This is a genomic window from Methylocella sp. (assembly GCF_044226135.1).
Lineage (GTDB): Bacteria > Pseudomonadota > Alphaproteobacteria > Rhizobiales > Beijerinckiaceae > Methylocapsa.
In genome coordinates, this window is sequence record NZ_JBGAHM010000003.1 from 55,636 (window position 1) to 166,878 (window position 111,243).

Here is a 111,243-nt window from a genome sequence, read left to right on the forward strand (position 1 = left end):
GGCGGACGACGATCTCATCCTCGCGCGCGACGGCGCGACGGTGATGATCGATCCGGTCTCGCTGGAGTTCTTGCAGGGATGCCGCATCGATTTCATCAACAATCTGATGGGCCGCATGTTCAAGATCGAGAATCCCGCCGCCACGGCCTCCTGCGGCTGCGGCTCGAGCTTCGCGGTCTGAGGTCTTGCGTTCCGGCGTCTGAAGGCGTCCGCCCGCGCGCGTCCGTCCCCGGATTCGCGGTCCGGCGAAGCCTTGCTCGCACATTGTCGCGATCCCGCTCGCGCGCCTTGAACTTCGCCCCTATGCTCAGTTGACGGCCGCGCCGCGCGCCCGGTCGTTTCCTGCCGTCTCGGGAGTTCAGGGCCGTCAATGAATTACGCTTTTCTTGTCGTCGCGCTCGCGGCCGCCGCGCTTGGTTCGGCCACGGGCTTCGTCCCCGCGCCAGATTTCCTCATGTCGGAGGCGGCGGCCCAGACGGGCGGGGCGAGCGTCGATAACGTCAAGCTCGTCCTCGGCTCGACGACGCTCCGCTTCAAGCGCGTCGAAACGCATGGCGGATCGACGACGGGCGCGGAGCTTGAGACGCTGTTTGACGCCTCAGGATCGGCGCCCGAGAAGTTCGCGCGCCTTTCCGCCGAGACGGTCGTGATTCCCGAGCTCGACGTCGAGACCCAGGCCGGCGGCGCGACGCAGCGCTTCACCTATCGCGACGTCGTTCTGACCGGCGTCGGCGGGGGCAAGGCGCGCGAGGTTTCGGCCGAAGGCGCGAGCTTTATCCTCTCCAACCCGGTCCAGGGCGAAGCGCGCGGCGCCTATGGACGCATGAGCGCCAAGGACGTCGACCTTGTTCTTCTGGCGCGAATCGCTGCAAGCGACAAGACGGAGGAGCCGAAGGCGCCGCTCTACCGCGACCTGTCCGTCGAAGGCGTTCACTTTGAAGCGGCGACGATCGGCTTCGACGCCGAAAAGATCGCCGTCGGCGCGGCGTGGGGCGCGCCGCCCGGCCCGGCCGCGCCGGCGCCGCCGCAGGACGCGACGCCCGAGGCGCGCGAAAAGGCCGCGCAGGCGGACGCCATGCGCTGGCTCGGCGCCCACAGAATCGAAAATGTCGAAATCGACAATCCAGCCCTGACTCTGCGCTCCGGCGACACGCCCCTGGTCACGACCGCCGCCAGCGTGTCGATGTCGTCCTTCGACAATCTGCGCGTCGCAGCGCTGTCGGCGCGCTCGGTCGTGTTCGCGCGCGAGACGGGCGACGTCTCGGTCGCCTCGGCGCGCCTTGAGGGCGTCGATCTCGCGGCGTTGCTCCAGAAAGGCGCCTTTGCGTCGGACGCGGCGCTCGCCAGCCCTGTCTTCGCGAGGTTCGTTCTGTCGGGCGTCGGGTGCAAGAGCGCCGACGGCGAGCGGCAGGTTCTTTCCATCCGCGGCGTCGACGTGCGCAACGCGGAGCTTTCCGGCGAGGCCGGCGCGAAGCTCGACGTCACGCTCGACGGGCTTGACGCGCCGCTCGGCGCTTCGGCTTTGCCGGCGCTGGCCTCGCTCGGCTATGACAGGCTCGATCTGTCGGGACGCTTCAGCGCAAGCTGGCGCAGCGGTCCGCGCGAACTGGCGATCAGCGATTTTTCGCTCGAGGGCGCGCACATCGGCCAGCTCAAGCTTTCGGCCCTGCTTGGCGGCGTCTCCGCCGCGCTCGCCTCTCCCGATCAGGAAAAGGCGTCGTCGGCCGCCCGCAACGTGGTGCTCAAGACGCTCGACGTCACCTTCGTCAACGAGGGCGTCGTCGACAAGGCGCTCGCCGCGCAGGCCGAGCGCCAGAAGACCAGCGTCGACGAGGCGCGCCAGTCGGCGATGACGCAGGCGAGCCTCATTCTTCCCGCGCTCATGGGCAATGCGCCGCCGCTGCGGCTGATCGGCTCGGAAGCGGCGCGCTTCATCGCCGATCCCAACAATTTCAATCTCGTCGCGCGCTCGCCCCAGGGCGTGGGGCTGCGCGATTTCGAGCTTGTGGCGACCCCGGCCGCGCTGCTCAAAAGGGTCGAGATCACGGCCTACGCCAATCGATAGCGGAAAGCGTCATGAAGCGTTGCGCGCCCTGAACGCTTTCTCTATAAGACGCCGCAGTCGGAGTGTAGCGCAGCCCGGTTAGCGCACTAGTCTGGGGGACTAGGGGTCGGAGGTTCGAATCCTCTCACTCCGACCAATCAAATCAAAGATTTATACGGCGGCTCAAAAGGCTAGAAATAGTTGGGGCGCTCCCGGGGCTCCTCAAGGCGGCAAATTGACATATGCCGTCGTCGGCGGCGTTTCGTTAGCCATTGCTCCAGCGTCGCGGACGACGTCGCCCGTTTGCCTTCCTGAAGGACCTTGCCGACGACAGCCACAAATGGCCGATTCGCGAGACGGCCGACGGCCGACGGTCGCCATCTTCTCTGCAATCAGCCGGTGGCCGACACGCCACAGGACGCGGCCGGGCGACGCACTTACTGCGCCCTTCATGTCAGCTCGACGATACCGGCGACCGAGCGTGCTTCGTTTGCCGAGCGTTGACCTATTTGGGAGAAAGCCCCGCCGGGGCCGCGCGGTGAGATTTTTTCGGAGGTCGCTCAAAAATCGCGAGCTAATTTCAAATTGAACTTTTCCGGCTCTACCGAAGCAGCGTAACCGAGGCCTTCTCGCCGTCCTCATCCTTGTTAATCATCAGATCGCCACAGACCAATACGTCGTCGGGCGCGAGCCACAGCGCCGTATCCGCTGTGTCGGCGGTTCGACCTGATAGACGCGCCCTGAGGCCATGACCAAAACGCCGCCATCATCTGAAACCGACTGTATTGTGTCGTCATCGCAATGGGGCGCTGGCGGCTTACCGGAGGGCACGGCGGCGGTCGTCCCTTGTTGATCGACTTCGTCGTGTCGGGCTGGCGTGAATTGTCGAGGGTCGGTCACGATGATCTCGGGCTTCGACCTATAAAGCCGGATCTCCCCTTCGACGCATATCCGCTTACCGAGAAGGAGCCGCTCGGGCTGGCCAAATTTCGGTCGATCGGCTCCGAAGATCACGGCCATAAAGATCTCGTTCGGATAACGGCTGTCGAAGTTCAGGTAGGTCGGCTGCGATCGTGCTGTCGCCGCATAGTGAGAGGATAGCACGACGCCGCACACGCAGCCTCGCTCGCTGATATGGTTGGCCGCATCGTGGGGATCGAAGCACGCTGCAGCCAAGGCAGGCGCTGCGAAAAGAATGAGACTCGACGACGCAAAGGTTGCCTTCATGGCCGCCTCCTCGCTTCGGCTGTCATTTGCTACCGTAGCGTGCGGCCGCAGGCGTGCAAGTTAATATCGTCGCAGCCTCGCAAGCGCCTCCCTCCTTCGTCGCTCGAAATCAGCCTGCAGCTCTTCGAATGACGGCTCGTGCGATTCTTCCTCCCGCATCGCCTTGGTCTTCTCGGCCGCCTCAACCCATGCGCGTTCGATCTTCTCTTCCTTCAGGCGGATCAGCTTCACCTCGCGTCGCAAGAGCTTCGCCTCGAGCCGCCGCCGACGTGCGTCGGGCGACTCGTTCGCGGGCGGTCGGCCGCCGCAATGTTTGAGGCCGGCGGCGTGCAGGCGGGCAAAATGGGCGTCGCGCCCCGCGGCCATCTTCTTGGCGCGCTCGGCGATCTTCTCTGGCGACGTATAGCGGGGGCCGGTGCAGAGGCCGCCGTGGAAGCGGCAGCGGGCCTTGCCAGGAACTGGCCAGTTCCTGCAGCGGCCGGCCTTATGTCTCAGCCGGGCCCGACAGCGACGCGGGGAAGCCATTGCCTGCCTTCCTCTTCTCGAAACGTCATGTTTGGCGAGGAGAATACACATAAAATCAATGGATTGCGCCCAGCTTTGGATCGCCGCTCTGGGCATACTTCTCTGAAAGTTCACACGATCGCCGAACGCGGTCGTACGCACGCCCGAACCTCGCGGCCAGTCCATCCATCGAGAACGCGGTCGAGCTCGACCAGCACCTCCTTGCCCGGTCGAACAGTGATGATCCGCGTCGGCGTCCAGATTTCGAGCGGGGGTTGGCCACGGCGAACGCCCGCCGCGAGCGCGCGCGGCTCTTTGAACTCTTCATGGATGATCGGTTTCAATGTTCTCGCTCCGTTCTTTCGTTTGAATTTTGCACCGCCCGTCTGCGCGGCCTGCTCGACCGCGTTTTTCGCGTGCGTTTCGCGCGCGCATCTGGGGTTCCGGGTTTCTACGTGGAACACTGGAACAGTCGTTTGATTTCAGATAGTTAGACGTATTTTTCAGGTGGAACAAGGCCCTTCCTGTTCCACCCCAAAAATGAATTTAACCTTTTGATATTATTACATTGTTCCAGTGTTCCACCTCGACGCCCCCTTCTCCTAATGCGCGCACGCGTCTCAGAGGTAACGCTCGAACGGTCGAGCAAAGTCGGCTCTGTCGTAGCCGCGCACTGACTCATCGGCGATGCGAATTTTTTTGCTGGTGTGGGCACCGAACCCTTTCAGCTTTCGGGCGACGTCGACCGGTGAGACCCCGCGACCTCTGTTCCAGCCGGGCCATGGGCGGTCGACCAGCGAGTTCAAATAGAGCGCGACATCGATGCTGCGGGCGCGATCGGTTTCCTTCTGTTTAGACAGCAGCGGCGTGGCCTCGAGGCCACGCCGGCGCATATCGATCCGGGAAAAGAGCGCTGGATCCTCCTCCAGCTGTTCGAACATGTCGCGGACGTCCGACAGCATCATCACCGCTAGCGATTCGTCGGGCTCCGTGGCCTTCTTGCCGGACAGCACAAGAGCCGCGGTGCGCGCCCGCTCGCCCCATGGTGAGCCGGCGACATCGGCAACGGCGATCAGCGGCCGCCAGCAGTCCTGAGCGCGGTCGCTCAGCTCTTCGGGCAGGTCGGGATCCGGGTCTTTCAATTCCTCTCCGTGGTCGGCGGCGAAGCGCGCGGCTTTCTCGCCGAGCCCCCGGAGACGATCGGCCTTCGCGCGGCGAAAGCGATCGACCTTGTCGGCCTTCGCCTTGCGCTCCATTGTGATGACGATCGAGCGGCTTTCGATTGTGCGATGGAGGTCGCCAATACCGATCAGCACCAGCGGGCTATAGGTCGAGAAAGTCCGAGGTTCGAACTCTTCTCCGGCGGTGCGCACGACGCGGCCGCTGCGCTCGAAACCCGAGTTCACGACGCGTCGGAGGTCTTCATTCTCTTTGCCAATCGTGTCCGTCTCGTCGACCAGCAGCGTCGGGCGCTTCGCCTCAATGATGCGGAAGAGGGCTGCGGCGCTCACATCGTCCGCAGTGAGCGGGCGCTTCGTCATCGACTCAATCACCGCTTTGAGGGTCGACTTCCCGCACTCTTTGGTCGGCGCTTTGATGCGCAGCCGCGGGAAGATGTCGAACGCCTCGAACACATATGACGCCAGCACCCACAGCGCGACGGCCTGCGCCTGCTCTGGCGTGAGCGCTACATATCGCCTGATCTCCGCAACCATTTCGTCGAGCAATTTGCCGACGTCGACGGCTTCGTCCCAAGGCTCCGGCTCATGGAGCACCAGCTCCCCGCCCTGCAGCGTCTTGTTCTTCGCCGGCCGAGCTGCGTTGACGTCCCGATCCAGCGTCGACAGCCGGACGCCAAGTTGCTCTGCCATAGCCGACCGCAGATGGTCGTAATCATGGGGCGGCAACTGGGCGAGGGTGGCGACGGTCGTTTCGTAGCTGCTCGGAGCAGGCTGGGTAGTCCCGTTTCCTCCCAACCCCTCGCAAGCGGCAGGCGGCGCGGCAACGGTCGTAGCGACGATCTCCGGGCTTGGTGTCCATTCCCAGCCTGCATCGAGCGCCTGCTTGTAGAGCGACAACACCGTCACTGGCCGGCCGCAGTTCTCCCGATCGAAACTGGCCCATGTCTTGTCCTGATCCTGCGGGTCGAACTTCTCAGGCGCAAGCTCCGACAGGGCGTCCCACACGCCGCGGCACCCGTCTTCCGGCCAGCCACCGGCTCTGCGGAGGTGATGCAAGGCCATGCCCAGGCGCAGCCAGTCGTCGCGGTCGCTCATCTGAAGCAAGCCGGCCTCGAGAAGAAACATGAGCGCCGACCTGAGCCGCTCGACCTCTGCCGGGGCGTAGGGCGGCAGAGATGCGACCGGCGCGCCCCATTTGCCTGCGTCGCGCTTGGGCATGGTTGCGCCGGCGGGTCCCGGCGGCGGCTCGGCGCGGCCTTCCGTCGCTTTCGCCGCCCCCTTCGCTTCAGCGGCCTTCGCAGCGATGAACTCGAGGAGGCCGGGCGGCAGCTGCGCGGGCTCGCGGTCGTCGAGCAGCTCATAGCGCCCGCCCGACTTGTGCAGGCTCGGCGGCAGCACGCAAAAGCCGCCGTCGCCCTTCACGTCGACCTTGATCAGCGGGTTCGCGACGGTCCTGATGTGCTCGCCCGCGCCGGGGTGGCGGAAATGGTGGTGGACGCCGCGACCGGATCCCGATCGAACGCGGCGCGTCGGCGGCAATGGACCGCACAGCCGCTCGAACTCACGCAACAGCGCTTCGCCTTCGGGGCCGTCCGTCTCGACAACGACACTGCCACTGATTTCGCCGGTGATGAATCCGACGCCGCCGGCGAACATCGGCTTCCATCGGCGAAGCTCGTCGTCGGTGGCGCGCCGGCCTTGCAGTTCTTTCCATTTCACGGCAGGGCGCTTCTCGGTCGCGCTCTTCTGAGGCACGACGTTGTAGCCTTTGGCGCGCCAGTCGAGCGCAGCCGCATGGTTTGCTTCGATCTCGCCGTCGGCAGGGCGCGCGTCGCTCGACACGCCGGGCGGCGTGGTGTAGTCATATCTCATCGAAGTAGTTCCTGATTTGGGCGGTCGCGCATGCTGGCGTTGGCCGCCCTTTTGTTTCGGTCAGCGCTTCCGTTCGGCCCTTGTCGCCTTGCGATAGCAGCGCAGGTCTTTGGCGACCTGCTCGAAGCCGTCGAGAAGAGCCTGAAGCTCCCAGTTTCCGACTACTGTAAAGCTCAGCTTTTCGCGCTCGCGCCCGTCTACAAGCAGCGGCTGGCCGCCGCCGCCGCCGACACCAGTGTCGATGGTGATCTCGACCGCGTCGGCGTTGTCTTCGCGACGAAGGTCTTGAAGGGGTCGCAGCTCAATCCTCATCAAGGGATTGGCGCGGGACGTGAAAAGCGACCCTACGCGCCGCCCGCGCTGCGCGACCTCTCCTGTCCTGCGAGGTGCGCGTACGACCCTGTGAGGTGAGGGTCCGAAGGCGAACGCGCGCTCGAATTCGTCGCTTGTCCTGCGGGTCATCAGCGACCCTCCGCCGGTTCGAGCTGAACAGAGGTCGAGGCGTGGCGTCCGCGCTCAACCCAAGCATCCAGATCCGATTTCCTGTAGACGATGCGCTTCGGGCCAACTCGGCAGAAGGCCGGGCCGCCGCCATGCGTGCGGTACCGTTCGAGCGCGCCGACGCTCAGTCCAACATAGGCCGCCGCCCAGGGCGTCGTCATGTAGGGCGAAGTCGCCTCGACCGTCTGCTTAAGTGAAGGAGAAATAACCGCGGCCATAGTGCCTCCACGATGCGCCGCGGAGGCGGGTCGGCGACCACGGAGACCTCAGCAGCGACGTTGTGGGGCAAGTGTTGGCTCGTTTGGGCGCTCTGGCGTTACCGACAAACAGCAGTGCTCATTTGGGGGGATTTTCGTCGTCAGATGGCGGGGCCGCAATGTGCAATTCGGCGATTTGCGCCGAGAGGGTCGGCAACAGGCCGAGCGCTCGATCCAATGTCGCTCGCGCGGTGTGAATGAGTTTGCCTTTTTCGTCGCGCGTATCGAACAGCCAGTGTGCAATGACGGCGAATGGCAGCTTGGGCGCGTCCCTCGACCTCCATTCGAGCAGCTCCGCCAACTCGACGATGCGGTGTGTCCGCCAGCGGGCGAACTCAACTGCGCCGATGCGGGCATTCGACCTAGGCAACTGCTTCTTATTCCCGGGCTTCTTCACGGGGTCATCGATCGCTTGCTGCGCGCGCGCGGCGGCGAGTCCTAGGGCAAGCTCCTCCATGATGACGGCGTCAGGTGCGCGCAGGTTGATAAGGCACAGGGCCGCAGGCCGCTCTATCTCGTGCAGGGCGACGACGCCGCACGCATCGAGAAACTGAACCGCAGGCGGCCCAAGAATGCCGCCGGGGATCATGCCGGCCGCAATCTCTTCGCCCAGAATGTCCCCCCATTCTTGTGCGAAAGATGGCTCGCCGGCCTCCCTCCGGCGAGCCTCCTCGACCAGATGCGCGCACCGTTCGAGTTCTTGGAACCACCCGCGAGCGTCGCGCGACTGCAGATAGCTGTAGTCCTTCTTGGTAAACCACTCCGGAGGCGCTGGCCTTGTCTTGGTCATCCCTTCGCCCTCCGCAGCGGCACGACGTCCGCGCCGGCGTTTTCGTCCATCGCCGCGGCGATGGTCGCCCCGATAGCGTCGACCGCCCGGCGCATCGGATCAGCGTCGAGGTGCGCATAGCGCGCCGTCGTCGAGGGCTGCTTGTGCCCGAGCAGTTTGCCGATGATCGGCAGCCCCAAGCCGCCGCCCGCGCCGACGCTGGCGAACGAGTGCCGCAAGTCGTGGACCCGCAGCCCCTCGAGCCTCGCCGCCTTCGTCACCGCGGCCCATGGCTTCTTCAGGTCGGCGCGGGGTTGGCCCTCCTTGTCGCCGGGGAACAGAAACGGGTTACCGTCGAGCTGCGGCAGCTTGTCGAGCAGGCGCTGCGCCGCCGCTGACAGATAGACCGGCTTCGCCCCGGTCTTGCTATCGGGCAGGCGCAGGACACCGCGTTCGAAATCCACCCAGTCCCAGCGGGCGTGCAGCACCTCACGCAGCCGCGCGCCGGTGAGCAGCAGCAGTCGGATCGCCGCGACGGCGAAAGGGTCGAGCCCCCGCAGCCGGTTCTCCGCCTTGGGGGCGTGCTTGGCCGTCGCCTTCGCCTCGTCGACCTCCCATGGCAGCCCAACTGTCTCGGCCCGCCGCAGGGCGTCGGCGAGGCGGCCGAACTCCTCTGAGGTCAGGAACCGCTCGCGCGCCTTCTCGGGGAACTTCTCGACGCCGCGCGCGGGGTTGAAGCCCTCGGCGACGTAGCCGTGCTTGCCGGCCCAGCCATAGAGCGCCGACAGGATCGATAGCGTCCGGTTCGCCTGCGTTGGCCGATCACTCATCGAGGAGTGCAGCCGGGCGACGTCCTGACGCGTCACCTTCCCCGCTCTCGTTTTGCCGAGCACGGGAACGACGATGCGCTCGAGGGCGTCGCGGACCCATGCCGCCGTCGAACCCTTGCGTTTGGCGTCGACATGGTCGCGCAAATACGCCTCGGCGACCTGCGCGAGCGTCAGGGCTCGGCGCTCTTCCGCCTTCGCTGACGCCGGGTCTTCGCCTTGGGTCACGCGCGCGAAGAGCTTGCGCGCCTCGGTCCGGGCCTCCTCCGGCGCGATCCTGCCGACCGCGCCAATGGTGACGCGCCGCGTCGGCGCGCCGCGGCCTTTCCCGGCCTTGTACTCGACCGCATAGGACATGCCGCCGGTCTTGCGAACGCGGAGAATGAACCCGGGCAGCTCAACGTCACGGATGACGACGTCGGCGGGGCCGGGTCGCAACCCGTCGACCAGTCGCTTGGTGATCTTCGCTTGCATTCTGGGGCGCTCCCGGCGCTCCCGGGGCGCTCCGGAAGCGAAAACATGTGAGGGCGTTCGACGACATAGTGAGTCATCACCTCAGTGTTTTCAAGATATAAGGAGGCATAGTATGGCAGGCTAGGGGGTATACCGTGAGTCTGGGGGACTAGGGGTCGTGGGTTCGAATCCCGCCACTCCGACCATCATGCGTCAGGCCGGCGTCGCAGAGGCGAAGCCATGGGCCGGCCTCTCGCGCCCTCCCCCTCGACGATCGCCCTGCCCTTAAAGCCCTCGGCGGCCTCGTCGCGCTTCTGGGATTACGGCCGCGGCGCGGCCGCCTTCAGAGCGCGTCGAGCGGCAGTCTCAGATATCTGACGCCATTGTCCTCCGGCTCGGGCAGGCGCCCGGCGCGGATGTTGACCTGGATCGACGGCAGCAGCAGCTCCGGCATTTCAAGCCCTGCGTCGCGCCTGGCGCGGAGGGCGACGAAGTCGTCGAGGCAGATTCCGTCTCGTATGTGAATGTTCAGCCTGCGCTGCTCGCCGACCGTGCAGAAAGGCCGCGGCGCGCGCCCGTTCGTGGGATAGTCGTGGCACATGTAGAGGCGCACGTCGTCGCCCATGCCGAGCAAAGCGCGGATCGAATGGAACAGCGCCCGCGCGTCGCCGCCGGGGAAGTCGCAGCGCGCCGTGCCGACGTCCGGCTGAAACAGCGTGTCGCCGACAAACACCGCCGACCCGTCGATCTCGAAGGCGAGATCCGCCGGCGTATGTCCCGGCCGCGACAAAGCGCGGGCGCTGAGCGCGCCGATCTCGAAGGTTTCGCCATCGGCGAACACATGGTCGAATTCCGGCCGTTCGCCGTCCGCGCGCAGGTTGTAGATTTTCTCGAACGTCCTGCGCACGCCGACGATGCCTTCGCCCGCCGCGATTTTTCCGCCCGCGCGCCCCTGCAGATAGGCGGCGGCGGAGAGATGGTCGGCATGGGCGTGCGTTTCGAGATGCCAGACCGCCTCAAGCGCATTGGCCTCCATGAAGGCCTGAATGGCGTCGGCGCCGCGCGTGTCGGTCCGGCCCGATTTGCGGTCGAAGCCGAGCACGGAATCGACGATCGCGCAGGGCGTCCCGCGGCCGGCGTGGACGACATGGCTGAACGTCGAGGTCGACGTATCGAAGAAGCTTTCCACGAGAGGCTGCAAAGTCCTGTCCTTCGGTATTTCAGCCGGACGCCAGCAGCGCCGCGACAGTCTTGCCGACAAGCGCGATCGCCGCGGCTGCGCCGACGGCGGCGAAGATGAGCTGCAGGACGGCGCCCGGCAAACGCGCGGCGATCGAACGGCCGCCGATCATGCCGACGGCGACCGCCGCGACGAACGTCCAGGCGGACGGCGCCACCGCCCCGCCGGAACCAAGGTAACCGGCGACCGCGCTGGCCGAAACCATGACGATCACCATAAGAGAGGTCGCGACCGCGCTGTGAACGCCAAGCTCGCTGACCTGTCGCAGGCTCGGGGTGACGACAAATCCGCCGCCGACGCCGAGCATGCCGCTCGCGAGGCCTGAAAGGCCGCCGATCGCCGAAAACGTGAAGACGCAGCGTGGCGTCCAGACGAAGCGCCCGGTTTGCGGATCAAGCCCGCAGCGCGGGCGCGCCTCGGCCCGATGCGTCTGCGGCGCCGCCAGCGCCTGGCGCGCCATGCGCGCGACCGTATAGAGCAGCGCCGCGCTGAACAGCCCCGTCAACAACGTCGTCGAGACACGCTCGGCGAGCCGCAGTCCGAGCGGGGCGCAGATCATGCCGGCGGCGCCCATCAGGCCGCCCGCGCGGAAGCGCACGAGCCCCCTGCGCAGCCCGTCGACGAGGCCGAGCGACGCGCCCGCGCCGACCGCGATCATGGCGACCGGCGCGGCCTCGCGAAAACTGTAGCCGAGCCCGAGAACGAGCGCGGGAACGGCGATGACGCCGCCGCCCCCGGTCATGCTGAGCGCAAGGCCCACGCCCGTTCCGTATAAGCATGCAAGGATCGACATGGCCGTCTCCTGGCCCGGGTGAACGAAGCGCGGGTCAGGCGACGATCCTGATCGGCGCGTCCCTTGGCCCATCCTCGTCGAGGGATCGGCTTTCGAGCCCCGGCCGCACGACCGCGGGCTCCGTCTCCGGCCCCTCGCCCGCGCCGCCCGCCGCCTGCACGAGCTTCGAGCGACGCACGAGAAAATCGACGAGATGGTTGCGGATCCGGTAGAACTGCGGATCGTGATGCATCGTCTCGCGGGCGCGCTCGCGCGGCAGCGTGTTGACGACGATCTCGGCGAGCCGCGCGCGGGGCCCGTTGCTGAGCAGCATGATCTTGTCGGCGAGAAGAATCGCCTCGTCGACGTCATGGGTGATCATGAGAACGGTCTGATGCGTCTGCGCGCAGATCTTCAGAAGCTCGTCCTGCACGACGCCGCGGGTCAGGGCGTCGAGGGCGCCGAAGGGCTCGTCCATGAGCAGCATCTGCGGCTCGATCGAGAAGGCGCGCGCGATGCCGACCCGCTGCTTCATTCCGCCCGACAGCTCATGCGGCTTGCGGCGCGCCGCCCCCGCGAGGCCGACCATTTCCAGGAATCGCGCGACGTGCTCTGACACCCTGCGGCGCGGCCAGGACGGATATTTCGAGCGGACGGCGAAAGCGACGTTCTGCTCGACCGTCAGCCACGGCAGAAGCGAATGGTTCTGGAACACCACGCCCCTGTCGAGGCCGGGCCCCGTGATCTCGCGTCCGTTGATCGTCGCGACGCCCTCGCTCGGCGCGTCGAGCCCGGCGATAATGTTGAGGATCGTGCTCTTGCCGCAGCCGGAATGGCCGATGACGCACACGAATTCGCCGCGCTCGATGCGAAAGCCGACATGCTCGAACACCGGCGGCTGGTCCTGGCGATAGCGCTTCGAAAGCCCGTCGACGGTCAGGAAGGGCGCATGACGCGTGTGAGGATCATTCAGCATAGGTCACCTTCCTTTGAATTGCGGCGAAGAGCATGTCGAGCATCATGCCGATCACGCCGATCATGAGGACGGCGAAGATGACATTGCCCAGCGAAAGATTGTTCCACTGGTTCCAGACGAAATAGCCAATGCCGGTGCCGCCGATCAGCATCTCGGCGGCGACGATCACGAGCCAGGCGATTCCCATCGAGATGCGCATGCCGGTGACGATGGTCGGCGCGGCGGCGGGCAGCATGACGAGAAGCGCCTTGCGCATCGGGCCGACTTCGAGCGTGCGCGCGACGTTCAGCCAGTCCTTGCGCACGCTGGCGACGCCGAAGGCGGTGTTGATCAGCATCGGCCACAGCGAGCAGATGAAGATCACGAAGATCGCCGATGTGGTCGAATCCTTGATCGTGTAGAGCGCGATCGGCATCCATGCGAGCGGAGAGATCGGCTTCAACACCTGGATGAACGGATCGAACGCCCGGTGCAGCAGGGGCGACGCGCCGATCAGGAAACCGAGCGGAATCGCGACCAGCGCGGCGATGAGATATCCAAGCCCGACGCGGCCGAGCGAGGTCGCGAGCTGGACGCCGATGCCCTTGTCGTTCGGCCCGTGGTCGTAGAACGGGTCGCCGAGCTGACGCCAGGCGATCCCTGCGAATTGCGCCGGAGTCGGCAGGCCGTTGGGCGTCGCGCGCCCCGCCGCCGTGTCGCCCATGAGTTCGGCGTATTCGCGGTCGACCGCGGTGGCCGCGCTTTTCTGCGGCATGGTCGCCGCCTGCCAGACCAGCAGCAGCCCGGCCAGAATCCCAAACGACAGCATGGCGCTCTTTAATCGTGGTGACCCGTTCATGGCGCCCTCCTAGCTGCGCTTGATGGCGAAACCGCCGAGATAGTCTTTGGGCTTTTCGGCGTCATAGCGCCGTCCCATCACGGTAAAGCTCTTGTCGCCGGAGAGCGGCTCCGCGGCCGCCTCCTTCAGGCCGAGTTCGGCCATATGCCTGCGGGCGTCCGTCATCAGAAACACCTCCTTCGCGATGGCGTTGAAATCGACGTCGCCGGCGACATAGCCCCAGCGCTTCATCTGGGTCAGCATCCATGTCGCCATGGAGTACCAGGGCATGGGATCGAAGCCGGCGCGGTCCGGCTGGTTCTGGACGGCGCCAAGGCCGTCCGCATACCGTCCGGTGAGCGCCTGCCGCACCACGATCTCCGGCTGGTTGAGATAGTTCGGCGTCGAGATCGCCTTGGCGATTTCGGGCAGGTTGGCCGGATCGCGCGCCGCCGTCGAGGCGTTGATGATGGCGCGGTAGAGCGCCGCGAAGGTGTTGGGATTCTGTTCGATGAAGGCGGTCGACGCGCCGAAGGAGCAACAGGGGTGGCCGTCCCATATGTCCTTCGACAGGATATGGATGAAGGCGATGCCGTCATAGACCGCGCGCTGGTTGAACGGCTCTGGCCCGAAGAAGCCGTCAATGTTGCCGGCGCGCAGATTGGCGATCATTTCGGCCGGCGGCGTGACGCGCAGCTGAACGTCCTTGTCGGGATCAAGGCCGTATTCGGCGAGGTAATAACGCAGCAGAAAATTGTGCATCGAAAATTCGAAGGGGATGGCGAATTTGAACCCCTTCCAGTTGCGCGGGTCGCGATTGTCCTTGTGCTTGAGCGCCAGGGTGATCGCCTGTCCATTGACGTTCTGGATCGTCGCGACGCGCATTGGCTGCGGCGCCGAGCCGAGGCCCATCGAAATGGCGAGCGGCATCGGCGCAAGGAAGTGCGAGGCGTCGAGCTCGCCGTTCAGGGTCTGGTCGCGCACGAGCGCCCAGCCGGCGGTCTTGCGCAAGGTCGGGGCCAGTCCCTGCTGCGCATAAAAGCCCATCGGGTCGGCCATGATCAGCGGCGTCGCGCAGTTGATCGGGATGAAGCCGATGGTGAGAGTCTTCTTTTCGATCGGCCCCTTTTCCGCGGCCATCGCCTGCATCTGACGCAGGGGCAGCACGCTCGCGACGGCGGCCATCGCGGTCGAAGCGCCGACCGCGCGCATAAAGCTCCGGCGCGTCGCGTCGTGCGGGAACAGCGCGCGCACGGCGGCCGCTTCGATAAAATCGCGCGAGACCGTTTCGGGATCGCTCGCGCGCCGAACCCGCTCGCGCGCGGCTGCGGCGTCATGCTCCTGCGCGTTGGCGTGTCCGCCGCAGGCGCAGCCCCCGAGCCTCGAGCGGGCCGAGTAAGGCGAATAAAGATTGTCGCTCACGCTGTTCGTCTCCCGCTCTATCGTTCCGCGCCGACACGCAGGCTCGCAGCCCGCGCGCCTGCCAGCCATTGCTCCATGTGGAGAAGATGACGATCGTCCTTTACGACGCGCCATTCGCCTTCGGCGCAGGGCGCGCCGCGCAGCTCCACCGACGCCGCGCTCTTCAGCCGCACGACGGGCGGGCTGTGCCGGTAGCCGTCATGCGGGCGGGCCAGAATATGATGGGCGATCGCCTCCGCCTGCCGCGCGATCGGCTCGACGAAGCGGCAGGCCGCGCCTTCGACGCTCGCGCAATCGCCAAGCGCATAGACGCCTTTTGCGCTCGACTGGAGCGTCGCCGGGTCGACCACGATCCCGTCGTCGAAGGCGAGGCCCGCCGAGCGCGCGAGCCGGTCGTCCGTGACGAGGCCGGTCGCCGCGACGACATGATCGACGGTCAGGGTCTGGCCGCAGCGCGTGTCGACGCGCCGCGCGCCGCTCTCGAGCGCCGTGACGCTCGCAACCTCGACGCAGGCGAGATGACGGACGCCGAGCGCCGCCTGGCTCTCCCTGACGCGCAGCGCGGCGGCCTCGGGAAGAAACGCCGAAAGCGGCGTCGCGCTCCGGTGCAGCAGCGTCACCTGATGGCCGGCGCGCGCGAAATCTTCCGCGAGTTCACAGCCGACGAGCCCGGCGCCGACCACCGCGATCCGCTGCGGCCCTGACGCCAGCCGGCCATGCAGGCCGGCCCAGGCGGAAAGATCGTTGACGCTCCAGCACAGCGAGGCCGGAAGCTCCGGCCTCGCCGCTGGGCGCGAGCCCTGCGCGAGCGCGAGCGCCGAATAGTCGAGCGTTCCGCGGGTGGTGCGCAGGCGCCGGCTGCGCGGCGAAACGCCAAGCGCGAAGGTCTGGTCGAGAAGCCGCACGCCGAGGCGGCGCGCCGCCTCGGCGCCGGTTTCGCGAACCAGGGAATCGGGCGTCCGCCCACGGCTCAGCGCGATCGAAAGCTCCGGTTTGCTGTAGCGGTCGGCCCGGCCGCCGCAGACGAGCGTCACCGGCGTCGTCGCGTCGAGGGCGCGGATCGCCTCGGCGACCGCCCAGCCGGCGAGGCCCCCGCCGACGATGACGACGCTCCGCCCGCGCGGCGCAGCGCGCGGCGCGGTCTCCGCCGGCTGCGGGCGTTCGGGCCTGACGTAGGGTTCGAAGTCGCCCTTGCCGACGCCGCACAGCGGGCACTCCCAATCGTCGGGAATGTCGGCGAAGCGTGTGCCCGGCGGCAGGCCGCTGTCCGGATCGCCCAGCGCCTCGTCGTAGATGAGGCCGCAGGCGCGGCAGACATATTGGCGCCAGGGCTCCGGCGGGGGCTCGGGGGCAAGGTTTTGAACGTCGCTCATGCCGGCGTCTCCGCGTTCATCAGGCGATCCATTTCGAAGCGCAGGTGCTTGATCGCCGGCGTGACGATGGCGACGAACTGCGCCTCGCGCATGCGCCGCTGCGGCGCCGCGCTCTTCAGATAGCCGCGCGCGCCCTGATGCAGCATGGCCGACTGCGCCGCGCGCAAGGCGAGCTCGCCGCCCTGCGCCCGCGCGTCGAGCACGTCGATGAGATAGTCCTTCGATCCGTCGTAAGGCGTCTTCGCCAGCGTCAACACGCGCGCGGCGAGCTCTTCCGCCTCGTCCTCGATCTCGTCCGGCCCATCCGGCAGGAAGCGGTTGACGTGGCCGAGCGTCGGCTCGACCTCGCGCATCGATTCCACGGCGCCGGCGACGAGCCCCGTCGCCATCGCGCATTGCAGCAGCACGAAGGCGCCGCGGATGCGCGCGACGAAGGGCCGGGCCGGATCGGCGATCATGGCGTCCTCGCCGACGAAATAATCGACGAGCGGCACGCGCCAGGTGCTGGTTCCCTCCATGCCGGAAAACGCCGGACAGGGCTTCAGCTCGACGCGTCCGTCGAAGTCAATGATGAACATAATCTCATGAGAGCGCCCGCCATCGCCGTTCTCGACCACGGCGATCGCCCCGCAATACTGGCCGTCGCGGATGTGGCTGACCCAGGGCAGAGTCCCGTTGACGAGGTAGCCGCCCTTGACCTTGCGGGCGCGCAGCAGCATCGGTTCGATGCCGGCGAGCGCCTTCACGGGGTTCGACAGTCCGGTGCCGCCGAAGCTGCGCCCCATGGCGTGATCCAAGAGGCGGCTGGCGAGGGCCGGGTTGCCGGACTGTTCAAGGTAGAGCCCGCACACGTTCTGGCACCATGTGAGAAAGCCGGTCGATCCGCAGCTTCGGCTGACCTCATGGGTCGCCTCGAGGGCGAGATCGAAGCGGCCTCCGAACATGTCGAGATGGGGCGCGAAGGCGCCCGCCTCGCCGAGCGCGGCCATGAGATCGATGGGATAACGCCCTTCGTCGATGTGGGCCGCCGCCTTGGCGAGCGGGCCGCGGGAGATCTCGCCGACTCCGGCGCGCATGGCGGCGGCCTCGGGCCAGAAGTCTGTCGGAAGCAGGCATGCGCGCGCGTCGTTCACGTCGGTCTCCTTCTTTCCTGTCGGTTGCGGCTCAGTCCTTGAGCGAGATCTCGAAGGGGATGGGGTTGCGCATCGAGTTGGCGACCGGCGAGAAGTAATTGGCCCGGCGCACGATCTCCTCGAGCTCTTCGCGCGTGGCGTCGCCGTCGATGAGCACCTTCACGCGGATCGCCTGAAAGCCCATGTCTTCCGGGCGCATGTCGGCGCCGCCGGCGCCCCAGGCGGCCGGATTGCCGATGTCGGCCTCAAGGAAGATTTCGAGCCGCGTGAGCTTCACATTCTTCCAGGTGGCGACCGCCGTGACGCCGACGGCGAGGCAGCCGCCAAGGCCCGACAGCACGATCTCGCCCGGCGCCGGCGCGGTGTTCTCGCCGAACAGGTGGAGCGGCTCGTCGACCACGACCGGCGCATGGTCGCCGACATAGCTCAGGCTGCGATACATGCCCTGCATCACGGTATGGACCGTGTTGCGGCCACGCGACTTCGGATTGTTGCGGCCTTTCTCGGCGAAGGCCATCAGCCCGTCGCGGTCGATCGGTCGAAGATAGGCCCTGACGGTGGTTGATTCGGCTTCAATGGCGTTCGACATGAATTTGCTCCAGCGGGTAAGAACGGCGCGAAGGCCGGTCGACAAGACCATGGCAACGTGTGTGCCAGCGCCGGCCACATTCGTAGAAAAATGAAAAAATCAATATATTTCATGATATTAAATAGATTTCACAGGGCGCTGGCCGTGGAATGGCGCCAGCGAAGCCAAAAACAAATTGTCGATATTATCAACATTTGTTAAGATTGCCGAAAGATCCATCCGCAGGAGGCGCGGCGATGAGCGAGACAGGCGCGCGGCCGCGCGAGACGCAGCGCCAGGCGGCCACCTCGGCGGCTTTCTGGCGCACGCAGGAAATGCTTCTCCTGCAACATGTCGTGGCTCTGGCCGGGAAGAAGCTCGCGGCGGACGAGACCTTCACCGAAATGCTGCACCTCGCTTCGGAGCTGCTCGGGCTCAACCGCGGGCGCATCGTGCTGCTTGACGACGACGGAGGCGGCGGCTCGATACGCTACGCCTATGGCCTGACCAAAGCCGAGATCGCGCGCGGCCGCTATGCGCTCGACGAAGGCGTCACCGGACGCGTTCTCGCGCGCGGGCATCTCAACATCGTGCAGGACATCGACAAGGAGCCGGGCTTTCTCGCCCGCGCCGTCCCGCGCGACCGCCTGCCTTCGGGCGTCGTGTCCTTCATCGCGCTGCCGATCCAGATCGGACAGAGGACGGTCGGCGTCCTCGCCTGCCATCGCATCCGCAGGCGCGCGCGGATGATCGCCGACGATCTGGCGATCCTGCGCATTCTCGCGACGCTCGCCGGGCAGCTTCTCCACCTCAAGAGCCACATCGAGGAGAAGACCCGCGTCCTCGAGCAGCACAACGCGATGCTGAAGCGCGCCCTCAACGCCGACGCGACGCGCTATGGCATCGTCGGAGACTCGCCCGAGCTGCTGCGCGCGATATCAGAGCTCGAGCGCGTCTCGGACGCGACCGCCGCCGTTCTGCTGCTCGGCGAATCAGGGTCGGGCAAGGAGCTGTTCGCGCGGGCGCTCCATCTCGCCGGATCGCGCCGCGACAAGCCTTTCATCAAGGTCAATTGCGCGGCGATCCCCGAAGCGCTGTTCGAGTCGGAGCTGTTCGGCCACGAGCGCGGCGCCTTCACCGGCGCGGCCGCCATGCGCGCCGGATGGTTCGAGCAGGCCGACGACGGAACGATCTTCCTCGACGAGATCGGCGAACTGCCGCTCGGCATGCAGGCCAAGCTGCTGCGCACCCTTCAGGAAGGCGCGCTGACGCGGCTTGGCGGAAAAAGCGAGATCAGGATCAACGTGCGCCTCGTCGCGGCGACCAACCGCGACCTCGCCGTCGAGGTCGGCCGCGGCGGGTTCAGGCAGGATCTCTTTTACAGGCTGAACGTCATACCGATCCGCCTTCCCTCGTTGCGCGAAAGGCGCGGCGACATTCCGGCGCTTGCGCTGCACTTTCTGAACCATGTCAACCAGGCCAACCAGCGCAACGTCAATCTCTCCGCCGACGCCATCTCGCGGCTGCAGGAGCATTCCTGGCCGGGCAACATCCGCGAGCTGTCGAACATGATCGAAAGGCTTGTGCTGCTCGCCGACCGACCGTCCCTGTCGGCCACCGACATCGAGCCTTTTTTCGCAGGCGGCGGGGACCCTGGCGCGCCGGCGCCGGCCGCCGCGCCTCCCCCCGACGCGATCGCGCTGCGTCCCTATATCGCCGCGACGTCTCATTCCGCGCAGCAGCTCAGGCAGGCGCTGGCGCAGAGCGGCGGCAACAAGTCGCGCGCGGCGCAGCAGCTTGGAATGACCGCCCGGCAGTTCGTGTATCGGTGCCAGAAGTTTGGAATTTGACCGTTCAGATAATGATCGACAATGTAAACAATTGTGAGCCCAGGCGCCGGCTGCATGGTCCGGGCGCCAGTTTGTAAGCCGCTGGGACGGCAGGCGTTTCAGGCGCGTCGTTGCGGCTGGCATGGCGGTTGCTGAGCGTCTGGGGCATCGCTGGCGAACGCCGCCACCCTTCTCGCCGCCGCGCTTCGCGTGGCGCCCGTCTTTCATATGAGGAATGTCATGATCAAGAATCGCAATGAGGTGACGGAGATGATCGTCGCGGCCAAGGTCGCCAAGGGGCTGACCTGGGCGCAGGTCGCGAAAGCGGTCGGAAAATCGAAGGAATGGACGACCGCCGGATGTCTTGGCCAGATGGCGTTCTCAAAAGCCGAAGCCGAAGCGGTCGGAGCCTTCTTCGGCCTGCCCGACGAAGCCGTCGCCTGGCTGCAGATCGCGCCGTACAAGGGCTCCCTGCCGACCGCCGTCCCGACCGATCCGCTGATCTACCGCTGGTATGAGATCGTCAGCGTCTATGGATCGACGATCAAGGAGTTGATCCATGAGGAGTTCGGCGACGGCATCATGAGCGCCATCGACTTCTCGATGGACATCAAGCGCGAAATCGATCCGAAGGGCGATCGCGTCGAGGTGCGCCTCTCCGGCAAATTCCTTCCGTACAAGAGCTATTGAGCGCGCCATTCCGGGCGCCCGGCTCGGAGCGAGCCCACCTCTCCATCCGGGCCTTCGACCGGAACGGCGTCCAGCATGTCTTCCGGAGGCTCCGGCGCCAGTCTGACCGGCGGCGGAGGCGCGCTTGATGTTTCCCTGTCAAGCGCTAAATTAGAGGCAGGAGGCTCCTCGATGGTTTTGAAACTGCCCCCGGGCGCCAAGGTTGGCCGGTTCGATGGAGAACCCGTCGTATTTGTCCGATCGACGGGCGTCTGGCTGCGCGACGGCGCCTGGACGCCGGATGTAACCGGCGAGGTATTCCACGAAGGCGCAGTCATGTCGGTCGAGGCGTTCAACAAGCGCTGGCCGTCGCTGCCGCCCTTGCCGGAAAGCATGTTCCAGCTCTCCGGCAAGCGTTCCGAAACGGCGGAATAAAACGCCTTCATCTCGGAGCGGAGGCGATCTTTTTCTTCTCCGTTCGGCAGGGATCTGTATCGCTCATATAGCGCATGTCCGCCGTTTCCCCTCGCCTCGAGCAGCGACGGCTCCCAGAGCTGCACCTCGCCCATCATGCCGTCCGGAAACCGCACATAGGCCTTGCGGTCGAAATAGCCTCCGGACGTCGTCACCCAACCTTCATCAATCAGGTCGAATCGCTCTGCCAAGCGCCTCGGCATAGGGCTTCGAGGCGAATTATGAAGTGCGGCGTATCGCAGCCGCCATCTTGGTGAAAGGCTCGGTGAACGCGGCGTTCCCGGTTCAGCCCGCTGATTTTGAGGAAAGTCTTATATAAGACCCTTAAAGGGGTCTTACGGCAGTCTAGCCGAAGCGTTTGTTCACTTGATGTTCTAGGCTGACGGATTTAGCCAATCCGTCAGGTGTCTGAATTTTCAGGAGATTTGATGGTGGGCGCACAAGGGCTCGAACCTTGGACCCGCTGATTAAGAGTCAGCTGCTCTACCAACTGAGCTATGCGCCCATCAAATCCTGCGCTTCGGCTGAGCCGGACCGCTTCGGAGGCGTCCGTGTAGCAAACCGAATCTGGCCTGTCCAGCGCCAATTGCCGCGCCGTCGCCCGCGCCGCGCAGGACGGCGGGCCGTCATCTTGTCGTCGTCTCGCTTTTGGACCATGGCCTAGGCTGAAAAAGACGCGCCGCGCGTCTTGTCCACCGCGCAGGCCGCCATGACGCCGACATCCGCCCTTTCAGCGCTCGGGCGCCGCACGCTGCCGAACCGCTACGATCTGTTGTGGACGGCCCTCATCTTTGCGGGCTTCATCGCCATCGGGCGTTATTCACGCGGCCTGACGCTCCCGATCCACGATCCCGCCTCGACGGTCTCCTCGCTCGACTACGCCGGCCTTCCCTACTACGCCATGCGCACCACGCTGCGCATGTTCGCAGCCATGGCCGCCTCGCTCGTCTTCACCTTCGTCTACGCCACGCTCGCGGCGAAGAGCCGGCGCGCCGAAAAGGTGCTGGTGCCGCTGCTCGACATCCTGCAGTCGGTGCCGATTCTGGGCTTTCTGTCCTTCACGATCACATTTTTTTTAGGGCTCTTTCCCGGTTCGATCCTGGGCGCGGAATGCGCCGCGATCTTTGCGATCTTCACGTCGCAGGCCTGGAACATGACCTTTTCGTTTTACCAGTCGCTGCGCAACGTGCCGCGCGACCTCGACGAGGTTTCAACCGGATTTCGCCTGACGCCGTGGCAGCGGTTCTGGCAGCTCGAAGCGCCCTTCGCCATGCCGGGCCTCATCTGGAACATGATGATGTCCATGTCGGGCGGCTGGTTCTTCGTCGTCGCCTCCGAGGCGATTTCCGTCGGCGACACCACCATCATGCTGCCCGGGATCGGCTCCTATCTCGCGCTCGCGATCAACGAGCGCAGCATCGCCGGCGTGCTCGCGGCCGTCGCCGCGATGGCGGTCGTGATCCTGCTTTACGACCAGCTGCTGTTTCGCCCGCTTGTCGCCTTCGGGGCGCGCTTCCGCGTCGAGCTTTCGGCCGGCCAGACCGAATCACGCTCCTTCGCGCGCGACCTGTTCCTGCGCTCGGCGTGGCTGCAGACGGGCTTTCGCCCGATCGCCGAGGCGCTGCGCGCGGTCTCTTTCTGGCGGCTCGACTGGCTCGGCGGCGCCGGCGCGCCGCAGGCCGCGCGGAGCCGGGCCATGTCGTTCGCCTTCGACATCCTGTGGTACGGCGCAGTTCTCGCCGGCGTCGCTTGGTCGTGCTGGCTGATCTTCGACTTCGTGCGGGCCGAGATCTCGCCCGCCGAATTCGGCCGGGCGCTGCTCTACACCCTGTACACGCTGGCGCGGGTCATCGTGCTCATCGTGCTCGCGACGCTGGTCTGGGTCCCGATCGGCGTCTGGATCGGCCTCAGGCCGCGCGTCGCCGAGGCGGTGCAGCCGCTCGCCCAGTTTCTCGCCGCCTTTCCGGCGAACGTCGTGTTTCCGATCGCGGTGATCTGCATCCTGCGCTTCCATCTGAACCCGGAAGTGTGGCTCAGCCCGCTGATCATTCTGGGCACGCAATGGTATATTCTGTTCAACGTCGTCGCCGGCGCGGCGGCCTTTCCGAACGACCTCAAGGAAGCCGTCAGGGGCTTCCGCATCCGCGGCTTCGACTGGTGGTTCAAGGTGATGATCCCGGCGATCTTCCCCTATTACGTGACGGGCGCGCTCACCGCCTCGGGCGGGTCCTGGAACGCGGCGATCGTGGCCGAGCATGTGCGCTGGGGCGACGACGTGCTGACCGCGCAGGGCATCGGCTCCTATATCGCGATCGCCACCGACGCCGGCGACTATCCGCGCATCGTGCTCGGCGTCGCGCTGATGTCGGTCTTCGTCATCCTGTTCAACCGCATGCTCTGGCGTCCGCTGGCCCTGCTCGCCGAACGCCGGCTTCGTCTCGATTGAGGGCTTCCCATGTCCGACCCCATCTCCGCCCCTCAGGGAGCCACCGCCGCCGGCGCGCCGGTGATCGTGCTTGAGAACATCGTGCAGCATTACCGCACGGGCTCGGGCGAGACCGGCCCGCGCATCCTCGACGACGTGTCGCTGACGCTGCGCGAGAACGAGATCGTCGGCCTGCTTGGCCGTTCGGGCTCGGGCAAGTCCACGCTGCTTCGCATCGTGTCGGGCCTCACGCGTCCGGCTTCGGGCTCCGTCGCCTATCTCGGCCAGCCGGTCGAGGGGCCGATCGACGGCGTCGCCATGGTGTTCCAGAGCTTCGCCCTGTTTCCATGGCTCACCGTGTTCGACAATGTCGAGCTTGGCCTTCGCGCCAAGAAGGCCCCGCGCGAGGAGGCGCGCCGCCGCGCCCTCAAGGCGATCGACGTGATCGGCCTCGACGGCTTCGAATCGGCCTTCCCGAAGGAGCTTTCGGGCGGCATGCGCCAGCGCGTCGGCTTCGCCCGCGCGCTCGTCGTCGATCCGAACATCCTGTTGATGGACGAGCCGTTTTCAGCGCTCGACGTGCTGACGGCCGAAACGCTGCGCACCGACCTGCTCGACCTCTGGGTCGAAGGGCGCATGCCGATCAAGTCGATCCTGATGGTGACCCACAATATCGAGGAGGCGGTGCTGATGTGCGACCGCATCCTCGTGCTGTCGTCGAATCCGGGACGCATCGCGGCCGAGATCGCCGTGAGCCTGCCCCATCCGCGCAACCGGCTCGATCCCGAATTCCGCCAGCTCGTGGACCGCATCTATGCGCTGATGACGCAGCGGCCCGACCCGACGGCGACGCGCGAAGGGCTGTTCGCCGGCCTCGGCGTCGGCATGTCGCTGCCGCACATCTCCACCAACACGCTGGCCGGCATGATCGAGGAGATCGCCGCCGATCCCTATTTCGGCAAGGCCGACCTGCCGGCGCTGGCCGACAGCCTGCAGATGGAGATCGATGAGCTTTTCCCCGTGGCCGAGACGCTGCAATTGCTGCGCTTCGCCGAGCTCGAGGAAGGCGACATCAAGCTGTCGCCGGCCGGGACGCGCTTCGCCGACATGGAGACGGACGAACGCAAGAAGCTGTTCGGCGAGCATCTTCTGGCCTTCGTGCCGCTCGCCGGGCGGATCAGGGCCGTGCTCGAGGAACGGCCGAGCCATACGGCGCGCGCCGCGCGCTTCCTCGAAGAACTCGAAGACCATATGTCCGACGACTATGCCGAGACCACGCTTCGCAGCGTGGTCAACTGGGGCCGCTACGGCGAGCTTTTCGCCTATGACGAAAACTCCGAGCTGTTCAGCCTCGAGAACCCGCAATAGGCGTATCGAGCCGACGCGTCTCGCCCTGCCCGTTTGGTCGTCAGCGTTTCGGCCGCGCGCCTTGTTTCCCCCGGAGACGATGTCGCGGCGCAGGGACGTCCCGGCCGGGACCGCCCTTTCCGCGACACGGCTGCGCGGATCTGAACGAAGAAGAAGCGGCTACCGATGCGGCGGCCGGAAGATCGGCAGCCGTTTTGCGCCCTGCGCCGGCAGAAGCTGCGCATTTTCGGCTTCGACGCCGAGGCCGGGCGCCTGCCGATATTGTCTGGCGACGTCGGGCGCCACGCTTCGCCCGGTGCGCATCGTCTGGGCGCCAGCGACATCGGCGACAGCAAGGTGAGGCGTCGTCACGGCGAAAGCAGCCATGATGACCGCGGAATAAATTTTCATCTGAGGCGCTCCCCGGTTTGTTCTGTGAGCCACGCGCCGTTCGATCGCGTGCGGCGTCCGCCGACATATTGGCGAGCTCAGCCCGGTTATTTCTGTTTGTGGCGATTTCGGACAGAGTCGATGGAGGCGGCCGAACATTCGACTTGGTGACAAAGTAATAACGCGATTGAATAATTCTCAATTATATTATAAGTTGCGACTATATTTGCATTAAAATAACGTTATAACTCGATAAAATAGTATGTATTTAAATATATATGACGCAATTCATCATGATGACGCGCATGATAGAACGATTATCAATGTTTTAATTATTTCTCAGTTTTCACGCAAAATTTACATCTTAATTAAGAGCACAAATAATTTAATGACGCAACACAAAACTATAAAATACCACATTTATTTATGGCGTGCGGTCATGCCAGGGCCTAAACATGCTGCTAACGCTCTCAAATTCGTGGATTTCTTAGCAATTGCAGCAATGACGCCGACGAATTGAGAGAAAGAGAGAACAGGCGCTTTCGACAACTGAACCGCCGGCGCCTCAGAGCGCCGACGAGGCTGCCGTCCGCCGATCGCGCCCCGCGCCTTCCCGCTCTCATCCCAGCCCGAACCAGAGCGTCGCGAAGCCGAGAAAGGACGAGAAGCCGACGACGTCCGTCACCGTGGTGACGAAGGCCCCCGAAGCCACCGCCGGATCGACCCGCAGCCGCGCCAGAATCTGCGGAATGAGAATGCCGCCGAGCGCGCCCGCGACGAGATTGGTCACCATGGCGAGGCCGATGACCACGCCAAGCCCCGGCATGTCGAACCAGTAGCCGGCGACGATCCCGGTCAGCACGCCGAAGCCGACGCCGTTGACGAGGCCGACCATCACCTCGCGCAGGACGATGCGCGCGGCGTTGGCGCGCGACAGTTCGCGCGTCGCGAGCGCGCGCACCGCTACCGTCATGGTCTGGGTCGCGGCGTTGCCGCCCTGGCTCGCGACGATCGGCGCGAGCACGGCGAGCGCCACCATTTTCTGCAGCTGCCCCTCGAACAGCCCGAGCACGGCCGAAGCGATGAAAGCCGTAACGAGATTGACGAACAGCCATACGAAACGGCTCTTCGCCGTCCACAGCACGGTGTCGGAGAGCTCCTCCGACTCGGACACGCCGCCGAGCGCCTTCAGATTGGCGTCGGCCTCTTCCTGAATGACGTCGACGACGTCGTCGATGGTGACGACGCCGACGAGCCGCCCGGCCTCGTCGACGACCGGCGCCGAAACCCGAGTGTAGCGCTCGAACAGGCGCGCCACCTCCTCGCGGTCCTCCGTGACCTCGATCCGGCGCCGGTCGGCCGACATGATGTCTTCGAGCAGGGCCTTGCTCTTCGAACGCAGCAGCGTGTCCAGAAACACCGTTCCGAGCAGCCGGTGGCCGGGATCGACGATGAAGATCTCGAAGAACGAATCCGGCAGGCGCTCCTCGTCGGTGTCGCGCATGACGTCGATCGCCTGCCCCGCCGTCCAGTAGGGCGGCGCGGTGACGAAGGTCGTCTGCATCAGACGGCCGGCCGAATAGTCGGGATAATGCAGCGAGCGTTCGAGCTGGGCGCGGTCGATCGCCGGCAGCGCGTCGAGAATCTCCGCCTGGTCCTCGGGCTCGAGATCCTCGAGCAGGGTCACGGCGTCGTCGTTTTCGAGGTCTCGCACGCCTTCGGCGACTTCGCTCGCCGGCAGCTCCTCCAGGATTTCGTCGCGGATGTTGGCGTCGATCTCGGTCAGCGCGGCAAAGTCGAAGCTGTGCCCCATGAGCCGCACGAGCCGCACGCGCTCTTCGGGGTCGAGCGCCTCGAGCAGCCCGCCAAGGTCGGCCTCATGCAGATCGGCGGCGAGCACGATCGCGCGCGGCCCGTTCTCCTCGGCGATCGCGGCCTTGACCTCGGCGAGGAACGCTTCGCGGACGGCGCCGTCTTCGTCGTAGATCGACTGCGCCTCGGCGAGGTCTTCGTCTCCGGCTTCGGCCATGTGCGCCCTTCATCCCTGTCGTTCGCGTTGAATGGGTTCATAGAGCGGTTTTGCCGGGCCGCAAGACTCAATCGCCGGGGCGCGGCGTCAGCTTTGGCGCGCGCCCGCCGCATTTGCGGCCTTGACGCGCCAGCCCGCCGCGGCGAACCCTCCGCACGGATGAACGACGGAAAGACAAAGCCGGTGCGCATGATCCTGGCCGCGAAAATTTTCTTTGGGACCGCTTTTCTTGCGGGCGCCTTTCTTGGCGGCCCGCTCCTTGCGGCTCCGGCGCAGGCCGCAGGCTGCGGCGACGGCGCGCTCGGCGTGGCGCGCGTGGTTCAGGTCGGGACGCCGCCGGGCCAAAGCCTCGCCGTCGGGCTCAAGAGCTATCCGCGCACGCTCGCCCTCAAGGATCGGGAAGTCGTTCTGACCTTCGACGACGGCCCCCTGCCCGCCACAACGACGAAGATCCTCGACGCGCTCGCCGCCCAATGCGTCAAGGCGACCTTCTTCCTTGTCGGGCGCAACGCGCAGGCCAATCCGAAACTGGCGAGACGCATCGTGGCCGAAGGCCACACCATCGCCCACCACACTTTTTCCCACCAGATCCTGCGCAACATTTCCGAATCAAGAGCCAGGGAAGAAATCGAGAAGGGCTTTCGCGCCGACGAGGCCGCGGCGTTCGGCTCGGGCGGGCCGCCGCACGGCTCGCGCTTCTTCCGTTATCCGGGCTTCGCCGACACGCCCGAGCTCAACGCCTGGCTCGCGACGCAGGGCGCGGTCGTGTTCGGCGCCGACGTCTGGGCTTCGGACTGGGTGAAGATGACCCCGCAGGAGGAGCTTGAACTCGTCCTGAAGCGTCTTGAAGCCTCAAAGGGCGGCATTCTGCTGATGCACGACATCAAGGCGCAGACGGCCGCCATGCTGCCCGAGCTCCTCGGCGAGCTGAAGCGGCGCGGATACGCCATCGTCCATCTCGTTCCGGGCGACGCGCCGCCGCCGCTGCGCGACGCGCCGCCGGGCTGGTCGTCCGAGACGCAAAAATTCCTACAGGCTCCGGCCTCGTCCAGAGCGACGCCTGCGCCGCCGGCGGACCTCGCGCGCCGCCCCGCGCGAGAGTCTCCATGAAAGGCGCCGGAACGCTTGAGAGCCGCATTCGTTGGCCGACGCCCGATCGAGGGGCGCGGAGGGCGCCATGCCGTCGAAACGCAGTCCCGACGAAGCGGCCGCCTCGCTGTTCGACGCGGAGCCGGCGTCGCTCGCCGCGCTCAACGACATGATCGCCGCGATGGATCCGCTGAGCGCTGGGGCGCCGCGCGCTGTGCCTGGCGAAGGGCCGGTCGGCGCGCCGATCGCCTTCGTGGGCGAGCAGCCCGGCGATCAGGAGGAGACTCAGGGGCGCCCCTTCGTCGGCCCGGCCGGCCGGCTTTTCTCGCGCGCTCTGGAGGATGCGGGGCTCGATCGCAAGGCGTGCTATCTCACAAACGCCGTCAAGCATTTCAAATTCCAGCAGCGCGGCCGGCGGCGCATCCACGAGAAGCCTTCCGCCGGCGAGGTGAAGCGCTACCGCTGGGCGCTTGAGAAGGAGCTTGGCTTCGTTCATCCGCACATTGTGGTCGCGCTCGGCGCGACCGCGGCCCTTGCGCTCGCCGGCCGCAGCCTGTCGGTGCTGCGAGAGCGGGGCCCCTTCGGCTTCGATGGACGCCGGGGCTATGTCACGGTGCATCCGTCCTTTTTGCTGCGCCTGCCCGACGAAGCTTCGAAGCGGCGCGAATATGACGCCTTCGTCGAGGATCTGCGACGCGTCGGCGCGCTGGCGCAGGAGCTCTGACCCGTTCCCGGTCGCGACGCGTCCTTTTCGCCCCGGCGCGACCGTTCGAATGGGTCGCGTCCGGCGCGCCGGTCAACCCGACCGCCGCAGGGCTGGGCCGGGCGCTTCTGTCGCCTGACGAGCCGGCATGCGATCGAAGGGCGGACGGCAGAAAAAGCGAAAAAGCGGGCTGCTGTCGAGGTCGGCTTAGGGTCCAGACTCATAACCAGTAGCTGACAGTCGCAGCGATGTGGACGGCGGCGAGGAAATTCGCGGCGCTTCTGTCGTACCGCGTTGCGACGCGCCGAAAGTCCTTCAACCGGCAGAACATCCGGTTTCGGTAAAGGACTGGCGAAAAGCAGTTTTTCCATTTCCGGCTGGCCTTGGGTGGGATGTTCGGCATCGCGCCGCGATCCTCGACCTGGCGGCGGATGGCGTTGGCGTCATAACCTTTGTCGGCGTGGAGAATGTCGCAGACGGGAAGCTGTGTGAGCAACGCCGCGCCAGCGGTGCAATCGGCGACATGCCCGCCGCTCAGTATGAACGCCAGCGGGCGACACAGGGCATCGGTCAGCGCGTGGATTTTCGTCGTTCGCCCACCCCGCGAGCGACCAACCGCCTGATTTTTCTCCCCCTTTACCGCCTGCGGCCGAGCGATGCGCCTTGACCGCCGAACTGTCGATCAGAACCTCGGCCGGTGGCCCGCCCGCTTGCGCAAGAGCTTGAAACAAGGCCGTCCACACGCCCTTTGGCACGTCGGTTTCGGCTTGGCTTGTGGCGGCCGCCTTTGAGAAAATGACCACCGCCAACATGGTTCGCGCGGCGGACGCTGCCAGCGATCAGGAGATGGCGAAAACTGAGGCCTCTGACGAAGCCGTTGGGGCGAATGAACAAACTCCAGCCTCTCCCCGCAGGTTTTTTCGACCTCGCGACGAGGCCGTCGAGGAGGCGGAACTGACGGCGTGATCTCAGAAAAGGGGGCCGGCTTAGCAGCCGGCTCCAATCTAAGCCATCTCGCCCGCCGTGGCTGATTCCTCAACGAAAACAGAGGGCTCAGTTTTGAGCCGGGGTCGGCGGCCGAATTTTCGACCGTTCAAAGACAAAGGGTTAGATGATCCAAACTTGGATCATCTCTTGAGCCCGGCTAGGCGACGGTGCTGAGCGCAGTTTTGCGCCCTTCAAAATCAAAGGGTTAGCCGGGCCGAAATCTCAGCCCAGTGAAATCAGGCCGTTAGCGGGAGGCCGACGCCAAAACGGCGTCGGTTTAGCAAGGCAAAGAGGCTGAGTCGCTGGGCTGAAATCTCAGGCTGGGCGCATAAACGAAATTCTGCATTCCGGGAGTGTCCTGGGAGTGCCCCGACGATAAAATGGAGATGCCAAGATGCGGTTTTGCACCTTAAGTCTTTGAAAAGACTGGTGCCGCAAGAGGGATTCGAACCCCCGACCCCATCATTACGAATGATGTGCTCTACCGGCTGAGCTATTGCGGCGTACGGCTTCGTAAGCCGCAGCGACACTCCCTTAGCGACAAGCGCGACGATCTGCAACCGCCCTCTGCGTCACAAGCGTCTCGTTTGGCTCATTTGGCCGTCTTGAAGAGATCGGCGAGGTTTCCTGGCTTTTCGGCGGCCGGTCCCGCGCCCGGTTCCGGCGAAACCGTGTCAGAGTCAGGCTTCAGCTCGAGCCCGGACGCTTCGGGCTCCTCGAGCAGCAGCGGCTCGCCCGGGCCTGGCAACGGCGCGAAAATCGCGTCTTCGGTCTCGTCCGCGGCCGGCAGGCGCTCAAGCGGCGCGCGCCATTCGAAAGCGTCGAGCCGACCTGTGACGGGCGACACGGGACGCCATGTGGACGACACCACCCCGTCGGCGACCCAGATCGGGTCGCGCGGCGCGTGCGACGCCCGCGTCAGCCATTCGCGCGCATATCCCGCCGCCCCATGTTCGGCGTCCTCCAGCTCCGCCATCAGACGGCACATGCGCGCGGCGGGCCGGTCCGGACCGTCGACGAGCGGCTGCATCGCCTCGCGCGCGGCCGAATAGTCGCCGGCGTCGAGCGCGGCGCGGGCGACGAGGAGCTTGCTTTCGGCCTCGCGCGGGGCGAGCTGCGCGAGCGCCATGGCGCGCCTGCGCCGCTCTTCGGGCGAATCGGCCGGGCGCATTCCGAAATAGATCCTGGCGAGCTCGGGATGCGGCGTCGAGGGCCAGGCGCCTTCGATGAGCTTTTCAGCCTTGCGCGTGTCGCCGGCTTCATGCGTCAGCCTGGCGGCGAGCGCCACGGCGGGCTCGAAGGTCGGGGCGCGCTTCAGCGCGGACTTCGCCAGCGACAGCGCGTCCGCAGGGCGGGCGTCAGCCGCTTCGATCGCCAGCGCCGTCTCGAGCACGGCGCGGCGCCTTTCGCGCGCCTGATTTTCTTCGGGCGATCCGTTCACGGCCTTGTCGAGCGTGACAAGCGCGCCGCGCCAGTCGCCTGCGGCGACCCTGTGATCGAACTCCTCCTTGCCGGCCCAGGGCAACAGCTTGAGCTCGCGCGCCGCCTCGGCGCAGCCATGCGCGGTCTCGAAGTCGCCGCGACGCTCGGCCTCGACGTAAAGGCCGCGCAGGCCGAGAAGGCGCGTGTCGGGGCGCTTCGCCATTTCCGTGAAGACGGCCTCGGCCTGCGCCGGATCGCCGGAGAGCTGGGCCGCCTGGGCGCGCAGCAGCAGCGTCAGCGGATCGCCCGGCAGCTTCCTGTGCGCCGCCGCGGCCGCCCGCCGCGCCATCTCGGCGTCGCCCTCGGCGACGGCGATCATGCCGCGGGCGATCGCGGCCTGTCCCTTTTCGCGGCGACGCAGGCGCGAGGCCGTGGTCGTGAACGAGGGAATGTTGAAGACGAAACGCAGCAGGGCCCAGGCAACGCTGACGAGGACCGCGAGGCCAAGCGCCACGGCGACCCCCATGAGCACGCTGGTTTCGACCGTGTAGCCGTACCAGCGGAAATGAAGTTCGCCGGGATGCTCGATCAACCAGGCCTCGCCGACGGCGAGGGCGACCAGAACGGCGAGAAAGATGAGGACGCGAATCATGGGCGGGCCGCCGGATCTTTGGGTTGCGGGCGCAAGGCGCGTCGCCTTCGACGCGCCGTCCGCCGAAACGGAGACGTCGCGCGACGCGCCGGGCTCAGGATTTCGTCTTGGCGGAGGCCTTGACCGCGTCCGCCTCGATCGCTTTTGCGGCGGCGACGGCGGCGAGGCGCGCCTTGGCCGCCTCGCCCCATTTCGCCGACTTCGCCTTTACGTCTTCAGGCAGCTTCGACCAGAGTTCATAGGCCCTGGCGAGTTCGCCGCGCTTCAGCTCGGCCGAAATGGCCGCGAGACGGCCGGGAATGTCGTCGTCGGCGGGATCGGCTTCGCGGCGCACACGCACCAGATTGAGCGCGTCATGCTTCAGCCGGTCGATGATGCTGAGATCCTTCGGCGGATCCTTGAGTTCGAGCGACGGCGTAAGCGCCGCGAAACGCTCTTCGAGCGCCACGAGCTTGACGACGCCCGAATCGGCATAGGGCTTCAGCGCGTTAAGCCGCGCCGGATCGACGCCTTTTTCCTGGAGCGCGGCGAGATCGTTTGCGAACGGCGCGCCCGAGGCCACATGCTCCCGCAACATGGCGGCGAGCAGCGCGACGGAATAGGCCGCGTCGCGCTCCTTGATCGTGGCCGTCGTGGCTTCGAGCGCCTTGCGGGCCTCTTCGTCGACCTTCAGCTCGGCGCCTTTCGCTTCGACCGATTCGAGGCGCGAGCCGAGATCCTGCATATGGCCTGCGACGCGCGATTCAAATCCTTCGAGTTTTGCGGCGACTTCATCGAGGCGCGCGTTGAGCGGGCCGAGATCCGGCTGCGGCGGGGCCGGCGCGTCGAGGACGCGGCGCGCGCCTTCGGCCGCCGAAGAGGCCGAGGCCTCCGCCTGTTTGGCGACGTCCTGCGCTGTCGCCGCGGCGCTTTCGGCTTTGGCCGCGGCGGCCCTGGCGGCGTCCATGACGTCATCCGGCAGGGATGATTTCATGTTGGCAGCCGTCTTCTCGGCCGCGTCGACGCGCGCCTGAAGAGCGGCGAGCGAGGCCGAGGCGGCGGCGACTTTCTTGTCAAGCTCGACCGTGCGCGCGTTGACGCTGGCGACGGGGTCAGGCCCGGACGTCTTTTCGAGATAACGCAGGGTCGCGTCGGCGCCTGCTCCGCCGAGCGCGCCGACGACGAGAGCGCCAAGGAGAAGAGGCAGGCGCGACGGACGCCGATCCGGCGCCGCGGGCGCCACGCCCGTAGCCGGCTCGCGAGGTTCGGCCTCGCCGCTCGGCTCGTCGGTTGCGCCCGGCGCGGTCGATGCGTCATCCGACGGTCGGGGCTCGTTCGCTGCGGCCGCGCCGCTCGAATCGTCCTTGTCCCCGGCCATCGCACGCCCCCCTATTTTCCCTCTTTAAGTAAAGCATGGCGGAACGGCCCGCAATGTGGAAGCCCGCCCGCGAAACCGCGGGAGACGCGGCGGCCTCGCCTCCATTCGGCGCTGCGCCGCATGGAGGCGCTCGTCGCCGCGCGGCCATTTTTCGAGACATTTTCCGCCGCGCCTCAAGCTTCTCATTCAATTGATCTTTTTGTCGCTGTCCGATCGAAGGCTTTGGCCCTTCGGCGGATGCGCCACAGTTTATGGAACTATTTATAAATATCACAATTTATCATTCATATAATGAATAGCGCCTGATGCCATTTGTCGTCACATTTTAATGTCACGCATCAGTTGATCGGCTCATACGCCCTCTCGGAGATCCAAAATGTCGTTTGATCTGGCCCGAACGCCGCGCCGTCGCGGCCGGGCGTCTCTTGTCGTGAACCTGCGACGCCTCATTTTCGCCTGCGGCGCGGCCGCCGTGGCGACCTTCAGTTCGGCGGCGGCGGCGCCGGCGATCCTGACGTCGCCCGTGTCCGGCAATCCCGGAGACTTCATCACGCTGTCCGGTTCGGGCTTTGGAAGCGCCCCGCGCGTATTCCTGAAATCCGGAGCGTCGGGCCCGGAGGTCGAACTCGACGTGTCTCAGAGCCGCGACAATCTCGTCGTCGTCCGCATCCCCAGGGCGGCCGCCTTCGATCTCTACACGGTGCGCGTGCTCGACACGCAGGGCGGAGCGAGCGCCAGCACGCAGATCAACGCCCCTCAGGTGCACTACATCGACGCGCCAGACACCGCCAGCGGCTATGAAAACCGGGTGTTCGGACGCAATCTCTACGTCAACGGTCAGACCCCGGTCGTTTCGTTTCTCGACACGGTCACCAACGCCAAGGCCCAAGCGACGGTCGTCGGGAAGAACCCCTACCAGCTGATTTTCGTCGCGCCGTCTTCGATCGTAGCCGGCCACCCCTACAAGGTGGTCGTGTCCAACGCCTATGCGGAGACGACCAGCGAATCGACCACCATGGGTCATCCGGGCGGTCATGACTTCTACAAGACCAACATGGCCTGGGGCGCCGAGTTCACCGCCTACGATCTCCCAAGCTACAGGAACGGCGCCCCCGGGGGAGACCCCACGGGCCATCGTTATTTCAACGTCAAGACCGATCCGGCGCTGGTCGTCAAGGCGACGGGCGACGGCGTGACCAACGACGCGCCGGCGATCCAGGCGGCGATCGACAAGGCGTCCAAAAATGGCGGCGGCCGCGTCTTCCTGCCGGCCGGCGTCTACAACCTCGGATATACCGGAATCTACATCCGCGCGGGCGTCGCGATTCAGGGCGCGGGCCGCACGGCGACGAAGATCATCTACGGCCCGACGACGCCGCAGGGCTCGTCCTTCACCATGGCCGGCGTCTATATTCCAGACAGCGGCGCGAGAACCGGAATAGCCGATCTCTCCATCCAGAACCTCGACGTCACGAGCCAGCGCGTGAGGAACCTCAATCGCGTTGGCGGAACCCTGTCGAAATTCTTCATCGTGCGGGTCGACTGGGACATGGGCTCCGGCTGGTTCATGGACATCATCGGCGACCGCATCGTGATTCTCGGATCGACGTTCACCCAGGCCAAGAACTACCATAACGGCGATCAGTTCACGGGCGGCCTTGGACCGTTCTACATCAAGCCTGTCACCAATATGACGTTCAAGGACAACATCGTGACCTGGGCGACGAACCAGATCCAGATCGATGAATCCGTCAACGTCCGGATCGAGAGCAACCGGTTTATCCGCAGCGCGTCCGACACCATCGTGGCGACAGCGGCGCAGACCTCATGGCCGTACACGACGAAGAAGATCGAGGTCGGCGACGTCATCAGCCGCCGCATCGGCCGTCATCTCGCCATGCAGTTCTGCAAAAACATCTTTGTCACCAATAACAGCTTTGAGGTGAGCGACGGGCGGCTCGCCGACAACTGGAACGACGGAGAAGGCTTCCTTAACGAGTCGCGTGGGCGCGAGGACGTCGGCGTCGTCACAGCCGCCTCGGCGACAAGCGTCACCGACGACTCCCGCTGCTCCGGCGACTGCGTCTGGAACTATTACCCGAACGCGTCGGTGATCTTTCTCGTCTCGGGCGACGGCGCGGGGCAATGGCGCCGCATCACGGGCAAGAACGGCAACACCTTCATGCTCGACAGGCCATGGGACGTGACGCCGAAGGCCGGCGACCACTTCTCGATGGCGCCGCCGTCCTTCGAGAATGTCGTCGTCTACGGCAACTTCATGACGGGGCCGCTCACGGGGGTGGCGCTGTGGTCCGGCATGTTCATCAACGTTTCGGTCGTCGGGAACAGGCTGACCGACGCGTCGGGCATCTACATCGACGCCAAGTCGTGGGACAAGGGCCGCGTGTCCAACTTCCGCGTGCACAGCGCCTTCAAGAACATCGAAATCAAGGCCAACATCCTCAAGAACACGCTCGGCCAGCGCGCCGTCTATATCTGGTCGGGTCAGACGCTGGTCTATCCGAACCAGATCTGGGGCACGTCGATGTTTGGCGTGGAGATACGCTCCAACCAGCTGACCGCAAAGCCCGGCACCTATCCCTACCTGTACCGCGAGGGCTACAACAACAACGTGCTCTACCAGAGCTCCGCGCCCTATGTCGAAAGCGGGATCCCGGCGCTTCTCGGCGTGGTGTTCCAGGGCAACAGCTGCGTCAACTGCCCGCGCGTCTTCACGCTGACGACCGGCGCCGTGGGCACGGTGCTGTGGAACACGTCATGGTCGGCCTCGCCCGGCGTGTCCTCGATCTTCCTCTATGACGTGCCGGTCGCTCCCACGACGACGCAGGCCTCGTCCGGGACGGTGGTCGGAAAGGACTGAACGCGCGCCGCGCGCGAGGAGCTCAACCCTCCTTGCGCGCGGCTGTCATGTAGTTCACGGCCAAGTCGCGGCCGAGCCGCCAGGATCCGGCGAGCGGATCGAAGATCACGCCGGTCTCGTCGAACGCCGTCAGCCCCGCGCGCGCGAACGCGCGCTCGAGCTCGCGCGGCGTGACGAACTTGCGCCAGTCATGCGTGCCGCGCGGCGCCCAGCCCAGCACATATTCGGCGCCGACGACGGCGAGCACATAGGATTTCGCCGTGCGGTTCAGCGTCGCGGCGACGACGAGGCCGCCCGGTCTTGCGAGCGCCCCGGCGGCGCTTACGAACCCCGCGACGTCACGCACATGCTCCAGCACCTCCATCATGAAGACGGCGTCGAAGCTCTCCCCGGCCTCGGCCAGCGCCTCGACGCTTGAACAGCGATAGTCGATCGAAAGCCCCGAAGCCTCGGCATGGACTTTCGCCGCAGCGATATTGGCGGGCGCCGGATCGACGGCGCAGACGCTCGCGCCAAGGCGGGCGAGCGGTTCGGCGAAAAGCCCGGCGCCGCAACCCGCGTCGAGCAGGCGCAGCCCCTCGAGCGGCCGCGCGGGAGAAACGCCGGCCCGCGGCCCGAAATGACGCAGCAGCAGATCGCGGGCATGGGCGACGCGCACGGGATTGAGCCGGTGCAGCGCGGCCATCGGCCCGTCGAGCCGCCACCAATCCTGCGCCAGCGCGTCGAACCGCGCCACTTCTTCGGCGTCCACCGAGGACGCCCGCTCCGCCTGACCCGCCGCCATGGTTTGCATTCCGTCCGGCTTTATTGCATATACGCGCCCGCGCTCGGGGCCGCGCCGTCAACGGCGCGTCGCGCCGGGCCGCCCGCCGCGAAACCTTGATAGGCCGTCCGCACGGCGCAAGGCAAATCGCGTCAGCCGTCGAATCCCAAGGTCTTTATTCAGGACCGCCCGCGCGAAGGAGCGCTTTTGGCGCCGATGCCCCGTCTCGTGATGAAATTTGGCGGCACTTCGGTCGCGAACATGGACCGCATCCGCAATGTCGCGCGCCATGTCGCGCGCGAGCGCGCCGCCGGCTTCGACGTCGCCGTCGTCGTCTCGGCCATGTCCGGCAAGACCAACGAGCTCGTCGGCTGGTGCCAGGACGCCGCGAAGATCTTCGACCCGCGCGAGTATGACGTGGTCGTCTCCTCGGGCGAGCAGGTCACGGCCGGCCTTCTCGCGATGACGCTGGTCGGCCAGGGAATCCCCGCAAGGTCCTGGCTCGGCTGGCAGATTCCGATCCTGACGACCTCCGCCCATGGTTCGGCGCGCATCGACGAGATCGACGGAACGTCGCTCGTCGACGGGTTTTCGCGCGGCGAGGTGGCGGTGATCGCGGGTTTCCAGGGGCTTGATCCTGAAACGCGCAGCGTCACCACGCTCGGGCGCGGCGGGTCCGACACCAGCGCCGTCGCCATCGCGGCCGCGGTCAAGGCCGACCGCTGCGACATCTACACCGACGTCGACGGCGTCTATACGACCGATCCGCGCATCGTGCCCAAGGCGCGCCGTCTCGACCGCATCGCCTTCGAGGAGATGCTCGAAATGGCTTCGCTTGGCGCCAAGGTGCTTCAGGTGCGCTCGGTGGAGCTCGCCATGACCCACAAGGTCAAGACTTTCGTGCGGTCTTCCTTCGACGACCCGGATTTCCCGCAGCCCGGCACGCTGATGTGCGACGAGGAGGATATCGTGGAGCAGCCGATCGTGACGGGCATCGCCTTCGCCCGAGACGAGGCGCAGATCACGCTGAAGCGCGTCGCCGACCGCCCCGGCGTCGCCGCCGCCGTGTTCATGCCGCTCGCCGAGGCCAACATCAACGTCGACATGATCGTCCAGGTCGCCTCCGACGACGGCCGCACGACCGACATGACCTTCACCGTTCCCGGCGTCGAATTCGAGCGCGCCAAGGCCATTCTGATCAAGGCCCAGTCCGAGATCGCCTTTGAAAGCCTGCACGGCGCGAGCGACGTCGTGAAAATCTCGGCGATCGGCGTCGGCATGCGCAGCCACGCCGGCGTCGCCGCCAGGGCCTTCCGGGCGCTCGCCGACAAGGGCATCAACATCAGGGCGATCACCACCTCCGAGATCAAGTTTTCGGTGCTGATCGATTCCGCCTATACCGAGCTCGCGGTGCGCACGCTCCATTCGCTCTACGGCCTGGACCAGGGCTGAGTCCGAACCGGACGCCCCGCCGCGTCACGCTGAAGGCCCGCGGCGGGGCGTTTTCGCCGCGACGGCCGATATTATGAGAAAATTTCGGCGAAACCGACGACCGCCGGGCGGCCGCCGGCGTCTCGCGGACGGCGCGGCGCACCAATTGCTTGCGGATCGGGCCCCTCGCTGTTTAAAGGGGGATCACGACGCAGAAACGACGGCCGCGCATTCCGTCGCCTTTCGGCGCGCCGTCCATTGCTCACGCGGCTCCACCGCCCCGATCGGCCCAAGCGGCCCGTTTGGGCCAATTTAGGAACAAGCCATGTACGGCGCACTCGGCGGACCGCGTCTGCTGCTGCGCCGGCTTCGCGAAGTCATGGCGGAGCCGGTCAGCCCGCAGGCGCGGCTCGACAAGATCGTCGTCCATATCGCCGCCAACATGGTGGCGGAGGTCTGCTCGGTCTATATCCTGCGCGCCGACGGACGGCTTGAGCTTTATGCGACCGAGGGCCTGAACCGCGACGCGGTGCATCGCACCACCATGCGCGCGAGCGAGGGCCTCATCGGCCTCATCGCGGAGACCGCCGAGCCGCTCGCCCTCGCCGACGCCCAGACGCATCCGGCCTTCTCGTACCGCCCCGAGACGGGCGAGGAAATCTATTCGTCCTTCCTCGGCGTGCCGATCCTGCGCGGCGGCAACACGCTCGGCGTGCTCGACATCCAGAACCGGGCGCGGCGGGTCTACACCGACGAGGAAATCGAGGCGCTTCAGACCACGGCGATGCTGCTCGCCGAGATGATCGCCTCGGGCGAGCTGCATTCGCTCGCCGTCGAGCCCGGCGCCGACATCGCGCTCGGGCGTCCGCGCAGCCTCAAGGGCATGGCCCTCGCCGACGGCGTCGGCCTCGGCCATGTCGTGCTGCATGAGCCGCGGATCGTCGTCAAGCAGCTCATCGCCGAGGACGTCAAGCAGGAGCTCGAACGGCTCGACAAGGCGATCGCCGAGATGCGCGACGGACTCGACGCGCTGATCGAGCGCGGCGCGCTCGAGCCCGGCGAGCATCGCGACGTGCTCGAAACCTTCCGCATGGTGGCCCATGACCGCGGCTGGCTGCGCCGCCTGCGCGAGGCCGTGGCGAGCGGCCTGACCGCCGAGGCGGCCGTCGAGCGCGTCCAGAGCGACGCGCGCGCGCGGCTTCAGCGGCACCCCGAGCCGTCCATGCGCGAGCGCCTGCACGACCTCGACGACCTCGCCAACCGGCTGCTGCACCAGCTCACCGGCCAGAGCTATGTGGCCGCGCATGAGGAGCTGCCGGCCAACGCCATCGTGGTGGCGCGCGCCATGGGTCCGGCCGCCCTGCTCGAATATGACCGCTCGAAGCTGCGCGGCCTCGTGCTCGAAGACGTCGGCGGCGGCAGCCATGTGGCGATCGTGGCGCGCGCGCTCGGCGTCGCCGCGGTCGGCGACGTCGCCAACATCCTCGATTTTGTCGAGCCGGGCGATCCGATCATCGTCGACGGCCTTTCGGGCGACGTGCATGTGCGCCCGCCGCCGGACGTCGAGCACGCCTACGCTGAAAAAGCGCGGCTGCGCGCGAAACGGCTCGAACAATACCACAAGCTGCGCGACGTTCCCTCCGTCACGCGCGACGGCGTCGAGATCGAACTGCACATGAACGCGGGCCTGCTCGTCGACATGCGCCATCTGGACGAGACCGGAGCGCGCTCGGTCGGCCTGTTCCGCACCGAGCTGCAATTCATGCTGGCTTCGCGCTTTCCCAAGACGGGCGAGCAGGAGCAGCTTTATCGCGCCGCGCTCGACATCTCCGGCGGACGGACGATCACTTTCCGCACGCTCGACATCGGCTCCGACAAGGTCCTGCCCTACATGACGCAGGTCGAGGAGGAGAATCCGGCGCTGGGCTGGCGCGCCATCCGCATCGGCCTCGACCGGCCGGGCCTGCTGCGCACCCAGCTGCGCGGTCTGCTGCGCGCGGGCTCGGGGCGTGAATTGCGCGTCATGTTCCCGATGATCGCGAGCCTTGAGGAGTTCGAGGCGGCGAAGGCGATCCTTGCGCGCGAGCTCGTCCAGCTCGAGCGCCATGGCCGCGCGCCGCCCGCGGACCTCAAGGTCGGGGTGATGCTCGAAGTGCCCTCGCTCCTGTTCGAGATCGAGCATCTGTGCGAGGCGGCGGATTTCGTCTCCGTCGGCTCGAACGACCTGCTGCAGTATTTTTACGCCGTCGACCGCGACAACAAGCGCGTGGCCAGCCGCTTCGATCCCCTGTCCCTGCCCTTTCTGCGGGCGCTGAAGCGCGTCGCCGACGCCGCCCGCGCCTCATCGACGCCGCTGACCCTTTGCGGCGAGATCGGCGGGCGTCCGCTTGAGGCGCTCGCCCTGCTCGCCATCGGCTATCGCAGCCTGTCGATGTCGGCCGCCTCGATCGGCCCGGTCAAGGCGATGGCGATCGCGACGGACCTGCGCCTCGCGCGCTCCTTCGTGCAGAACAAGCTTGACGACAGGTCGAGCGGCCATGATCTGCGCGAGGCGCTGACGCAATTCGCCGAAGATCACGGCGTGCCGGTCTAGAGCATTTTCAGCGAAAGTTGCAGACTTTCGCGTAAAGAAAATGCGTAAAAACAAGATGTTAGAGCGCGTTCACGACTCGATGAACGCCGAACGCGCTCTCGCGTCGCGCCTCCCTGCTCCGGAATTCAGAACGCCCATGTTGCCGCAAGACAAACTCGACCTCATCCTGCGCCGCCACGACGAGGTGTCGGCGAAGCTCAACGAATCCGTCGAACCCGCGCTTTATGTCGAGCTCTCGCGCGAATTCTCGGCGCTCGGCGAGGTCGTCGCGGCGATCCGCGCCTATCGCGCCCAGACCGGCGAGGTCGAGGGGCTCGAGGCGATGCTGGCCGAGGCCGGGACCGAGGCCGAACTGCGCGCGCTCGCCGAGGACGAGCTCGCTGAGGCGCGGGAGCGCCTTTCGGCGCTCGAGCAGGAGCTCAGGATCGCGCTTCTGCCAAAAGACGCGGCCGACGCGAAAAGCGCCATTCTGGAGGTGCGCGCCGGAACCGGCGGCGACGAAGCCGCGCTGTTCGCCGGCGACCTTTTCCGCATGTATCAGCGCTACGCCGACCTGAAGGGCTGGAAGGTCGAGATCATCTCGGCCAACGAGGGGGCGGCCGGCGGCTTTAAGGAGATCGTCGCCGAAATCGCCGGCGCCGGCGTGTTCGCGCGGCTCAAGTTCGAGTCGGGCGCCCATCGCGTGCAGCGCGTGCCCGACACCGAGACACAGGGACGCATCCACACCTCGGCCGCGACCGTCGCCGTGCTGCCCGAAGCGCAGGAGGTCGACGTCGAGATCAACGAGGCCGACCTCAAGATCGACACCATGCGCGCCCAGGGCGCCGGCGGCCAGCACGTCAACAAGACCGAATCGGCGATCCGCATCACCCACGTCCCGACCGGCACCATCGTCTTCGTGCAGGACGAGCGCTCGCAGCACAAGAACAGGGCGCGGGCGATGGCGCTCCTGCGCTCGCGCATCTACGACGAACAGCGTCAGAAGCTCGACGCCGAGCGCGCCGCCGACCGGCGTTCACAGGTCGGCTCGGGCGACCGTTCCGAGCGCATCCGCACCTATAATTTCCCGCAGGGGCGCGTCACCGACCACCGCATCAACCTGACGCTCTACAAGCTCGACAAGGTCATGGCCGGCGAAGCCCTCGACGAAGTCGTCGACGCGCTGGTGACCGACCATCAGGCGGCGCTTCTCGCCGACAGCGAGGCGCGCGGCGCCTGACCCGCCCTAAAGATCCTGCATGGGCGAGCGGGAGCTGGCGTCGAACACGCGCTGCGCGCTCATCGCCGTCCGGTGGTCCTTCTCGAACACGAATTCCGTCACGAGATAGACGACGCCGCGCAGCACGACGCGCGTCTCCGACGAGACCGCGGCGTCGCCTGAGTAAAATCCGCAGGCCTGACGGCCGGCCTGCCGGGCGACCTCATTGGCGGCGACTTCCTTCATCCGCAATTCGGCGACGCGATCCTCGAACAGGATGGCGGCCTGTTTCGAGTCGCAGAGGAATTCGGCGATGTGAACAAGAAACGCGGCTTCCACGATCACGGCGCGATCCTTTGCAGGCAAAGAATGAGGCCTTCCGCAAACGCGCCCTCCCGTTCCGCCGCGGGGCGGTTTCCCGCCTGACGTTCGGCTTCCGCCGCGAGTGAAGCAAGAACGACGCCATCCTGCCGTCGAACCAAACCACTGGCTAAACGTTTAGTTCCACCGCCTTTTCAAGGCGGTGGATTTTTGGAGGACGGACGCATGCTCGGGAAACAGCCCGCGAGCCATCTTCGCGCCGCCGGCGCGGATGAGCCACAACCCTGGCTCGACGCTTTGATCTACGCCGAGGCGGGCGCTGAAATCCCAGAGACGATCCGGGTCGAAAGCGTCGCCTTCGAGGACGGCGAGCCGATTCCGCCGCTGTTCTCCGCCGCCGGCGAGGGCGAGTCGCCGCCGCTGCGCTGGCGCGGCGTGCCGGACGCGGCCGCCGCCATCGTGCTGATCGTCGAGGACGCCGACAGCCTCGCCGACGAGCCCTTTCTTCATGCGCTCGTCGTCAAGACGCCGGCGATCGACGACGACCTGATCCCTGGCGCCCTGCGGCGCGAAAACGACCTGACCGAGGGGCTTGTGTTTGGCTGCAACTCAAAGGGGGAGCAGGCCTGGACGCCTCCGGACCCGCCCGAGGGCGGCGGTCCGCATCGCTATGTGTTCCAGGTCTTCGCCGTCGATCGCCGGCCCGAGCTCGACGGCGGGCTCGTTCGCGCGGCGATCCTTCCGTTCCTGAGGGCGCATGGCCTCGCCAAGGGCTGCGTGACGGGGATTTTCGAGCGTCTTGCCTAACTTATGGGCTAACGTTTCTGGAACTTTCGGCCAGACGACAGGCTTTATGACATGAGGGCGACGCACTTTGTGGAGCCGCGTCGCTCAGGCCTGCGGCAATTGCCGAATTGGAACCGCATAATGCTGATTCGATATGGATATGAGCTGATCTTTCAGTGCTTTCAGCCCACGTTGATGGTCTGCCTGCTCGACTCCCACCCTGAATATGACTACCGGATTCGCTACAAGAGCGCCTTTCTGACCAATCCAGCCATCTCGACCCAGACCTATTTCGATTCCTACGGCAATTGCGTCCGGCGTTTCGTCGCCCCGGCCGGCGACCTCACCGTTTCGCGCGATTTCGTCATCGAGGATTCGGGCCTGCCCGACGGCTTCGAGCAGAACGCGCAGGAGACGCCGCTCGAAAATCTGCCGAGCGAAGTGCTCGTCTATCTGCTCGGCAGCCGCTATTGCGAGACCGACAAGCTCGGCGACGTCGCCTGGCAGCTGTTCGGCGCGACGCCGCGCGGCTGGGGCCGGGTCAAGGCGATCTGCGATTTCGTCAACGCCCATTTGACCTTCGGCTATCAATACGCCCGCTCCACGCGCACGGCTTTCGAGGCCTATAACGAGCGTCTTGGCGTCTGCCGCGACTTCGCCCATCTCGCCGTCGCCTTCTGCCGCTGCATGAATATTCCGGCGCGCTACGCCAACGGCTTTCTGGGCGACATCGGCGTTCCGCCGGACCCGGCGCCGATGGACTACAACGCCTGGTTCGAGGCCTATCTCGACGGACGCTGGATCACCTTCGACGCCCGCCACAACACGCCGCGCATCGGCCGCGTGACGGTCGCGCGCGGGCGCGACGCGACCGACATTCCGCTCGCGACCTCGTTCGGGCCGCATATCCTCAAGGGCTTCAAGGTCTGGACCGACGAGATCGACGAATCCGTGGCGCGCGATCTCGAACGCCGGATCGCATGACGGCGCCTTTGCAACGGGCCGCGAAAAAACGTCTGAATCCACGACTCGCCGCGCCGCGAAAGCCTGCGCGCGCTTGACGCGCTGAGAGCTTGTCCATGACAGTCTTCCGTCGGGCCTTTCCGGCGGAGATCTGGACGTGCGCGCCCAAACCCTTGTCGCTTTTCTCAAGATCAGGCTTTTCTCTGGGGCGCGCCGCCTGGGGGCGCGCGCGGCCCTGCGCCGGTCGGCGCCGCTGCTTTGCGGCGCCCTCGTCTGCGGCGGGCTTGCGGCCTGTTCGACGCCGACCGGCTTCCTCGAGCCCGTGCCGGCCGCTCCGCCCGGCGCGACGCAGGTCGAGATGGTGGTCGCGACCACGAGGATGCAGGCGTCAAGCCGCGCCGTGATGTTCGGCGGCGCGCGTGGGCCGCAGCCGGCCTTCGCCGACATCGTGGTCTCGATCCCGCCGGCCGAAAACCGCAAGATCGGCGACGTGCAATGGCCGAAGCAGCTGCCGGGCGATCCCGCGCGCGACTTCGTCACGCTCAAGGCCGACATCGTCACCAAGGACCAGGCCATCGCGGCCTTCTCGCGGATCCTGCATAAGTCCAACAAGAAGGAAGCGCTGATCTTCGTCCACGGCTTCAACCAGCGCTTCGACGACGCCGTCTTCCGCCTCGCCCAGATCGTCAATGATTCGGGCGCGAACGGCGTCGTCGCGCCGGTCCTGTTCACCTGGCCGTCGAAGGGCAGCATCTTCGCCTATGGCTATGACCGCGAGAGCGCCAATTACTCGCGCGACAGCCTTGAGGCGCTGATCCGCTTCATCGCCAAGGACAAGCAGGTCGAGCGCATCTCGATCCTCGCGCATTCCATGGGCAATTGGGTGACCCTCGAAGCCCTTCGCCAGATGGCCATCCGCGACGGGCGCGTCTCCCCCAAGGTCAAGCTCGTCATGCTCGCCGCCCCGGACGTCGACGTCGACATCGCGCGCGAGCAGCTCGCCGCCATGGGTCCCGACCATCCGCATATCGTGATCATGGTCTCGGAAGACGACCGCGCGCTCGCCGCCTCGCGCGAAGTCTGGGGCGCCCCGCGCCTCGGCGCCGTGAACCTCGACGCCGAGCCCTATCACAGCATCTTCGGCGCCGAGAAAAACCTGTCGGTGATCAATCTCACGCGCTTCCCGTCGCATGACGAGTTCAACCACGGCAAATTCGCCCAGGATCCGCGCGTCGTCGAGATGATCGGCACGAGCCTCGCCTCCGGTCAGACGCTGACCGATTCGCGCGTCGGCATCGGCGAACGAATCATGCAGACGACGGCGAGCGCGGCGAGTTCGGTCGGCCATGCCGCGGGCGTGGTCGTCTCGGCGCCGGTCGCGGTGATCGACCCCGAAACGCGCGAGCATTTCGGCGATCAGGTCGATCAGCTCACACAGTCCGTCACCTCGATCGGGCCGCGGTCGCGCGAAGCGGAATAAGCGGGCGCGAGGCCCGGACATAAGAAAGGCCGCGACATCGCGGCCTTTTCTTTTGCATTTTGAGAAGAAAGCGGGATTGGGCTCGTGGCCGAGCGGCCGCTGCGGTTTCAATCGCCTCGCGGCAGAACCTGAACCTGCGGCGTCCGCCGGGCCGGCCCCCTGCGAAAGACGGACGAGACTCTCGCGCCAATTTTCGCCTCAAGGACGTTTCGTCGTCAAAGCTTTGACCGGCAGGCTTTCGCGCCGGAAGCCAAAAAACACGGCAGGGCGAGGCGTCCGACGCGAAGCCGCAGCCATGGGCTGGGGCTCTTTATATCGACCGGACGGCGAAGCGCCCGGTCGAAGCTTTCCGGCGGCGGCGCCGCGTTCATCCGTCGTCAAATCAGGCCCGACGCCCTCAGGCCCGATCACATCGGGCCGGACCGGCCGATCAGGCGGGCGCGCCGAGCCGGACGGCGGTGCCGACGGCGCGGACACGACGCAGGCGGACGCCGGCCTCTTCGACCGGGGTGACCGAGTCGCTCTCATAAGAGACGTCGATGATGGCGTCGGCGTCTACGTCTTCGGCGCGCCGGATCAGGGCCTGCAGCGCGGCGTCGCGCCAGTCTTCCTGGGAGGCTTCGGCCGCGTGCCAGGCGGAAGCTGCGCTGATCTTGCCGATCGGCTGGATCACGCGCGCGCCGTTCACGAATTCCGTATTGCTGACGTACATAACACTCTCCGACGCGGACGACGATAGCGGCGATGGCTTTCCCGAGGCTTGACGGGGGCTGATCCGCTTTGTTGAGGCCACTATCGCTGGTTCGACCTGAACCGTAGGTGACTTACCACACCTTCCCGCGGCGCCGTGCTCAAAATAATTTTGGCGATGGTTTCGCAAAATTTAACAGGGCGTTACTTGTTCTTGCATCGCAGCATAATTACGTCCCGGGCGTACCCTGCCCCGGACGCGCGAGGGGCGAAAACAAACGCCCGCCAAAGCCGGCGGGCGTTCTGAAGCTGGAGCCGAAGCGTCGAAAACCGCCAGGCCCGGCGCTCAGTGCCGGAAATGGCGCACGCCCGTGTAGACCATGGCCGCGCCGGCGGCGTCGGCGGCGGCCGCCACTTCCGCGTCGCGCACGGAGCCGCCCGGCTGGATCAGGGCCGTCGCGCCCGCGGCCAGGGCCGCCTCGACGCCGTCCGCAAAGGGGAAGAAAGCGTCGGAGGCTACGACCGACCCCTGCGCCAGGCTTTCGGGCAGGCCTGCGGCGCTGGCCGCCTCGGCCGCCTTCAGGGCGGCGATGCGGGTCGAATCGACGCGGCTCATCTGGCCCGCGCCGATCCCTGCGGTCGCCCCGCCGCGCGCGAAGACGATGGCGTTCGACTTCACATGCTTGGCGACGCGGAACGCGAACAGAAGGTCGCGCCATTCCGCGTCGGTCGGCTCGCGCCGCGTGACGACCTTGAGCTCCATGTCGTCGACGACGGCGTTGTCGCGCGTCTGGACAAGAAGCCCGCCGGCCACCGGCCTGAAGGTCACGCCCGGCGCGCGCGCGTCGGGCAGTCCGCCGGTCACGAGCAGGCGCAGGTTCTTCTTCGCGGCGATGATCTCGACGGCTTCGGGGCTCGCGTCGGGGGCGATGATCACCTCGGTGAAGATTTCGGCGATCTCGCGCGCGGCGTCGGCGTCGAGCGCGCGGTTGAGCGCGACGACGCCGCCGAAGGCTGAAACGGGATCGCAGCGCAGGGCGAGCCGATAGGCTTCCGCCAGCGTTCCAGCCTCGGCGACGCCGCAGGGGTTGGCGTGTTTGATGATGGCGACGGCGGCCGTGCGCGCAGGATCGAATTCGGCGGCGAGCTCGAAGGCGGCGTCGGCGTCGTTGATGTTGTTGTAGGACAGCTCCTTGCCCTGGAGCTGGCGCGCGCTCGCGACGCCGGAACGGCGCTCGCCGGCGGCGTAGAAGGCCGCGCGCTGATGCGGATTCTCGCCGTAGCGCAGCGATTGGCGCAGCGCGCCGCCAAAGGCGCGAAAGCCCGGCGCGTCGACGCCGACCTGCTCGGCGAGCCAGTTGGAGACGGCGGCGTCATAGGCCGCAGTGCGCGCGAAGGCTTTCTGCGCCAGCTTCTGGCGCAGGGCGAGCGTCGTGCCGCCGCCGTTGGCCTTCAGTTCGTCGAGCAGGGGCGCATAGTCCTCGACCGCGACCACGACGGCCACGTCGTTGAAATTCTTGGAGGCGGCGCGGATCATCGCCGGCCCGCCGATGTCGATGTTCTCGATGCAGACGTCGAAATCGGCGCCGGCGTCGACCGTCGCCTGAAAGGGGTAGAGATTGACCACGAGAAGGTCGATCGGAAGGATGTCATGGGCGAGCATCGCCGCCTCATGTTCGGGGTTCTCGCGGATCGCGAGGAGCCCGCCATGGACTTTGGGATGCAGCGTCTTGACCCGCCCGTCCATGAGCTCGGGAAACCCCGTGACGTCGGCGACGTCCGTCACCTTGAGCCCGGCGCCGGCCAGCGCCGCATGCGTGCCGCCGGTCGAGATCAGCTCGACGCCAAATTCGGCGAGCGCGCGCGCGAAATCGACGAGGCCCGTCTTGTCCGAGACGGAAATCAGCGCCCGGTGGGCGCGGCGGAACTCTTGCGACATGCTGACCGCCTGCCTTGTTGCGACAGGCAGGCTGTTAGCATGAAGCGCGGCGCGCGCCTATATGAGCGCCGCCCTGCGACGCGGCGCGCCCCGGGCCGCTATTCGGCGGCCTTGGGCAGGTCGGCGAGGCCGCCGGCGGCGCCGTTCTCGACGGCGGCCGGCGGCGTCGGAGCGGCTCCGGCCGGAGGGGCGTAGCGCTTGAGGCGCAGCGCGTTGAACACCACGAAAACGGAGGAGAACGCCATCGCCCCCGCCGCCAGCATCGGCGACAGCATCACGCCGAACAGCGGATAGAGCGCGCCGGCCGCGATGGGAATGAGCGCCACGTTATAGGCGAAGGCCCAGAACAGGTTCTCCCTGATGTTGCGCATGGTGGCGCGGCTCAGGCCCACCGCCGACGCGAAGCTGCGCAGGTCGCCCCCGACGAGCACGACGTCCGCCGCCTCGATGGCGACGTCCGAGCCCTTGCCGACGGCGACGCCGATGTCGGCCGCAGCGAGCGCGGGCGCGTCGTTCACCCCGTCGCCGACGAAAATGACGCGACCGTTCTCGGTCTGCAGGCGTCGCACCTCGGCCACCTTGTCCTGCGGCAGGGCCTGCGCCAGCACGCGGTCGAGCCCGACGGCGCGGGCAATCGCGGCGGCCGTCTTCTGGGCGTCGCCCGTGACCATGACGAGCTTCATGCCGAGGCCTTTCAGCGTCTCGACCGCTTCTGCCGATCCGTCGGCGATCGGATCGGCGACGCAGATGAGGCCCGAAGGCTTTCCGTCGATTGCGACGTAGAGCGGGGACTTGGCCTCCTGCGTGAAGCGTGTCGCCTCGGCGGCGAAGCTCGAAACGTCGACGCCGAGCGTGTTCATGAAGCGGTCCGCGCCCACCGCGATCCGGCGCCCTTCGACCACGCCCTCGACGCCGAAGCCCGGCGTGGCGACGAAGCCGTCGACCGGCTTCAGGGCGAGCCCTTTCGCGCGCGCCATGGCGGTGATCGCCGCCGCGACCGGGTGCTCGGAGCGCGCCTCGACCGCCGCGACGGCGGCGAGCAGATCGTCGCGCGCGACGCCGTCGGCGACGACGAGGTCGGTCAGTTCCGGCGCGCCCCTTGTGACGGTGCCGGTCTTGTCGAGCGCGGCGGTGCGCGGCTCGGACAGGCGCTGCAGCGAATCCCCCTTGCGGAACAGCACGCCAAGCTCCGCGCCGCGCCCCGCGCCGACCATGATCGACATGGGCGTGGCGAGGCCCATGGCGCAGGGACAGGCGATGATGAGCACGGCGACCATGGCGACGAGCGCATGGCTCAGCGCCGGCGCCGGGCCGAAGATCATCCAGACGACGAAGGTGAGGGCCGCCGCCGCCATCACCGCCGGCACGAACCAGGCGACGACCCTGTCGGCCACGGCCTGAATCGGAAGCTTCGCCGCCTGCGCGGCCTCGACCATCCTGACGATCCTGGCGAGCGTCGTCTCGTCGCCGACGCGGGTGACGCGGAACGAGAGGCTGCCCGAGCCGTTGAGCGTCGCGCCGACCACCTCGTCGCCGACGCCCTTCGCGACGGGCCGCGCCTCGCCCGTCAACATGGATTCGTCGACATGGGAGGCGCCTTCGACCACGACGCCGTCGAGCGGAATTTTTTCGCCGGGCCTGACGCGCACGACGTCGCCCGCGACGATCTCGTCGAGCGGAGTCTCGACGGGCTCGCCGCCGCGCAGGACGAAGGCCGATTTCGCCTGCATCCCCATCAGCGTCTCGATCGCCGCGCCGGCCCGGCCCTTGGCCCTGGCCTCGAGCGTGCGGCCGAACAGGATCAGCGTGACGATCACCGCCGCGGATTCGAAATAGACTTCGGCCGTCCCGGCCGGGAACAGCCCCGGCGCGAACGTGGCGAGCGTCGAATAAAGAAAGGCCGCGCCCGCGCCGAGGGCGACGAGCGAGTTCATCTCGGGCGCGCCGCGCAGAAGCGCCGGGACGCCGGCCTTGAAAAAGCGCCAGCCCGGGCCGAACAGCACGGCGGCCGTGAGCGCGAAGGCGGCGACGCGCGCGTTCTGCATGCCGATCCGCGTCATGACGAAGTCATGCACGGCCGGAATGAAATGCGACCCCATCTCGAGCGCGAAGACGGGCAGCGTGAGCAGGGCCGCGATGAGCGTCGAGCGCGCGAGGCCGTCCGCTTCTTCGCGTCGCTCCTCGGTCCGCGTCGGCGCCTCGGCCTCGGGCGTCAGCTCGCGCGTCGGGTATCCGGCGGCCGTGGCGGCGCCGGCGATCGCGGCGGGCGTCGTCAGGGAGGCCACATAGCGCACCACGCCCTGGCCGGCGGCGAGGTCGACCGTGGTCTCGACGACGCCAGCGACGTTCTCGAACGCCTCGCGCACGGTCCGCACGCAATTCTGACAGCTCATATTGCCGATTTCGAAGGTCGCCGAAGCAAGCACAGCCGAAAAACCCGCCTTGTCGATCGCCGCGACGACCGCGTCGAGGTCGACCGGGCCGGCGAAAGCCACGGTCGCCTTCTCGGTCGCGAGATTGACCGCGACTTCGGCGACGCCCGGCACGGCGGCGACCGCGTTCTCGACCCGGGCGACGCAGGACGCGCAATGCATGCCCTTGATGGGCATGCTGACGCTGACGGCGTCTTGCGATGATTGAGACGCTGACATCTGATGCTCCTTCGATGCGGGCCGCATCGCGGACGCGCCGGCGAACCGAGGCTAGTTTCCGCGCCGGCCAAAGTCGACGCGCCGGCGCGTCGACTTTTGCGCGGCGACGCTATTTCGCCGGCCGCCCCCGCTCTCTACATAGGAAATATATGGGCAAGGGAGCGAAGGGCGTCCATGTCGAAATCGATCGTAATCACCGTGCCGCACCAACTCGGCGCCGCCGACGCCAAAAAGCGCGTCTGCGACCGCATCGAAATGCTGCGCAGCGCCTATGTCGACAAGGTGGCCCACACTGAAGTCAAATGGGTCGGGGACAAGGCCGACGTCAGGGTCGTGGCCTTCGGCCAGACCGTGACGGCGCAGATCGACGTCATGCCCGACCAGCTTCGGATCGAGGCGCAGCTTCCCTGGCTGCTGGGAACGATCGCCCACAAGGTTCAGGGCGCGTTGACGCAGAACGCCCGCGAATCGCTTCAGATCGGCTTCACGCCCCCCAAAAAATAGGCGTCCTGCGCCCGCCGCCCGGCTTCGCCTTCGTTCATGGGAAAGTCGCGGCTCGACAGCGCGCCCGCGCCGCGCCATAAAGCGAAAGGCGGCGCTTTCCCGCGAAGCCTCCGCCGCGCCTTTTGCATCGCGTCACCTGAGAGTCCGCACAGAATGACCGCCGGCGGCGACGCCGCATCCCCCAAGACGGCGCGAAACGCTCGCCCGCTTCTGGCCGCCATCCTCGTCGCCCGCGTGCTGCGCCATGATCCCGTCGCCGCCATGACGACGCTGTTCTTCGAGGACGGCGAACTGCGCGCGCCGCTGATCGACGACCCGGTCGGCGCGACGGTCGAGGTGCGGATTGACGCCAGCGACGTCTCAATCGCCCTGTCGCGGCCGATGGACGTCTCGATCACCAACCGCATGCCCGGCGAGATCGTCGAGATCGAATGGCTGGCGCCGCCCTATGTGCGGGTCACCTTCAGCCTCGGATCGACGCGCATGCATTCTCTGGTCACCGGCGAATCGGTCGAGCGGCTCGCGCTGGTCGAGGGCCTGCGCGCCTGGGTGATGATCAAGGCCGTGGCGATCTCGGGTCAGGACCTCAGCCGGCTTCGTTCGCCGGAGCGGCGACCCTGGCCTTCGGGTCGAAGCTCCAGTCGAGAGAGCCGGTGAGCTCGTCGAGCGACTTTTTGGCCGAGGTCGCCGCATGGCGGCCGATCGAACGATAGAGCGCCACGAGCCGGTCGCCGAACTGGCTGATCTCCGCGCCGCCGCTGCGCCGTCCCGGATAGGTCATGATGACGGGCGATTCGAAGCAGCGGTTCAGCATGTCCGCGACGAGCCAGCATTTGCGATAGGACAGCCCCAGCGCGCGGCTTGCGCCGATGATCGAGCGCTGCGAGCGGATCGCCTCGATCACGGCGAACTCCTCTTCGCCGAACCAGCCGCCGTTCGGCAACCGCAGTTCGATCGCAAGCGCCGCCGCCTCTCCCCTGTCCGGACGCCTGCGCGACGGCTCGGCCTTGCCGGCCTCTTTCGCGTCCGCGTCGTTCTTCGGATTCAGCATTTGCGCTCCTGCGCCGCGGCTGACGACCAACGGTCCGCCGCGTTCAGCCGGCACGGAGGACCGAGCTATATTATCCTGTTCCGGGCCCGGAGCCAATCGCGCCGGCCCTTGTCCGTCTCCGCGCCCGCCGGCCATAATGCCGGCGCCCTTTCGACCGCGAGAAGCCCGCCCGTGACCAGCGAACACGTCAAGACGATTGCGCCCTGCGGCGCCTGGCCTTCTCCCGTCACGACCGAGCTCATGACGGCCACGGCGATCAGCCTCGGCGGGCTTTCGGCTTTTGGCGACGCCGTCTACTGGCTCGAAGGCCGTCCGGCCGAGGCCGGGCGGCAGGTCCTGATGCGGCGCGGCGCGGACGGGACGATCGTCGAGACGGCGCCGCCGGCGGCCAATGTCGGAACGCGCGTCCATGAATATGGCGGCGGCGCCTACGCCGTCGCCGCCGGCCTTGTCGTCTACAGCGAGCGCGGCGACGGCTCCGTCTGGCTGATCGAGGAAGCGTCCGCCCCGCGCCGCCTGCCGACGCCGGACGGCTGCCGCTACGCCGATTTCGAGTTCGACCCCGCGCATCGCCGCGTCCTCGCCGTGCGCGAGGATCATCGCGGCCGGCCGCCGAACGATCCGGAGGCGGCGATCGTCGCGCTCGCGCTCGACGCGCCGGGCGAGACGGTCCTGGTCCGGGGCCCGGATTTTCTGAGCTCGCCCCGCCTGTCGCCGGACGGCGGCGAACTCGCCTGGCTCGCCTGGGACCATCCCGACATGCCGTGGGACGCGACGCGCCTTTATTGCGCCGCGCTCGACGCAGGGGGCGCGCCGGGAGTCACGAGCATAATCGCCGGCGCCGGCGCGCCGGAGGCGATCGTCCAGCCCGCCTGGTCGCCGCAGGGCGTGCTGCATTTCTCGTCCGACCGCAGCGGCTGGTGGAACCTTTACGCGCGCTGCGGCGACGCCGTCGAAGCGCTCTGTCCCGTAGAGGCCGAGATCGGCGGCCCGCATTGGGTGTTCCGCCAGCGGTTTTACGCGTTCCGGCCCGACGGGACGATTCTCGTTTCGGTCGTGCGCGACGGCGTGCGCCGCGTCGGCCTGATCGAGCGCGGCGCGCTGCGCATGCTCGACGATTTCGGCCAGGTTCTCGACTGTCCGGCCCCGGTCGGCGCGGGCGCGGCCTATGTCGCGACGCCGCCCGACGCGCCGCCCTATGTGGCGTTTCGCGCCGCCCTCGCGGACCCGCCGGAGCGCCTGCGCGTCGCCGCGCCCTCCGTCCTGCCGCCTGAAACCGTCTCGATCGGCGAGCCGATCTCCTTCCCGACCGCGCATGGAGCGGGCCACGCCTTCTGGTACGCGCCCGCAAACCGCGACTGGCGCGGCCCGGACGGCGCCCTGCCGCCGCTCGTCGTGCTGAGCCACGGCGGGCCGACGAGCATGACGACCAATCATTTCAGCCTCAACGTCCAGTGGTGGACGAGCCGCGGCTTCGGCGTGGTCGACGTGAACTATGGCGGCTCCACGGGCTTTGGGCGCCCCTATCGCCGCCTGCTCGACGGCGCCTGGGGCGTCGTCGACGTCGCCGACTGCGAGGCGGCCGCCCTGTTTCTGGCGCGGCGCGGCCTTGTCGACGGCGCGCGCATGGCGATCCGCGGCGGCAGCGCGGGCGGCTTCACCACGCTCAAGGCGCTGACCTCGGGCGACGTGTTCAAAGCCGGCGCGAGCCTCTATGGCGTCGCCAACCTCATGCTGCTCGCGCGCGACACGCATAAATTCGAATCGCGCTATCTTGACGGGCTGATCGGCCCCCTGCCCGGCGCCGAGGCGCTCTACGCCGAACGCTCGCCGATCAACCATCTCGACCGGCTCGCCTGCCCGATCATTTTCTTTCAGGGAGCCGACGACAAGACTGTGCCGCCCAATCAGGCCGAGGCCATGGCCGACGCCATGAAGGCGCGGGGGCTCCCCGTCGCCTTTTATCTGTTTTCAGGCGAGGGCCACGGCTTCCGCAAGGCGGAGACGCTGAAGCGCGTGCTGGAGCTCGAGCTCGATTTTTACGGCCGTGTATTCGGCTTCGTGCCGCCGGGGCTCGCCGAGCGCGTGACCGTCACCGGGGGGAAGACGGCCTGAACCAGAGCTCGACGCCGTCGGCGCCGAGCTCGTCCGACGCCTCCTTCACGCTGCGCCCGCCGAGCGTCAGCCCGGGCGCGATCTCGGCCAGCGGCCGCAGCACGAAAGCGCGCCGGAACAGCTCCTTGTGCGGCAGCACGAGGTCCGGCGACTCGAACGCCGCGTCGCCATAGAACAGAATGTCGATGTCGATCAGCCTCGGCCCCCAGCGCAGGCCCGCCGTGCGGCCGATCTCCGCCTCGACGCCCTTGACCTCGGCGAGCAGGGCCTGCGGGTCGAGCCGGGTCGCGGCGAGCGCGCAGGCGTTGGCGAAATCCTCCTGGTCGAGATAGCCCCACGGCGCGGTGCGGTAGATCGAGGACACGGCCTTGATCCGCACCGCCCCGCGTTCCTCGAGCCTTGCGAGGCCAAGCGCGACATTGGCCGGCTTGTCGCCGATGTTGCTGCCGATCCCGAGGCCGATCGCGACCTCGCCCGGCGGCGCGTCAGGGGCGCTCGACGGCATCGAACACCCTGAAGGCCACCGCATGTTCGGCCGCGTCATGCACGCGGAAGATGGTCGCGCCGCGCGCCGCCGCGGCGAGATTGGCGGCGAGCGTCGCCACCAGCCGAGGCTCGACCTGCGCCGTCGAGCCGTCGGGCGCGAGATCGCGCAGCATGGATTTGCGCGACAGGCCGACGAGGATCGGCAGACCATAGGCCTTGAGCGCGCCGAGCCCGTGCAGCGCCTCGAAATTCTGCCTGCGCGTCTTGCCGAAGCCTATTCCCGGGTCGAGCATGAGCCGTTCGCGGGGAATTCCGGCTTTTGCGGCGATGGCGAGCGAGACGTCGAAGAAGCGGCGCATGTCGTCGACGACGTCCCGCGCGGCGTCGACGTCGTCGCGGTTGTGCATCAGCACCACGGCCGCGCCCGTCTCGGCGACGACCTCGGCCATCGCCGGATCGCGCTGCAGGCCCCAGACGTCGTTGATCACGCTCGCGCCCTGCTCCGCCGCGAAGCGGGCGACGCTCGCCTTGGAGGTGTCGACCGAAACCGGCACGGCGACGCCCTCGACGATCGCCCGCAGCACGGGCGCGAGCCGCGCGCGCTCGACCTCGGCCGGCACGGGCGTATGGCCCGGGCGCGTCGACTCGGCGCCGACGTCGACGATCTGCGCGCCCTCCGCCGCGAGCTTGCGCGCCTGGGCCAGCGCCGACTCCGCCGACAGGAAGCGTCCGCCGTCGGAAAAGGAGTCGGGCGTCACATTGACGATGCCCATGATGACGAAGCCCTCGCCGAGCCGCGCCAGAAAGCTGTCGCGCCGCGCCGCAAGGCTGCGGTCGCCAAAGGCGCCAAGCACCTCGCTCAAAGGTCGCTGCCTTCCTGCCCCGGATAGCTGCAGCGCCATTTCGTGACGAAGCGGCCGGGGTGACGATCGACCCAGTCGGCGATGGTCGGCGGCGCGTACATGGCGCATTCCGCCAGGCTCTGGCCCTGGTCGACGAAGACGAGATTGCGCTCCTCGCACAGACTGGGCTGCGCGCTGGCGCAGACGGTGAGCACCAAGGCCATCATCCCCATCGCCGTTTCCTCCTTGCGGCCTTCCGGCCTTTTGTTCAATCTTCGCGCCGAGCCGCAGGACGAACGCCGATCGCTTATGTTAGATGCGAAGCGGTCGGATGCGAAGACGCCCGTCCCCGGCGCCGCAGTTCTTTTCACTCTGGCGCAGCCACGCCGGCTCCGTCAATCTTCGGCCCCGCGCGCAGCCTTCGCCACGCCCGCGCGAATCGGGCGGCAGGGAGAGAAACATGCATATTTCGCGCGGAGCCGCCGCGGCCTGCGGCGTCCTGATCTCGTTCGCCGCGCTGTCGCCGTCATGGGCCGGGGAGACGCCGAAAGAGGCGGACAGGCCCGCGGCTTCGGACTGGCCCTGCAAGCAGATTCTCGTCGAAACCGTTTCGCCGGCGGCCGTGTGGTCCGGGCCGCCGATCGACGGCGTGGAATGGAGCAAGGACGAGACGGTCGCCCAGCTCGTCGCGCGGATTTCGGCGCGGCGCACGCCGGTCGAAACGGCCGAAAAAGAAATCGACGCCTTCGCCGCCGCCGCCGGCGCGCAGAAGACCGAAAAGCTCGTCGCGGTTTTCGCCGGCGCCTTTGAGACGCTGAACGCCGAACGCGCGCAGATCATCGACGGCCTGAAGCGCTTCGACCGCAAGCAGAAGGCGCTCGCCAAGACCATCCGCGCCGAAAACGCCGCCATCCAGAAAAAGGCTTCGGCGGAGCCTGGCATGCGCACGGACGTCGAGCCGGCGAACGACCCGGAGACGCAGAAGCTGCAGCTCGACCTGCGGCTGTTCGAGGAAGGGCGCAAGTCGCTGACCTTCGCGTGCGAGGCGCCGACGCTCGTCGAGCAGCGGATTTTCGCCGTCGCCCGCGCGGTCCAGGCTGCGATGGACTGACGCCGCGCAAAACGGCGAGGCGGGGCGGCGGCCCCGCTCCTGAAGGTCAGTTGGCCTTGACCTTGTCGCTCTCGTCAAGCAGCGGCACGCCGTAGGAGGCGAGGATCTTGTCGATCTCGGCCTGATTCTCGGCGATGAAACGGTTGAGTTCGCGCTTCCATTCCTGATCGGAATGGCGCACCGCCATGCCGACGCGATAGACCATGCGCGGCCCTTTGGTCTCATGCAGCAGCGGAACGACCTTGAGCGTGTCTTTTGAGTCGCGCGTCAGCGAACCGGCGATCGGGCCCCAGAGAATCGCGACGTCGATGTCTCCGTTCTTGAGATCCCTGATCATGTCGGCCGGCGGCGCGTCGGCGCGCGTGTCGACGACAAGCGGATAGGGCTTGACCGTCGACATGAGGCCGTTGAGCGCCACCATGGTGGCGGGCGGCGTGCCGGCGACGAGGCCGATCTTCTTGCCCTTGAGTTTCGGGTCGGACAGGGTTTCGACGCCGTCGAGGTCGCCGCCGGCCTTCACCACCAGGGCGTAGGACGCCCGGTAATAGGGGTTCGTCACCTGGGCGATGTCCTCGCCCTGCGGCATGCCCATGATCACGTCGCAGCGATGCGCGTTGAGCGTGTTGCGCACGAAGCCGGTCGAATTCGGATAATAGGCGTAGGCGACCGACTTGCCGAGCTTCTTTGCGAGCAGATCGGCGATCTTGTTCTCGAAGCCTTCGCCGGCTTCGTTCGAAAACGGCAGGTCGCGCGGATCTGCGCAGACCCGCAGCACGTCGGGATCGACGAGTTCGAGCGCGGCGTCGTCCGCGCCCTCGGCCAGCGCGCCCGGAGGCGCGCCGGCGGCGAGGACTGCGGCCAGCAGGCCCCCGAAAAGAAGCGAGCGAACCGGGCCCCGGGCCATCAGCTTCCCGCCAGACAGGCCTTCTCGGCCTCGGTCGCCGCGGGAGTCTTGTCGACGCGGCCGGCGGGACGCCCGCGCGGAATGGCTTCGGTCGAGCGCGCGCGCAGATAGACGTAGAGGTCGTCGATGTAGCACATGACGTTCTTGTTGTCGCCGAAGGCGGGCATGACGCTTTCGGTCGAGCTCGTGACGTTCTTGCGGCCGCCGACGACGATGCCGACGAATTCCGAATAATCGAATCGCTTCAGCGAATTCTTGAGCGCCGGGGCGTAGGTCGAGCCTTCGCCGTCGGGGCCGTGGCAGACATGGCATTCGGCGTGGTAGCGACGGAAGCCTGAATAGGAGAACCAGTCGAGCTTGCCGTCAGCCTCGACCTTGTAGGTCGGGTTTCCCTGCGCGTCGAACCATTCGCCCTTTTCGTTTTCCTTGACGGCGGTCGGATCCCCAGGCGGGTCGGCGAGGGCGGCGCCGGACGAGGCCAGCAGGAGGGCGAGCGAGAAGGCCCGAACGCGGAAGCTCTTTTGCACGAAACTTTCCTCTTTGCTTTTCCAACGCGCAAAGACCTCGGCGCAAAGCGCCGAGGTCCAGTCAGTCTTATGTCCTTGCAGACAGGCTGTTACTTTCCGTGCAGGGCAAAGACGGTCAACTGGCCGCCGAGCGCCGTGTAGTTCGACAGAGCCGCATAGCCGCCGACCGCGCCGAGACCGGCGTTCGGATCGGTGAGGCCGGCCGCGAGGCCGATGCCGGCCCAGCCGCCGACGCCCGAGAGCACGGCGACGTACTGCTTGCCCTTGTGCTCATAGGTCATGACGTTGCCGATGATGCCCGACGGCGTCTTGAACCTGTAGAGCTCGTCGCCGCTCTTGGCGTCGACCGCCTTCAGATAGCCTTCGAGCGTGCCGTAGAAGACGACGTCGCCCGCGGTGGCCAGAGCGCCCGACCACACTGAGAACTGCTCGGGCTTCGACCAGATGATCTTGCCCTTCTTGGCGTCCCAGGCGATGAAGTTGCCCATGTTGGTCGAACCCTTGGGCGGATACATCGACAGGGTCGCGCCGACATAGGGCTGGCCCGCCGTGTAGCTCACGCGGAACGGCTCGTAGTCCATGCACACGTGGTTGGTCGGCACGTAGTGCATCTCGGTGATCGGCGAGTAGGCCGAGGGCTGCTGGTCCTTGGTGCCGAGGGCCGCCGGGCAGATGCCCTGGGTGTTGAAGTCCTCGCCGCCATGGGCCGTCGAGAACTGCGGCACGACGAGCGGGCGGCCGTAGGTCTTCGAGCTCTTGTCCATGTCGACCTTGGTGGCCCAGTTCACCACAGGATCGTACTTTTCGGCGACGAGCAGTTCGCCGTTGGTGCGGTCCAGGGTGTAGCCGAAGCCGTTGCGGTCGAAATGGGTGAGAAGCTTGCGCTCCTTGCCGTCGATCTTCTGCTCGGTCAGCACCATCTCGTTGATGCCGTCATAGTCCCACTCGTCGTGGGGGGTCATCTGGTAGACCCATTTGGCCATGCCGGTGTCGGCGTCGCGCGCCCAGATCGTCATCGACCAGCGGTTGTCGCCGGGACGCTGCACCGGGTTCCAGGTCGAGGGGTTGCCGGAGCCGTAGTAGACGAGGTTCAGATCCGGGTCATAGGAGATCCAGCCCCAGGTCGTGCCGCCGCCGATCTTCCACTGATCGCCTTCCCAGGTGTTGGTGCCGGAATCCTTGCCGACGGCCTTGCCGAGCGTGGTGGTCTTCTCGGGATCCATCAGCGTGTCGGAATCAGGGCCCATCGAGTAGCCGCGCCACACGCGCTTGCCGGTCTTGAGGTCGTAGGCGGTCATCGAGCCGCGCACGCCGAACTCGCCGCCGGAGATGCCGATGAGGACCTTGTCCTTGACGACCTGCGGAGCCGCGGTGAGCGTCTCGCCCTTCGCCGCGTCGCCGTTCTTGACCGACCAGATCGGCTTGCCGGTCTTGGCGTCGAGGGCGACGAGGGTGTTGTCGGCCTGGCCGAGGAGGATCTTGCCGTCGCCATAGGCGACGCCGCGGGTGACGGTGTCGCAGCACATCACAGGAATGACGCTCGGATCCTGCTTCGGCTCATACTTCCAGATGATGCGGCCTTCGTTGTTGAGATCGAGCGCGTAGACGATGTTCGGGAACGGCGTCGAGAAATACATCACGTCGCCGATGACGAGCGGGTTGCCTTCGTGGCCGCGCAGCACGCCGGTCGAGAAGGTCCAGACGGGAACGAGATCCTTGACGTTCTTGTTGGTGATCTGCTTCAGCTCGGAGAAGCGATGATTGGCGTAGTCGCCTGTGGGCAGCGCCCAGTTCTTGGCGTCTTTCTGCAGGGCGACGACGCCGTCGTTCGCGAAGGCTCCGCCCGCCGACAGCGCAGTTACGGCGACGCAGGACGACAGTAGCAGTTTGCGCATTATTTCCTCCGGACCATATGTATGCGACTGCGGAGCTTATGTCTGCGTCCGGCAGCGCTTCTTGTTTGTGTTTCCGGCAGCGTGTCACCACCACAGCGAAACCGACGGCGCGATTTTCACCGCGCGGACGCCAGTCACGCTCCCGTCTTCGAAGAGAGCGACGGCCCCGACCTGCCGCTCATGAAGCCGGAAATCAACGGCCTCTGTATAATATGGCCGGACCTGCGACACAATAGTCCCGAAGGAAATGGAAAATTATCCCGAATGGTCGGACGGGCGCGTTTTGCCGGCCCCCCGAGCTGTCGCAACCTGCTGATCTTAAAGGCTCTACGCCAAAGGTAAGAGGCGGCGGAACGTCGTCGCCGCAGAACGGCGAGACGGGGACTCCCGCCCGGTCAATAGGTGATTTTTCTAATTGATCGAGAAAAAGTCATTCGAAGACTTGTGTTGCGACGCAACAGCAAATGTTGCATCGCAATCATGCTGTAGAGCGGAAGTGGAGCGACGCTCAGAAACAGCGAACTTCGGCTTCGGCCTGCGCGCGGCGCAACTCCTTCGCCATGTCCTGAGCCTGCGGACTGTTGCGGAACATGGTCCCGATCGCGCCGAGCGCGAGGTTCATGCTCCCGACCGTCTGGGCGGCCTCATAGCGTTCATAGGGCAGAAGACTCGCGATGACGTCGATGGCGCAGGAACAGCGATGCAGCGCGTCGCGCGATTCGCCGTTGGTCTTCATGCATACGAAGACATAGTCGGCGCGCGCTTCGGTCGGGTAGTCGTTGAGGGGCGCCGGCGCGGCGGCGCCGGCGGGGGACGCGGCGAGCGCGGCGACGACAAGAAGGACGTTAGAAAAGGCGACGCGGAGCGGATGCGGAGGCATGGCGGCCTTGCGGAGATGGGGCGCGCTGCGGCGCCCGAACGAGACGGCGCGGCGCGCAAAGACATAGCGCCGCGATGACCGCGCCGGCCGCTACGGCCGCGACCGGCTGCGCGGCGCCGGCCGCGCGCAGAAATCCATACAGGATCGTCGCCGGCGCGGCGCCGCCCATTAGATAGCTCGAACACAGGGCGAGAGAAAGAACGGCGAGCGACGCGAGCGACGCGCCGAGCCACAGCCGCACGATGACGGCGCCGGCGCGGCGCGCGCGCAGGACAAAAGAACGGATGGCCGGCATGGGACGCGCTCCTGCTGCAAGCCGCTGGCTGTCGCGCCGGACCTTCATCCGGCGCGTTAACCATGCCGCGCCCGCGCCGGGCGGGCTGTGTGCCAGCGCATGCCGGCGCACAGCCCGCCGCTGCGCGGCGGCCTACGCGGCCGTCAGCGCGAAGGCCGGCGTCTCGGCGGCGAAGGCGGCGAGCCAGGCGACGAGCTTTGGATGGCTTTCGCGCCATGCGCCGGCGAACCGCAGGTCGAGATAGCCGAGCGCGGCGGCGAGCCCGACGTCGGCGACGCTGCGGGCGCCGTCTGGCGGCGCGGCCTCGAAGGCCGCAAGCGCGCGCGCCGCCTTGCCCGCATGTTTCTCGATCCAGGCCGGATCCTGCTTGTCGGCCTTGCGCGCGCGGACCTCATAGATCTGCGCCAGGCTCGCCTCCATCAGGCCGTCGGCGAGCGCGGCCTGCGTCAACGCCCTGAAGCGCGCCGCAGGCTCGGCCGGAATGAGCCCCGCCCCGACCCGCCCGTCGCGGGCGGCGCGATGGTCGAGATAGTCGACGATGACGCGGCTGTCGTAATAGGTCGTTTTGTCGTCGAGGGTCAGCGTCGGGATCTTGCCCAGCGGATTGACCTCGAGAAGGCCGCTCGCCGGGTCGGACGTGTCGGTCGGGACGATCTCGATCTCGTCCGAAAGGCCGAGAAGCGCGGCGGCGAGCTGGACCTTCCTGCCGAAGGGCGAAGCGGGCGACGTGCGAAGCTGCATCATGTAAAAAACCCCGTGGGAGCGACGCCGCAGCCTTTACGGCGCGCGGCCTCCCCTGGCCAGAGCACGGGCGGCTTATTTCGCCGGCTGCGGCGCGGGACATGCGTAGATCGCGCGCACGCGCGACGACAGCCGCACCGCCGGATAGCCGTCCGCGACATGGCCGATCATGAAGGTCGCGCGCTCGCCCGGCGCCGCGTAGCCGCCGGCGCCCATGACGACCTCCTGAAGCTCCATGTTCTGGGTCGAGATCTCGACGCGGCGGATGATCTTGTCGGGCAGAACATTGTCGACCTCCCACAGGAAGGCGCCGGCGACGCCGACGACGGACGGGCTCGCCGAACGCACGCGCCGGAACTCCGCCTCGCTCAGCGGCGCAGCGGCGCAGGCGCGCAGGCTTTCGTCCTCTCCGAGCGCCGCGAGGCGTTGCTTCGCCTCGTCCTCGCACTGGCTGCGGCAGGCGGAGAGCGCCTCGCGAATCGCGCGGTCGTCCATGTCGGGCGCGCTCATGCGCGGCGTGAGGCAGGATTTGAAACACAGGTCGAGCGCGCCGGCGGGCGCCGGAGCGAAGCCGCAAACGGCGGCGAAGATGAGCGGCAAGCTTCTGTTCACGGCGCGGCCTCCGGCGCGGACCTCTCTCTATCGATCAAGAACGGCCGCGGCGGCGTTCCGGGCTCAGGCGCCCGAAAATAAACCTCAAGGAGCCGGCGCGAGCCAGTCGACGCGCCACGAGGCGCCTTGCGCGCCAAGGACGCGCGCAAGCTCCGGCAGGATCACGCGCGCTTCGTCGTCGAATCCGTAAGGCGGATTAACGACGACGAGCGCCGTGCGCGCCAGCGGGCCGCCCTGCGCGACGGGCGTGATCCCGAGTTCGAGCCGCAGGACGCCGCGCCCGAGCGGCTTCACTTCGTCGCCGAGACGGGTCAGGAAGGCCGGCGCCGAATCATCCTTCATCGGCAGCCACAGCATGAACGCCCCGGTCGGCCATTTGCGCAGGGCGGCGGGCAGCGCGCCGGCGAGCCGGGCGAATTCGCCGCGGTCCTCGAAGGGAGGGTCGATCAGCACGAGGCCGCGCCGCTCGGGCGGCGGGACGAAGGCCTTGAGGCCGAGATAGCCGTCGATCTCCACGGCCTTCGCCCGCGCGTCGCCCGAAAGCGCTTCGGCGAGGCGCGCGAACGCCTGCGGATGAAGCTCGCAGGCGATGAGCCGGTCCTGCCCGCGCAGCAGCGCCCGGGCGATCAGCGGCGAGCCCGGATAGGTCGGCGCCTCGCCCTGGACGCGCGGGGCGACAAGATCGAGATAGGGGGCAAGCAGGGCGAGCGCGTCGGCGGCGAGCGCGGCCTCGGCCAGCCGGCCGATCCCGGCGCGCCATTCCCCGGTCTTTTCGGCGCGTTCGCCCGAAAGATCATAAAGCCCGCTTCCCGCATGGGTCTCGACATAGCGCAGCGGCGCCGGCTTTCGCGCGAGATAAAGCAGCGCGCGGACAAGAAAGACATGCTTGAAGACGTCGGCAAAATTGCCTGCGTGAAAATCGTGCGCGTAGTTCACGAAAGCGCGCCGCCGGCTTGGCGGGCGACGGCGGCCGCGTCACGAACCGCCGACAGGCGCGGGCGACGAAGACGGCGAAAGGTCAAAGCGGCGCCGGGGCGACGATGGCGCCTGGCGGGCAGGCCGGCCGCGCGAGCTCGGGACAGGCGCGAAAGCCGCGCAGATCCCTCGTCATGCAGACCCGGACCTCGGCGAGCGCGTCGCCGCGACACACCACGCCGATCATGCCGGGGCGCAGACGCGGGTTGGCGGCGAGAAAGGCGCGCTCCACGTCGAGCCGCGTCCAGCTCTGGTCCTGCGTCGGCTTCAGGAAGGCCGGCGGCGTGACGACCATGTTCATGGCGCGGCGCGCGTCGGCGAAATAATCGGTCGGGCTTTTGCCCGAGCAGACGCCGTGCTTGCGCCATTCATACCGGGCGAGCGACTCGCTCGGATAGACGTCGGCCGCGGCCTGAAGCGCGAGGCGCGACGGCGTCTGCGCGCCGAACGGGCAAAACTGCGGATAGCCGCGCTCATATTGCGGCCAGAGCCCGTGCGTCACAAAGCCGAGGCCACCGCCCGGCGCGCACTGGCTTTTGGCGCGCGCGCCGGCCGGCGTGCGGCAGAAGCCGGGCGACCAGGACAGCGCAAGCACATAGAAGTCGAAGTCGCCGGCTGTCCCGCGCGCGCCGCGCGCCGCCCGGGCGGGGCGAACGCCTGTCGCCGCGGCCGCGTCCGTATGGTCGGCGCATTTGTCGAGAAGGCAGTCGTCAGCGCCGCCCGAAGCGTCGAACGCCCGCCCCGCCTGCGGCGCGAGGGCGGCGAGAGCCGCGGCGAAAAAGACCGCTGCGCGCGCGAACCGCATGGGTCAGGGGCGCGCCATCTTGCAGTTCGGGGCCTGCGCGTCGAGCCGGTCGAGGCCGGACACGCACCAGTCGACGCCAAACCCGAAGCCGAGCGTGCCCATCGACTGGATGATCGAATAGGAGACCTCGCGCCGCTTGCCGTCGTTCATGGTGACGAGCGCCATGCAATAGCGGCGTGGAATATAGTCGAGCCCGTTGGAGCGGTAGCCGATCTCGCGCACCTCGTCGAAGACCGAGATGTCGAGGCCCGTGCGCCAGAACTCGCGCTCGCGGGCGTCGAAGGCGGTGCGGATCTCGCTCAGCACGTCACGGTCGGCGCAGGCCGGAACGTCGGGGCTGTAGGGCATGTATTGTCGCTCGGCCGGCGTGAGCGGCCGGGCGGAGGCCGGCGCCGCCGCGCCGAGACAGGCGAGAACCGCCAGGCTTGAAACCAGTTTTGCGATCATGGCCGTCCAGAGAGAAACAGGCGGGAGCCCGGCGCGAGGATGCGGCGCGCCGGGGCGAGCGTCAAGGCCGCGGCGCGGGCGCGTCGCGGCCGGCGCGCGGCTCAGCCGCGGTTGTAGACGTCCTCGATGCGGACGATGTCGTCCTCGCCGAGATAGGAGCCGGTCTGCACCTCGATGAGCTCGAGGTCGATGCGGCCCGGATTGGTCATGCGGTGGGTGCAGCCGATCGGCAGGTAGATCGACTCGTTCTCATGCACGAAGATGGTCTCGTCGTCGCGCTGCACCTCGGCCGTGCCGCGCACCACGATCCAGTGTTCGGCGCGGTGGAAGTGCTTCTGCAGCGAGAGGCGCTGGCCGGGTTTCACCACGATGCGCTTGACCTGATAGCGCGCGCCATTGTCGACCGACTGGTAATAGCCCCAGGGGCGATAGCTGCGCTTGTGCTCAAGCGCCTCCTTGCGGCCCATGTCCTTGAGCCTGTCGACGAGCTGCTTGACCTCGTCGCCCTTGTTCTTGTTGAGCACGAGCACGGCGTCCTGCGTCGTCACCACGATCACGTCGTCGACGCCGACGACCGCCGTGAGAAAGCCGTCGGAGCGGATATGGACGTTGGAGGCGTCGAGCACGACGCCGTCGCCGCGGGTCGAATTGCCGGCGCCGTCGCGCTCGGAAAGCTCCCATACGGCGCCCCAGTTGCCGACGTCCGACCAGCCGATGTCGGCGGGCGCGACCGCCGCCCTGTCGGTGCGCTCCATGACCGCGTAGTCGATCGAGATCTTGGGCGCGGCGCTGAACGCCTCCTTGTCGAGGACGAGGAAGTTCAGGTCCTTCTTGGCGCGGGCGACGGCGTTCGCCGCCGCCTCGGCGATGGCCGGCTGGTGCTTCTGCAGCTCGGCGAGCATCACGTCGGCGCGGAAGAAGAAATTGCCCGAGTTCCAGAGATAGCCGTCGTCGATGTAGCGCTGGGCGGTCTCGGCGTCGGGCTTCTCGACGAAGCCCGCGGCCTTATAGACCGAGCCGTCGCGCGTCACGGGCTCGCCCGGCCTGATGTAGCCGTAGCCCGTCGCCGGCGCGGTCGGCCTGATCCCCAGCGTGACGATGAAGCCCTGCCCCGCGGCCTCCGCAGCCTTCTTGCAGAGTTCGACGAAGCCCGGCTTGTCCTGGATCACATGGTCGGCCGCGAGCAGCGCGACCACCGTGTCCGGGCCGATCTCGGCCGCGATCTCGGCCGCGACGGCCACGGCCGGGGCGCTGTCGCGCCGCACCGGCTCGAGCACGATGCGGGCCTCGCGCCTGATCTCGGCGAGCTGCTCGGCGACGAGAAACCGGTAGTCATGGTTCGAGATCACCACCGGCGTCTCGAAGCAGTCGTCCTTCAGGATCTCTGCGGCCATCTGGAAGGTCGAGCGGGCGCCGACCAGCGAGATGAACTGCTTCGGCAGGCTCTCGCGCGATTCGGGCCACACCCTCGTCCCGGCGCCGCCGCACATGATGACCGGAAGGATTTTCGCCATTCTGTCTTTCCCTGCAGGCGGACCGCCTCTTTAGCATCCAAAGCCGCGCGGCGCGGCGCCTGACCTTCGAAGCCTTGAAAGGCCGGCGCGCGCCAACATCTGCGGCTCTGCGCCGCCCCTTAACCTATACATTGCGACGCGGCAATTGTCGCCCCCGGCGTCCCGCGCGTTGAAGGCGACGTGGTTTGCGTCTATGCCGTGCGCCATGGAGCCCGATTTCAGCTTCGAGCGCGCGCTTCTGGCGCGGGGCGTCTGGCCGGTCGCCGGCCTCGACGAAGCCGGACGCGGGCCGCTCGCGGGGCCGGTGTCGGCCGCCGCCGTGATTCTCGACCCCGGCGACCTGCCGGCCGGGCTCGACGATTCAAAGCAGCTGGCGAAATCCGCGCGCGAGGCGCTTTATGAACAGATCATGCGGCGCGCCGTCGCCGTCTCGGTCGCTTTCGCGAGCGCCGCCGAGATCGACGCCCTCAACATCCGCCGCGCCAGCCTGCTCGCCATGCGCCGCGCCGCGCGCGCCCTCGCGATCGAGGCCCGCCATGCGCTGATCGACGGGCGCGACCTTGTTCCCGGCCTGCCCTGCCCGGGCGAGGCGATCGTCAGGGGAGACGCCCGGTCGCTCTCAATCGCGGCCGCCTCGATCGTCGCCAAGGTCACCCGCGACCGCGCCATGACGCGTCTCTGCGCGCAGTTCCCGGCCTATGGCTTCAGCCGCCACGCCGGCTATCCGACCGCCCTGCACCTTGCGGCGATCGCCGAGCACGGCCCCTGCCCGCACCACCGGATGAGTTTTCGGCCGTTCAGCGGCGCGCCGCGCGGCTGACGAGCGGCGCGGGCCGCGCCGGCCCGCGGAGCCCGACCGCCTCAAATCGGGACAGGCCGTTCAGACCTGCGTGAAGGGGCCCTTTACCGCCGCGACGGTAAACGTAGCCGATCGAAAAACTGGCGGTTTTTACTCATGACCCGAACGAACGCCGCCGCGGCGCGGCGCGCTGCGGGCGCGGAGTCGCGCGCCTGGCCACGCCCCGCCCCCGTCGCTCAGGCCCCCGTCGCTCACGCGCTGCCGCTCGACGAAATCATCGTCGGCGACTGCCTCGAAGCCATGGCGCGGCTGCCGGCCGAATCGGTCGACGCGGTCTTCGCCGACCCGCCCTACAATCTTCAGCTCGAACAGGCCCTGACCCGCCCCGACCAGAGCCTCGTCGACGCGGTCGACGACGACTGGGACAAGTTCGAGAGCTTCGCCCATTACGACGCCTTCACCAAGGCGTGGCTGCGCGCCGCGCGGCGCGTGATGAAGCCGCACGCCACGCTTTTCGTCATCGGCTCCTATCACAACATCTTCCGCGTCGGCGCGACGCTGCAGGACGAAGGCTTCTGGATCCTGAACGACATCGTCTGGCGCAAGGCCAATCCGATGCCGAATTTTCGCGGCCGGCGCTTCACCAACGCCCATGAGACGCTGATCTGGGCGGCGAAGGACTCCGCGGCCCGCAACTACCGCTTCAACTATGAACTGCTCAAGGCCGGCAACGAGGACACCCAGCCGCGCTCCGACTGGATGTTCCCGATCTGCTCCGGGGCCGAGCGGCTCAAGGACGAACAGGGCCGCAAGGCGCATCCGACGCAGAAGCCCGAGGCCCTGCTCGCCCGCGTCCTGATCGCCGCGACGGCGCCGGGCGACGTGGTGCTCGACCCCTTCTTTGGTTCGGGCACCACCGGCGCGGCGGCCAAGCGGCTCGGCCGGCGCTTCATCGGCGTCGAGCGCGAGGAGGCCTACGCCGCCGCCGCCCGCGCCCGCATCGACGCGGTCGAGCCCCTGCCCGAGACGACGATCGCGCCGGCGCCGAGCCGCCGCAGCGAGCCGCGCGTCGCCTTTTCGGCCATCGTCGAAGCCGGGCTGATCGCGCCGGGCGCGATCCTCTCCGACGAAAAGAACCGCCGCCGCGCCGTCGTGCGCGCGGACGGGACGATTTCGCTCGAAGGCATCGTCGGCTCGATCCACAAGATCGGCGCGCTGGCGCAGGGCCTGCCGGCCTGCAACGGCTGGACTTTCTGGGGCTTTGAGGCGGACGGCGCGTGGCGGCCGATCGACGCGCTGCGCGCCATGGCGCGGGAACGGCTGCGCCGGGCGGAGGCCTGAGCCCAAGCGACGCCGGCCTCCGCCGACGCACGCTGTGCGGCCCCGCCCGCCCGCGCTATAATCGCTGCGCGCCGCCCCACGGCCGGCGGGAGGGAGAATCCAGCGATGCGGCGTCTTGTCCTGGCCGGCCTTTTGGCGCCCCTCGCTTTCGCGCCGCAAGGCCAAGCTTGCGCCGCGCCCGCGGCTGGCGCCGCGGCAAAACCCTGCGACACGGCCGGCCTCGCCCTGCCGCCCGGATTCTGCGCCACGGTCTTCGCGGACCGGCTCGGCCATGCGCGCCATCTTGCGGTCGGCGCCGACGGAACGGTCTACGTCAACACCTGGAGCGGCCCCTATTACAAGGACGCGGCCCCGCCCGAAGCGGGCTTCCTCGTCGCCCTGCGCGACAATGACGGCGACGGCCGCGCCGACGAGATCGGCCGCTTCGGCGAGCTTTACGCCGAGGGCGGGCGGGGCGGCACGGGGCTCGCGCTGCACAACGACGCGCTCTACGCCGAAGCCGGGGACCGCATCGTCCGCTATGCGCTGAAGCCCGGCGAGCTCGCGCCGAAAAGCGCGCCCGAGGCCGTCGTGTCCGGCCTGCCGCTCGGCGGCGACCACCCGATGCATCCCTTCGCCATCGCGCCGGACGGGGCGCTCTATGTCGATCTCGGCTCCGCCACCAACGCCTGCGAGGAAAAGAACCGGATGCCGCAGTCGCCGGGCAAAAAGCCTTGCGACGAGCTTGAGACCCGCGGCGGCGTCTGGCGCTATGACGCGGACCGGCTGGGCCAGACCTTTTCGCCGGCCGAGCGCTTCGCGACCGGCCTGCGCAACGCCGAAGGGCTCGCCGTCGACGCGCGGGGCCGCGTCTTCGCCACCCAGCACGGGCGCGACCAGCTCGCCGAGAACTGGCCGAAGCTCTACACCCGCGAGCAGGGCCGGGAGCTGCCGGCCGAAGTTCTCGTCGAGCTGAAACAGGGCGCGGATTACGGCTGGCCGGAATGCTATTATGACAACGCGCAGGGCAAGCTCGTGCTCGCCCCGGAATATGGCGGCGACGGCGCGCAAACCGGCGTCTGCGCCGAAAAGTCGGGGCCGGTCGCGGCCTTTCCGGCGCATTGGGCGCCAAACGACCTCGTCATCCATGAGGGGAACGCCTTTCCCGACAGCTACAGGGGCGGCGCCTTCATCGCCTTTCATGGCTCGTGGAACCGCGCCCCGGGGCCGCAGCAGGGCTATAACGTCGTGTTCCAGCCGCTCAGGAACGGCGCGGCGTCGGGCCCCTTCGTCGTCTTCGCCGACGGCTTCGCCGGCGCGAAGAAAGAGCCCGGGCGCGCCGCGCATCGCCCCTCCGGCCTCGCCCTCGGACCGGACGGCGCGCTTTATATTTCCGACGATCAGGCCGGGCGCGTCTGGCGCGTGACCTACGCCGGCCCGCCCGACGCCGACGTCGGGTCGGTCGCGCCGGCGGGGACGACGGGCGAGACCGCCGGCGAAGCCCCGGCGGGCGACGCCGAGGCCCTCGCCCGGATCGCCGCCCTGCCCGTCCACGCCGGCTCGACGCGCGAGGAAGTGGCGCGCGGCGCGAAGATCTTCAGCGGCGCGCAGGGTTCGGCCACCTGCGGCGGCTGCCACGGCTCGGACGCGAAAGGCTCGCCGATTGGCTCTGACCTCGCCAGCGGCCGCTTTCTGTGGAGCGACGGCAGCCTGCAGGGGATCACCGAGACGATCAAGAAGGGCGTGCCGCAGCCGAAGGAGCATGGCGGCGCGATGCCGCCGATGGGCGGCTCCGAGCTTTCGCCCGAGGAACTGCGCGCCGTCGCGGCCTTTGTGTGGTCAGTCAGCCGGCCCGCCGGATCGAACGGACCGAACTGAGGCTCCGCTGACGGCGGCCGCGCCCTTCCCGCCGACGCGCCCGGAGCTTCGCTTCAGGCGAAGACGAGCGGCATGGGTTCGCGCGCGATTTCGCCAAACCCGCGCTGGCGCAGCGCCGCGACGAGCTTTTCGTTCGGAGCCGTCTCGGCGGTGGACAGGGCGAGCGCCGGCTTCATGCGCGCGGCCGGGTCCGGCGCGAAGCCGAGCTCCTGCGTCAGCACATGATCGGTGCGCCGGGCGATCGCCGGCGCCGGGTCGATCCACTCCACAGGCCAGGGCGCGAGCCGTTCGAACAAATCGAGCAGCAGAGGATAATGGGTGCAGGCGAGCGCGACGCAGTCGGTGCGCCGGCCGCCCTCCTCGACGAAAGCCGGCGCGATCTCGCTCCGGATGGCGGCGTCCGACGGCGCCTCGCCCTGCATGAAGGCTTCGGCGAAGCTCGCGAGGCGGGCCGAGCCGACGAGCGTCACCTTGCAGTCGGCGGCGTAGGCCTCGATCAGGCCGCGCGTATAGTCGCGCGCGACCGTGCCGACCGTCGCCAGCACCGAGATCATGCGCGAACGCGAATGGGCCGCCGCCGGTTTGATCGCCGGCACGGTGCCGACGAAGGGAACATGCGGAAAGGCCGCGCGCAGCTGCGGCAGGGCGAGGGTCGAGGCCGTGTTGCAGGCCACCACCACGACGTCAGGCGCATGCAGCGCGATGAGCCGCCGCATGACGGCGACGACGCGCGGCGCGAGCGCGCTTTCCGGCAGGGCGCCATAAGGAAAGCCGGCCTCGTCGGCCGCATAGACATAGTCGGCGTCGGCGCGCAGCCGGGCGATTTCGGCGAACACCGTGAGGCCGCCAAGCCCTGAATCGAACACCAGAATTTTGGGCGCGCGCGCCATGAGCGATGCCGGTGCGATGGTGGTCTGGTCTTTCGGTTCCGCGCGTCGCGCCGGCCGGCGCGACGACCATGCGAGCATGCAAGCGCGCGCAGGTTAAGATCGTCTTGATCGCCGCAAAAGGCGCCGCAAAAAAGGCGCCTTCGCGCCGCGGCGGCGTCAACCGTCGTCCGGCTCCGGCTCCACGCTCCCGACGCCGGCCTTTTTCGCGCGCGGCTTCGGCCCGGCGCGCGGCCCCTCGACGAGCCGCACGAACATGCCGCGCAGGGTGCTGACGTCCTGCTGGCTGAGGTCGAGGCGATGGAAGATGTTGCGCAGATTGCGCCGCATCACCGGCGCCTTGTCGGGCGGCCTGAAGAAGCCGGCGCGCTCAAGCTCGCCCTCGAGAAAGGCGAAGAAGGACAAGACCATCTCGCGCGGCGCCGGCGGCGAGCGCGGATCGGCGACGAACGGCGCCCTCGCCTCGCTCGACGCGCGCATCCATTCATAGCCCATGAGCAGCACGGCCTGGGCCAGGTTGAGCGAGGCGTAGGCCGGATTGACCGGAAAGGTCACGATGCGGTCGGCGATCGCGACTTCGTCATTGGAGAGGCCGGTTCGCTCCGGCCCGAACAGAATTCCGCCCTTCGATCCCTCGCTGACGAGCGCGGCGGCCCGCGGCATCGCCTCGGCCGGCGTTTCGACCGGCTTGTGCTGGCCGCGCTCGCGCGCCGTGGCGGCGTAAAGAAAATTGAGGTCGGCGCAGGCCTCCTCGACGCTGTCGTAGAGCTTCGCGGCTTCGAGCAGATGCACCGCGCCGGCCGCCGCGGCGTTAGCGCCTTTCTTCAGCGCGCCCGTGCGCGGCCAGCCCTCGCGCGGCGAGACGAGGCGCAGGTCCGAGAGGCCGAAATTGGCCATGGCGCGCGCGCACATGCCGATGTTCACGGCAAGCTGCGGCCGCACCAGGACGATCGCGGGGCCGCCGGTCAGATTGAGTCGCGTGTGGTTCGTGCCTGCGCCGGTCATATCGACTTCTCGCCCGAATCGACGATGAAAGGCAATCTTGGCTTCGCCGCCGCTCAGGCGCCCGCGACGTCTTCGGCCCGCACGACGAGCTCATAGGAGTTTTCGCGCAGCGTGCGCGCGAGAACAGCGAAGACGCCTTTCACCGCCGCCTCCGCGGCCGCCAAAAAGGCCTCGCCCGCGGCGAGGCGGGCAGCGAGAAGCCCGGCGAAAAGATCGCCCGCCCCGTTCGGCCTGATTGGCAGGCGCGGCGTTTTGAGGCGAGACAGGACGTCGTCGTCGTAAAGCGCGGTCTCGATCTCCCCGGCCGGCGTGTCGTCGAGCCGCGCGCTGGTGACGGCGAGACGCTTCGGCCCAAGCCGCGCGAGGCGGCGCGCGGCGGCGCCAAGCCCCTCGACGTCGCGCGCCGGCGTTCCGGCGAGAAGCTCGAGCTCGAACAGATTGGGCGTCGCAACGTCGGCCAAGGGCATGATTTCGTCGCGAAAGATCGCGATCAGCTCCTTTTCGACGAACACCCCGGGCCCGTCGTCGCCGATCACCGGGTCGCACAGGCAGATGAGACGCGGATTGCGCGCCCTGGCCCGAGCGAGGAAGCCCGCGACCACGGCGCCGTTGGCGGCGGAGCCGAGATAGCCCGTCAGCACGACGTTCGCGGCCTCGACGAGCCCCCGCTCCTCGATCCCGCGCAACAGGTCGGCGACCAGCGCCGGATCGAGCGCCCCGCCGCGCAGGGTCGGATAGCGGGGATGGTTCGAAAGGAGCACGGTCGGGACGCAGGCGACGCGCGCGCCGAGCGCCTGCATGGCGTAGAGCGACGCGCCATGGCCGACGGCGCCGAACGCGACCTGGCTCTGGAGGGAGATGACCAAAGGGCCGGGACCAAGCCCGCGCTCCGGCGCGTCATGGCGGGTCATCGCGGGCCGTTCCCGGCGGCGAGCGCCGCGCGCAGGCGCGGCGTCATGAAATCAAGGAAGATCCTGATTCGGCTCGGCAGATTCCGGCGGCCGAAATGCAGCGCATGGATCTCTTCGGCGTCGACGACGACGTCGTCGAGCACGCTGACGAGGCGGCCCGCCGCGAGATCGGCGGCGACATGGAACTCCGCGAGCCGCGCCAGGCCGAGCCCCATGACCGCGAGTTCGCGCGCCGTCTCGCCGTCGCCGACGGCGAATCTGACGCGAATCTCGCGGTCGACGAGCCGCCCGCCGCTTTTGAGCGGCCACACGGCGGCGGCGCGGCGGAAGGCGAAGCCGAGGCAATCATGGCTTTCAAGGTCGGCGGCCGTCTTCGGCGTCCCGCGCGCGGCGAGATAGGACGGCGCGGCGACGACGCGCCGGCGCGCCAGCCCAAGCCGCACGGCGGCGAGCCCCGAATCGGCGAGGCCGCCGACGCGAAAGGCGACGTCGCATCGCGCCTCGTAAAAATCCACCACCGCGTCGGTCAGGCTCAGCTCCAGCCGCATCTGAGGAAAGGCCGCGGCGAAGTCAGGCAGCAGCGGCAGCAGGCAATGGCGGCCGAACGGAACCGAGGCGTTGACGCGCACGAGGCCTTTTGGCGCGGCCGCGCCGCCGGCGATCCCGGCGTCGAGCGCGTCGAGCTCTTCGAGCAGTTCTTCGGCGCGCTGGCGATAAAGCTCGCCCTCCGCCGTGAGGCGCAGACGGCGCGTCGAGCGTTCGACGAGGCGCGCGCCGAGGCGGCCTTCGACGCGCGTGACAAGCTTGGCCGCGGAAGACGGCGTCATGCCGACGGCGCGGCCGGCCGCGCTGAAGCTCCCGGTCCGGGCGACCTGAAGAAACACGGCCATCTCCCAAGCGCGCGCGTCGCCCACCGGATGATCCTGTCGCTGAATGACAAAGCGATCGAATTTTTCCTGCGATTTCGCGCGGCGGCAAGCGCTCTTAAATCAGCGCCGGACATCAATCGACGGAGGCGCATTTGGATCTCATGCTCGACGGCAAAACGGCGCTGGTCACGGGCTCGACCGCCGGCATCGGCCTTGCGATCGCGCGACGGCTTGCGGCCGAAGGGGCGAACGTCGTCCTGACCGGGCGTTCGCGCGAAAAACTCGACGCGGCCGCGGCCGAGATCGGCCGCTCGGCGCGGCCGGGCGTGGCGATCCGCGGCGTCGCCGCAGACGCCGGGACGGCCAAGGGCTGCGCGGCGATCGCCGACGCCGAGCCCGACGTCGACATTCTCGTCAACAATCTCGGCGTCTATGAATCGAAACCGTTCGCCGAGATCGCCGACGCCGACTGGCTTCGCATCTTCGAGATCAACGTCCTGAGCGGCGTCCGCCTGTCGCGCGCCTATTTTCCGAAAATGCTCGAACGCGGCGACGGACGGGTCATTTTCATCTCGAGCGAATCCTCGCTGATGATTCCGACAGAGATGATCCATTACGGAATGACCAAGACCGCACAGCTCGCGATCGCACGCGGCCTCGCCGGGATGACCACGGGAACCCGCGTCACGGTCAACACGATCCTGCCGGGCCCGACGCGCTCCGACGGCGTGATCGATTTCATCCGGAGCGTCGCGCATGATCCGCACGCGCCGCCGGCGGCGCTCGAATCCGAATTTTTCGAGCGGATGCGGCCGACCTCCCTGTTGCGCCGGATGATCGAGGCCGACGAGATCGCCGCGCTCGCGGCGTTTGTCGCGAGCCCGCTCGCCGCGGCGACCAACGGCGCCGCGCTGCGCGCCGAAGGCGGGCTCGTGCCGACCGCGGCATGACGCCCGGCGCGCGCAGGCGCCGGGCTTCGACGCGGCCGCGGCTCAATGCGTGACTTCGGCCTTTTTGACGAGCTTCGTCGTGGACTGGCCCGGCGACAGATCGGCCAGCACGATCCGCCCGCCCCGCGCGCGTACGACGTCGCCGCCGACGACCTGGTCTTCGGAATAGTCCGCGCCCTTGACCAGAACGTCAGGCTGCAGCGCCTGGATCAGCTCATAGGGCGTGTCTTCGTCAAACAGCACCACGGCGGACACGCCCTTGATCGCGCCCATGACGGCGGCCCGCGCCTCTTCGTCCTGGATCGGACGCGTCGGGCCCTTGAGACGGCGCACGGAAGCGTCGGAGTTCAGCGCCATGATCAGCCGGTCGCAGGCGGCGGCCGCCTGCCGGATCAGCGACACATGGCCAGGATGCAGCAGGTCGAAGCAGCCGTTGGCGACGCCGACCGTCAGCTTCTCCCGCGCCCAGGCCCAGCGCTGCGCCACCGCCTGATCGCGCGTGACATGGCGCCCGTCATTGACCGAAGGGGAAGCCACCTCAGAGGCGAGCGAGGCCGAAAGCTCGTCCGGCGTCACGCAGGCGGTGCCGACCTTGGCGACGACGACGCCCGCGCCATGATTGGCGAGCTTCATCGATTCCTGCATCGACAGGCCGGCGGCGAGCGAGACCGCCAGCACGGCGATGACCGTGTCGCCCGCGCCCGAGACGTCGAACACGTCCTGCGCGACCGTCGCCATGTGGATCGGGGCGCCTGACAGCGGAAAATAGGACATGCCCTTTTCGGAGCGCGTCAGCAGGATGTTGGCGTCGCAGCTTTCCTGCGCCGTGAGCGCCGCCGTGAGCGCCTCAGCGTCAGTGTCGCACGGAAGGCGCGTCGCAGCGGCAAGCTCCTTGCGGTTCGGCGTGAGGATCGTCGCGCCCCGATAGACCGAAAAATCGAGCTGCTTGGGGTCGACGAGCACCTTCTTGCGCGTCGCGTTGCACAGATCGATGACCTCGCGCAGAACGCGGGTCGACAGCGCGCCCTTGCCGTAGTCGGACAGGATCACGACGTCGGCGCGCGCCGCCGCCGCCGCCGCCGCCGCAATCATGCGCTCCTCGACGAGCCCGTCATAGGGCGCGGTGTTCTCATGGTCGACGCGCACGATCTGCTGTTGCGCGCCGAGCACCCTGAGCTTGCGCGTCGTCGGCCGGTCGGTGACGCCGATCATGCCCGAAAGGTCGACGCGGCCGTAGGATTCGAGGCAGCGCGCCAGTTCGTCGCGCGCATAATCGAGGCCGGTCAGGCCGACGACGTCGACGGTGGCGCCGAGCGTCGCGAGATTGGCGACGACGTTCGCCGCGCCGCCCGCGACCGAACGCTCGGCGACCGAACGGACGATCGGCACCGGCGCTTCGGGCGAAATGCGGCTGACGTCGCCATGCAGATAGCAGTCGAGGATAAGGTCGCCGATCACGGCGATGCGGCGGCCGGCGAACAGGTCCCGAACCGAGACGATCCGCGGCCCCCGGCCGGGCTCCGCGGCGCCCGGCGCCCCGCCGTCGGCTCCTGAATGACGCGCGAACGGCGAAACGCCCGCCTCGCCCTTCGTTTCGCCATGCGAATCAGGCTCGGACACGTTCATTGAAGGCTCCAGTTTAATTGCCGCGGCCATGGGCCGAGAAAAATCGACATGCAAGGCGGACGCCGGCCTCTCACGCGGGCCGGGTCATGTCCTGGCCGGTTCAAACACGCGGGACGCCTCCGCGGCGGCGAAGAAAAGATGGTAGAGCGAACTCGCCGGGACATAATCGACGAGCGGCGCGCCATCCTCGCCGATATGGTCCGTCCAGCCGCCGAGGAACGGGCGGTCGAGAAAGACCGAGGTCAGGGCGCCGACCATCCGGGCGGCGAGGGCCGGGGCGCCGGCGTCGGATTTTTCGGCCATCGCGGCGGCGGCCTTGAGCGCCTCCGTATGCGGCCACACGCGATGCGAGCTCTTGCGGACGATCATGTCGCGGTCGATCTCGTCGACGATCAGGCCGTCGTCGCCGAAGCCGCGCCGCGCCGCCGACTGATGCAGCTGAAGGATGAACGGCGCGAGCGTCTCGCCCGAAAGCCGCTCATATTGCGACAGCAGCCAGACCCATTCGAAATGATGGCCCGGCTCGAACAGGCCAGCCTTGGCCGAGTCCGGATGATCGCTCCAGTCCTGCGCGAAATATTCGAGCAGCACGCCCGGAACCGGCGTGAACAGGCGCGTGCGGAAGAGATCGACGATGCGGCGCGCCGGTTCGAGGAAGCCCCGCCCCGGGGCGGCTTCCTCAAGGGCGAGGAAAGCCTCGAGAAGATGCATCAGCGGATTTTGCCGCTTTGTCAGGTCGTCGACCGGAAACCGGTCAAAGAGCCCGCCGAAGGCCTTGTCTTCGAGCGAGGCGTCGATGAAGCCGGCCGCCTCGTCGGCGCGCCCGAGAAGCGTCGCGTCGCCGTTGAGCCGGAACAGCGAGGCGAGCGCGAACAGCACGAAGGCGTGGGCGTAGGCGTCGCGCACGGCGGAGACGACGGCGCCGTCCGGCCCGACCGAGAAGGCGACGCCCCGCGTCAGCTTTCCGTCGTCTGCGTAGAGGCGCAAAAGCGAGGCCATGGCGGCTTCGGCGCGGCGGCCGGATTCGGCGGGCGCCCAGCCGAGCCGCGCCGCATGCGAGAAGACGTAGATCTGGCGCGCCTGCACCATCGAGCGGCGCGGCGCGACGACAAGTGGGCGGCCGTCCCAGTCGAGACGCTCATGGAAGCCGCCGAGCGTGGCGTCGAAGCCGACGCCGCCCCAGAGCGGCAGCGCCGCCGTCGTGATCCAGTCGCGAAAGGCGGCGGCGGCCGCTCCAGCTGAAGCGCCGGCCTCCTGTTCGGCGGATGGCGCGTATGTCATCTGATCTGCTTCTCCTGAAACGGACCACGGGCGTGCCCCGCGGGAAACTCCCCCAAATCAGCTTGCGGTTCAATCCCCGCGGCGCGCGCGTTCAGCGCCGCCGGGCCGGGAGGCCAAGCGCGCCGCTCACGCCGCCCGCTTGAACCGCGTCACGTCGACGCGGTAGGACAGAGCCTCGGCGAGATGCGCGGCGCCGACGGTTTCGGCTCCCTCAAGGTCGGCGATGGTGCGGGCGATCTTCAGCACGCGATGAAAGCCGCGCGCCGAAAGCCGCAGGCGCTCCGAGGCGTCCTGCACCAGTCTGAGGCCGCCGGCGTCAGGCCGCGCCGCCTCCTCGATGACGGACGCGGGCGCGGCGGCGTTGGCGCCGACATGGGGAAGGCCCATGCGGGCGTAGCGCGCGCGCTGGACGGCGCGCGCGGCGGCGACGCGCGCGGCGACCTCGCGCGAGCCTTCTGAGGGCGTGGGCAGCATCAGATCGGCCGCCGAAACCGCCGGCGCCTCCACATTGAGGTCGATGCGATCGAGAAGCGGGCCCGAGACGCGCGTCTGATATTGCGCCATGCAACGCTCGTTGGGCTGGCGGCTGCAGGCGAATCCGAGATCGAGAGCGTGGCCGCAGCGGCATGGATTCATGGCGGCGACGAGCTGGAAGCGCGCCGGATAGACGGTGCGATGCGCCGCGCGCGAAATCAAAACCTCGCCCGTTTCGAGCGGCTGGCGCAGGCTGTCGAGCGCCTGGGCCGAAAACTCCGGCAGTTCGTCAAGAAAGAGCACGCCATGATGGGCGAGCGAGATTTCGCCCGGGCGCGCCTTGGCGCCGCCGCCGACGAGCGCCGCCATAGAGGCCGAATGATGCGGCGCGCGAAAGGGCCGCTGGTCGGTGAGCGCGCCGCCGGCGAGGTCGCCGGCGATGGAATGGATGAGCGAAACCTCAAGCAGCTCCGCGGGCGTCAGCGGCGGCAGGATCGAGGGAAGCCGCGCGGCGAGCATCGACTTGCCGGCGCCGGGCGGCCCGTTGAAGAGAAGATTGTGCCCGCCCGCCGCCGCGATCTCGAGCGCGCGCTTGGCGCTCTCCTGGCCCTTGACGTCGCGCAGGTCCAGCGTCGCGGCAGGCTGCGCGCGCACGCCCGGGCGCGGCCGCGCCATGGCCTGCGTCCCCTTGAAATGATTGACGAGCTGGATGAGCGACACGGGCGCCAGCAGGTCGAGATCGTCGCCGGCCCACGCGGCCTCCGGCCCGCAGTCGTGCGGACAGATCAGCCCATGGCCGCGCGCGCTCGCGGCGATGGCCGCGGGAAGCGCGCCGGCGACGGGCGCCACCGCTCCGTCGAGCGCCAGTTCTCCAAGGACGGTGTAGCCGCGGAGCGCGTCGGGCGCGATCGCGCCGATCGCGGCCATGATGCCGAGCGCGATCGGAAGATCGTAGTGGCTGCCTTCCTTGGGCAGGTCGGCCGGCGCGAGATTGACCGTGATGCGCTTGGCCGGAAGCGCGAGCCCCGAGGCGTTGAGCGCGGCGCGCACGCGCTCGCGCGATTCCGCGACCGCCTTGTCGCCGAGGCCGACGACCGAAAACGCCACATTGCCGTTGGCGATCTGCACCTGCACGTCGACCGGGCGGGCCTCGACGCCTTCAAAGGCGACCGTCGCGACTCTTACGACCATGCGTTGAACTCAGCCGTCATTCAACAAAGCATAGCGCGCCCCGCTGCCGCCGGCAAGAACAATGATAGAACGACGCCGGCGTTGCGAGTCCGGCGAAAGGGAGACTCAACGGGCGGAGCAGATTTTTGATCAAAATGAACTTTTCCATTCCTGTAAAGGAATTATTTCACATCGCTGTGAAGTAAATTAGCAACAGGGCCGGGCTTTCTGGGCGCGCCTCTTCACGGCGTCTTGTTCGGCCGACGCGGCCGCCGCTATCGTCTCAGGCGACTTAGAAACTTCGCGAACCATGGGAGCCCAGAACGTGGCGCGCAAATCTGCTTTGAGATCGACGTTATTGCGCGCGGCGGGGATCGCCTCGCTTGGCTTCGCCCAGGCCCTTGCGTCGGGCGCGCTTGCGCAGGACGCCGCCGCGCCGATCGCGGCCGCCCCGACCTATGTGCTGCCCGAGGTCGACGTGGTTTCGCCCTCGCCGCTGCCCGGCGCGACGGGCGAGCAGCGCGACCAGCTTCCGGCCATGACCACAGTGGTGACGGACAAGGAGTTCGCCAACACACGCTCGCCCAATGTCACCGACACGCTGCAGCAGCGCGTGCCGGGCGTGGTCGTCATCGACCTCAACGGCAATCCGTTCTCGCAAGATCTCTATTATCGCGGCTTCACCGCCTCGCCGCTGCAGGGCACGCCGCAGGGCCTCGCCGTCTACCAGAACGGCATGCGCGTCAACGAGGCTTTTGGCGACACCGTCAACTGGGATCTCATCCCGCCGCAGGCCATCGCCCGCGTCGACCTCTTCACCGGCAATCCGATCTTCGGCCTCAACGCGCTCGGCGGCGCGGTGAGCATCGAAATGAAGAACGGCTTCAACTGGCAGGGTTTTGAAGCGCAGGTCATGGGCGGGTCGTTCGGCCGCGCCGCCGCCTATTTCCAGTACGGCAAGCAGATCGGCGACTATGCGGTCTATGTCACGGCCGACACTGCGCATGACGGCGGCTGGCGCTGGAATTCGCCCTCGACGGTCACGCGCGCTTATGGCGACGTCGGCTATCGTTCGCAGGATTCGGAAGTCCATTTCATCGCGTCGGGCTCCTATTCATATCTCGGCGTGATCGGCCCGACGCCCTACAATCTTCTGTCGCAAAGCCTGTCGAGCGTCTTCACTTTTCCGCAGTCGACGCTCAACGAGGCGGGCTCGCTCGCCATGACCGGCAAGTTCGACGTCGGCGCCGGATGGCAGATCGCCAGCAATTTCTACATCCGCCATTTCCAGCAGTGGCACACCGACGGCAATGATTCCGACATCGAGGAATGCGACGACGACAACGAGGGCTTCCTCTGCCTCGACGACGACAATTTCCCGTCGGTGTCGAACGAAAACGCCTTCGTCATTCATGACAAGAACGGCAATCCGATCCCCTTCACGCCGAACACCGTCTACGGCACGATCGACCGCACCAAGACCAATTCGACGACGACCGGCCTGACGCTGCAGGCGAGCAACCGCACCAAGATACTCGACCGCGACAATTTCTTCACGCTCGGCGGCTCGATCGACCGCGGCTTTTTCACCTTCTCGTCGAACTCCATGCTCGGACGCATCCTGCCGAGCCTCGAAGTGGCGCCGACCGGAAACTTCCCCGGCTCCGGCGACATCATCCAGACCGCGGGCATGATCGGCTACGTTCCGACCGCGCTGAGCGGCACGACCACCTATTACGGCATCTACGCGCTCGACACCTACAACCTCACGCCCGAACTCGCGCTTTCGGCCGGCGCGCGCGCCAACATCGCCGTGCTCAAGACCGAGGACGCGACCGGGCTCAACCCGGACCTGAATTCGAGCAGCAATTACAACCGCATCAATCCGGTCGTCGGCCTGACCTACAAGATCGCGCCGTGGATCACGGCCTATGGCGGCTATTCCGAGGCGAACCGCGCCCCGACGCCGCTCGAGCTCAACTGCGCCAACCCCGACAAGCCCTGCCTGCTCGAAAACTCGCTCGTGTCCGATCCGCCGCTGCAGCAGGTGGTGTCGCAGACGATCGAGGCGGGCCTGCGCGGCGCAACCGTCGACCCGTGGTTCAGCGGCCGCCTGGCCTGGAAGGCCGGCTATTTCCACACAAACAACACCAACGACATCATCGCGCTCGCGAGCACCATCACGGGGCGCGGCTATTACGCCAACGTTCCGGGCACGCTGCGCCAGGGCGTCGAGGCCGGCTTCACCTATGACGCCGGCCCGCTCTCGGTGTATGGCAGCTATTCCTACACCGACGCGACCTATCGCTTCACGGGCGAGCTCGCCTCCCCCTTCAACCCTTACGCCGACGAGAACGGCAACGTTCTGGTCACGCCCGGCAAGCATATCGTCGGCATTCCGTCGCAGCTCGGCAAGGTCGGGATCGACTATCAGTTCACGCCGCAGTTCCGCGCCGGCGCGGACGTGCTGATCGTCGGCAACCAGTATCTCGTCGGCGACTTCACGAACCAGAACCCGATGATGCCGATGTACTGGACGGCGAACCTGCACGCCTCCTATCAGCTCACCGAGAATTTCCAGATTTTCGGCATCGTCAACAACCTGTTCAACAACCGCAACGCGAGCTACGGCTCGTTCTTCGAGACCGACACCAACGCGCAGCTCGCCAACGGCGTGTCCTTCACCGATCCGCGCACCCTGACCCCGCTCGCGCCGCTCGCCTTCTATGGCGGCGTGAAGGTCAATTTCTGACGCGGGGCGACACCGCGAAGGCGTGGGCGCTCTCAAGGGAGCCCGCGCCGTGTTCTGGAACGCCCCGCCCGACAGGGCGAGGCGAAATTGGGTCAAGGGCCGCGCCGCCGCGCTTCATGCGCCGGCTTCAAGGCAGACCCTTTCCGCGCAAACTTGAAGGCGCGGCCGCGCCTCCCCGAAGCGGCCGCGCCTTTTTTCTTCACGCGCATGTCAGGTTTTCGCGCGACTGGCGTCGCCTGCGCGAAACCGACGTCGTCTCAGCGGCGCGGGGATGCGGCGTCGCGCGAGACATAGGCCGGCTCGCTCGTCGGATCGCCGATCTGCACCCAGGCGTTCTGGTCCTCCTGGGACTGGCGCTTGACGAAGCGATAGGGCGTGCGCGTCCAGGGCTTCACGTCGTTGTTCAGATTGTCGAGCACGTAATCGCCCGTGGTGGTCTTCACCGTCAGCACCGCGTGGCCCTGGTCGCTTGAATCCTTGACTACGGTCATGAGCAGGGCCTGACGCGGAAACCCCTCCTCCATCAGGATCTTGCGCTTCAGCAACGCATAGTCCTCGCAGTCGCCGCGTCCGTCCGTGGGATAATCCCAGCGGTCGATCACGCCGAAATGGTCCATGTCGGTCACGGCCTCGACATGGGCGTTGACCCAGCGGTTGACGCGGTCGATCTCTTTCATGGTCCGCGGCGCCGCGACGACGTCGAGCGCCTCCGCCGGACCGGCGTCGCAGGCGCCCTGATAACGGCGGCAGAAATCGGCCCAGCCGAAAGGCACGGTCGTCGGCGCGCCGACCGGCTGGAACGCCGGGGCGCCGTCCGCCGCCCGCGCCGGAAGCGGCGCCGCGACCGGAAGCGACGCCATGACCAGCGCGCAGGCCGGAAGAAGCGCCGCCGCGACGCGCGCGCCTTTCGACCGGATTTTCGCGTTCAAGCCGTTCATCGTCCGGGCCTCCACCCTGTCCTGACCGAAGTCAGGCCGCAGCCTTGCCGGGCGCGCGTGATCGCGTCCTTAAAGGTAAAGCTTCGATTTTATCGCGACGCAGATGAGAAGCGGTCCAATGTATGCGTTGCTTAATCTCATCTGTAAGTCGCGCGGCTCAATCTTACGGAGTTTTATCGCAGCCTGCGGTTTCGCCCCTTGAACTTCGGCCGCGCGGACGACATCTTCCTGAGAAGCCGTCGCCGTTTCTCGCCGCCGTTTTGAACCGGGGCCGGTCGAATTGGTTTCCAAATCGTTAACTGCGCCGCATGGCGGAATCAACCTCCAGAGCGCGAACGTCCGACGGCGGATTAAAATATCCTTAACGCCGTTCATGATCTGAACGAGGTTCCCTCTTGTCCCTGATCGAGCCCTCCAACGCCAGCCGCGCTCACGCGCTCGTCGCCATCAGGGCGCTGTCCTCCGACGACGAGGCCGCGCTGCGGCGCGCCGTCGCCGAACTCGCCAGTTCGAGCCTCGCCATGCGGCTGACGACGCTGCTCGGCCGCCAGATCGGCGCCGTCGGCTTCGTCCTGCCGGATCAGATGACGGAGGTCGTCAACCGGAGCGCCGAGGCGGCGATCCGGGCGGCCATGGGCGTCGCCCTGCGCACCCTGCCCGAGGCGTCGCGCCGCGACAGCCGCCGGCTGCATAAATCGCTCGTCACGCTCGCCGGCGCCGCGGGCGGCTCGCTCGGCCTCGCCGGGCTTCCCGTCGAACTTCCCTTCACCACCACCTTGATGCTGCGCTCGATCGCCGAGATCGCCCGCAACGAGGGCGAAGAGCTTTCCGATCCCGACGTCGGTCTCGCCTGCCTCGAGGTTTTCGCGCTCAGCGACGACGTCGGGCGCGGCCTCGGCGCGTCGGAAGGCGCGCCTGAGGCCGGCTATTTCGCCGTGCGCGTCCTGCTCGCCAAAATGGTGAGCCAGTCGGCGCGCCACTTCATGCATCGCGGCCTGTCGGAGCAGGCGGCGCCGCTGCTGGCGCGGCTCATCTCGCAGATCAGCGCGCGTTTCGGGCTCCTGGTGTCGCAGAAACTCGCCGCCCAGGCGGTGCCGCTGATCGGCGCGGCGAGCGGCGCGGCCATCAACTACGCTTTCGTCGACCATTTCCAGACGCTGGCGCGCGGCCATTTCACCATTCGCCGGCTGGAGCGCAGATACGGCCCGAACGTCGTTCGCGCGGAATATGAGAAATTCGCCGCGGCGCGCTGACTTGATCGAAGCTGTTCGATTTTGAAACGAATCATGCTAGCTGAGCGTTGTCTTAGGCCGTCCGACGCAGGATCCGACATCGTGAGCGCCTCCCCGTTTCTTTTCCGCGCCGCGTCCGCCCCGCTCATCGCCGGCGTGATTCTCGCGGGGCTCTGTTTTCCGCGCGAGGCTCAGGCCGGCTTCTTCGATTTCCTGTTTCCTCCGGCGCAGCAGCAACAATACGCGCCGGCCTATCGCGAGCCGCACGCGCACGTCCGAAAGAAAAGAACGGCGGCGAAGAAGAAGGCGGTCGTCGCCGTCAGGCCGCATGTTCCGGCGCGCGTCGTCGCGAGCGTCATGGACGACGACGGGCTGCAGCGCGGCGACGCGGTGATGACCGACGCCGGCCTTCTGATCTACACGGGCGCGTCGGACGCCCCGGCGCCGCATTCGGCGTCGGAATTCTCGCCGCTCTCCGCAGTCAAAAAGCTGCCGGCCCGCCAGCGCGAAGCGCTTCTCGCGCTTGACGACAGCCGCGCCCGGGCGACCCTCGTCACCGGACGCTCGGTTTCGACGGCCGCGCTTTCGGCCGGCCGCCTGATCGACGGCGGGCGCGGCGTCCGCATCCGCTACGTCGGCCCCTGAGCCGGAGCGGCGTTCAGCCCTCCCCGAAATCCGCCTCCCCGTCCTGCGACGCCTCCCCCGCGTCAAGCGCCGCCAGCACCCTGGCGGCGATCTGGCGCGTGACCCGGCTCTTGCGCGCCAGAGCCTCGCGGTCGACCGCCTCGACGAAGCGGCGCGCCGCGTCCATCGAACAGGACAGCCGCGCCGCCGCATAATCGACGAAGCGCGGATCGACTGCGAGCTGGCGGTCGCTCAGGAGCTTGGCGAGCGTCATGCGCATCAGGTCGTCGTCCGGCGCGCCGAGGCTCGCACGTGGCGCGAGGCGCAGCCGTGAAACGAGGTCCGGCGGCCCGATCTCCAGAAGCTCGGGCGCGCGCCGCGCCGTCAGCAGCAGCGGCAGAGGCCGTTCGCGCGCAAGATTCAGAAGATGAAACAACGGAGCTCCGCCGGCCTCGCCGAGCGTGTCGAGGTCCTCGACCAGAAGGGCGCGCTCGCGCGCCAGATCGGCGGGCGCCAGAGTCGCGGACGCCGGCGCCGCGAGTTCGGCCGCGCGGATGCGACGGGCCCCGGCGCGCGCCGCCCAGATCGCGCCAAGATGGCTTTTGCCCGAGCCCGCCGGCCCCGTCAGCAGCAGCGCGGGGTCCGGCCAGTCGGGCCAGGCGTCGATGAGCCGGGCGGCGGCCTCGTTCGACGGCGCGATGAAGAAATCCTCGGCGCCGTAGCCCGGCGCGGGCGCAAGGTCGAGCGTCAGCTGCGGCGCGAAGCTCAGGCGGTCCAGGGCGGGCATGCGCGTCAGGCTCCCGGTCCTCAGCGGCCGCGCGGCGCGCGGAGCGCGCCATCGTCGAGGTCTGTCAGGATCGGCGCGGGACGCTCCAGCTCCACATAAAGCTTGCTCGCGCGGTAGCGTTGCGCGGCGTGGCGCAGGAGCACGCCAAGAACGGCGGCGCAGGGCACGGCGATCAGAAGCCCGGGGAAGCCGAACAGCGCGCTGAAGGCGAGCAGCGCAAAAATGAGCCAGACGGGATGCAGGCCGACCGAATCGCCGACGAGCTTCGGCGAAAGAATATTGCCTTCGATGAACTGGCCGACGCCGACGACCGCGAGCGACGTCAGGAGCAGCCGCCACTCGGGCCAGCCCTGCACCAGCGCGATGACGGAGGACAACAGCAGCGCCGTCAGCGAGCCGACATAGGGGATGAAGCTCAAAAGCCCCGCCGTGAGGCCGATGAGGAGGCCGTAATTGAGGCCGATCAGCGTGAAGCCGATCCCGTACCAGAGCCCGAGGAACAGACACACCAGCGCCTGCCCGCGCAGGAAGCCCGACAGGGCGACGTCGATTTCGGCCGCAAGCGCGCGCGCCGTGCCGAGATGGCGCGGCGGCACGAGGCTTTCGATCGAGGCGATCATCTTGTCCCAGTCGAGCAGCATGTAAAAGGCGATGACCGGCGTCAGCACGATCAGCGCGAAGAAATTGATCAGCGCCGCCCCGCTGGTCCAGATGGATTTGAGAAAGGCGCCGGCCCATTGCGCGGCCTGATTGACGAGATCCGTGGCTGACGAGCGCAGGTCCGACGACACGTCGCGCCCGACTCCCAGCCTGTCGAGCAGAGGCCCGCTGACATGCTCCGTCAGATAGGCCGTGACGCCGCTGAACAGGCCCTCGAGCTTCAGCGCATAGTCCGGCAGGGCGACGATGAAGCTCGAAAGCTGTCGCCACAGGGCGGGCGCGACGACAAACAGCGTGAGCGAGCCGAAGATCAGGAAGGCCGCCATGATGAGCAGCGTCGCGCCAAGGCGGTTGAGGCCCAGCCGCTCGAGCTGGTCGGCGACCGGGTTGAGGAGATAACCGAGGGCGAAGGCCGCCACGAAGGGCGCCAGCACGCCGCTGAACAGCCACAGCAGCAGCCCCGCGGCGATGAACGCGCCGATCCAGAATCCGACCTTGGTTTGGAGCTGCATCGCCGTCCTTCCGTCCCGCGTCACGCGTTCATATGGCGAATCCACTGCGTGGCATAGGCGGCGAGCGAAACGAGCGCGAGCCCCGCCACCGCCACCGCCGACGCGGTGAACCAGAAGCCCCTGGCGAGGCCGAAAGCCTCGACGCAGAGCGCCAGCGCCGCGAACACAATCTGCGCCAGCGTGTTGAGCTTGGAGACGAGCAGCGGGCGCACCTGCATCGGCCGCTCGAGCAGGCGCGCGATCAGAAAGGCGCCGACGATCATGACGTCGCGCGCGACGACGATAATGGCGAGCGTCGCCGGAATCGCGCCAACGACGGCGAGCGCCACGAAGATCGAAACGAGCAGCGCCTTGTCGGCGATCGGGTCGAGATAGGCGCCAAGCTCCGAGCGCAGGTCGAAGGTCTTGGCGATCCAGCCGTCGAGCCCGTCCGACAGGCCCGCGACGACGAAGGCGATCGCCGCCTCCTTGAACTGGCCGGCGACGATGAGGGCGATCACGACCGGGACGAGAAGCAGGCGGCCGAAGGTGATGAGGTTGGGCAGATTGCCGAATTTGCGAAGATCCATGCCGTTTCGCCCTTTGTCGACCGCCGCGAGCTTAATGCGCGGACGCGGACTGATCCACTTTCGTGGCGGCGGCGGGCGGCTTGCTTTGCCGTCTCCGGCACGCTAGCCGTGATGCCGCGAGGGCGACCATGACAGACGACAAAAAGCTCACCTACGCCGACGCCGGCGTCGACATCGAGGCCGGCAACGCCATGGTCGAGGCGATCAGGCCGCTGGTGCGCGCGACGCGCCGGCGCGGCGCCGACGCCGAGATCGGCGGCTTCGGCGGACTGTTCGACCTGAAGGCCGCAGGCTTCACGGACCCGATCCTCGTCGCCGCCAATGACGGCGTCGGCACCAAGGTGCGCATCGCCATCGAGACCGGCGCGCATGACACGATCGGCGTCGACCTCGTCGCCATGTGCGTCAACGATCTGCTGGTCCAGGGCGCCGAGCCTGTTCTTTCTCGACTATTACGCCAGCGGCAAGCTTGACGGCGCGGTCGCGGCGGCGGTCGTCGGCGGCATAGCGCGCGGCTGTCTTGGAGGCCGGCGCGGCGCTCATCGGCGGCGAGACCGCCGAAATGCCGGGCCTTTACGCGGGGTCTGACTACGACCTCGCGGGCTTCGCGGTGGGCGCCGTCGAGCGCGGCGCCCTGCTTCCGCGAGGCGACGTCGCGCCCGGAGACGTCCTCATCGGCGTGCCCTCCTCGGGCGCCCATTCCAACGGATTTAATCGACCTTCGCCAAGCTCGTCGCCGGCCGGATCGAGGCGATGTCGGGCGTGGTGCGGCGGTCGTCGAAGCTCGAAGTCGGCTTTTTCGCGCAGCATCAGGTCGACGACCTCGACGAGACCGCGACGCCCTTCCAATGCGTCGCGGCGCTGATGCGCGACCAGCCCGAATCAAAGATCAGGGCGCGCTGCGCCCAGTTCGGCTTTTCGAACGTCAAGGCCGACACGCGCGTCGCCCAGCTTTCGGGCGGAGAGAAGGCCCGGCTCCTGATGGGGATCGCGAGCTTTTCGGGCCCCCATCTCCTGATCCTCGACGAGCCGACCAACCATCTCGACATCGACAGCCGCGCCGCGCTGATCGAGGCGATCAACGACTATGAAGGCGCGGTGATCCTCGTCTCGCACGACCGCCACCTGCTCGAAGCCTGCGCCGACCGGCTCTGGCTTGTCGCCGGCGGCGGGGTCAGAAGCTTCGACGGCGACATGGACGACTATCAGCGCTTCGTGCTCGACGGCGGAACGGCCGCGCCCGCGGCGAAGCAGGCCCCCGCGCGCGAGCGTCAGGCCGTCGCGCCCGCCGCCCCGCGCCGCAAGGACGCCGGCGCGACGAAAAAGCGCCTCGCCGCCATTGAGGACAAGATCGTCAAATTCGAGGGGCTGATCGCCCGGGTCGACGAGATGCTGTCCGACCCCGAAAAAATCGCCGCCGACCCGGCAAAGGCGATGACGCTCGGCGGCCAGCGCGGCGAGCTCGAAAAGGCGCTCGCCGCCGCCGAGGAGGAATGGCTCGCGCTTTCGGCCGAGGCCGAGCAGGGCTGACGCGAAACGCCCCGGAGGCGGCGGGTCAGTGCAGCGTGGCCGTCTGCGCCGCGGCGGCGGACGAGGCCGCGCGGCGCGGCGGGTCGACCATGGGCGCGAAGACGAAATGCACGGCTTCGAGCGCGCGCGCCAGCGACCGGCTCGCGGCGATGAGCGAGGGCGCGTCCGACATGTCGACGAGTTCGGCGGCGGCGAGCAGCTCCTCATGCGCCCTCATGTGCTGCGAGGCGACGACCAGGTTCAGCACCCAGCATTCGTCGCGGCACAGGCAGCGGCACAGGTCCGGGAGCCAGCCGATCGGGCGTTGCGAACGCTGGTTCAGCGTGCGCGTGAAGACGTGGAATTCGGAATAGAGCGTCTTGGCGACGTCCGGAGGCGCATAGCGCAGCAGCGCGTCCCAGGCGCAGTCCCAGCAGAACATGTCACGGTTGGCGAAGCCCGCCATCCAGTATCTGTACTGCGAAAAGAACAGATGCTCGGCGGGCGCGTCGGCGTGGACGCCGGCCGCCTCGCGATCATGGCGATGGGGCTTGGGCTTGGGCTCGGACATGGCGGATTCGTCTTTCATGGATCGAGGTCAAGGTTCGATACAAGTTTCGATTCGGCCGCAGGCGGCGACTAAGGAGACGGCTCAGGCCGTGACGAAGGCGCGCCCGGCGTGAAGGGCGACGAACGCCTCCGCGCGGCGGCGCAGGCACTCCTCGACGCAGGAGCCGTCATAGACGGCCTCGAGCGCGGCGACGCAACGGTCGACGAGCGCGGCTTCGCCCGCGCCGCCCTCAGCGACGAAAGCTTCGGCGGCTTTGGTCAGGATTTGGTTTATTCTAATTCTTTCGTGCGCGAGATCGCACATGACTGGCCTCCGCAAGTAAAACGGAGACTTAATTTAACCATGGCCGCTTGCGTCGCAACATATATGTTTGAAATCCATTCTAATTCTATTTGCGGCGGCGCAGCCGCCTCGCGCAGTTCAGCGGATCAGATCATAGTCGACAAAGCTCACGACATCTCCGGGCGCGACCTCGCGCAGCGCCTCGGGCAGCGCGACGAGCCCCTGCGTGCGTGTGAGCGAGGTCAGCGCCGCCGCGCCGTCGAGCGGATATTTTTCCGCGCGAGGAAGGCCTGAGCCGTCATCGACGAGGCTGACGCGGACGAACTCGCGGCGCCCGGGCTTCTTTTTATAGGAGAAGCCCGCGACGGCCCGGGCGAAGCGCGGCGGCTCGAACACGGCCCCGCCCAGCGCCGCGACGAGCGCCCGCGCCACGAAAATGAAGCCGATGAAGGCCGCGACCGGATTGCCCGGCAGGCCGACGAACGGCGTTCCGTCAAGGACCCCCATGGCGAGCGGGCGCCCCGGCTTGACCGCAAGCCGCCAGAAGTCGAGCGATCCGCGTTCGAGAATCGCCGCCCTGACATGATCCTCCTCGCCGACCGAGACGCCCCCGGAGCTCAGGACAAGATCATGCGCGCCGGCCGCCTCGCGCAGCGCCGCGGCGATGACCCTGCGTTCGTCGGGCAGGACGCCGAGATCGGAAACCTCGACGCCCTGGCGGCGCAGCAGCGCCGCAAGCATGAAGCGGTTGGCGTCATAGGCGCCCCCCGGCCCGAGCCGCTCGCCGGGGCTCGCCAGTTCGTCGCCGGTCGAGAACAGGGCCGCCGTGACCCGGCGGCGCAGGGGAAGCGTCGGCAGGCCGAGCGCCGCGGCGAGCGCGAGGTCTTCGGGCCGCAGCCGGCGTCCGGCCTTCAGGGCGACGTCGCCCGTCGCCACGTCCTCGCCGCGCCGGCGCACATTGGCGAAGCGCTTGAGGCCCGCAGGCAGGACCACCTCGCCGCCTTCGAGGCGCCGGCAATCCTCCTGCATGAACGCCGTGTCGAAGCCGTCCGGCATAGCCGCGCCGGTGAAGATGCGCACGGCCGCGCCGGCAAAGTCCGCAGGCCCCGGCGCGAGCCGCTCGAGCGGGCGCCCCGCCGCCGCCCGCGCCCCGATTTTCAGAACGCTGTCGCCATGAAGCGCGAGATCGGCGAAGCGGGCCGCATAGCCGTCGACGGCGCAATTGTCGAAGCCCGGCAGGCAGCGCGCCGCCGTCACGTCCTGGGCGAGGATGCGGCCGTCCGCCTCATGCAGGCCGACCTGCTCGATCTCCGGCGCGTCGGCGACGCGCGCGAGCAGGAAGCCGACCGCCTGTTCGATGGTCATGGGCGCTTCGCCCGCTGCGAAGACGTCGTCCGAAAGCTGCGCCATGGCTCTAGTCCCGCCCGCCGGAGAGGGCCGCGAGCGCGCGCTCGACCGGTTCGGCGAAACGATCGACCAGCGCCGCGGCGCCCGCGACGTCGTCGAGATGCGCCCATGGCAACGCGGCCGGCCCCGGCGCGTCGCTGATCAGCGCCCTCACCGTCGGGTCTTCCGGATGGAGCGGCGGCTTGCCGTTGGCGGCGCGGGAAACTTCGATCTTGGCGTGCATGTCGCGTTTGTAGCCTTCGATCAGCACGAGATCGACGGGCGAGAGCCGCGCCAGAAGCTCGGCGAGGCGCGGCTCCCCGCCGTCCGGATTCTCATGCATCAGCGCAAATCGGCGCGCGGACGCGATCAAAACCTCGCGCGCGCCGGCCTCGCGGTGGCGAAAGGAGTCCTTTCCCGGCCGGTCGACGTCGAAATTGTGATGCGCATGCTTGAGCGTCGACACGGAAACGCCGCGCGCGGTAAGATAAGGAATGAGCTTCACGATCAACGTCGTTTTTCCGGCGCCGCTCCAGCCGGAAAAGCCGATCACCCTCACGCGCCCCTCCTCCATTGGGCGCACGGCCCGAACCATAGCGTTGCGCGCAAGATCATGCTATTCCCTTTAATATATCGTGACGAAAGACCGTTCCCAAGAGGCGCGGCTTGACCCTGGCGAGCCCGGCCGAAGCCGCGGACGCCGCTTCGCATGCGACGACGCTCGACCTCAAGGGGCTGAACTGCCCCCTGCCGGTCCTGCGCGCCGGCAAGGCCCTGCGGCGCCTCAAGCCCGGCGATCTCCTGATCGTCTTGTGCACCGATCCGCTCGCCGCAATCGACATTCCCCATCTCGTCAACGAGACGGGAGACACGCTCGAAGGTCAAGACGTCCGCCACGGCGAGATGACTTTCCGCATCAGACGGAGGCGGACGTGAAGCTTGAAGATCAGGGTCAGGGCGAGACGCAGGGCGAGACGGAGGCCTCGACGAGGCCGCTCGCCGCGCTCGTGTTCGACGACGCGGAGAGGGCGAACAGCGTCGTCGAGGCCTTCGCCGCCGAGCTTGCGGGGCGCGGGCGACGCGTCGCCGGCTTCATCCAGCGCGCCGATATGGCGCAGTCGTGCCAGTGCCGCGAAACCGAGATCGTCAATCTCGAGACGGGCGAATCCTTTCCCATCCTGCAGGACCTCGGGCGTGAATCGAGCGCCTGCCGCGTCGATCCGGGCGCCCTCGCCCGCGCGGCCTTCGAGGTTTCGCGCGCGCTCGAGGGGGCGCCGGAGATCCTGTTCATCAACCGATTCGGCAAGCTCGAGCTCGAGGGCATGGGCCTGATCGCCGAGATCGGCGCCGCCGCCGCCGCCGGCGTGCCGACGCTGGTCTGCGTGCCGCAGCGTTTTCTCGCCGCCTGGCGCGATTTTTCGGGCGGCTTCGCCGAAGAGCTCTCCTGTTCGCCGTCGGCCTTGCGCGGCTGGTGGCGCGACGTCTCGTCCGAAACGGCGCAGCCGGGCTCGCCGCCTTGAGCGGCTTCGAGCCGCCGCACATCCTGTCGATTGACGACGTCGACTTCACGATCGAAGCGCGAAGCTGGGCCTTCGCCGACGATCAGGCCGAGGCGATCGAGCGCCACTGGGGGAAGCTTCGCGCCGGAAACCCGCATCTCTTCAACGGCCGCGTGTTCCTCAATTTCGAGCGCGCGGTCCGTGAGGAACGCGGGCGGCGCGTCCTCGGCGGCGTCGCCGCGGCGGTCGATTTCAAGGCCTTCCTCGCCTGGCGCGACTTTGGCTTTCCGGACGCCTCGGCGCGCAACTGCTTCGCCATGGCCGCGCTTCTTTCGGCCGACGGCGCCTTCATGCTCGGGCGCATGAGCGAAACCACCGCCAACGCCGGAAAGATCTATTTTCCGGCCGGAACGCCCGACCTCGACGACGTGAAGGGCGACGCGCTCGACCTCGAAGGCAGCGTCGCGCGCGAGCTTCAGGAGGAGACGGGCCTCGCGCCCGACGACGTGAGCTTCGCCCCCGGCTGGCGCGTCGTCTTCGAAGGGCCGCGCGTCGCCTGCATGAAGCTGACGCGCTCAGGGCTCAGCGCGCGCGAGATCGAGGCGCGTTTCGCGGCGTTCGCGGCGCGCGAGGAGAAATCGGAGCTGTGCGGCCTCCACGCCGTATTCTCGGCGCGCGACCTCATTCCCGAGCTGATGCCCGACTTCACCCTGCGCTATCTGCGCGACGAACTGTCGCGCCGCTGACGCAGGGGCGGCGGCCCGGCCCGAACCGCCCGCAGCGTTCCGGGCCGACGCGTCAGGCGCGGTAGCCGTGCCGCGATTTGGTCGCGCGCAGGATCGACAGCGCCTCGGCGTCATGGCCGGCGGCGCAGGCGTCGGCCGCGCGCGCAAGATCCTTGGCGATCGTGTCATAGACCGAGCGATTGACGTTGCCGGTGGCGACGTCCGACCAGACGACCTTCTGAAACGCGTCGAGCGGGCCGGCGCAGGTTGAGTCTTGCGGAAAGGGCGGCCATGAGGGCGGCGTCGGGCCGCTCGGCGCCGCGGCCGGAGGGTTGGCATAGGGCTGCGGCGCATTGGCTGTCTGGTTGCACCCGGCGGCGAGAAGCGCCGCGCCGAAAGCCGCCGTCGACATCATGATCCGCCGCATCTCGCCCTCCCCGATTGGCGGCCCAATGTCATCGCCCGCCTTCCCCTGTCAAGGCCGCGCCTGCCCGTAAAGCCATTCATATTTCGCAAGAAGCCGCGCGCCGAACGCCCCAAGGCCGAGATCGCGCAGCGCGGCCGCCGGGCCCGAAAGATGATAGATCCGCTCCTGCGCGCGCGATTCTTTCTGGACCCGGCTCGCCCGCGCGATCCGGCGCGTCTGATAGGCTTCGAGCGCCGTCTCGACCGGGGCCGCGCCTTCGAGGGCGTCGCCGAGCGCGTCGGCGTCCTCGATCGCCTGCGCGGCGCCCTGGGCGAGAAAAGGCAGAACCGGATGGGCGGCGTCGCCGAGCAGCGCGACGCGCCCGCTTGTCCAGCGCGGCAGCGGCGCGCGGTCGTGCAGGCGCCATTTGCGCCAGCCGGAGGCCGCCTCCAGAAGCTCAAGCGCCGGCCGGCTCCAGCCCGCGAAGCGGCGCAGCAGCTCGCGCGCGTCGGCGTCGTTCGACCAGAACGGACCGACGTCGGGGGTCTCATCTCCGGCGACGATCGCGACGACGTTCACGACCGAGCGGCCGCGCAGCGGATAATGAACGAGATGGGCGCGCGGCCCGAGCCAGAGCGACGCGTCCGGGCGCAGCGCGAAGGCCGGCGCGCGGTCCGCGGCGACGAGCGCGCGCCAGGCGGTTCGCCGCGACATGGCGAGCGCCTGGGCGCCGGCGCCGAACATTTCGCCGCGCAGCAGCGACCGTGAGCCGTCAGCCGCCACGAGACAGTCGCCCTCCGCCGCAAAACGCGACTCGCCCTTGCGCAGGCGCGCGAGAACGCCGTCCGGCCGCGCCTCGAAGCCTTCGACGGCGACGCCGGTCGACAGGCGCACGCCCTCCGCCGTCGCGACGGCGTCGAGCAGGGCGCGTTGCAGGTCGGCGCGGTGGGCGAGCAGATAGGGGGCGCCCCAGCGCGCCTCGGCGTCGCCGAGCGGCATGACGGCGAGGGACGCGCCGTCGCGCGCGCGGCGGATGCGGACCGCCTCAGGCTCGAGCGCCGCGCCGCGCAGCGCGGGCAGCGCGCCGAGGCGGCGCAGGACGCGGGTCGCATTGGGAGAAAGCTGAAGCCCCGCCCCGACTTCGGCGAGGACCGGCGCCCGGTCATAGAGGCTGACGCGCCATCCCGCCTGCGCGAGGCGAAGGGCCGCGGCGAGGCCGCCGATTCCCGCGCCCGCGATCAGGGCGTGAGGCCGGTCGCCCTCACGCCCGGCGGCTTCAGCGCTCAAGCCGCGGCGGCTTCGGGCGAAAAGGCGCAGTCCGGCGGCTCGCAGCCGCCATGCAGCGACGCGTCATAAACATAAAGCGTCGAGCAATAGGGGCACACGGCTTCGTCCGCGTCGCCCATGTCGATGAAGATATGAGGATGGTCGAAAGGCGGCAGCGCGCCGACGCACATGAACTCCCGGGCTCCGACGCGCACGCGCGCGACGCCAGGCTGATTGTGGAAATGCGGCGTCGAATGGCCGGCCATGCTTCTCGATCCTTGTGTGACCTCGCCCGGGCGGCTGCCGGCGCCGGAGGAGGAAGGCTGATGTCCGCCGGGCCGCGGCCGGCGTCCGGCGTCCGGCGGCGGGCAGCATAGGCGCGGCGCGGCGCTTTGAACAGGGGCGGCCGCCCTTCAGAAGGCGCTCTTCGACGGGCCCGCGAAAGCGCCGGCGTCGGACTCGCGGCGGCATTCGTCGAGGATCTCGAGGAGTCTCGCGCGAAATTCGGCGTTGAGATATTTCGCTTCGACCTTTTCGCGCCCGCGCTCGCCCATGGCCTTCGCGAGGCCTTCGTCGAGAAGGAGCTGGCGCAGCCGCGCGGCGAGCGCCGGCACGTCCTTCGGATCGACGACGAAGCCGTCGACGCCGTCGGACACCACCTCGCTCGCCGCGCCATGCTTGCTGCAGATGACCGGAAGGCCATATTGCCAGGCTTCGAGATAGACGATGCCGAAGCCTTCCTTGTCGGACGGCATGGCGAAGACGCTGGCCGAGGCGTAGGCCTCCTGCAGGGCTTTGGCGGGGACGAGCCCGCGGAAGGTCACGGCGTCGGCGACGCCAAGCTTCTGCGCGAGCGCTTCGAGCCCGGGCCGCAGTGCGCCGTCGCCGATGATCTCATAGACGGCGTCGGGCACGCTCTGGCGCAGCAGCGCGAACGCCTCGATCATCTCGTCGACGTTCTTTTCGCGCTCGCCGGCGCCGAGCCGCGTCACGGTCAGGATCGAAAGCGGCCGGCGCCCGCCTGACGGCGCCGATTCGAGCCGGTCGACTGCGTTGGGCAGAATGCGGAACTTGCGCAGCGGCACGCGGAATTCGCGGCTCATCACCTCGGCGGTGAAGCGGCTGACGGAGACGACGCGATCGACCGATCTGGCGGCGAGGCGCTCGAACAGGCGGCGCGGCCGTCCGGCGCTGTTCCAGGCTTCATAGCCATGGACGAACAGGACGATCGGCAGCCGCGGCCGGAACAGGCGGATCGCGGCGGCGAGCGGCAGAAGATTGAGGTGGCAGACGAGCAGCATCCGCCCCTGGGTCGCCGCGCGCCAGAACGCGCGCATGAAATAGAACAGGCGATTGCGCGGGGCCAAAATCTCGGCTCCGGGAAGCCGGGGGATCGTGGCGTTGGAATCCCCGAGCAGGAAGACGACCGCTTCGCCGCCGCCGGCCTCGCCGCCGTCGAGATTGTGAAAAAGGCGACGATTGAAATTCTGCAGCCCGCCAATCTTTCCATAGGTGGACAGAGCGCAGACGACGACGCGCTTTCCCCCGTCATGCTTGGAGTGAGGCATCGCCTTGACTTCGATAATCGATTGCTCCGCCGTGATCTGCATAGGCTGAGGCGTCCAAGCACGGATGGGGCCGCCGAGGCTTGTCAGCCATGAGACGGAACATGCTTGTAAAGTAACTAAAAACCAATCAATTCGCTACGAATTGTTGCCGACGGGGCGGCTTTGCCCGCATCGATTCATGGCGTGACATTCAAGGTTGACGCCGCGCTTTATTCATCATTTTGACCCGGCCGCCCGATTCGTTCAACGCCGCTCCGCGAGCGCGCGCCCGACGCCTTGTCGTCCGCAAGACTCCGCCCCGGCCGACGCTCGAAGGGGGCGTGGACGGACCAAGGCCCGAGGGCGGCGATAGTCGCCGCCTCAGGCGAAAGCTTCGGCCTTTAGCGCATGATCCACGATCCGGGTCAGGAGAATTTCATTGAAGTCTCCGTTCCTGACGACCTTGCGATGACCGGCGGCGGCGATCGCCGCGATTTTTTCGGGCGTCTTGAGCAGTTCGAGGCAGCGGTCGGCGCATTCGTCGGCGTCGTCGAAGAAGACGGCCTCCTCTCCATCGACGTACATGTCGAGATGGTCCGGCGTGCGCTCGGCGCAGAACGCCGTGCCGGTCGCGGGGATTTCAAGGCTGCGCGTCGTGTAAAGGTCCTCATTGCCCTTGGACAGGAGACCAATGGCGATCTTTGCGCCGCGAATGGCCTTGACGTAGTCGAGACCCTCGAGCGTCCCGAGCCGGACATTCGCGCGCAGGCGCTCATATTCCGGCGCCTTGTTCCAGCGCGGCCCATAAATGACGATGGGCACGCCGCGCTCGATGAGACGCAGCATGAACGGCCCGCGCTCCGGCATCCATGTGCCGACGAAAGCGACATCGGACGAGAAGCGGGCGCGATCCTCGTCCGAAAGCTCGATCGGCCGGTGAATGGCTTCGTCCGCCGCCTGCCGCACCAGCATGACATGCTTCGCCCCGGCCCTGCGCGCCGGCTCGACGCTCGACGAGCGCGGCGTCGCGACCAGGTCATAATAGGGCAAGGCTTTGAGAAACAGGCGCCATTTGCGCATGTCGCGGGAGACGTAGGGGTTGTCCTGATTGTAGTTGACGACCACCCTGGAGACGGTCTTGAAGCGCCGCACGCAGGAGGCGTCGACAAGTTCGCCATGATCGACGAAGACGACGTCGAACGTCTCGCCGCCGATCTGCCTGAACATCCAGTTCTCGACGAGCCTGCCCAGGCCGAAGGCGCCGGTGCGCACCACCCAGGCGTCGGTCAGCCGCTCGGGAATGACCGGCAGCGTGTCGACCGGAATCCAGGCGTCGAGCGACCTGACCTCATGCCCGAGACGACGGAAGGCGTTGATGCGGTGGATGGCTGTGCCGCTCTCGGGACCAATGTAGAGTACTTTCATCGTCCTCGCCTCGCGCCAGGAAAACTGCCTGCGACCCCGCGCCTTGGGCTCATGCCACGGGCTTCCGTCATCCGCGCCCCGCCGCCGCGCCGGCGAGACGCAGGACTTCCCCGCTCGCCTCGAGCAGATCACGGAAGACGCCGTAGCCTTTGGCCTTCGCCTTTGCCGCGTCCTTCGCGCCATGGCCGGTCGTCACCAGAAGTCCGGTCCCCCCGACGGCCGTCGCGAGTTCGACGTCGGAGAGCTTGTCGCCGATCACGAAGGAGCGCGACGGGTCGAGGCCGAGGTCACGCGCGGCCTCCTCGACCATGCCCGGCCGGGGCTTGCGGCAGGCGCAGTCGTCGTCGGGGCCGTGCGGGCAGCGGTACCAGCCGGCGATCGCGACGCCGGCCGCCGTGAGAAGCTCCCTGACCCTCGCCTCGACGGCGTCGGCCTGCGCGAAGGAAATATGGCCGCGCCCGATGCCCGACTGGTTCGACACGATGACGAAGGGAAAGCCGAGACGCTCCATCGCCTTGAGCGCGGCGACGGCGCCCGGCAGCAGCTCGACCTCGTCGGGATTCGACGGATAATGCCGCTCGACGATGACAGTCCCGTCGCGGTCGAGGAAAATGGCTGGCTGGGACATCAGGGCTCCGCGGCGGATGATCTGGCGGGCGGGATCGGGGGCTCGGGCCGCGTCATGCGGGCGGCAGCGCGGGCAGCGCGGCGCGCGTTTCGCGGGCCATGTCCTCGACCTTGATCCTGTCGACGCCCTCGACGCGGTGAATGATTCTGTGGCCCTCGCCCCAGGGGTGCCATTTGCGCGGATGGTTGAGGCTGCCGAACGGCGAAACGCAGGCGACCCCCCCGGCCGCGGCAAGATGCATCGGCCCCGAATCATGCCCGACGAACAGGCGCGCGCGGCGTAGCGCGGCGGCGCTTTCGCGCGGCGCGAGCTTGCCGCAGGCGTTGACCACGACGCCCGGCCAGCCCGCGGCCACGGCGTCGGCCTCGGCCGACTCGTCGCCCGCGCCAAGGAACAGCAGGCCATAGCCGCCATGCGTCGGCGCGAGATCGGCGAGGAGCTTGCGCCAGTTGTCGTCGCCCCAGTGTTTTTCGACCACCTTGCCGCCCATGTTGATCGCGACGAAGGGCGCGCCGGCGAAGGGTTCGAGCGCTTTTTCTCCGGCTTCGATCTCGTCCGGCGTGAGGCGCAGGTCCCAGTTGCGGCGGTCGTCGAGGTCGATCGGGCCGAGCGCGCGCAGCGACCGCGCGAGGCGCACGCATTCCATTTCGCGCAGGCCGGCGGCGTCATAGGTCACGGTCTGCACGTCGTTCGAGAGCGGCGCGCCGATGATCCGCTTCAGGCCGCTGAACCGGAAGAACGCCATGTCGCGCAGCACCTGCCAGCGGTTCATGCGCGGAGTGAGATAGATGATCGCGTCGGCCTTGAGCGCCCGCAACTGCTTTGACAGCCGCCAGATCTCGCTGAAGGAGCGCAGCCGGATCGGATAGGCGATGATGCTGTCGATCAGCCCCGACCCGCCAAGGATGAGCTCGATCGACGCGGCCTTCGACGACACCGGAACATTGGTCAGGACGACCTTCTCGGCGTCGGGAAAGCTTTTCGCAAGCTTGTGGAAGCAGGGCAGCGCGACCACCGTGTCGCCGAGGCTGCCCAGCCGGAAGATCAGGATCCGGCGCGGCTTCGCCGGAGCGAGCGCCGCGTCTTTTCCGCCCGGCCGTTCGGCGGGGTCGGCGCGGCCGTCGGCGAGTCGCCCCGACGCGGCCATATCGTTCAAGGCTTCGACCTGCTCGGCCATGATGCGCTAGCCCCTGCTGTCCATTTGCGGCCTTCGCCCGACGCGGCCCCGCCCTCGGCTGGCCCGGCGCTCCGGGCCTCGCCCTGAACGGCCCCGCGCGCTTCGCCGCGATCTTCAAGCAACTGGCGTTCCAGCGCGCCGGACCTGGCGCTCCGCCATGCGAACGCCGATTCCCGGCTCACCGATAGGGATCAGGCTGCGTCAGATAGTTCAGCACATAATCGGCGACGCCTTCTTCAAGCGTGTGAAACTTCACGTCGCATCCGGCGTCGCGCAGCTTCTCCATCTGGGCTTGGGTGAAATACTGGTAGCGGTCGCGGATCGCAATCGGCATGTCGACATAGCGCACGTCGACGTTCTTGCCGAGGGCCCCGCCGATGGCCAGCGTCAGATCGAGGAAGGAACGGGCCTTGCCCGTGCCGAGATTGAACAGCCCCGACACGTCGGGGTGGTCGAACAGCCACATCATCACCGCCACGCAATCGGCGACATAGACGAAGTCGCGCAGCTGCTGGCCGTCCTGATAGTCGTCGCGGTGCGACTTGAAGAGCGAGATGGTTTCGCCGGCCGCCACCGCCGCCGTGTTCTTGGCGACAAGGCTCTGCATGTCGCCCTTGTGCGCTTCGTTCGGGCCGTAGACGTTGAAGAATTTCATGCCCGCCCATTGCGGCGGGGCGACGCCTGCGGCGGCGCGGTCGAGCGCCCAGCGATCGAAGGCGTGCTTCGACCAGCCGTAGAGGTTGAGCGGGCGCAGCTGCGCCAGCGCCTTCTGCGAGCTGTCGTCTGAGAAGCCGGCCGAGCCGTCGCCGTAGGTCGCGGCGGAGGACGCGTAGATCAGGGGCGTGCGGCGCGCCGCGCACCAGTTCCACAGGCTCGCCGACAGCTGGATGTTGGTGCGCAGAATCTCGTCGCCGTCAGACGCCGTGGTCGAGGAGATCGCGCCCATGTGGAAGACCGCGTCGGCGCGCGGCGCGTCCTTGAGGAAGGCGTCGATCCGGTCGGGCGTGATGATGTCGTGGAAGCGGCGCTTGGCGATGTTGCGCCATTTGGAGTCGCAGCCGAGGGAATCGAGGATGACGATGTCCGAGCGGCCGCGGTCGTTGAGCGCGGCGACGATGTTCGAGCCGATGAAGCCGGTTCCCCCAGTCACGAAAATCATGAGCCGCTGGTCCTCGAGAAAGACGCGCCCGGACGGGCGGAGGATGAAAGTCCGGCGCCGGCGGCGGCCGGCGTGGGAGCGCCGCCGTAAAATGGCCGGCGTCTCCAGTCTTGCGCGCTACTTGTGCTGGAAAAACGCGCGAAGTTCAACGCCCATCGTCCTATGACGACGCAAGAATCGACGGTCGGCAAAATATGTTCCGGCGTCGGCGAAGATCGGCCTGCGGCGCGTCAAAGCTAGACTTTAAAGCGACGGCCGCCGTCGTCCGCGCTTCAACGGACGATTTCGGGTTTGCTGCGACGCGGCGTTTGGCCGCACAACCTATACTACTCATCTTCGTGGCGCGTCAGGGCTGGCTGAGCAGCTCCTCGACGATCGCGCCGATCGCCTCGCGGGAGCGCGCCGCCCGGCTCCGCTCGGACGAAACAATGGCGCGCAGCTCGTTGAAGGTCTCGTTCAGGTCGCGGTTGACGAGCACATAATCATATTGCGTCCAGCGGCTGATTTCGTTGCGGGCGTTCTCGAGCCGGCGCGCGATCACGTCCGGCGGGTCCTCGGCGCGGCGCTCGAGCCGCGCGCGCAGTTCGCGCATCGACGGCGGCAGGATGAAGATGGTCACGACGTCCGCGCCGGCCTTCTGGCGCACCTGCTGGGCGCCCTGATAGTCGATGTCGAACAGGACGTCGCGGCCGTCGGCCAACACCTTTTCGACCGGCTCGCGCGGCGTGCCGTAGCAATTGCCATGGACTTCGGCCCATTCGAGCAGATCGCCCGAATCGCGCATCGCCTCGAACTGGCGGCGCGTGACGAAACTGTAGTGGATGCCGTCGACCTCGCTCGAACGCCGCGGCCGCGTCGTGACCGAGATCGACAGGGTCAGGTCGAGCGCCTTGGTCTGCAGCAGCATGCGGGTCAGCGTCGTCTTGCCGGCGCCCGAGGGAGACGACAGGATCAGCATGAAGCCGCGCCGGCGCGGCCCGCGGCCCTGCGCCGCGGCGGCGTCGCTCATGACGCCTCCCCTTTCGATCTCCGCGGCGGCGCCGCTCGCTGCGAGGCTATTCGACATTCTGGACCTGTTCCCGGAACTGTTCGATCTCGATGCGCAGCTCCATGCCGATCGCCGTCAGCTCGACGTCGTTGGACTTGGCGCACAGCGTGTTCGCCTCGCGCGCGAGCTCCTGCGCCAGAAAATCGAGCCGCCGGCGGCGCGACAACCGACACGTCCCGAGCAAGGCCATTTTCCGCAGCGCGGCCAGGGCTTTTGTCGATGCTCAAGCAGCCCCGGCCGAGCTTCGAAGGGGGAATCCGCCCCTCGCGCGACGGGCGGCGATAGGCGGCGTCGATCAGGCGAAGGCTTCGGACGTTCAGCCCCATGTTCAACATCTTCGTCAAAAGCGCTTCGTTGAATCCCCGTTCTCCAGCACCCTGCGACGGCCGGCCGCGGCGATCGCCGCGATTCGTTCAGGCTCCTTGAGCAGTTCAAGACAACGGTCGGCGCATTCGTCGGCGTCGTCGAAGAAGACGGCCTCCTCGCCATCGACGTACATGTCGAGGTGGTCCGCTCGTGCGCTCGGCGCAGAACAGCGTTCCGATGGCCGGAATTTCGAGGCTGCGGGTCGTATGGAGAGGTCTTCATTTCCCTTGGACAGGAGGCCGATCGCGATCTGGGCGCCGCGAATGGCCTTGACGTAGTCGAGACCCTCGAGATTGCCCAGCCGGACATTCGGGCTCAGCGTTATATTCCGGCGCCTTGTTCCAGCGCGGGCCATAAATGACGCAACGGCACGCCGCGCTCCACGAGCCGCTGCATGAAGGGCCCGCGCTCCGGCATCCAGGTGCCGACGAAGACGACCTCCGCGTCGTAGCGGGCATGGTCTTCGGCCGAAAGCTCGATCGGCCGGTGGACCGCCTCGTCGGCGGCGAAACGCACTTCAAGGACGCGCCGCGCGCCGGCCCTTCTTCGCCGGGGCGACGCTCGAGCCGCGCGGCGTCACGGCGAGGTCGTAGTCGGGCAGCGCCTTCAGGAAGAGGCGCCATTTGCGCATGTCCTGCGCGACGTAAGGGTTGTCCTGGTTGTAGTTGACGACCACGTTCGAGATCGTCTTGAAACGGCGCACGCAGGAGGGGTCGACAAGTTCGCCATGGTCGACGAAGACGACGTCGAAGGTCTCGTCGCCGATCTGCCGGAACATCCAGTTCTCGACGAATTTGCCCAGGCCCAGCGCGCCGGTGCGCACGACCCAGGCGTCGGTGATCCCGCTCGGGAATGACCGGCAGCGCGTCGACGGGAATCCAGGCGTCGAGAGACCGGACCTCATGCCCGAGGCGGCGGAAGGCGTTGATCCGCTGGATGGCCGTGCCGGTCTCTGGGCCAATGTAAAGTATCTTCATCGTCCTCGCCTCGAGCCAGGAAAACCGTCCCCGGGCCCCGCCTTTCGCGGCGGGCCCCCGGCCGTCACCCGCGCAGCAAGGCCGACGCGCCGGCGAGGCGGAGGACTCCCCGCCTCGCCTCGAGCAGATCGCGGCATACATCGCAGCCTTTCGCCCTCGCCTTTCCGGCCTCGGCCGCCCCATGGCCGGTCGTGACGAGCAGGCCGGTCGCGCCGACGGCGGCCGCGAGCTCGACGTCCGAAAGTTTGTCCCCGATCACGAAAGACCGGGACGGGTCGATGTCGAGATCGCGCGCCGCGTCGTCGACCATGCCGGGAAGCGGCTTGCGGCAGGCGCAGTCGTCGTCGGGGCCATGCGGGCAGCGGTACCAGCCGGCGATCGAGACGCCTTCGGCCTCGAGCAGCTCCTTGACCCTCGCCTTCGACGGCGTCGGCCTGCGCGAAGGAAATATAGCCGCGCCCGATGCCCGACTGGTTCGACACGACGACGAAGGGAAAGCCGAGACGCTCCATCGCCTTGAGCCCGTCGACCGCGCCGGGCAGAAGCTCGACGTCGTCCGGGTTCGAAGGATAGTGCCGGTCGACGATGACAGTCCCGTCGCGGTCGAGGAAAATGGCTGGCTGGGACATCAAACCTCCGCGGCGGATGATCTGGCGGGCGGCGTCATGGGCGTCAAGCCGCGTCCGGACGGCGGGCGGGGCAGCGCGGCGCGGATTTCGCGGGCCATGTCCTCGACCTTGATCCTGTCGACGCCCTCGACGCGATGAATGATTCTGTGGCCCTCGCCCCAGGGGTGCCATTTGCGCGGCCGGTTGAGGCTGCCGAACGGCGAAACGCAGATCACGCCGCCGGCGGCGGCAAGATGCATGGGCCCCGAATCATGGCCGACGAACAGGCGCGCGCGGCGCAGGGCGGCCGCGCTTTCGCGCGGCGCGAGCGCGCCGCAGGCGTTGACCACGACGCCCGGCCAGCCCGCGGCCACGGCGTCGGCCTTCCGACTCGTCGCCTGCGCCGAGGAACAGCAGGCCGTAGCCGCCATGCGTCGGCGCGAGATCGGCGAGGAGCTTGCGCCAGTTGTCGTCGCCCCAGTGTTTTTCGACCACCTTGCCGCCCATGTTGATCGCGACGAAGGGCGCGCCGGCGAAGGGTTCGAGCGCTTTTTCTCCGGCTTCGATCTCGTCCGGCGAGAGGCGCAGGTCCCAGTTGCGGCGGTCGTCGAGGTCGATCGGGCCGAGCGCGCGCAGCGACCGCGCGAGACGCACGCATTCCATTTCGCGCAGGCCCGAGGCGTCATAGGTCACGGTCTGGACGTCGCGCGAGCGGCGCGCCGATGATCCGCTTCAGGCCGCTGAACCAGAAGAACGCCATGTCGCGCAGCACCTGCCAGCGGTTCGCGCGCGGCGTCAGATAGATGATGGCGTCGGCCTTGAGCGCGCGCAACTGCTTTGACAGCCGCCAGATCTCGCTGAAGGAGCGCAGCCGGATCGGATAGGCGATGATGTCGATCAGGCCGGACCCGCCCAGGATGAGCTCGATCGACGCGGCCTTCGACGACACCGGAACATTGGTCAGGACGACCTTCTCGGCGTCGGGAAAGCTTTTCTGCAAGCTTGTGGAAGCAGGGCAGAGCGACCACCGTGTCGCCGAGGCTGCCCAGCCGGAAGATCAGGATCCGGCGCGGCTTCGCCGGAGCGAGCGCCGCGTCTTTTCCGCCCGGCCGTTCGGCGGGGTCGGCGCGGCCGTCGGCGAGTCGCCCTGACGCGGCCATATCGTTCAAGGCTTCGACCTGCTCGGCCATGATGCGCTAGCCCCTGCTGTCCATTTGCGGCCTTCGCCCGACGCGCCCCGCCCTGACGGCCCTGCGCTCCGGGCCTCGCCCTGAACGGCCCCGCGCGCTTCGCCGCGGCCGTCTAGCAACTGGCGTTCCAGCGCGGGAGCCGCAAAGCCCCACGCCATGCGAACGCCGACTTCCCGGCTCACCGATAGGGATCAGGCTGCGTCAGATAGTTCAGCACATAATCGGCGACGCCTTCTTCAAGCGTGTGAAACTTCACGTCGCATCCGGCGTCGCGCAGCTTCTCCATGTCGGCTTGGGTGAAATATTGGTAGCGGTCGCGGATGGCGATCGGCATGTCGACATAGCGCACGTCGACGTTCTTGCCGAGGGCCCCGCCGATGGCCAGCGTCAGATCGAGGAAGGAACGGGCCTTGCCCGTGCCGAGGTTGAACAGGCCGGACACGTTCGGGTGGTCGAACAGCCACATCATCACCGCCACGCAATCGGCGACATAGACGAAATCGCGCAGCTGCTGGCCGTCTGATAGTCGTCGCGGTGCGACTTGAAGAGCGAGATGGTTTCGCCGGCCGCCACCGCCGCCGTGTTCTTGGCGACGAACTTGCATGTCGCCCTTGTGCGCTTCGTTCGGGCCGTAGACGTTGAAGAATTTCATGCCCGCCCATTGCGGCGGGGCGACGCCTGCGGCGGCGCGGTCGAGCGCCCAGCGATCGAAGGCGTGCTTCGACCAGCCGTAGAGGTTGAGCGGACGCAGCCGCGCCAGCGCCTTCTGCGAGCTGTCGTCGAGAAGCCGGCCGAGCCGTCGCCGTAGGTCGCGGCGGAGGACGCGTAGATGAAGGGCGCGGCGGCGCGCCGCGCACCAGTTCCACAGGCTCGCGGACAGCTGGATGTTGGTGCGCAGAATCTCGTCGCCGTCAGACGCCGTGGTCGAGGAGATCGCGCCCATGTGGAAGACCGCGTCGGCGCGCGGCGCGTCCTTGAAGGCGTCGATCCGGTCGGGCGTGATGATGTCGTGGAAGCGGCGCTTGGCGATGTTGCGCCATTTGGAGTCGCAGCCGAGGAATCGAGGATGACGATGTCCGAGCGGCCGCGGTCGTTGAGCGCGGCGACGATGTTCGAGCCGATGAAGCCGGTTCCCCCAGTCACGAAAATCATGAGCCGCTGGTCCTCGAGAAAGACGCGCCCGGACGGGCGGAGGATGAAAGTCTGACGGCCGGCGGCGGCGGCCGGCGTGGAGCAATGCCGTAAAACGGCGGCGTCTCCAGTCTTGCGCGCTACTTGTGCTGGAAAAACGCGCGAAGTTCAACGCCCATCGTCCTATGACGACGCAAGAATCGACGGTTGGCAAAAATATGTTCAGGCGTCGGCGAAGATCGACCTGCGGCGCGCGAAAGGTAGACTTTAAAGCGATGGCCGCCGTCGGACGCGCCTTCAACGGACGATTTGGGGTTTGCTGCGACGCGGCGTTTGGCCGCACAACCTATACTACTCATCTTCGTGGCGCGTCAGGGCTGGCTGAGCAGCTCCTCGACGATCGCGCCGATCGCCTCCGCGACCGCGCCGCCCGGCTCCCGCTCGGACGAAACAATGGCGCGCAGCTCGTTGAAGGTCTCGTTCAGGTCGCGGTTGACGAGCACATAATCATATTGCGTCCAGCGGCTGATTTCGTTGCGGGCGTTCTCGAGCCGGCGCGCGATCACGTCCGGCGGGTCCTCGGCGCGGCGTTCGCGCGCGCGCGCGCAGCTCGCGCATCGACGGCGGCAGGATGAAGATGGTCACGACGTCCGCGCCGGCCTTCTGGCGCACCTGCTGCGCGCCCTGATAGTCGATGTCGAACAGGACGTCGCGGCCGTCGGCCAACACTTTTTTCGACCGGCTCGCGCGGCGTGCCGCAGCAATTGCCGTGGACTTCGGCCCATTCGAGCAGATCGCCCGAATCGCGCATCGCCTCGAACTGGCGGCGCGTGACGAAACTGTAGTGGATGCCGTCGACCTCGCTCGAACGCCGCGGCCGCGTCGTGACCGAGATCGACAGGGTCAGGTCGAGCGCCTTGGTCTGCAGCAGCATGCGGGTCAGCGTCGTCTTGCCCGCGCTCGAGGAGACGACAGGATCAGCATGAAGCCGCGCCGGCTCGGACGCCCGCGGCCCGCGGCCGCGGCGGCGTCGCTCATGACGTCTCCCCTTTCGATCTCGGCGGCGCCGTTCGCGGCGAGGCTATTCGACATTCTGGACCTGTTCCCGGAACTGTTCGATCTCGATGCGCAGCTCCATGCCGATCGCCGTCAGCTCGACGTCGTTGGACTTTGGCGCACAGCGTGTTCGCCTCGCGCGCGAGCTCCTGCGCCAGAAAATCGAGCCGCCGGCCCGCCGGCCCGCCGGCGGCGAGCAGCGCCGCGGCCGCGGCGCGATGCGCCGCGAGCCGGTCGAGCTCCTCACGCACGTCGGCCTTGCCGGCGAGCAGCATCGCCTCCTGATGCAGCCGGGCGGAGTCGAGGCCCCTGCCCTCGCCGAGCGCCGCGATCGCCTGATCGAGCCGCGCCATGACCGCCTCGGGCCGGCGGCCCGGGCAGGCGTCGGCGCGGGCCGTCAGCTCCGCGACGCGGGCGAGGCGCAGCTCCAGCGCCGCGCCGATCGCCTGACCCTCGGCCTCGCGCATGGCGACGAGCGCGTCGAGCGCAGCGCCAAGCCCCTTGAGCGCCGCGGCGCGGGCGGCCTCAAGCTCCGTCTCGGTTTCGGCGGCGTCGACGGTCTCGACCACGCCGCGCAGCGCGAGCAGGCCGTCGAGCCGCGCCGGGGCGACGCCCGCCGGCAGGCTCACGCCCTCGAGCGCGGCGAGCAGCGTGTTCAAAAGCTCCAGATTGACGCGCAGTTCGGGCGCGGCGGTCTCGCGGCGCGCCTGGCAGGTGGCGTAGACGGCGCCGCGCGCGAGCCGTGCGGACAGCAGCCTGCGCGCTTCGGGCTCCATGGCGTCAAAGCCCGGCGGCAGGCGCAGCCGCAGGTCGAGCCCCTTGGCGTTGACGCTCTTGATCTCCCACGACCAGCCATAGGGGCCGGCGTTTCCCGCGGTCCGGGCGAAACCGGTCATGCTGGCGATGGTCATGGGCGGCCGGGGCTTTCGGATCGGGGCTTCGCGCCGCCGTTTCATAGTGCGGGCCGGCTGGCGGCTCAAGCGAAAGAGCGCGACGGCGCGCGCCCGCCGCGCTCACTTTGGAAAATCGAGCCCCATTTCGCGGTAGCGCTCGGGATCGTCGGCCCAGTTCTCGCGCACCTTCACGAACAAAAAGAGATGCGCCTTCTGTTCGATCGCCTCCATGATCTCCTTGCGCGCGGCGGCGCCGATCGCCTTGATCGTGCGTCCGCCCTCGCCGAGCACGATCTTCTTGTGGCCGTCACGCGTGACGAAGATGGTCTGCTCGATGCGGACGGAACCGTCAGGCAGGTCCTTCCAGCTCTCGGTCTCGACCGTCGACTGGTAGGGCAGTTCGTCGTGCAGGCGCTCGAAAATCTTTTCGCGCGTGATCTCGGCGGCGAGCGAACGCAGCGGCGCGTCGGAGATCTGGTCCTCGGGATAGAGCCAGGGCCCCGCCGGCATGAGCGCGGCGAGCGTCTTCTTCATGGTTTCGACGCCATGGCCGCGCAGCGCCGAGATCATGAACACATGATCGAAGCGGAAACGCGCGTCGAAAGCGGCGGCGAGTTCGAGCAGCCTTGGATGCTCGACCGTGTCGATCTTGTTCAGGACGAGAATTTTCGGGCCGCGCAGCTCGGCGAGCCGGGCGAGCACCGCCTCAGCCTCTTCATTGAGGCCCTTGCGCGCGTCGACGAGCAGCGCGACCGCGTCGGCGTCGCCCGCCCCGCCCCAGGCCGAGGCGACCATGGCGCGGTCGAGCCTGCGCTTTGGCGAAAAGATTCCCGGCGTGTCGACGAAGATGATCTGGCTCGCGCCTTCGAGAACCACGCCGCGCACCTGCGCCCGCGTCGTCTGCGCCTTGCGCGAGACGATCGACACCTTGACGCCGACGAGCTCGTTGATCAGCGTCGACTTGCCGGCGTTGGGCGCGCCGATCAGCGCGACAAATCCGCAGCGCCTCGGGGTTTCGTCCTGCGTGTCGCGCTCGCTCATGCGTCGCCCTTTCCAAAGCCCGGGACGACGATGTTTTCGCGCGCGAGGAAGGCGGCGGCGGCCGCCTGCTCGGCGAGGCGCTTGGCGAGCCCCTTCGCCTCGGCGGCGCGAAACCCGTCGACCTCGACGCTGATGGTGAACTCCGGCGCATGGTCCGGGCCGACGCGGCCGGTTTCGCGATAGGCCGGCGGCGGCAGGCCGCGCGCCTGCGCCCATTCCTGCAAGGTGGTCTTGGGATCGCGCAGCGGCCGGCGCGGCGAGCGCATGCGCGGTTCGAACGCTCCAGCCACCACCTTTTGCGCGGCCGCGAAGCCGCCGTCGAGAAACACGGCGCCGATGATCGATTCGCAGACGTCGCCGAGGATGGCGCGGTTCAGCGAGGCGTTCTGCCTTTCGCTGTCGCCGAGGCGCACGAAGCGTTCGGCGCCCCAGTCCTGCGCGGCCTCGGCGCAGCTCTCCTTGCGAACGAGATCGGCGAGGCGGCGCGACAGCTCGCCTTCGTCGGCGTCGGGGAACGCGGCGAACAGCATGTCCGACACCACCACGCCAAGAACCCGGTCGCCCAGAAACTCGAGCCGCTGGTAACTGCCCTTTTTTCCCTGCGCGGCGCTGACATGGGTCAGCGCGTCCTCGATCAGGCGGCGGTCCGCGAAGCGATGCCCGATCCTGTCCTCGAGCGCGGCGAGCCCGTCCGGGCGCTCCGTCCGGGTCATGGCCGGTCCCGGAAAGTCATCGGCGGCTCACGAAGCGCATGGGCGATTGACGAAGGTCATGGAGCTCAGTTCACGAATTTCAGGATGCGGCTCCAGCGCACCGTCCAGGGCCATTCCCAGAACGCCCAGGCCGGCGCGCCCTTGCCGACGGAGAAGAAGATGACCTCGGCCCGGCCGACGAGATTGTCGAAGGGCACATAGCCGACCCCGCCCTGTTCGGGCGCGACGCGGCTGTCGGTGGAGTTGTCGCGATTGTCGCCCATCATGAAATAATGGTCGGGCGGCACGACGAACGCCTCGGTGTTGTCGTTGAAGCCCGTGTCGCCCTGGATTTCGATGATGGTGTGCGACACGCCGCCCGGCAGGGTTTCGCGATAGGTCGGAACTTCGGTCTCGCGGCCGTAGAAATCCTCGGTCGTCGCCTTGGCGATCGGCTCGCGCGGCACGATCGCGTCATTGATGTAGAGCCGGCCGTCCTTCATTTGAATCCTGTCGCCGGGCAGGCCGATCACGCGCTTGATGTAGTCGGTCGTGCCGTCGCGCGGCAGCTTGAACACGACCACGTCGCCGCGCTTGGGCGGCGTGGCGAAGATGCGGCCATGGAACAGGTCGGGGCTGAGCGGGAACGAGTGCCGCGAATAGCCGTAGGCGTATTTCGAGACGAAGAGATAATCGCCGATCAGCAGC

103 protein-coding genes, 3 tRNA genes and 8 pseudogenes (2 of these 114 cut by a window edge) are annotated in these 111,243 nt (G+C 67.7%); 33 read left to right on the forward strand and 81 right to left on the reverse strand.

The window, feature by feature from the left end; all coding sequences use genetic code 11:
* The 3 genes from ACILRB_RS02400 to ACILRB_RS02410 form a co-directional block, all read left to right on the forward strand.
* On the forward strand, positions 1–181 hold the 3' portion of the coding sequence (locus tag ACILRB_RS02400) for a HesB/IscA family protein (RefSeq protein ID WP_395664704.1). Its footprint begins 173 nt before the window's first position; only the last 181 of its 354 coding nucleotides appear in the window; the start codon falls outside the window, past its left edge; its stop codon occupies positions 179–181.
* 189 nt (positions 182–370) lie between these two features.
* Positions 371–2,065 (forward strand): hypothetical protein, encoded by a 1,695-nt coding sequence (locus ACILRB_RS02405; RefSeq protein ID WP_395664705.1) that lies wholly within the window; start codon positions 371–373, stop codon positions 2,063–2,065.
* A gap of 58 nt (positions 2,066–2,123) precedes the next feature.
* Positions 2,124–2,201 (forward strand) — tRNA-Pro (locus ACILRB_RS02410).
* 497 nt (positions 2,202–2,698) lie between these two features.
* Here ACILRB_RS02410 and ACILRB_RS02415 read toward each other — a convergent pair.
* The 16 genes from ACILRB_RS02415 to ACILRB_RS02490 form a co-directional block, all read right to left on the reverse strand.
* Complete coding sequence (locus ACILRB_RS02415; protein ID WP_395664706.1) at positions 2,699–3,271, reverse strand: hypothetical protein; 573 nt, start codon at positions 3,269–3,271, stop codon at positions 2,699–2,701.
* Positions 3,272–3,331: 60 nt separating this feature from the next.
* Positions 3,332–3,796, reverse strand: coding sequence for an HGGxSTG domain-containing protein (locus ACILRB_RS02420; RefSeq protein ID WP_395664707.1), 465 nt, complete (start codon positions 3,794–3,796; stop codon positions 3,332–3,334).
* A 110-nt stretch (positions 3,797–3,906) separates the two neighbouring features.
* On the reverse strand, positions 3,907–4,239 hold the full coding sequence (locus tag ACILRB_RS02425; protein ID WP_395664708.1) for a hypothetical protein: 333 nt from the start codon (positions 4,237–4,239) through the stop codon (positions 3,907–3,909).
* 156 nt (positions 4,240–4,395) lie between these two features.
* Entirely contained in the window at positions 4,396–6,828 is a 2,433-nt protein-coding gene (locus tag ACILRB_RS02430) for a DUF3631 domain-containing protein (protein ID WP_395664709.1), read from the reverse strand.
* Positions 6,829–6,888: 60 nt separating this feature from the next.
* Positions 6,889–7,140: a hypothetical protein gene (locus tag ACILRB_RS02435; protein WP_395664710.1), complete on the reverse strand. Its 252-nt coding sequence runs from the start codon at positions 7,138–7,140 to the stop codon at positions 6,889–6,891.
* A 149-nt stretch (positions 7,141–7,289) separates the two neighbouring features.
* Entirely contained in the window at positions 7,290–7,547 is a 258-nt protein-coding gene (locus ACILRB_RS02440; protein ID WP_395664711.1) for a helix-turn-helix transcriptional regulator, read from the reverse strand.
* A gap of 118 nt (positions 7,548–7,665) precedes the next feature.
* A complete protein-coding gene (locus ACILRB_RS02445) occupies positions 7,666–8,376 on the reverse strand; it encodes a hypothetical protein (RefSeq protein WP_395664712.1) in 711 nt (236 codons plus the stop codon).
* Positions 8,373–9,656 carry a tyrosine-type recombinase/integrase gene (locus tag ACILRB_RS02450; RefSeq protein WP_395664713.1) on the reverse strand — a complete coding sequence of 428 codons (1,284 nt, stop codon included), beginning with the start codon at positions 9,654–9,656 and terminating at the stop codon, positions 8,373–8,375. The genes ACILRB_RS02445 and ACILRB_RS02450 overlap by 4 nt, the downstream gene beginning before the upstream one ends.
* Before the next feature lie 322 nt (positions 9,657–9,978).
* Positions 9,979–10,836, reverse strand: coding sequence for an MBL fold metallo-hydrolase (locus tag ACILRB_RS02455; RefSeq protein ID WP_395664714.1), 858 nt, complete (start codon positions 10,834–10,836; stop codon positions 9,979–9,981).
* 19 nt (positions 10,837–10,855) lie between these two features.
* The gene (locus ACILRB_RS02460; RefSeq protein ID WP_395664715.1) at positions 10,856–11,668 is read right to left on the reverse strand and encodes a sulfite exporter TauE/SafE family protein; all 813 of its coding nucleotides are present in this window, start codon (positions 11,666–11,668) and stop codon (positions 10,856–10,858) included.
* A gap of 34 nt (positions 11,669–11,702) precedes the next feature.
* The gene (locus ACILRB_RS02465; RefSeq protein WP_395664716.1) at positions 11,703–12,623 is read right to left on the reverse strand and encodes an ABC transporter ATP-binding protein; all 921 of its coding nucleotides are present in this window, start codon (positions 12,621–12,623) and stop codon (positions 11,703–11,705) included.
* Positions 12,613–13,461 carry a nitrate ABC transporter permease gene (ntrB, locus tag ACILRB_RS02470; RefSeq protein WP_395664717.1) on the reverse strand — a complete coding sequence of 283 codons (849 nt, stop codon included), beginning with the start codon at positions 13,459–13,461 and terminating at the stop codon, positions 12,613–12,615. The genes ACILRB_RS02465 and ntrB overlap by 11 nt, the downstream gene beginning before the upstream one ends.
* 9 nt (positions 13,462–13,470) lie before the next feature.
* Entirely contained in the window at positions 13,471–14,862 is a 1,392-nt protein-coding gene (locus ACILRB_RS02475; RefSeq protein WP_395664718.1) for a CmpA/NrtA family ABC transporter substrate-binding protein, read from the reverse strand.
* Between the two features lie 17 nt (positions 14,863–14,879).
* Positions 14,880–16,235 carry an FAD-dependent oxidoreductase gene (locus ACILRB_RS02480; RefSeq protein WP_395664719.1) on the reverse strand — a complete coding sequence of 452 codons (1,356 nt, stop codon included), beginning with the start codon at positions 16,233–16,235 and terminating at the stop codon, positions 14,880–14,882.
* Positions 16,232–17,311 (reverse strand): acyl-CoA dehydrogenase family protein, encoded by a 1,080-nt coding sequence (locus ACILRB_RS02485; RefSeq protein WP_395664815.1) that lies wholly within the window; start codon positions 17,309–17,311, stop codon positions 16,232–16,234. The genes ACILRB_RS02480 and ACILRB_RS02485 overlap by 4 nt, the downstream gene beginning before the upstream one ends.
* An 88-nt stretch (positions 17,312–17,399) precedes the next feature.
* Positions 17,400–17,957, reverse strand: coding sequence for an OsmC family protein (locus tag ACILRB_RS02490; protein ID WP_395664720.1), 558 nt, complete (start codon positions 17,955–17,957; stop codon positions 17,400–17,402).
* A 236-nt stretch (positions 17,958–18,193) separates the two neighbouring features.
* On the opposite strand from ACILRB_RS02490, the gene ACILRB_RS02495 reads away from it, so the two are divergent.
* The 3 genes from ACILRB_RS02495 to ACILRB_RS02505 all read left to right on the forward strand — a co-directional run bounded on the left by ACILRB_RS02495 (position 18,194) and on the right by ACILRB_RS02505 (position 20,869).
* The gene (locus ACILRB_RS02495; protein ID WP_395664721.1) at positions 18,194–19,786 is read left to right on the forward strand and encodes a sigma 54-interacting transcriptional regulator; all 1,593 of its coding nucleotides are present in this window, start codon (positions 18,194–18,196) and stop codon (positions 19,784–19,786) included.
* A 219-nt stretch (positions 19,787–20,005) separates the two neighbouring features.
* On the forward strand, positions 20,006–20,455 hold the full coding sequence (gene cynS, locus ACILRB_RS02500) for a cyanase (protein WP_395664722.1): 450 nt from the start codon (positions 20,006–20,008) through the stop codon (positions 20,453–20,455).
* Between the two features lie 171 nt (positions 20,456–20,626).
* Positions 20,627–20,869 (forward strand): hypothetical protein, encoded by a 243-nt coding sequence (locus ACILRB_RS02505; RefSeq protein WP_395664723.1) that lies wholly within the window; start codon positions 20,627–20,629, stop codon positions 20,867–20,869.
* A gap of 468 nt (positions 20,870–21,337) precedes the next feature.
* Here ACILRB_RS02505 and ACILRB_RS02510 read toward each other — a convergent pair.
* Positions 21,338–21,413 (reverse strand) — tRNA-Lys (locus ACILRB_RS02510).
* A 204-nt stretch (positions 21,414–21,617) separates the two neighbouring features.
* Here ACILRB_RS02510 and ACILRB_RS02515 point away from each other — a divergent pair.
* Positions 21,618–23,354 (forward strand): ABC transporter permease, encoded by a 1,737-nt coding sequence (locus ACILRB_RS02515; RefSeq protein ID WP_395664724.1) that lies wholly within the window; start codon positions 21,618–21,620, stop codon positions 23,352–23,354.
* 9 nt (positions 23,355–23,363) lie between these two features.
* Positions 23,364–24,701 carry an AAA-associated domain-containing protein gene (locus tag ACILRB_RS02520; RefSeq protein WP_395664725.1) on the forward strand — a complete coding sequence of 446 codons (1,338 nt, stop codon included), beginning with the start codon at positions 23,364–23,366 and terminating at the stop codon, positions 24,699–24,701.
* 159 nt (positions 24,702–24,860) lie between these two features.
* On the opposite strand, the gene ACILRB_RS02525 is transcribed toward ACILRB_RS02520, so the two are convergent.
* Both ACILRB_RS02525 and mgtE read right to left on the reverse strand, forming a co-directional pair.
* Positions 24,861–25,091 (reverse strand): hypothetical protein, encoded by a 231-nt coding sequence (locus ACILRB_RS02525; protein WP_395664726.1) that lies wholly within the window; start codon positions 25,089–25,091, stop codon positions 24,861–24,863.
* A gap of 598 nt (positions 25,092–25,689) precedes the next feature.
* Positions 25,690–27,099 (reverse strand): magnesium transporter, encoded by a 1,410-nt coding sequence (mgtE, locus tag ACILRB_RS02530; protein WP_395664727.1) that lies wholly within the window; start codon positions 27,097–27,099, stop codon positions 25,690–25,692.
* Positions 27,100–27,288: 189 nt separating this feature from the next.
* On the opposite strand from mgtE, the gene ACILRB_RS02535 reads away from it, so the two are divergent.
* Positions 27,289–28,209, forward strand: a complete 921-nt coding sequence (locus ACILRB_RS02535) for a polysaccharide deacetylase family protein (protein WP_395664816.1) — start codon at positions 27,289–27,291, stop codon at positions 28,207–28,209.
* A 58-nt stretch (positions 28,210–28,267) separates the two neighbouring features.
* A pseudogene (locus tag ACILRB_RS02540) lies at positions 28,268–28,912 on the forward strand (UdgX family uracil-DNA binding protein); the annotation flags it as partial.
* Positions 28,913–29,111: 199 nt separating this feature from the next.
* Here ACILRB_RS02540 and ACILRB_RS02545 read toward each other — a convergent pair.
* The 4 genes and pseudogenes from ACILRB_RS02545 to ACILRB_RS02560 all read right to left on the reverse strand — a co-directional run.
* Positions 29,112–29,640: pseudogene (locus tag ACILRB_RS02545) on the reverse strand (IS5 family transposase); the annotation flags it as partial.
* Between the two features lie 665 nt (positions 29,641–30,305).
* Positions 30,306–30,381: transfer RNA gene (locus ACILRB_RS02550), tRNA-Thr, on the reverse strand.
* An 89-nt stretch (positions 30,382–30,470) separates the two neighbouring features.
* A complete protein-coding gene (locus ACILRB_RS02555; protein ID WP_395664728.1) occupies positions 30,471–31,952 on the reverse strand; it encodes a heme biosynthesis protein HemY in 1,482 nt (493 codons plus the stop codon).
* Positions 31,953–32,046: 94 nt separating this feature from the next.
* The gene (locus ACILRB_RS02560; protein WP_395664729.1) at positions 32,047–33,309 is read right to left on the reverse strand and encodes a COG4223 family protein; all 1,263 of its coding nucleotides are present in this window, start codon (positions 33,307–33,309) and stop codon (positions 32,047–32,049) included.
* 430 nt (positions 33,310–33,739) lie between these two features.
* On the opposite strand from ACILRB_RS02560, the gene ACILRB_RS02565 reads away from it, so the two are divergent.
* Entirely contained in the window at positions 33,740–36,190 is a 2,451-nt protein-coding gene (locus ACILRB_RS02565; protein WP_395664730.1) for a glycosyl hydrolase family 28-related protein, read from the forward strand.
* Between the two features lie 22 nt (positions 36,191–36,212).
* Here ACILRB_RS02565 and ubiG read toward each other — a convergent pair whose 3' ends face one another.
* The gene (ubiG, locus tag ACILRB_RS02570) at positions 36,213–36,974 is read right to left on the reverse strand and encodes a bifunctional 2-polyprenyl-6-hydroxyphenol methylase/3-demethylubiquinol 3-O-methyltransferase UbiG (protein ID WP_395664731.1); all 762 of its coding nucleotides are present in this window, start codon (positions 36,972–36,974) and stop codon (positions 36,213–36,215) included.
* Positions 36,975–37,169: 195 nt separating this feature from the next.
* On the opposite strand from ubiG, the gene ACILRB_RS02575 reads away from it, so the two are divergent.
* From ACILRB_RS02575 to prfA, 3 genes are all read left to right on the forward strand, one after another.
* The gene (locus tag ACILRB_RS02575; protein ID WP_395664817.1) at positions 37,170–38,405 is read left to right on the forward strand and encodes an aspartate kinase; all 1,236 of its coding nucleotides are present in this window, start codon (positions 37,170–37,172) and stop codon (positions 38,403–38,405) included.
* A gap of 304 nt (positions 38,406–38,709) precedes the next feature.
* On the forward strand, positions 38,710–40,977 hold the full coding sequence (gene ptsP / locus ACILRB_RS02580) for a phosphoenolpyruvate--protein phosphotransferase (RefSeq protein WP_395664732.1): 2,268 nt from the start codon (positions 38,710–38,712) through the stop codon (positions 40,975–40,977).
* A gap of 136 nt (positions 40,978–41,113) precedes the next feature.
* Positions 41,114–42,196, forward strand: coding sequence for a peptide chain release factor 1 (gene prfA / locus ACILRB_RS02585; protein WP_395664733.1), 1,083 nt, complete (start codon positions 41,114–41,116; stop codon positions 42,194–42,196).
* A 6-nt stretch (positions 42,197–42,202) separates the two neighbouring features.
* Here prfA and ACILRB_RS02590 read toward each other — a convergent pair whose 3' ends face one another.
* On the reverse strand, positions 42,203–42,520 hold the full coding sequence (locus ACILRB_RS02590) for a hypothetical protein (RefSeq protein WP_395664734.1): 318 nt from the start codon (positions 42,518–42,520) through the stop codon (positions 42,203–42,205).
* A 201-nt stretch (positions 42,521–42,721) separates the two neighbouring features.
* On the opposite strand from ACILRB_RS02590, the gene ACILRB_RS02595 reads away from it, so the two are divergent.
* From ACILRB_RS02595 to ACILRB_RS02605, 3 genes are all read left to right on the forward strand, one after another.
* Positions 42,722–43,303: a YbhB/YbcL family Raf kinase inhibitor-like protein gene (locus tag ACILRB_RS02595; RefSeq protein ID WP_395664735.1), complete on the forward strand. Its 582-nt coding sequence runs from the start codon at positions 42,722–42,724 to the stop codon at positions 43,301–43,303.
* A gap of 120 nt (positions 43,304–43,423) precedes the next feature.
* Positions 43,424–44,266, forward strand: a complete 843-nt coding sequence (locus tag ACILRB_RS02600) for a transglutaminase family protein (RefSeq protein ID WP_395664736.1) — start codon at positions 43,424–43,426, stop codon at positions 44,264–44,266.
* A 136-nt stretch (positions 44,267–44,402) separates the two neighbouring features.
* Positions 44,403–45,725 (forward strand): alpha/beta hydrolase, encoded by a 1,323-nt coding sequence (locus ACILRB_RS02605; RefSeq protein ID WP_395664737.1) that lies wholly within the window; start codon positions 44,403–44,405, stop codon positions 45,723–45,725.
* Positions 45,726–46,155: 430 nt separating this feature from the next.
* Here the strand turns inward: ACILRB_RS02605 and ACILRB_RS02610 are convergent, their stop codons facing one another.
* The 3 genes from ACILRB_RS02610 to ACILRB_RS02620 all read right to left on the reverse strand — a co-directional run bounded on the left by ACILRB_RS02610 (position 46,156) and on the right by ACILRB_RS02620 (position 51,005).
* Entirely contained in the window at positions 46,156–46,437 is a 282-nt protein-coding gene (locus ACILRB_RS02610; RefSeq protein WP_395664738.1) for a heavy metal-binding domain-containing protein, read from the reverse strand.
* Positions 46,438–46,761: 324 nt separating this feature from the next.
* The gene (purH, locus tag ACILRB_RS02615) at positions 46,762–48,354 is read right to left on the reverse strand and encodes a bifunctional phosphoribosylaminoimidazolecarboxamide formyltransferase/IMP cyclohydrolase (protein WP_395664739.1); all 1,593 of its coding nucleotides are present in this window, start codon (positions 48,352–48,354) and stop codon (positions 46,762–46,764) included.
* A 98-nt stretch (positions 48,355–48,452) separates the two neighbouring features.
* Positions 48,453–51,005 carry a heavy metal translocating P-type ATPase gene (locus tag ACILRB_RS02620; protein WP_395664740.1) on the reverse strand — a complete coding sequence of 851 codons (2,553 nt, stop codon included), beginning with the start codon at positions 51,003–51,005 and terminating at the stop codon, positions 48,453–48,455.
* Positions 51,006–51,179: 174 nt separating this feature from the next.
* Between ACILRB_RS02620 and ACILRB_RS02625 the strand changes: the two genes are divergently transcribed.
* Both ACILRB_RS02625 and ACILRB_RS02630 read left to right on the forward strand, forming a co-directional pair.
* Positions 51,180–51,509 carry a polyhydroxyalkanoic acid system family protein gene (locus ACILRB_RS02625; RefSeq protein WP_395664741.1) on the forward strand — a complete coding sequence of 110 codons (330 nt, stop codon included), beginning with the start codon at positions 51,180–51,182 and terminating at the stop codon, positions 51,507–51,509.
* Positions 51,510–51,662: 153 nt separating this feature from the next.
* Positions 51,663–52,166 carry a TOBE domain-containing protein gene (locus ACILRB_RS02630; protein WP_395664742.1) on the forward strand — a complete coding sequence of 168 codons (504 nt, stop codon included), beginning with the start codon at positions 51,663–51,665 and terminating at the stop codon, positions 52,164–52,166.
* Here ACILRB_RS02630 and ACILRB_RS02635 read toward each other — a convergent pair.
* Positions 52,096–52,560, reverse strand: a complete 465-nt coding sequence (locus tag ACILRB_RS02635; RefSeq protein ID WP_395664743.1) for a winged helix-turn-helix domain-containing protein — start codon at positions 52,558–52,560, stop codon at positions 52,096–52,098. The genes ACILRB_RS02630 and ACILRB_RS02635 overlap by 71 nt on opposite strands.
* A gap of 171 nt (positions 52,561–52,731) precedes the next feature.
* On the opposite strand from ACILRB_RS02635, the gene ACILRB_RS02640 reads away from it, so the two are divergent.
* A complete protein-coding gene (locus ACILRB_RS02640) occupies positions 52,732–54,675 on the forward strand; it encodes a S9 family peptidase (RefSeq protein ID WP_395664744.1) in 1,944 nt (647 codons plus the stop codon).
* On the opposite strand, the gene folK is transcribed toward ACILRB_RS02640, so the two are convergent.
* The 3 genes from folK to ACILRB_RS02655 are packed head-to-tail and all read right to left on the reverse strand — an operon-like array spanning position 54,653 to position 56,230.
* The gene (folK, locus tag ACILRB_RS02645) at positions 54,653–55,180 is read right to left on the reverse strand and encodes a 2-amino-4-hydroxy-6-hydroxymethyldihydropteridine diphosphokinase (RefSeq protein ID WP_395664745.1); all 528 of its coding nucleotides are present in this window, start codon (positions 55,178–55,180) and stop codon (positions 54,653–54,655) included. The genes ACILRB_RS02640 and folK overlap by 23 nt on opposite strands.
* Entirely contained in the window at positions 55,161–56,024 is an 864-nt protein-coding gene (gene folP / locus ACILRB_RS02650; protein ID WP_395664746.1) for a dihydropteroate synthase, read from the reverse strand. Before folP ends, folK begins: the two co-directional genes overlap by 20 nt.
* Positions 56,021–56,230 carry a hypothetical protein gene (locus tag ACILRB_RS02655; protein ID WP_395664747.1) on the reverse strand — a complete coding sequence of 70 codons (210 nt, stop codon included), beginning with the start codon at positions 56,228–56,230 and terminating at the stop codon, positions 56,021–56,023. The genes folP and ACILRB_RS02655 overlap by 4 nt, the downstream gene beginning before the upstream one ends.
* A gap of 233 nt (positions 56,231–56,463) precedes the next feature.
* Here ACILRB_RS02655 and ACILRB_RS02660 point away from each other — a divergent pair, with 233 nt between their 5' ends.
* Entirely contained in the window at positions 56,464–57,114 is a 651-nt protein-coding gene (locus ACILRB_RS02660; RefSeq protein ID WP_395664748.1) for a hypothetical protein, read from the forward strand.
* 46 nt (positions 57,115–57,160) lie between these two features.
* Here ACILRB_RS02660 and ACILRB_RS02665 read toward each other — a convergent pair whose 3' ends face one another.
* From ACILRB_RS02665 to ACILRB_RS02710, 10 genes are all read right to left on the reverse strand, one after another.
* Entirely contained in the window at positions 57,161–58,018 is an 858-nt protein-coding gene (locus ACILRB_RS02665) for a substrate-binding domain-containing protein (protein ID WP_395664749.1), read from the reverse strand.
* Positions 58,018–58,500, reverse strand: coding sequence for a c-type cytochrome, methanol metabolism-related (locus tag ACILRB_RS02670; RefSeq protein WP_395664818.1), 483 nt, complete (start codon positions 58,498–58,500; stop codon positions 58,018–58,020). The genes ACILRB_RS02665 and ACILRB_RS02670 overlap by 1 nt, the downstream gene beginning before the upstream one ends.
* 134 nt (positions 58,501–58,634) lie before the next feature.
* Entirely contained in the window at positions 58,635–60,440 is a 1,806-nt protein-coding gene (gene xoxF5 / locus ACILRB_RS02675; RefSeq protein WP_395664750.1) for a lanthanide-dependent methanol dehydrogenase XoxF5, read from the reverse strand.
* Positions 60,441–60,948: 508 nt separating this feature from the next.
* Entirely contained in the window at positions 60,949–61,320 is a 372-nt protein-coding gene (locus ACILRB_RS02680; protein WP_395664751.1) for a hypothetical protein, read from the reverse strand.
* A 427-nt stretch (positions 61,321–61,747) separates the two neighbouring features.
* Positions 61,748–62,359 carry a glutathione S-transferase family protein gene (locus ACILRB_RS02685; RefSeq protein WP_395664752.1) on the reverse strand — a complete coding sequence of 204 codons (612 nt, stop codon included), beginning with the start codon at positions 62,357–62,359 and terminating at the stop codon, positions 61,748–61,750.
* Between the two features lie 72 nt (positions 62,360–62,431).
* Entirely contained in the window at positions 62,432–62,968 is a 537-nt protein-coding gene (locus ACILRB_RS02690; RefSeq protein WP_395664753.1) for a hypothetical protein, read from the reverse strand.
* An 84-nt stretch (positions 62,969–63,052) separates the two neighbouring features.
* A complete protein-coding gene (locus ACILRB_RS02695) occupies positions 63,053–63,904 on the reverse strand; it encodes a 23S rRNA (adenine(2030)-N(6))-methyltransferase RlmJ (RefSeq protein WP_395664754.1) in 852 nt (283 codons plus the stop codon).
* Between the two features lie 82 nt (positions 63,905–63,986).
* On the reverse strand, positions 63,987–64,748 hold the full coding sequence (locus ACILRB_RS02700) for a ribonuclease T2 family protein (protein ID WP_395664755.1): 762 nt from the start codon (positions 64,746–64,748) through the stop codon (positions 63,987–63,989).
* 3 nt (positions 64,749–64,751) lie between these two features.
* Positions 64,752–65,195 carry a hypothetical protein gene (locus ACILRB_RS02705; RefSeq protein WP_395664756.1) on the reverse strand — a complete coding sequence of 148 codons (444 nt, stop codon included), beginning with the start codon at positions 65,193–65,195 and terminating at the stop codon, positions 64,752–64,754.
* Between the two features lie 101 nt (positions 65,196–65,296).
* A complete protein-coding gene (locus tag ACILRB_RS02710; RefSeq protein WP_395664757.1) occupies positions 65,297–66,709 on the reverse strand; it encodes a mannose-1-phosphate guanylyltransferase/mannose-6-phosphate isomerase in 1,413 nt (470 codons plus the stop codon).
* Positions 66,710–66,914: 205 nt separating this feature from the next.
* Between ACILRB_RS02710 and ACILRB_RS02715 the strand changes: the two genes are divergently transcribed.
* The 3 genes from ACILRB_RS02715 to ACILRB_RS02725 all read left to right on the forward strand — a co-directional run bounded on the left by ACILRB_RS02715 (position 66,915) and on the right by ACILRB_RS02725 (position 70,706).
* On the forward strand, positions 66,915–67,529 hold the full coding sequence (locus tag ACILRB_RS02715; RefSeq protein WP_395664758.1) for a ribonuclease HII: 615 nt from the start codon (positions 66,915–66,917) through the stop codon (positions 67,527–67,529).
* A gap of 135 nt (positions 67,530–67,664) precedes the next feature.
* A complete protein-coding gene (locus tag ACILRB_RS02720; RefSeq protein WP_395664759.1) occupies positions 67,665–68,849 on the forward strand; it encodes a site-specific DNA-methyltransferase in 1,185 nt (394 codons plus the stop codon).
* 105 nt (positions 68,850–68,954) lie between these two features.
* Complete coding sequence (locus ACILRB_RS02725) at positions 68,955–70,706, forward strand: PQQ-dependent sugar dehydrogenase (RefSeq protein WP_395664760.1); 1,752 nt, start codon at positions 68,955–68,957, stop codon at positions 70,704–70,706.
* Between the two features lie 53 nt (positions 70,707–70,759).
* On the opposite strand, the gene murI is transcribed toward ACILRB_RS02725, so the two are convergent.
* The 4 genes from murI to ACILRB_RS02745 form a co-directional block, all read right to left on the reverse strand.
* On the reverse strand, positions 70,760–71,596 hold the full coding sequence (gene murI, locus ACILRB_RS02730; protein ID WP_395664761.1) for a glutamate racemase: 837 nt from the start codon (positions 71,594–71,596) through the stop codon (positions 70,760–70,762).
* A 156-nt stretch (positions 71,597–71,752) separates the two neighbouring features.
* Positions 71,753–72,598, reverse strand: a complete 846-nt coding sequence (locus ACILRB_RS02735) for an RNA methyltransferase (RefSeq protein WP_395664762.1) — start codon at positions 72,596–72,598, stop codon at positions 71,753–71,755.
* Between the two features lie 53 nt (positions 72,599–72,651).
* The gene (gene pdxY, locus ACILRB_RS02740) at positions 72,652–73,509 is read right to left on the reverse strand and encodes a pyridoxal kinase (protein ID WP_395664763.1); all 858 of its coding nucleotides are present in this window, start codon (positions 73,507–73,509) and stop codon (positions 72,652–72,654) included.
* The gene (locus ACILRB_RS02745) at positions 73,506–74,399 is read right to left on the reverse strand and encodes a LysR family transcriptional regulator (RefSeq protein WP_395664819.1); all 894 of its coding nucleotides are present in this window, start codon (positions 74,397–74,399) and stop codon (positions 73,506–73,508) included. Before ACILRB_RS02745 ends, pdxY begins: the two co-directional genes overlap by 4 nt.
* A gap of 131 nt (positions 74,400–74,530) precedes the next feature.
* On the opposite strand from ACILRB_RS02745, the gene ACILRB_RS02750 reads away from it, so the two are divergent.
* A complete protein-coding gene (locus tag ACILRB_RS02750; protein ID WP_395664764.1) occupies positions 74,531–75,328 on the forward strand; it encodes an SDR family NAD(P)-dependent oxidoreductase in 798 nt (265 codons plus the stop codon).
* Positions 75,329–75,370: 42 nt separating this feature from the next.
* Here ACILRB_RS02750 and rfaE1 read toward each other — a convergent pair whose 3' ends face one another.
* The 3 genes from rfaE1 to ACILRB_RS02765 all read right to left on the reverse strand — a co-directional run bounded on the left by rfaE1 (position 75,371) and on the right by ACILRB_RS02765 (position 79,900).
* Entirely contained in the window at positions 75,371–76,954 is a 1,584-nt protein-coding gene (rfaE1, locus tag ACILRB_RS02755) for a D-glycero-beta-D-manno-heptose-7-phosphate kinase (protein WP_395664765.1), read from the reverse strand.
* A gap of 84 nt (positions 76,955–77,038) precedes the next feature.
* Entirely contained in the window at positions 77,039–78,235 is a 1,197-nt protein-coding gene (locus ACILRB_RS02760; protein WP_395664766.1) for an AGE family epimerase/isomerase, read from the reverse strand.
* A 126-nt stretch (positions 78,236–78,361) separates the two neighbouring features.
* On the reverse strand, positions 78,362–79,900 hold the full coding sequence (locus tag ACILRB_RS02765) for a YifB family Mg chelatase-like AAA ATPase (protein WP_395664767.1): 1,539 nt from the start codon (positions 79,898–79,900) through the stop codon (positions 78,362–78,364).
* A 289-nt stretch (positions 79,901–80,189) separates the two neighbouring features.
* Here ACILRB_RS02765 and ACILRB_RS02770 point away from each other — a divergent pair, with 289 nt between their 5' ends.
* Complete coding sequence (locus tag ACILRB_RS02770; protein ID WP_395664768.1) at positions 80,190–82,631, forward strand: TonB-dependent receptor; 2,442 nt, start codon at positions 80,190–80,192, stop codon at positions 82,629–82,631.
* Between the two features lie 257 nt (positions 82,632–82,888).
* Here ACILRB_RS02770 and ACILRB_RS02775 read toward each other — a convergent pair whose 3' ends face one another.
* The gene (locus ACILRB_RS02775; RefSeq protein WP_395664769.1) at positions 82,889–83,569 is read right to left on the reverse strand and encodes a transglutaminase-like cysteine peptidase; all 681 of its coding nucleotides are present in this window, start codon (positions 83,567–83,569) and stop codon (positions 82,889–82,891) included.
* A 395-nt stretch (positions 83,570–83,964) separates the two neighbouring features.
* Between ACILRB_RS02775 and ACILRB_RS02780 the strand changes: the two genes are divergently transcribed.
* Together ACILRB_RS02780 and ACILRB_RS02785 are read left to right on the forward strand one after the other, a co-directional pair.
* Positions 83,965–84,822 (forward strand): EcsC family protein, encoded by an 858-nt coding sequence (locus tag ACILRB_RS02780; RefSeq protein WP_395664770.1) that lies wholly within the window; start codon positions 83,965–83,967, stop codon positions 84,820–84,822.
* Between the two features lie 81 nt (positions 84,823–84,903).
* Positions 84,904–85,446: a hypothetical protein gene (locus ACILRB_RS02785; RefSeq protein ID WP_395664771.1), complete on the forward strand. Its 543-nt coding sequence runs from the start codon at positions 84,904–84,906 to the stop codon at positions 85,444–85,446.
* A gap of 13 nt (positions 85,447–85,459) precedes the next feature.
* Here ACILRB_RS02785 and ACILRB_RS02790 read toward each other — a convergent pair whose 3' ends face one another.
* The 3 genes from ACILRB_RS02790 to ACILRB_RS02800 are packed head-to-tail and all read right to left on the reverse strand — an operon-like array spanning position 85,460 to position 87,953.
* Positions 85,460–86,212: a hypothetical protein gene (locus ACILRB_RS02790; protein WP_395664772.1), complete on the reverse strand. Its 753-nt coding sequence runs from the start codon at positions 86,210–86,212 to the stop codon at positions 85,460–85,462.
* Positions 86,213–86,232: 20 nt separating this feature from the next.
* Positions 86,233–87,384 (reverse strand): AI-2E family transporter, encoded by a 1,152-nt coding sequence (locus ACILRB_RS02795; RefSeq protein ID WP_395664773.1) that lies wholly within the window; start codon positions 87,382–87,384, stop codon positions 86,233–86,235.
* Between the two features lie 20 nt (positions 87,385–87,404).
* Positions 87,405–87,953: a CDP-alcohol phosphatidyltransferase family protein gene (locus tag ACILRB_RS02800; protein WP_395664774.1), complete on the reverse strand. Its 549-nt coding sequence runs from the start codon at positions 87,951–87,953 to the stop codon at positions 87,405–87,407.
* A 128-nt stretch (positions 87,954–88,081) separates the two neighbouring features.
* Here ACILRB_RS02800 and purM point away from each other — a divergent pair.
* Both purM and ACILRB_RS02810 read left to right on the forward strand, forming a co-directional pair.
* Positions 88,082–88,668: pseudogene (purM, locus tag ACILRB_RS02805) on the forward strand (phosphoribosylformylglycinamidine cyclo-ligase); the annotation flags it as partial.
* Positions 88,669–88,706: 38 nt separating this feature from the next.
* On the forward strand, positions 88,707–89,483 hold the full coding sequence (locus ACILRB_RS02810) for an ATP-binding cassette domain-containing protein (protein WP_395664775.1): 777 nt from the start codon (positions 88,707–88,709) through the stop codon (positions 89,481–89,483).
* Between the two features lie 25 nt (positions 89,484–89,508).
* On the opposite strand, the gene ACILRB_RS02815 is transcribed toward ACILRB_RS02810, so the two are convergent.
* From ACILRB_RS02815 to mobB, 4 genes are all read right to left on the reverse strand, one after another.
* A complete protein-coding gene (locus ACILRB_RS02815) occupies positions 89,509–90,033 on the reverse strand; it encodes a hypothetical protein (RefSeq protein ID WP_395664776.1) in 525 nt (174 codons plus the stop codon).
* An 81-nt stretch (positions 90,034–90,114) separates the two neighbouring features.
* Positions 90,115–90,336 carry a hypothetical protein gene (locus ACILRB_RS02820; protein WP_395664777.1) on the reverse strand — a complete coding sequence of 74 codons (222 nt, stop codon included), beginning with the start codon at positions 90,334–90,336 and terminating at the stop codon, positions 90,115–90,117.
* A 117-nt stretch (positions 90,337–90,453) separates the two neighbouring features.
* Positions 90,454–91,725, reverse strand: a complete 1,272-nt coding sequence (glp, locus tag ACILRB_RS02825) for a gephyrin-like molybdotransferase Glp (protein WP_395664778.1) — start codon at positions 91,723–91,725, stop codon at positions 90,454–90,456.
* A gap of 4 nt (positions 91,726–91,729) precedes the next feature.
* Positions 91,730–92,260, reverse strand: coding sequence for a molybdopterin-guanine dinucleotide biosynthesis protein B (gene mobB / locus ACILRB_RS02830; RefSeq protein WP_395664779.1), 531 nt, complete (start codon positions 92,258–92,260; stop codon positions 91,730–91,732).
* A gap of 107 nt (positions 92,261–92,367) precedes the next feature.
* Between mobB and ACILRB_RS02835 the strand changes: the two genes are divergently transcribed.
* From ACILRB_RS02835 to ACILRB_RS02845, 3 genes are read left to right on the forward strand one after another with little or no spacing between them, the layout of a single operon-like run.
* Positions 92,368–92,637 (forward strand): sulfurtransferase TusA family protein, encoded by a 270-nt coding sequence (locus tag ACILRB_RS02835; RefSeq protein ID WP_395664780.1) that lies wholly within the window; start codon positions 92,368–92,370, stop codon positions 92,635–92,637.
* Positions 92,634–93,221 carry a DUF2478 domain-containing protein gene (locus ACILRB_RS02840; protein WP_395664781.1) on the forward strand — a complete coding sequence of 196 codons (588 nt, stop codon included), beginning with the start codon at positions 92,634–92,636 and terminating at the stop codon, positions 93,219–93,221. Before ACILRB_RS02835 ends, ACILRB_RS02840 begins: the two co-directional genes overlap by 4 nt.
* Positions 93,218–93,946 carry an NUDIX hydrolase gene (locus ACILRB_RS02845; RefSeq protein WP_395664782.1) on the forward strand — a complete coding sequence of 243 codons (729 nt, stop codon included), beginning with the start codon at positions 93,218–93,220 and terminating at the stop codon, positions 93,944–93,946. The genes ACILRB_RS02840 and ACILRB_RS02845 overlap by 4 nt, the downstream gene beginning before the upstream one ends.
* Positions 93,947–93,998: 52 nt before the next feature.
* Here ACILRB_RS02845 and ACILRB_RS02850 read toward each other — a convergent pair whose 3' ends face one another.
* The 24 genes and pseudogenes from ACILRB_RS02850 to lepB form a co-directional block, all read right to left on the reverse strand.
* A complete protein-coding gene (locus ACILRB_RS02850) occupies positions 93,999–94,352 on the reverse strand; it encodes a hypothetical protein (RefSeq protein WP_395664783.1) in 354 nt (117 codons plus the stop codon).
* A 48-nt stretch (positions 94,353–94,400) separates the two neighbouring features.
* Positions 94,401–95,618 carry an FAD-dependent monooxygenase gene (locus ACILRB_RS02855; protein WP_395664784.1) on the reverse strand — a complete coding sequence of 406 codons (1,218 nt, stop codon included), beginning with the start codon at positions 95,616–95,618 and terminating at the stop codon, positions 94,401–94,403.
* Positions 95,615–95,863, reverse strand: coding sequence for a zinc-finger domain-containing protein (locus ACILRB_RS02860; protein ID WP_395664785.1), 249 nt, complete (start codon positions 95,861–95,863; stop codon positions 95,615–95,617). The genes ACILRB_RS02855 and ACILRB_RS02860 overlap by 4 nt, the downstream gene beginning before the upstream one ends.
* Positions 95,864–96,010: 147 nt before the next feature.
* A complete protein-coding gene (locus tag ACILRB_RS02865; RefSeq protein WP_395664786.1) occupies positions 96,011–97,165 on the reverse strand; it encodes a glycosyltransferase family 4 protein in 1,155 nt (384 codons plus the stop codon).
* 360 nt (positions 97,166–97,525) lie between these two features.
* Positions 97,526–98,569: a glycosyltransferase gene (locus ACILRB_RS02870; protein ID WP_395664787.1), complete on the reverse strand. Its 1,044-nt coding sequence runs from the start codon at positions 98,567–98,569 to the stop codon at positions 97,526–97,528.
* Between the two features lie 67 nt (positions 98,570–98,636).
* A complete protein-coding gene (locus ACILRB_RS02875) occupies positions 98,637–99,197 on the reverse strand; it encodes a D-glycero-alpha-D-manno-heptose-1,7-bisphosphate 7-phosphatase (protein ID WP_395664788.1) in 561 nt (186 codons plus the stop codon).
* 52 nt (positions 99,198–99,249) lie between these two features.
* Positions 99,250–100,374, reverse strand: coding sequence for a glycosyltransferase family 9 protein (locus ACILRB_RS02880; protein WP_395664789.1), 1,125 nt, complete (start codon positions 100,372–100,374; stop codon positions 99,250–99,252).
* A gap of 178 nt (positions 100,375–100,552) precedes the next feature.
* Positions 100,553–101,533, reverse strand: a complete 981-nt coding sequence (gene rfaD, locus ACILRB_RS02885; RefSeq protein WP_395664790.1) for an ADP-glyceromanno-heptose 6-epimerase — start codon at positions 101,531–101,533, stop codon at positions 100,553–100,555.
* 346 nt (positions 101,534–101,879) lie between these two features.
* Positions 101,880–102,542, reverse strand: coding sequence for a guanylate kinase (gmk, locus tag ACILRB_RS02890; protein WP_395664791.1), 663 nt, complete (start codon positions 102,540–102,542; stop codon positions 101,880–101,882).
* A gap of 46 nt (positions 102,543–102,588) precedes the next feature.
* Positions 102,589–102,735 (reverse strand): annotated as a pseudogene (locus tag ACILRB_RS02895) (endoribonuclease YicC domain-containing protein); the annotation flags it as partial.
* A gap of 186 nt (positions 102,736–102,921) precedes the next feature.
* The gene (locus ACILRB_RS02900) at positions 102,922–103,302 is read right to left on the reverse strand and encodes a glycosyltransferase (protein ID WP_395664792.1); all 381 of its coding nucleotides are present in this window, start codon (positions 103,300–103,302) and stop codon (positions 102,922–102,924) included.
* A complete protein-coding gene (locus ACILRB_RS02905; protein WP_395664793.1) occupies positions 103,269–103,463 on the reverse strand; it encodes a hypothetical protein in 195 nt (64 codons plus the stop codon). The genes ACILRB_RS02900 and ACILRB_RS02905 overlap by 34 nt, the downstream gene beginning before the upstream one ends.
* A 1-nt stretch (position 103,464) precedes the next feature.
* Positions 103,465–103,851, reverse strand: a complete 387-nt coding sequence (locus ACILRB_RS02910; RefSeq protein ID WP_395664794.1) for a hypothetical protein — start codon at positions 103,849–103,851, stop codon at positions 103,465–103,467.
* A gap of 137 nt (positions 103,852–103,988) precedes the next feature.
* Positions 103,989–104,375, reverse strand: a complete 387-nt coding sequence (locus ACILRB_RS02915) for an HAD-IIIA family hydrolase (protein ID WP_395664820.1) — start codon at positions 104,373–104,375, stop codon at positions 103,989–103,991.
* Between the two features lie 37 nt (positions 104,376–104,412).
* Positions 104,413–104,553 (reverse strand): annotated as a pseudogene (locus tag ACILRB_RS02920) (HAD family hydrolase); the annotation flags it as partial.
* Positions 104,553–104,906 carry a glycosyltransferase family 9 protein gene (locus ACILRB_RS02925; RefSeq protein WP_395664795.1) on the reverse strand — a complete coding sequence of 118 codons (354 nt, stop codon included), beginning with the start codon at positions 104,904–104,906 and terminating at the stop codon, positions 104,553–104,555. The pseudogene ACILRB_RS02920 and the gene ACILRB_RS02925, both read right to left, overlap by 1 nt.
* A complete protein-coding gene (locus ACILRB_RS02930) occupies positions 104,803–105,225 on the reverse strand; it encodes a glycosyltransferase family 9 protein (protein ID WP_395664796.1) in 423 nt (140 codons plus the stop codon). Before ACILRB_RS02930 ends, ACILRB_RS02925 begins: the two co-directional genes overlap by 104 nt.
* Positions 105,215–105,532 carry a hypothetical protein gene (locus ACILRB_RS02935; protein ID WP_395664797.1) on the reverse strand — a complete coding sequence of 106 codons (318 nt, stop codon included), beginning with the start codon at positions 105,530–105,532 and terminating at the stop codon, positions 105,215–105,217. Before ACILRB_RS02935 ends, ACILRB_RS02930 begins: the two co-directional genes overlap by 11 nt.
* Before the next feature lie 668 nt (positions 105,533–106,200).
* Positions 106,201–106,874: pseudogene (locus tag ACILRB_RS02940) on the reverse strand (NAD-dependent epimerase/dehydratase family protein); the annotation flags it as partial.
* Positions 106,875–107,224: 350 nt separating this feature from the next.
* Positions 107,225–107,891 (reverse strand): annotated as a pseudogene (gene gmk / locus ACILRB_RS02945) (guanylate kinase).
* Between the two features lie 43 nt (positions 107,892–107,934).
* Positions 107,935–108,820, reverse strand: a pseudogene (locus tag ACILRB_RS02950) (YicC/YloC family endoribonuclease).
* A 102-nt stretch (positions 108,821–108,922) separates the two neighbouring features.
* Positions 108,923–109,843 carry a GTPase Era gene (gene era / locus ACILRB_RS02955; RefSeq protein WP_395664798.1) on the reverse strand — a complete coding sequence of 307 codons (921 nt, stop codon included), beginning with the start codon at positions 109,841–109,843 and terminating at the stop codon, positions 108,923–108,925.
* The gene (rnc, locus tag ACILRB_RS02960; RefSeq protein ID WP_395664799.1) at positions 109,840–110,556 is read right to left on the reverse strand and encodes a ribonuclease III; all 717 of its coding nucleotides are present in this window, start codon (positions 110,554–110,556) and stop codon (positions 109,840–109,842) included. The genes era and rnc overlap by 4 nt, the downstream gene beginning before the upstream one ends.
* A gap of 65 nt (positions 110,557–110,621) precedes the next feature.
* Positions 110,622–111,243: the 3' portion of a signal peptidase I gene (gene lepB, locus ACILRB_RS02965; protein ID WP_395664800.1), read on the reverse strand. The gene runs 191 nt beyond the window's last position; 622 of the gene's 813 nt are visible here — the last part of the coding sequence; its start codon lies off the right edge, out of view; the stop codon is at positions 110,622–110,624.

What these genes read in the sequence shown, in the direction of transcription:
- ACILRB_RS02405 (WP_395664705.1), top strand. Translation starts at nt 371, where the DNA reads ATGAATTACGCTTTTCTTGTCGTCGCGCTCGCGGCCGCCGCGCTTGGT.
- ACILRB_RS02415 (WP_395664706.1), bottom strand. Translation starts at nt 3,271, where the DNA reads ATGAAGGCAACCTTTGCGTCGTCGAGTCTCATTCTTTTCGCAGCGCCT.
- ACILRB_RS02420 (WP_395664707.1), bottom strand. Translation starts at nt 3,796, where the DNA reads ATGGCTTCCCCGCGTCGCTGTCGGGCCCGGCTGAGACATAAGGCCGGC.
- ACILRB_RS02430 (WP_395664709.1), bottom strand. Translation starts at nt 6,828, where the DNA reads ATGAGATATGACTACACCACGCCGCCCGGCGTGTCGAGCGACGCGCGC.
- ACILRB_RS02435 (WP_395664710.1), bottom strand. Translation starts at nt 7,140, where the DNA reads ATGAGGATTGAGCTGCGACCCCTTCAAGACCTTCGTCGCGAAGACAAC.
- ACILRB_RS02440 (WP_395664711.1), bottom strand. Translation starts at nt 7,547, where the DNA reads ATGGCCGCGGTTATTTCTCCTTCACTTAAGCAGACGGTCGAGGCGACT.
- ACILRB_RS02445 (WP_395664712.1), bottom strand. Translation starts at nt 8,376, where the DNA reads ATGACCAAGACAAGGCCAGCGCCTCCGGAGTGGTTTACCAAGAAGGAC.
- ACILRB_RS02450 (WP_395664713.1), bottom strand. Translation starts at nt 9,656, where the DNA reads ATGCAAGCGAAGATCACCAAGCGACTGGTCGACGGGTTGCGACCCGGC.
- ACILRB_RS02460 (WP_395664715.1), bottom strand. Translation starts at nt 11,668, where the DNA reads ATGTCGATCCTTGCATGCTTATACGGAACGGGCGTGGGCCTTGCGCTC.
- ACILRB_RS02465 (WP_395664716.1), bottom strand. Translation starts at nt 12,623, where the DNA reads ATGCTGAATGATCCTCACACGCGTCATGCGCCCTTCCTGACCGTCGAC.
- ntrB (WP_395664717.1), bottom strand. Translation starts at nt 13,461, where the DNA reads ATGAACGGGTCACCACGATTAAAGAGCGCCATGCTGTCGTTTGGGATT.
- ACILRB_RS02480 (WP_395664719.1), bottom strand. Translation starts at nt 16,235, where the DNA reads ATGAGCGACGTTCAAAACCTTGCCCCCGAGCCCCCGCCGGAGCCCTGG.
- ACILRB_RS02485 (WP_395664815.1), bottom strand. Translation starts at nt 17,311, where the DNA reads ATGCGCGCCGGAGTCGGCGAGATCTCCCGCGGCCCGCTCGCCAAGGCG.
- ACILRB_RS02490 (WP_395664720.1), bottom strand. Translation starts at nt 17,957, where the DNA reads ATGTCGAACGCCATTGAAGCCGAATCAACCACCGTCAGGGCCTATCTT.
- ACILRB_RS02495 (WP_395664721.1), top strand. Translation starts at nt 18,194, where the DNA reads ATGAGCGAGACAGGCGCGCGGCCGCGCGAGACGCAGCGCCAGGCGGCC.
- cynS (WP_395664722.1), top strand. Translation starts at nt 20,006, where the DNA reads ATGATCAAGAATCGCAATGAGGTGACGGAGATGATCGTCGCGGCCAAG.
- ACILRB_RS02505 (WP_395664723.1), top strand. Translation starts at nt 20,627, where the DNA reads ATGGTTTTGAAACTGCCCCCGGGCGCCAAGGTTGGCCGGTTCGATGGA.
- ACILRB_RS02515 (WP_395664724.1), top strand. Translation starts at nt 21,618, where the DNA reads ATGACGCCGACATCCGCCCTTTCAGCGCTCGGGCGCCGCACGCTGCCG.
- ACILRB_RS02520 (WP_395664725.1), top strand. Translation starts at nt 23,364, where the DNA reads ATGTCCGACCCCATCTCCGCCCCTCAGGGAGCCACCGCCGCCGGCGCG.
- ACILRB_RS02525 (WP_395664726.1), bottom strand. Translation starts at nt 25,091, where the DNA reads ATGAAAATTTATTCCGCGGTCATCATGGCTGCTTTCGCCGTGACGACG.
- mgtE (WP_395664727.1), bottom strand. Translation starts at nt 27,099, where the DNA reads ATGGCCGAAGCCGGAGACGAAGACCTCGCCGAGGCGCAGTCGATCTAC.
- ACILRB_RS02535 (WP_395664816.1), top strand. Translation starts at nt 27,289, where the DNA reads ATGATCCTGGCCGCGAAAATTTTCTTTGGGACCGCTTTTCTTGCGGGC.
- ACILRB_RS02555 (WP_395664728.1), bottom strand. Translation starts at nt 31,952, where the DNA reads ATGATTCGCGTCCTCATCTTTCTCGCCGTTCTGGTCGCCCTCGCCGTC.
- ACILRB_RS02560 (WP_395664729.1), bottom strand. Translation starts at nt 33,309, where the DNA reads ATGGCCGGGGACAAGGACGATTCGAGCGGCGCGGCCGCAGCGAACGAG.
- ubiG (WP_395664731.1), bottom strand. Translation starts at nt 36,974, where the DNA reads ATGGCGGCGGGTCAGGCGGAGCGGGCGTCCTCGGTGGACGCCGAAGAA.
- ACILRB_RS02575 (WP_395664817.1), top strand. Translation starts at nt 37,170, where the DNA reads ATGCCCCGTCTCGTGATGAAATTTGGCGGCACTTCGGTCGCGAACATG.
- ptsP (WP_395664732.1), top strand. Translation starts at nt 38,710, where the DNA reads ATGTACGGCGCACTCGGCGGACCGCGTCTGCTGCTGCGCCGGCTTCGC.
- prfA (WP_395664733.1), top strand. Translation starts at nt 41,114, where the DNA reads ATGTTGCCGCAAGACAAACTCGACCTCATCCTGCGCCGCCACGACGAG.
- ACILRB_RS02595 (WP_395664735.1), top strand. Translation starts at nt 42,722, where the DNA reads ATGCTCGGGAAACAGCCCGCGAGCCATCTTCGCGCCGCCGGCGCGGAT.
- ACILRB_RS02600 (WP_395664736.1), top strand. Translation starts at nt 43,424, where the DNA reads ATGCTGATTCGATATGGATATGAGCTGATCTTTCAGTGCTTTCAGCCC.
- ACILRB_RS02610 (WP_395664738.1), bottom strand. Translation starts at nt 46,437, where the DNA reads ATGTACGTCAGCAATACGGAATTCGTGAACGGCGCGCGCGTGATCCAG.
- purH (WP_395664739.1), bottom strand. Translation starts at nt 48,354, where the DNA reads ATGTCGCAAGAGTTCCGCCGCGCCCACCGGGCGCTGATTTCCGTCTCG.
- ACILRB_RS02620 (WP_395664740.1), bottom strand. Translation starts at nt 51,005, where the DNA reads ATGTCAGCGTCTCAATCATCGCAAGACGCCGTCAGCGTCAGCATGCCC.
- ACILRB_RS02625 (WP_395664741.1), top strand. Translation starts at nt 51,180, where the DNA reads ATGTCGAAATCGATCGTAATCACCGTGCCGCACCAACTCGGCGCCGCC.
- ACILRB_RS02630 (WP_395664742.1), top strand. Translation starts at nt 51,663, where the DNA reads ATGACCGCCGGCGGCGACGCCGCATCCCCCAAGACGGCGCGAAACGCT.
- ACILRB_RS02635 (WP_395664743.1), bottom strand. Translation starts at nt 52,560, where the DNA reads ATGCTGAATCCGAAGAACGACGCGGACGCGAAAGAGGCCGGCAAGGCC.
- folK (WP_395664745.1), bottom strand. Translation starts at nt 55,180, where the DNA reads ATGCCGTCGAGCGCCCCTGACGCGCCGCCGGGCGAGGTCGCGATCGGC.
- ACILRB_RS02655 (WP_395664747.1), bottom strand. Translation starts at nt 56,230, where the DNA reads ATGATGGCCTTGGTGCTCACCGTCTGCGCCAGCGCGCAGCCCAGTCTG.
- ACILRB_RS02660 (WP_395664748.1), top strand. Translation starts at nt 56,464, where the DNA reads ATGCATATTTCGCGCGGAGCCGCCGCGGCCTGCGGCGTCCTGATCTCG.
- ACILRB_RS02665 (WP_395664749.1), bottom strand. Translation starts at nt 58,018, where the DNA reads ATGGCCCGGGGCCCGGTTCGCTCGCTTCTTTTCGGGGGCCTGCTGGCC.
- xoxF5 (WP_395664750.1), bottom strand. Translation starts at nt 60,440, where the DNA reads ATGCGCAAACTGCTACTGTCGTCCTGCGTCGCCGTAACTGCGCTGTCG.
- ACILRB_RS02680 (WP_395664751.1), bottom strand. Translation starts at nt 61,320, where the DNA reads ATGCCTCCGCATCCGCTCCGCGTCGCCTTTTCTAACGTCCTTCTTGTC.
- ACILRB_RS02685 (WP_395664752.1), bottom strand. Translation starts at nt 62,359, where the DNA reads ATGATGCAGCTTCGCACGTCGCCCGCTTCGCCCTTCGGCAGGAAGGTC.
- ACILRB_RS02700 (WP_395664755.1), bottom strand. Translation starts at nt 64,748, where the DNA reads ATGCGGTTCGCGCGCGCAGCGGTCTTTTTCGCCGCGGCTCTCGCCGCC.
- ACILRB_RS02705 (WP_395664756.1), bottom strand. Translation starts at nt 65,195, where the DNA reads ATGATCGCAAAACTGGTTTCAAGCCTGGCGGTTCTCGCCTGTCTCGGC.
- ACILRB_RS02710 (WP_395664757.1), bottom strand. Translation starts at nt 66,709, where the DNA reads ATGGCGAAAATCCTTCCGGTCATCATGTGCGGCGGCGCCGGGACGAGG.
- ACILRB_RS02715 (WP_395664758.1), top strand. Translation starts at nt 66,915, where the DNA reads ATGGAGCCCGATTTCAGCTTCGAGCGCGCGCTTCTGGCGCGGGGCGTC.
- ACILRB_RS02720 (WP_395664759.1), top strand. Translation starts at nt 67,665, where the DNA reads ATGACCCGAACGAACGCCGCCGCGGCGCGGCGCGCTGCGGGCGCGGAG.
- ACILRB_RS02725 (WP_395664760.1), top strand. Translation starts at nt 68,955, where the DNA reads ATGCGGCGTCTTGTCCTGGCCGGCCTTTTGGCGCCCCTCGCTTTCGCG.
- murI (WP_395664761.1), bottom strand. Translation starts at nt 71,596, where the DNA reads ATGGCGCGCGCGCCCAAAATTCTGGTGTTCGATTCAGGGCTTGGCGGC.
- ACILRB_RS02735 (WP_395664762.1), bottom strand. Translation starts at nt 72,598, where the DNA reads ATGACCGGCGCAGGCACGAACCACACGCGACTCAATCTGACCGGCGGC.
- pdxY (WP_395664763.1), bottom strand. Translation starts at nt 73,509, where the DNA reads ATGACCCGCCATGACGCGCCGGAGCGCGGGCTTGGTCCCGGCCCTTTG.
- ACILRB_RS02745 (WP_395664819.1), bottom strand. Translation starts at nt 74,399, where the DNA reads ATGGCCGTGTTTCTTCAGGTCGCCCGGACCGGGAGCTTCAGCGCGGCC.
- rfaE1 (WP_395664765.1), bottom strand. Translation starts at nt 76,954, where the DNA reads ATGAACGTGTCCGAGCCTGATTCGCATGGCGAAACGAAGGGCGAGGCG.
- ACILRB_RS02760 (WP_395664766.1), bottom strand. Translation starts at nt 78,235, where the DNA reads ATGACATACGCGCCATCCGCCGAACAGGAGGCCGGCGCTTCAGCTGGA.
- ACILRB_RS02765 (WP_395664767.1), bottom strand. Translation starts at nt 79,900, where the DNA reads ATGGTCGTAAGAGTCGCGACGGTCGCCTTTGAAGGCGTCGAGGCCCGC.
- ACILRB_RS02770 (WP_395664768.1), top strand. Translation starts at nt 80,190, where the DNA reads ATGGGAGCCCAGAACGTGGCGCGCAAATCTGCTTTGAGATCGACGTTA.
- ACILRB_RS02775 (WP_395664769.1), bottom strand. Translation starts at nt 83,569, where the DNA reads ATGAACGGCTTGAACGCGAAAATCCGGTCGAAAGGCGCGCGCGTCGCG.
- ACILRB_RS02790 (WP_395664772.1), bottom strand. Translation starts at nt 86,212, where the DNA reads ATGCCCGCCCTGGACCGCCTGAGCTTCGCGCCGCAGCTGACGCTCGAC.
- ACILRB_RS02795 (WP_395664773.1), bottom strand. Translation starts at nt 87,384, where the DNA reads ATGCAGCTCCAAACCAAGGTCGGATTCTGGATCGGCGCGTTCATCGCC.
- ACILRB_RS02800 (WP_395664774.1), bottom strand. Translation starts at nt 87,953, where the DNA reads ATGGATCTTCGCAAATTCGGCAATCTGCCCAACCTCATCACCTTCGGC.
- ACILRB_RS02810 (WP_395664775.1), top strand. Translation starts at nt 88,707, where the DNA reads ATGTCGGGCGTGGTGCGGCGGTCGTCGAAGCTCGAAGTCGGCTTTTTC.
- ACILRB_RS02815 (WP_395664776.1), bottom strand. Translation starts at nt 90,033, where the DNA reads ATGTCCGAGCCCAAGCCCAAGCCCCATCGCCATGATCGCGAGGCGGCC.
- ACILRB_RS02820 (WP_395664777.1), bottom strand. Translation starts at nt 90,336, where the DNA reads ATGTGCGATCTCGCGCACGAAAGAATTAGAATAAACCAAATCCTGACC.
- glp (WP_395664778.1), bottom strand. Translation starts at nt 91,725, where the DNA reads ATGGCGCAGCTTTCGGACGACGTCTTCGCAGCGGGCGAAGCGCCCATG.
- ACILRB_RS02850 (WP_395664783.1), bottom strand. Translation starts at nt 94,352, where the DNA reads ATGCGGCGGATCATGATGTCGACGGCGGCTTTCGGCGCGGCGCTTCTC.
- ACILRB_RS02860 (WP_395664785.1), bottom strand. Translation starts at nt 95,863, where the DNA reads ATGGCCGGCCATTCGACGCCGCATTTCCACAATCAGCCTGGCGTCGCG.
- ACILRB_RS02865 (WP_395664786.1), bottom strand. Translation starts at nt 97,165, where the DNA reads ATGCCTCACTCCAAGCATGACGGGGGAAAGCGCGTCGTCGTCTGCGCT.
- ACILRB_RS02870 (WP_395664787.1), bottom strand. Translation starts at nt 98,569, where the DNA reads ATGAAAGTACTCTACATTGGTCCCGAGAGCGGCACAGCCATCCACCGC.
- ACILRB_RS02875 (WP_395664788.1), bottom strand. Translation starts at nt 99,197, where the DNA reads ATGTCCCAGCCAGCCATTTTCCTCGACCGCGACGGGACTGTCATCGTC.
- ACILRB_RS02880 (WP_395664789.1), bottom strand. Translation starts at nt 100,374, where the DNA reads ATGGCCGAGCAGGTCGAAGCCTTGAACGATATGGCCGCGTCGGGGCGA.
- rfaD (WP_395664790.1), bottom strand. Translation starts at nt 101,533, where the DNA reads ATGATTTTCGTGACTGGGGGAACCGGCTTCATCGGCTCGAACATCGTC.
- gmk (WP_395664791.1), bottom strand. Translation starts at nt 102,542, where the DNA reads ATGAGCGACGCCGCCGCGGCGCAGGGCCGCGGGCCGCGCCGGCGCGGC.
- ACILRB_RS02900 (WP_395664792.1), bottom strand. Translation starts at nt 103,302, where the DNA reads ATGGCCCGCGCTGGAACAAGGCGCCGGAATATAACGCTGAGCCCGAAT.
- ACILRB_RS02910 (WP_395664794.1), bottom strand. Translation starts at nt 103,851, where the DNA reads ATGAGGTCCGGTCTCTCGACGCCTGGATTCCCGTCGACGCGCTGCCGG.
- era (WP_395664798.1), bottom strand. Translation starts at nt 109,843, where the DNA reads ATGAGCGAGCGCGACACGCAGGACGAAACCCCGAGGCGCTGCGGATTT.
- rnc (WP_395664799.1), bottom strand. Translation starts at nt 110,556, where the DNA reads ATGACCCGGACGGAGCGCCCGGACGGGCTCGCCGCGCTCGAGGACAGG.